The sequence below is a fragment of the Sphingoaurantiacus capsulatus genome, from assembly GCF_042648405.1.
Lineage (GTDB): Bacteria > Pseudomonadota > Alphaproteobacteria > Sphingomonadales > Sphingomonadaceae > Sphingoaurantiacus > Sphingoaurantiacus capsulatus.
Genome location: NZ_JBHRXV010000008.1, coordinates 1 through 95,659, shown reverse-complemented (window position 1 = coordinate 95,659; position 95,659 = coordinate 1). Strand labels below are relative to the sequence as shown.

72 protein-coding genes are annotated in these 95,659 nt (G+C 67.5%); 38 read left to right on the top strand and 34 right to left on the bottom strand.

What is annotated here, in order from left to right; translation table 11 throughout:
- Positions 1 to 54: 54 nt before the first annotated feature.
- Positions 55 to 1,728, bottom strand: coding sequence for a GGDEF domain-containing protein (locus tag ACFOMD_RS09840; RefSeq protein WP_380860599.1), 1,674 nt, complete (start codon positions 1,726 to 1,728; stop codon positions 55 to 57).
- 261 nt (positions 1,729 to 1,989) lie between these two features.
- On the opposite strand from ACFOMD_RS09840, the gene ACFOMD_RS09835 reads away from it, so the two are divergent.
- Together ACFOMD_RS09835 and ACFOMD_RS09830 are read left to right on the top strand one after the other, a co-directional pair.
- The gene (locus ACFOMD_RS09835) at positions 1,990 to 3,591 is read left to right on the top strand and encodes a hypothetical protein (RefSeq protein ID WP_380860596.1); all 1,602 of its coding nucleotides are present in this window, start codon (positions 1,990 to 1,992) and stop codon (positions 3,589 to 3,591) included.
- An 85-nt stretch (positions 3,592 to 3,676) separates the two neighbouring features.
- Positions 3,677 to 6,427: a TonB-dependent receptor domain-containing protein gene (locus tag ACFOMD_RS09830; RefSeq protein WP_380860593.1), complete on the top strand. Its 2,751-nt coding sequence runs from the start codon at positions 3,677 to 3,679 to the stop codon at positions 6,425 to 6,427.
- A gap of 378 nt (positions 6,428 to 6,805) precedes the next feature.
- Here ACFOMD_RS09830 and ACFOMD_RS09825 read toward each other — a convergent pair whose 3' ends face one another.
- Both ACFOMD_RS09825 and phoB read right to left on the bottom strand, forming a co-directional pair.
- Positions 6,806 to 7,402: a prolyl hydroxylase family protein gene (locus tag ACFOMD_RS09825; protein ID WP_380860591.1), complete on the bottom strand. Its 597-nt coding sequence runs from the start codon at positions 7,400 to 7,402 to the stop codon at positions 6,806 to 6,808.
- 24 nt (positions 7,403 to 7,426) lie between these two features.
- The gene (phoB, locus tag ACFOMD_RS09820) at positions 7,427 to 8,134 is read right to left on the bottom strand and encodes a phosphate regulon transcriptional regulator PhoB (RefSeq protein ID WP_380860588.1); all 708 of its coding nucleotides are present in this window, start codon (positions 8,132 to 8,134) and stop codon (positions 7,427 to 7,429) included.
- 329 nt (positions 8,135 to 8,463) lie between these two features.
- On the opposite strand from phoB, the gene ACFOMD_RS09815 reads away from it, so the two are divergent.
- Entirely contained in the window at positions 8,464 to 8,838 is a 375-nt protein-coding gene (locus ACFOMD_RS09815) for a hypothetical protein (protein WP_380860585.1), read from the top strand.
- A 3-nt stretch (positions 8,839 to 8,841) separates the two neighbouring features.
- Here the strand turns inward: ACFOMD_RS09815 and ACFOMD_RS09810 are convergent, their stop codons facing one another.
- Positions 8,842 to 9,570 carry a ParA family protein gene (locus ACFOMD_RS09810; protein WP_380860582.1) on the bottom strand — a complete coding sequence of 243 codons (729 nt, stop codon included), beginning with the start codon at positions 9,568 to 9,570 and terminating at the stop codon, positions 8,842 to 8,844.
- A 150-nt stretch (positions 9,571 to 9,720) separates the two neighbouring features.
- Between ACFOMD_RS09810 and ACFOMD_RS09805 the strand changes: the two genes are divergently transcribed.
- Entirely contained in the window at positions 9,721 to 10,341 is a 621-nt protein-coding gene (locus tag ACFOMD_RS09805) for a fasciclin domain-containing protein (protein WP_380860579.1), read from the top strand.
- Positions 10,342 to 10,424: 83 nt separating this feature from the next.
- Here ACFOMD_RS09805 and ACFOMD_RS09800 read toward each other — a convergent pair whose 3' ends face one another.
- A complete protein-coding gene (locus tag ACFOMD_RS09800; protein ID WP_380860576.1) occupies positions 10,425 to 11,156 on the bottom strand; it encodes a lytic transglycosylase domain-containing protein in 732 nt (243 codons plus the stop codon).
- Between the two features lie 302 nt (positions 11,157 to 11,458).
- Here ACFOMD_RS09800 and ACFOMD_RS09795 point away from each other — a divergent pair, with 302 nt between their 5' ends.
- Positions 11,459 to 12,748 carry a spinster family MFS transporter gene (locus tag ACFOMD_RS09795; protein ID WP_380860573.1) on the top strand — a complete coding sequence of 430 codons (1,290 nt, stop codon included), beginning with the start codon at positions 11,459 to 11,461 and terminating at the stop codon, positions 12,746 to 12,748.
- A gap of 167 nt (positions 12,749 to 12,915) precedes the next feature.
- On the opposite strand, the gene ACFOMD_RS09790 is transcribed toward ACFOMD_RS09795, so the two are convergent.
- Together ACFOMD_RS09790 and ACFOMD_RS09785 are read right to left on the bottom strand one after the other, a co-directional pair.
- A complete protein-coding gene (locus ACFOMD_RS09790) occupies positions 12,916 to 14,967 on the bottom strand; it encodes a response regulator (RefSeq protein ID WP_380860570.1) in 2,052 nt (683 codons plus the stop codon).
- A 10-nt stretch (positions 14,968 to 14,977) separates the two neighbouring features.
- Positions 14,978 to 20,710, bottom strand: a complete 5,733-nt coding sequence (locus ACFOMD_RS09785; RefSeq protein WP_380860567.1) for a HAMP domain-containing protein — start codon at positions 20,708 to 20,710, stop codon at positions 14,978 to 14,980.
- A 262-nt stretch (positions 20,711 to 20,972) separates the two neighbouring features.
- Between ACFOMD_RS09785 and ACFOMD_RS09780 the strand changes: the two genes are divergently transcribed.
- The 5 genes from ACFOMD_RS09780 (at position 20,973) to nhaA (ending at position 23,616) form a co-directional block, all read left to right on the top strand.
- Positions 20,973 to 21,344, top strand: coding sequence for a hypothetical protein (locus tag ACFOMD_RS09780; protein ID WP_380860564.1), 372 nt, complete (start codon positions 20,973 to 20,975; stop codon positions 21,342 to 21,344).
- Positions 21,345 to 21,347: 3 nt separating this feature from the next.
- Positions 21,348 to 21,623: a DUF5985 family protein gene (locus ACFOMD_RS09775; protein WP_380860561.1), complete on the top strand. Its 276-nt coding sequence runs from the start codon at positions 21,348 to 21,350 to the stop codon at positions 21,621 to 21,623.
- A complete protein-coding gene (locus tag ACFOMD_RS09770) occupies positions 21,620 to 21,889 on the top strand; it encodes a DUF5985 family protein (RefSeq protein WP_380860559.1) in 270 nt (89 codons plus the stop codon). The genes ACFOMD_RS09775 and ACFOMD_RS09770 overlap by 4 nt, the downstream gene beginning before the upstream one ends.
- Before the next feature lie 198 nt (positions 21,890 to 22,087).
- Positions 22,088 to 22,282 (top strand): hypothetical protein, encoded by a 195-nt coding sequence (locus tag ACFOMD_RS09765; protein WP_380860556.1) that lies wholly within the window; start codon positions 22,088 to 22,090, stop codon positions 22,280 to 22,282.
- A gap of 152 nt (positions 22,283 to 22,434) precedes the next feature.
- Positions 22,435 to 23,616, top strand: coding sequence for a Na+/H+ antiporter NhaA (gene nhaA, locus ACFOMD_RS09760; RefSeq protein WP_449329077.1), 1,182 nt, complete (start codon positions 22,435 to 22,437; stop codon positions 23,614 to 23,616).
- Here nhaA and ACFOMD_RS09755 read toward each other — a convergent pair.
- The 4 genes from ACFOMD_RS09755 to ACFOMD_RS09740 all read right to left on the bottom strand — a co-directional run bounded on the left by ACFOMD_RS09755 (position 23,547) and on the right by ACFOMD_RS09740 (position 27,893).
- Complete coding sequence (locus ACFOMD_RS09755; RefSeq protein WP_380860550.1) at positions 23,547 to 24,485, bottom strand: alpha/beta fold hydrolase; 939 nt, start codon at positions 24,483 to 24,485, stop codon at positions 23,547 to 23,549. The genes nhaA and ACFOMD_RS09755 overlap by 70 nt on opposite strands.
- Complete coding sequence (locus ACFOMD_RS09750; protein ID WP_380860547.1) at positions 24,482 to 25,276, bottom strand: SDR family NAD(P)-dependent oxidoreductase; 795 nt, start codon at positions 25,274 to 25,276, stop codon at positions 24,482 to 24,484. Before ACFOMD_RS09750 ends, ACFOMD_RS09755 begins: the two co-directional genes overlap by 4 nt.
- Positions 25,277 to 25,429: 153 nt before the next feature.
- Positions 25,430 to 26,578: an acyl-CoA dehydrogenase family protein gene (locus ACFOMD_RS09745; RefSeq protein ID WP_380860545.1), complete on the bottom strand. Its 1,149-nt coding sequence runs from the start codon at positions 26,576 to 26,578 to the stop codon at positions 25,430 to 25,432.
- A gap of 103 nt (positions 26,579 to 26,681) precedes the next feature.
- The gene (locus ACFOMD_RS09740) at positions 26,682 to 27,893 is read right to left on the bottom strand and encodes a multidrug effflux MFS transporter (protein WP_380860542.1); all 1,212 of its coding nucleotides are present in this window, start codon (positions 27,891 to 27,893) and stop codon (positions 26,682 to 26,684) included.
- A 91-nt stretch (positions 27,894 to 27,984) separates the two neighbouring features.
- On the opposite strand from ACFOMD_RS09740, the gene ACFOMD_RS09735 reads away from it, so the two are divergent.
- Both ACFOMD_RS09735 and ACFOMD_RS09730 read left to right on the top strand, forming a co-directional pair.
- On the top strand, positions 27,985 to 28,989 hold the full coding sequence (locus tag ACFOMD_RS09735; protein WP_380860539.1) for an NADP-dependent oxidoreductase: 1,005 nt from the start codon (positions 27,985 to 27,987) through the stop codon (positions 28,987 to 28,989).
- Positions 28,990 to 29,015: 26 nt separating this feature from the next.
- Positions 29,016 to 30,482, top strand: coding sequence for a class I adenylate-forming enzyme family protein (locus ACFOMD_RS09730; RefSeq protein WP_380860605.1), 1,467 nt, complete (start codon positions 29,016 to 29,018; stop codon positions 30,480 to 30,482).
- Between the two features lie 117 nt (positions 30,483 to 30,599).
- Here ACFOMD_RS09730 and ACFOMD_RS09725 read toward each other — a convergent pair whose 3' ends face one another.
- Positions 30,600 to 31,037, bottom strand: coding sequence for an FKBP-type peptidyl-prolyl cis-trans isomerase (locus ACFOMD_RS09725; protein ID WP_380860536.1), 438 nt, complete (start codon positions 31,035 to 31,037; stop codon positions 30,600 to 30,602).
- Between the two features lie 120 nt (positions 31,038 to 31,157).
- On the opposite strand from ACFOMD_RS09725, the gene ACFOMD_RS09720 reads away from it, so the two are divergent.
- From ACFOMD_RS09720 to ACFOMD_RS09710, 3 genes are read left to right on the top strand one after another with little or no spacing between them, the layout of a single operon-like run.
- Positions 31,158 to 31,613, top strand: coding sequence for a (2Fe-2S)-binding protein (locus ACFOMD_RS09720; RefSeq protein ID WP_449329076.1), 456 nt, complete (start codon positions 31,158 to 31,160; stop codon positions 31,611 to 31,613).
- Between the two features lie 4 nt (positions 31,614 to 31,617).
- Positions 31,618 to 33,864 (top strand): xanthine dehydrogenase family protein molybdopterin-binding subunit, encoded by a 2,247-nt coding sequence (locus ACFOMD_RS09715; RefSeq protein ID WP_380860533.1) that lies wholly within the window; start codon positions 31,618 to 31,620, stop codon positions 33,862 to 33,864.
- Positions 33,865 to 33,881: 17 nt separating this feature from the next.
- Positions 33,882 to 34,286, top strand: coding sequence for a GFA family protein (locus ACFOMD_RS09710; RefSeq protein ID WP_380860530.1), 405 nt, complete (start codon positions 33,882 to 33,884; stop codon positions 34,284 to 34,286).
- A gap of 118 nt (positions 34,287 to 34,404) precedes the next feature.
- Here the strand turns inward: ACFOMD_RS09710 and ACFOMD_RS09705 are convergent, their stop codons facing one another.
- Genes ACFOMD_RS09705 through ACFOMD_RS09695 form a run of 3 tightly spaced genes read right to left on the bottom strand, consistent with a single transcriptional unit; the run spans position 34,405 to position 38,823 of the window.
- Positions 34,405 to 35,670 (bottom strand): HlyD family type I secretion periplasmic adaptor subunit, encoded by a 1,266-nt coding sequence (locus tag ACFOMD_RS09705; protein WP_380860527.1) that lies wholly within the window; start codon positions 35,668 to 35,670, stop codon positions 34,405 to 34,407.
- A gap of 4 nt (positions 35,671 to 35,674) precedes the next feature.
- Complete coding sequence (locus tag ACFOMD_RS09700; protein WP_380860524.1) at positions 35,675 to 37,399, bottom strand: type I secretion system permease/ATPase; 1,725 nt, start codon at positions 37,397 to 37,399, stop codon at positions 35,675 to 35,677.
- A complete protein-coding gene (locus ACFOMD_RS09695) occupies positions 37,399 to 38,823 on the bottom strand; it encodes a TolC family protein (RefSeq protein ID WP_380860521.1) in 1,425 nt (474 codons plus the stop codon). The genes ACFOMD_RS09700 and ACFOMD_RS09695 overlap by 1 nt, the downstream gene beginning before the upstream one ends.
- 127 nt (positions 38,824 to 38,950) lie before the next feature.
- On the opposite strand from ACFOMD_RS09695, the gene ACFOMD_RS09690 reads away from it, so the two are divergent.
- From ACFOMD_RS09690 to ACFOMD_RS09680, 3 genes are all read left to right on the top strand, one after another.
- Complete coding sequence (locus ACFOMD_RS09690; RefSeq protein WP_380860518.1) at positions 38,951 to 40,336, top strand: amidohydrolase; 1,386 nt, start codon at positions 38,951 to 38,953, stop codon at positions 40,334 to 40,336.
- A 275-nt stretch (positions 40,337 to 40,611) separates the two neighbouring features.
- Entirely contained in the window at positions 40,612 to 40,815 is a 204-nt protein-coding gene (locus ACFOMD_RS09685) for a DUF2061 domain-containing protein (protein ID WP_380860515.1), read from the top strand.
- 105 nt (positions 40,816 to 40,920) lie between these two features.
- Complete coding sequence (locus ACFOMD_RS09680; RefSeq protein WP_380860512.1) at positions 40,921 to 42,357, top strand: aldehyde dehydrogenase family protein; 1,437 nt, start codon at positions 40,921 to 40,923, stop codon at positions 42,355 to 42,357.
- A gap of 101 nt (positions 42,358 to 42,458) precedes the next feature.
- On the opposite strand, the gene ACFOMD_RS09675 is transcribed toward ACFOMD_RS09680, so the two are convergent.
- Positions 42,459 to 43,187, bottom strand: coding sequence for a hypothetical protein (locus ACFOMD_RS09675; protein ID WP_380860509.1), 729 nt, complete (start codon positions 43,185 to 43,187; stop codon positions 42,459 to 42,461).
- Between the two features lie 56 nt (positions 43,188 to 43,243).
- On the bottom strand, positions 43,244 to 44,236 hold the full coding sequence (locus tag ACFOMD_RS09670) for an SDR family oxidoreductase (RefSeq protein WP_380860506.1): 993 nt from the start codon (positions 44,234 to 44,236) through the stop codon (positions 43,244 to 43,246).
- Between the two features lie 125 nt (positions 44,237 to 44,361).
- On the opposite strand from ACFOMD_RS09670, the gene ACFOMD_RS09665 reads away from it, so the two are divergent.
- A complete protein-coding gene (locus tag ACFOMD_RS09665; RefSeq protein ID WP_380860503.1) occupies positions 44,362 to 45,351 on the top strand; it encodes an NAD(P)H-dependent flavin oxidoreductase in 990 nt (329 codons plus the stop codon).
- A gap of 694 nt (positions 45,352 to 46,045) precedes the next feature.
- Here the strand turns inward: ACFOMD_RS09665 and ACFOMD_RS09660 are convergent.
- Both ACFOMD_RS09660 and ACFOMD_RS09655 read right to left on the bottom strand, forming a co-directional pair.
- The gene (locus ACFOMD_RS09660) at positions 46,046 to 47,485 is read right to left on the bottom strand and encodes an amidohydrolase (RefSeq protein WP_380860500.1); all 1,440 of its coding nucleotides are present in this window, start codon (positions 47,483 to 47,485) and stop codon (positions 46,046 to 46,048) included.
- Positions 47,486 to 47,560: 75 nt separating this feature from the next.
- On the bottom strand, positions 47,561 to 47,803 hold the full coding sequence (locus tag ACFOMD_RS09655; protein WP_380860497.1) for a hypothetical protein: 243 nt from the start codon (positions 47,801 to 47,803) through the stop codon (positions 47,561 to 47,563).
- Between the two features lie 75 nt (positions 47,804 to 47,878).
- Between ACFOMD_RS09655 and ACFOMD_RS09650 the strand changes: the two genes are divergently transcribed.
- From ACFOMD_RS09650 to ACFOMD_RS09640, 3 genes are all read left to right on the top strand, one after another.
- Positions 47,879 to 48,892: a threonine aldolase family protein gene (locus tag ACFOMD_RS09650; RefSeq protein ID WP_380860494.1), complete on the top strand. Its 1,014-nt coding sequence runs from the start codon at positions 47,879 to 47,881 to the stop codon at positions 48,890 to 48,892.
- Positions 48,893 to 48,902: 10 nt separating this feature from the next.
- Entirely contained in the window at positions 48,903 to 49,289 is a 387-nt protein-coding gene (locus ACFOMD_RS09645) for a VOC family protein (protein WP_380860491.1), read from the top strand.
- 88 nt (positions 49,290 to 49,377) lie between these two features.
- Positions 49,378 to 50,298, top strand: a complete 921-nt coding sequence (locus ACFOMD_RS09640) for a DMT family transporter (RefSeq protein WP_380860488.1) — start codon at positions 49,378 to 49,380, stop codon at positions 50,296 to 50,298.
- A gap of 141 nt (positions 50,299 to 50,439) precedes the next feature.
- Here the strand turns inward: ACFOMD_RS09640 and ACFOMD_RS09635 are convergent, their stop codons facing one another.
- The 5 genes from ACFOMD_RS09635 to ACFOMD_RS09615 form a co-directional block, all read right to left on the bottom strand.
- Positions 50,440 to 52,698, bottom strand: coding sequence for a xanthine dehydrogenase family protein molybdopterin-binding subunit (locus ACFOMD_RS09635; protein ID WP_380860485.1), 2,259 nt, complete (start codon positions 52,696 to 52,698; stop codon positions 50,440 to 50,442).
- Positions 52,695 to 53,483, bottom strand: a complete 789-nt coding sequence (locus tag ACFOMD_RS09630; protein WP_380860482.1) for an SDR family oxidoreductase — start codon at positions 53,481 to 53,483, stop codon at positions 52,695 to 52,697. The genes ACFOMD_RS09635 and ACFOMD_RS09630 overlap by 4 nt, the downstream gene beginning before the upstream one ends.
- Positions 53,484 to 53,617: 134 nt before the next feature.
- Positions 53,618 to 54,880, bottom strand: coding sequence for a M48 family metallopeptidase (locus ACFOMD_RS09625; protein WP_380860479.1), 1,263 nt, complete (start codon positions 54,878 to 54,880; stop codon positions 53,618 to 53,620).
- A 26-nt stretch (positions 54,881 to 54,906) separates the two neighbouring features.
- The gene (locus tag ACFOMD_RS09620) at positions 54,907 to 56,517 is read right to left on the bottom strand and encodes a M28 family metallopeptidase (RefSeq protein ID WP_380860476.1); all 1,611 of its coding nucleotides are present in this window, start codon (positions 56,515 to 56,517) and stop codon (positions 54,907 to 54,909) included.
- A 51-nt stretch (positions 56,518 to 56,568) separates the two neighbouring features.
- Positions 56,569 to 58,878: a PAS domain S-box protein gene (locus tag ACFOMD_RS09615; RefSeq protein WP_380860473.1), complete on the bottom strand. Its 2,310-nt coding sequence runs from the start codon at positions 58,876 to 58,878 to the stop codon at positions 56,569 to 56,571.
- A 189-nt stretch (positions 58,879 to 59,067) separates the two neighbouring features.
- Between ACFOMD_RS09615 and ACFOMD_RS09610 the strand changes: the two genes are divergently transcribed.
- Positions 59,068 to 59,718 carry a sigma-70 family RNA polymerase sigma factor gene (locus tag ACFOMD_RS09610; RefSeq protein ID WP_380860470.1) on the top strand — a complete coding sequence of 217 codons (651 nt, stop codon included), beginning with the start codon at positions 59,068 to 59,070 and terminating at the stop codon, positions 59,716 to 59,718.
- Positions 59,719 to 59,885: 167 nt separating this feature from the next.
- Here the strand turns inward: ACFOMD_RS09610 and ligD are convergent, their stop codons facing one another.
- Complete coding sequence (gene ligD, locus ACFOMD_RS09605) at positions 59,886 to 62,282, bottom strand: DNA ligase D (RefSeq protein ID WP_380860467.1); 2,397 nt, start codon at positions 62,280 to 62,282, stop codon at positions 59,886 to 59,888.
- A 4-nt stretch (positions 62,283 to 62,286) separates the two neighbouring features.
- Positions 62,287 to 63,153, bottom strand: coding sequence for a non-homologous end joining protein Ku (gene ku / locus ACFOMD_RS09600; RefSeq protein ID WP_380860464.1), 867 nt, complete (start codon positions 63,151 to 63,153; stop codon positions 62,287 to 62,289).
- Positions 63,154 to 63,294: 141 nt separating this feature from the next.
- Here ku and pepN point away from each other — a divergent pair, with 141 nt between their 5' ends.
- Positions 63,295 to 65,880, top strand: coding sequence for an aminopeptidase N (pepN, locus tag ACFOMD_RS09595; protein WP_380860461.1), 2,586 nt, complete (start codon positions 63,295 to 63,297; stop codon positions 65,878 to 65,880).
- A gap of 32 nt (positions 65,881 to 65,912) precedes the next feature.
- Positions 65,913 to 66,860: a DUF808 domain-containing protein gene (locus ACFOMD_RS09590; RefSeq protein ID WP_380860458.1), complete on the top strand. Its 948-nt coding sequence runs from the start codon at positions 65,913 to 65,915 to the stop codon at positions 66,858 to 66,860.
- Positions 66,861 to 67,011: 151 nt separating this feature from the next.
- Here ACFOMD_RS09590 and ACFOMD_RS09585 read toward each other — a convergent pair whose 3' ends face one another.
- A complete protein-coding gene (locus ACFOMD_RS09585; RefSeq protein ID WP_380860455.1) occupies positions 67,012 to 68,235 on the bottom strand; it encodes a serine hydrolase domain-containing protein in 1,224 nt (407 codons plus the stop codon).
- Positions 68,236 to 68,237: 2 nt separating this feature from the next.
- Positions 68,238 to 69,437, bottom strand: a complete 1,200-nt coding sequence (locus tag ACFOMD_RS09580) for a cysteine desulfurase-like protein (RefSeq protein ID WP_380860452.1) — start codon at positions 69,435 to 69,437, stop codon at positions 68,238 to 68,240.
- An 84-nt stretch (positions 69,438 to 69,521) separates the two neighbouring features.
- Here ACFOMD_RS09580 and ACFOMD_RS09575 point away from each other — a divergent pair, with 84 nt between their 5' ends.
- Together ACFOMD_RS09575 and ACFOMD_RS09570 are read left to right on the top strand one after the other, a co-directional pair.
- On the top strand, positions 69,522 to 70,919 hold the full coding sequence (locus ACFOMD_RS09575) for a methyl-accepting chemotaxis protein (RefSeq protein WP_380860449.1): 1,398 nt from the start codon (positions 69,522 to 69,524) through the stop codon (positions 70,917 to 70,919).
- A 146-nt stretch (positions 70,920 to 71,065) separates the two neighbouring features.
- Positions 71,066 to 71,758, top strand: coding sequence for a PEP-CTERM sorting domain-containing protein (locus tag ACFOMD_RS09570; RefSeq protein WP_380860446.1), 693 nt, complete (start codon positions 71,066 to 71,068; stop codon positions 71,756 to 71,758).
- Here ACFOMD_RS09570 and ACFOMD_RS09565 read toward each other — a convergent pair.
- Positions 71,755 to 72,711: a 3-hydroxyacyl-CoA dehydrogenase gene (locus tag ACFOMD_RS09565; protein WP_380860443.1), complete on the bottom strand. Its 957-nt coding sequence runs from the start codon at positions 72,709 to 72,711 to the stop codon at positions 71,755 to 71,757. The two genes, ACFOMD_RS09570 and ACFOMD_RS09565, sit on opposite strands and share 4 nt — an antisense overlap.
- An 89-nt stretch (positions 72,712 to 72,800) precedes the next feature.
- Between ACFOMD_RS09565 and ACFOMD_RS09560 the strand changes: the two genes are divergently transcribed.
- The 5 genes from ACFOMD_RS09560 to ACFOMD_RS09540 all read left to right on the top strand — a co-directional run bounded on the left by ACFOMD_RS09560 (position 72,801) and on the right by ACFOMD_RS09540 (position 78,344).
- On the top strand, positions 72,801 to 73,583 hold the full coding sequence (locus tag ACFOMD_RS09560; RefSeq protein ID WP_380860440.1) for an SDR family NAD(P)-dependent oxidoreductase: 783 nt from the start codon (positions 72,801 to 72,803) through the stop codon (positions 73,581 to 73,583).
- 10 nt (positions 73,584 to 73,593) lie between these two features.
- On the top strand, positions 73,594 to 75,300 hold the full coding sequence (locus ACFOMD_RS09555) for an FAD-dependent oxidoreductase (RefSeq protein ID WP_380860437.1): 1,707 nt from the start codon (positions 73,594 to 73,596) through the stop codon (positions 75,298 to 75,300).
- A gap of 95 nt (positions 75,301 to 75,395) precedes the next feature.
- Positions 75,396 to 76,940 (top strand): ABC transporter substrate-binding protein/permease, encoded by a 1,545-nt coding sequence (locus tag ACFOMD_RS09550; RefSeq protein ID WP_380860434.1) that lies wholly within the window; start codon positions 75,396 to 75,398, stop codon positions 76,938 to 76,940.
- Positions 76,940 to 77,629, top strand: coding sequence for an amino acid ABC transporter permease (locus ACFOMD_RS09545; RefSeq protein WP_380860431.1), 690 nt, complete (start codon positions 76,940 to 76,942; stop codon positions 77,627 to 77,629). Before ACFOMD_RS09550 ends, ACFOMD_RS09545 begins: the two co-directional genes overlap by 1 nt.
- Positions 77,607 to 78,344 (top strand): amino acid ABC transporter ATP-binding protein, encoded by a 738-nt coding sequence (locus ACFOMD_RS09540; RefSeq protein ID WP_380860428.1) that lies wholly within the window; start codon positions 77,607 to 77,609, stop codon positions 78,342 to 78,344. Before ACFOMD_RS09545 ends, ACFOMD_RS09540 begins: the two co-directional genes overlap by 23 nt.
- On the opposite strand, the gene ACFOMD_RS09535 is transcribed toward ACFOMD_RS09540, so the two are convergent.
- The gene (locus tag ACFOMD_RS09535; protein WP_380860425.1) at positions 78,338 to 79,477 is read right to left on the bottom strand and encodes an NAD(P)/FAD-dependent oxidoreductase; all 1,140 of its coding nucleotides are present in this window, start codon (positions 79,475 to 79,477) and stop codon (positions 78,338 to 78,340) included. The two genes, ACFOMD_RS09540 and ACFOMD_RS09535, sit on opposite strands and share 7 nt — an antisense overlap.
- A 137-nt stretch (positions 79,478 to 79,614) precedes the next feature.
- Here ACFOMD_RS09535 and ACFOMD_RS09530 point away from each other — a divergent pair, with 137 nt between their 5' ends.
- The 3 genes from ACFOMD_RS09530 to ACFOMD_RS09520 are packed head-to-tail and all read left to right on the top strand — an operon-like array spanning position 79,615 to position 83,367.
- Positions 79,615 to 80,562: a dihydrodipicolinate synthase family protein gene (locus ACFOMD_RS09530; protein ID WP_380860422.1), complete on the top strand. Its 948-nt coding sequence runs from the start codon at positions 79,615 to 79,617 to the stop codon at positions 80,560 to 80,562.
- Positions 80,559 to 81,719, top strand: a complete 1,161-nt coding sequence (locus ACFOMD_RS09525; protein ID WP_380860420.1) for an NADH:flavin oxidoreductase/NADH oxidase — start codon at positions 80,559 to 80,561, stop codon at positions 81,717 to 81,719. The genes ACFOMD_RS09530 and ACFOMD_RS09525 overlap by 4 nt, the downstream gene beginning before the upstream one ends.
- Positions 81,720 to 81,741: 22 nt before the next feature.
- Positions 81,742 to 83,367, top strand: coding sequence for a DUF885 family protein (locus ACFOMD_RS09520; protein ID WP_380860417.1), 1,626 nt, complete (start codon positions 81,742 to 81,744; stop codon positions 83,365 to 83,367).
- 97 nt (positions 83,368 to 83,464) lie between these two features.
- Here the strand turns inward: ACFOMD_RS09520 and ACFOMD_RS09515 are convergent, their stop codons facing one another.
- Entirely contained in the window at positions 83,465 to 85,156 is a 1,692-nt protein-coding gene (locus tag ACFOMD_RS09515; RefSeq protein WP_380860414.1) for a DUF885 family protein, read from the bottom strand.
- Between the two features lie 75 nt (positions 85,157 to 85,231).
- A complete protein-coding gene (locus ACFOMD_RS09510) occupies positions 85,232 to 86,923 on the bottom strand; it encodes a DUF885 family protein (protein WP_380860411.1) in 1,692 nt (563 codons plus the stop codon).
- Between the two features lie 100 nt (positions 86,924 to 87,023).
- Between ACFOMD_RS09510 and ACFOMD_RS09505 the strand changes: the two genes are divergently transcribed.
- Entirely contained in the window at positions 87,024 to 87,902 is an 879-nt protein-coding gene (locus ACFOMD_RS09505) for a polysaccharide deacetylase family protein (RefSeq protein WP_380860408.1), read from the top strand.
- A gap of 7 nt (positions 87,903 to 87,909) precedes the next feature.
- On the opposite strand, the gene ACFOMD_RS09500 is transcribed toward ACFOMD_RS09505, so the two are convergent.
- Positions 87,910 to 89,553, bottom strand: a complete 1,644-nt coding sequence (locus ACFOMD_RS09500; RefSeq protein WP_380860405.1) for a DUF885 family protein — start codon at positions 89,551 to 89,553, stop codon at positions 87,910 to 87,912.
- Between the two features lie 29 nt (positions 89,554 to 89,582).
- Positions 89,583 to 90,521, bottom strand: a complete 939-nt coding sequence (locus tag ACFOMD_RS09495; protein ID WP_380860402.1) for a class I SAM-dependent methyltransferase — start codon at positions 90,519 to 90,521, stop codon at positions 89,583 to 89,585.
- Positions 90,522 to 90,891: 370 nt separating this feature from the next.
- Here ACFOMD_RS09495 and ACFOMD_RS09490 point away from each other — a divergent pair, with 370 nt between their 5' ends.
- Positions 90,892 to 93,762 carry a TonB-dependent receptor domain-containing protein gene (locus ACFOMD_RS09490; protein ID WP_380860399.1) on the top strand — a complete coding sequence of 957 codons (2,871 nt, stop codon included), beginning with the start codon at positions 90,892 to 90,894 and terminating at the stop codon, positions 93,760 to 93,762.
- 70 nt (positions 93,763 to 93,832) lie between these two features.
- Positions 93,833 to 95,533 (top strand): DUF885 family protein, encoded by a 1,701-nt coding sequence (locus tag ACFOMD_RS09485; RefSeq protein WP_380860396.1) that lies wholly within the window; start codon positions 93,833 to 93,835, stop codon positions 95,531 to 95,533.
- The last annotated feature ends 126 nt before the right edge of the window (positions 95,534 to 95,659 follow it).

Sequence of the window (95,659 nt, the reverse complement as noted above, 5' to 3'; positions counted from 1 at the left end):
ACAACAAGCCCACTGAGGGAATCCAAATTCGATTCAGAGGAAAATCATCCCGCTCTAGGCGGTCAGCGCCGCAGCCGCTTCGGCGTTGTCCGCAATCGCCACCCGGTCTCGGCCCTGCGCCTTGGCGCGATAGAGCGCGCGGTCGGCGTCGCGGTACAGCGGCTCGAAGCTCGACGGCCCCATCGCCACGCCGAAGCTGGCGGTGATCAGGCCCGGCCCTTCGGGCAGGTCGATCGAGGCGATCGCGCGGCGCAGCCGCTCGGCGAGGCGGCCGAGCGCGGGGAGGGGCACGCCCGTCACCGCAATGCCGAATTCCTCGCCGCCGAGACGCCCGATGGTGGCCTCGCGGCTGTGCGTCTCGAATGCGCCCGCGACGGCGGAGAGCGCGCGGTCGCCGGCGTCATGGCCGAAGCGGTCGTTGATCGATTTGAAATAGTCGAGGTCCATCAGGATCAGCCCGACCGGCCGCCCGGCGGCGAGCGCCGCTTCCACGCCCGCAACGAAGCCGCGGCGGTTGAGCAGCCCGGTCAGCGGATCGGTATCGGCGAGCGTGCGCAGCTCCGCCTCGCGCTCGCGCGCCTCGCGGCGTTCGCGGCGCACCGAGGCGAGGCGATGGCTGACGATCAGCGACAGGCCGACCGTCTGCAGCGCGCAGAGCGACAGCACCAGCAACTGCCCGCTATCGTCATCGGCGGTCAGGCCGATGTCGCTGATGTGCGTCCACAGGACGGCGGCGATCGGGATTGCCCAGGACAGGCCGAAGTCGCGCGCCATGCGGCTGCCGCGGCGGATGGCGACGATGACGGCGATCAGCAGGGTCAGCGCGGCGGCGGGTACGGCCAGGCTGATCGACTGCTCGGCCATCCACATCAGCTCACGCGGGCCGACCGCGGCGAGCGCGCCGGCTACCCCGACAAGACCGCAGAAGGCCGACAGCAGGCGGTCCAGGAGCGGCGGCACCATGGCGCGCTCGGTCGAGGTGACGAAGAACTGCCCGGCGCAGGCGATGGCGCAGGTGGCGAGGAAGATGCTCACCTCGACCGACGGTGAGCCGGCGAGCCCCGGCGCAATGAGCAGCGCGGTCTGCGTCCACAACAACCCCCAGCCAAACACGCAGGCTGCCCAGGCCGAGTGCCAGAGCGCCGCGCGCTTCCGTGAGCCCAAGCCGACGCCGAGATTATAGGCGGCGGCAAAGCCGAGCAGGGCCAGCGCCGCGCCGGTGGCGAGCGTCGCGAAGGAGGCAGCGCGATCGGCGACGGCATTAGGGATCAGCCGCGCGCGCACGAGGTTGTGCGAAGCGAGGCCCTTGAAGCCGATCTCGACGCGGGTGATGGCGGCGTGGCGCAGCGGTGGGTCGAAGGCGATCTTGCCGCCGATCCGCCAGCGGTCGCCGAAATCGCCGGTGACCACCGACTGCCGGTCGATCGCGCCGTCGGCATAGTGGAAGCGGACGACCAGCGCGTCGAAGCGCGACTGGCGCACCGTCACCCGCCATTCGCGCCCGTCGAGCGGGGCCACCGATGTCCAGAGCCAGCGCTGCTGATAGCTGGTCGGGTTGAGGGTGCAGGGACCGGCGGCGGGCGCATCGCGGTCGGAAACGGTGAAGCAGGGCGCCTCGACCAGCCCGCCGCTATCGGCACGGGCCGGCGCACTCGCGACGAGCGCGAGCAGCAGTGCGAACGTGGCGCGAATGCACCACCGTCCGCCCAAGGCGAAAGCTGCCGTCAATCCATTCCCCTAACGGAGCCGCCTCACACGACTCCGCCTTTTTCGGCTGTTTCACGGAGGTTACGGCGGCGACCCTTTCCAAAAGGTTATCACGCCGTGAACCATATTTTGGGCGCTTCCCCGGCCAAGATGACGGGCCTGTAACAAGAGCATCACGAATCGCTCCTAAAGCCCTGCCCGAGCGGCGCGGGGGAAATGCGGCCGACTCAGGAATGCCGTTCCCCGCGCCTTCAGGACACTAAACCTCAAAGGGGCTTCGCGATGCGGCACTTCCGTAACATTCTGATGATCAGCTCGGCGGCGTTGGTTCTGGCCGCTTGCGGCGCCGACGATGTCGCTTCGCCGGGCGAAGGCACGCTTGTTCCGGCTCCCGCCCCGAGCCCCTCGCCGAGCCCTTCGCCGACCCCGACTCCGACCCCGGGTACTCCGGCAACGTCGTGCGCGACCGGCTTCTCGGACGCGGGCGTCGTCGGCAACTATCGCGTTTGCCGCATCCCGAACTCGATCAACGCCGATCTGACGATCCCGGCCCGCGCCGGCACCGCCTACCAGATCAACGGCCGCGTCGATGTGGGTATCGACGTCGGTGGCGCCACCGCGCCGCGCGCCTCGGGCCGCGCCGCGGTGCTCACCATCGAGCCGGGCACGCTGATCTTTGCCAACGGCGGCGACGCCGACAATGACTTCCTCGTCGTCAACCGCGGCTCGCAGCTGCAGGCGGTCGGCACCGAGGCCCGCCCGATCATCTTCACCGCGCGTGAGAACCTGACCCCGGGCGGCGTCACCGACACCAGCCAGGGCCTGTGGGGCGGCATCATCCTTGCCGGCCGCGCGCCGATCTCGAACTGTAACGCGACCGTTCCGGGCGGTTCGGCGGGCTGCGAAGCCACCGTCGAAGGCACCGGCAACGCGCTCTACGGCGGCGAGCTGCCCGCCGACAGCTCGGGTCGCATGCAATATGTGCAGATCCGCTACTCGGGCGTCGCCATCTCGCCGAACAACGAGCTGCAGGGCCTGACCACCGCGGGCGCCGGTTCGGGCACCACGATCAGCCACGTCCAGATCCACAACAGCGCCGATGACGGCATCGAAGTGTTCGGTGGCCGCAACTCGATGCGCTACCTGGTGATGACCGGCACCGACGACGACGCGCTCGACACCGATGTCGGCCACCAGGGCGCCTTCCAGTTCGTGCTCGCCATCCAGCGTACCGGCAACGGCTCGAGCGATCCGCGCGGCTTCGAGATCGACTCGAACGGTTCGGAAGACGCGCTGCCGCGTACCGACTTCCGCGTCGCCAACTACACGCTGGTTCAGCGCCTGACCTCGACGACGGTCGCCAACTCGGCGGCGATCCACCTGCGCGGCGGCACCGATGGCCGCCTGGTGAACGGCGTCGTCGCCCACACCGCCAACTCCTGCCTCAACATCGATGCCGCGCAGACCGTGCGGGCCGCCGATGCCGCGCTGCAGGACAACGGCGCGCCGGTGTTCAACGCCAACTACTTCGCCTGCACTCTCGCCACCGGCGCCCCAACGGGCAGCACCGCGGCGATCATCGACGACGGCAACGTCACCGCGGCGCAGATCACGGCGGTGCTGACCGGCGCGCCGAGCAGCGGCAACGTGCTCGACGGCACGGCGGCCGGCCTGACCGGCACCTTCATCACCGCGGGTCCGGCGGCGGCGGTCACGCCGTTCAACGCCTCGACGATGAACTTCACCGGCAGCGGCTTCCTGGTGCAGACCAGCTACATCGGCGCCGTCCGCGACGCGAACGACATCTGGTACCGCTTCTGGACCTGTGACTCGGGCTTCGCGGCTTTCGGCAGCGGCTCGTCCTGCACCTCGCTCCCGAACTGATCGGACGGATGAACGGACGGGGCGGCGCGCTTCACGGCGAGGCCGCCCCGTCTTTCGGTTGACCCCATAGGTACTGGACCTCGCCATGAAGAAGCCGCTCGCACTGGGGAGCGCCCTCCTCGTTTCAACGATCCTCGCCAGCCCGGTCTGGGCGCAAGGGTCGGCACCTGCCGCGCCCGCGCAGGCCACGCCTGAGGCCGCTCCGGCGCCGCAGGCCGACCCCAACGCGGCGGCCACCGAAGCTGCACCGGCCGCTCCGGCTCCGGCCGCTGCCGAGGCCGATGCCGCGCAGGATGACGTCGATATCTCGACCGTCGGCGGCAGTGACGGCGAGGAAATCGTCGTCCGCGGCCGCTATATTCCGAACAGCATCCGCGCCACCCCGGCGGTGATCTCGGTGCTGTCGCCCGAGGATATCGCGCGCACCGGCGAAGGCGACATCGCCGGCGCCCTGCAGCGCGTGCCGGGCCTCAGCGTGGTCAGCGGCGGCTTCGTGTACGTCCGCGGCCTCGGCGACCGCTACTCGCTGTCGCTCTTGAACGGCTCGCCGCTGCCCAGCCCCGAGCCGCTGCGTCGCGTCGTGCCGCTCGACATCTTCCCGACCTCGATCGTCGCCTCGGCGCTCGTGCAGAAGAGCTATTCGCCCAACTATCCGGGCGAGTTCGGCGGCGGCGTGATCAACCTCACCACCGTCGCGACCCCGCGCGATCCGTTCCTCGGCATCGGCCTGTCGGTCGGCCTGGACACCGAGACCACCGGGCAGCTCGGCTACACGTACAAGGGCGGCGACCGCGACTGGCTCGGCTATGACGACGGCACGCGCAAGCTGACCTCGGCGATCCGCGAAGCCGGCGTCAACGGCACCGACGTCACCGACCCGGCGGTCATCATCGGCCTCTCCAACGCCGAGACCACGCTGCTCCAGCGCAACGACAATCTGCCCGCGAACTTCTCGGCCGAACTCAACGGCGGCACGAGCTTCGACAAGGGCGACTATACGATCGGTCTCGTCGCCGGCGCCGGCTATAACTCGTCGTGGCAGACGCGTGACTCGCTGCAGCAGTCGACCACCGATCCGACGGGCGCGCTCGAGGAAGAGTTCCGCACCGTCCTCACCGACAACCGCGTGCTGGTGAACGGCCTGCTCGGCCTCGGCCTCGAGGTCGAGGAGCACAAGTTCCGCCTCACCAACGTCTACATCCACGACACGGTGAAGCAGGGCCGTCTCGCCTCGGGCTATGACGCGCGCAACTTCCCGGTGCCCGCCGCCGGCGATCCCAATCCGCAGATCGAGCAGAACACCTCCTTCTTCGAGCGTGAGCTGTACGATCTGCAGGGCGTCGCCGAGCTGAAGTTCGAGAACGTCAACGTCGACCTGCGCGGCACCTACGCCAAGACCCGCCGCGACAGCCCGTACGAGCGCTATTTCGGCTATGTCTACAACGCGACCATCGGCGACTATCAGAACCGCCTGACCGGTTCGGACACCGAATCCGCGACGATCGCGTTCAGCGAACTCGACGAGCGGATCTGGGCCGGCGGCGCCGACCTGACCTACAAGTTCGACAGCGCGCGGCCGATCAGCCTCAGCGTCGGCGGTGCGTACAGCGACACCGACCGTACATCGAGCCGCTACTTCTTCCGTTATCGGGGCCCCTCGGGCGGCAACGTGAACGATGCGGTGGCGCAGCAGCGGCCCGACTATCTCATCTCCGACTTCAACGTGCAGACCTATGGCCTGACGCTCGACAACCAGTCGGCGTCGCAGGCGGCGTCGGCCTATGACGCGGGTCTCGAGGTCAAGGCCGGTTACGCGATGCTGGAGGCCGAGCTGGCCGACGGCTTCCGCGTGTCGGGCGGCGTTCGCTACGAAGACGCGTCGCAGTTCGTGACCGCCGGCGCCTTCACGCGCACGCTGGCCAATGATTATTGGCTGCCGGCGCTGACCGTGACCTGGAATTTCGCCGAGGATCAGCAGTTCCGCCTGCACGGGTCGAAGACGCTCGCCCGCCCGCAGTTCCGCGAGCTGGCACCGCAGCTGTACCAGGATTTCAGCTCGGATCGCGAGTTCATCGGTAACCCGTTCCTCGAGGACAGCCAGCTCTACAACGCCGAGGCGCGCTACGAGAACTTCCTCGGCCGTGACGAGCGCCTGACGGTCGCCGGTTTCTGGAAGAAGATCGATAACCCCATCGAGGCGGTCGCCTTCTTCCAGCCCGACGGCACCTTGCAGACCGGCTTCTCGAACGCGCCGGAAGCGACGCTCTACGGCGCCGAGTTCGAGCTTCAGAAGTTCATCCCGCTCGACGGCTGGGGCGGCGACTTCTGGTCGACGCGTCGCGTCGTGCTCATCGCCAACTACACCTACTCGAAGTCCGAGCTGAAGGTGGGCGACGAGAGCGCGGTGAGCCCGATCGTCGGCGCGACGCTGACCCCGACGCCGATCCCGGCCAACCTGCTGTTCCGCGACGGCGCGGCGCTGACCGGCCAGTCGGATCACTTGGTCAACCTGCAGGTCGGCCTCGAGAATACCGAGAAGCTGTCGCAGGCGATGCTGCTGTTCACCTACGGCAGCGACCGCGTCACCAACCGCGGCCCGGTGTCCTTCGGCCAGCGCCTGCCCGACCTCATCGAGAAGCCGGGCGTCCGCCTCGACTTCGTGCTGCGCCAGGGTGTCCAGCTTGTCGGCAAGGAAGTCGAGCTGAAGTTCGAAGCCCGCAACCTCACCGGCGAGAAGTCGCGCGAGGTGCAGGAGTTCGACGGCGGCCAGGTGATCGACATCAACACCTACGACCTGGGCCGGACCTTCTCGCTGAGCGCCAGCCTGAAGTTCTGATCCGACAGGGAAGCGCGGCGGGCGGATCCCCTCCCACGCCCGCCGCCGCTTCCCGCACGAACAGAAAAGCGCCGTTCCGACGAACGGTCGGGGCAGCGCTTTTTTTTTGCATTTTGGCCAAACACATTCGATCCGTCATCCCGGCGAAGGCCGGGATCCATGCAACGGTNTTTTTTTTTGCATTTTGGCCAAACACATTCGATCCGTCATCCCGGCGAAGGCCGGGATCCACGCCGCCGANCATTTTGGCCAAACACATTCGATCCGTCATCCCGGCGAAGGCCGGGATCCACGCGACGGTCGGCTGGATCCCGGCCTTCGCCGGGATGACGATCTAGAGAGGCGAGGGGCCGCGCTCCTGGGCCCTCACGCCCGCCATCACCCCCAGGGGCGTTCGCGGTACCATTTGGTGATGATGTATTTGGTGCCCTTGCGCACCTTCATCCCGTGGTGGAGCGTGTTCGGGTTGGGCCGGCCGAAGGCGTCCTGGTTGTTCCAGGCGAGCAGCTTGCCCTGTTCGGGCTGCACGATCTTATCGATGTGCTTGAAGCGCGTCGCGCCGCCTTCGTCGACGTTGTTCAGGTAGATCATCACCGTCCAGGTGCGCTGGCCCGAACGGGCGCAATGCTCTTGGTAGCCGGGCCCATCCGGCTCGAAATAATCAGTGTGCGCCTTGAACTCCTGGCCGACTGCATAGCGCTGGCCCTGCATCAGTTCGCCATGCTGCTCCGTCTGGCCGGCATAGGCGGCGATGCGGAGGTCGAGCTGGCTGATCAGCGGGTCGTCCGCCCACAGGTCGCAGGTCTCGCTGGTGCGGAAATAGGGGTCGCCGTCATGATCGACGAGGTCGGACGGTCGCCGCTTGGCGTCGATCCGCGCCATCACCTCCGCGCACTCCTCGGGCGAGAGGAAGTTGCGCTTGATGAACAGGTCAAGCTTCTTGTTGGGTACGCGCTGCGCGCCTTCGAATGCCATGGCGACCCTATAGCGCGCGCGTGATCAGGCCGCGAGATGCTCCGCGCCGGCGTCGAGCGCATAGCCCGCCGAGCGAACCGTGCGCACCACGTCGGGCAGCGTGTCGTCGACGTTGATCGCTTTCCGCAGCCGCCGGATATGCACGTCGACGGTGCGCTGCTCGACATAGACGTCGCGGCCCCACACCGCGTCGAGCAGCTGCTCGCGCGAGAAGACGCGCCCCGGGTGCTCGAGGAAGTGGCGGAGCAGGCGGAATTCGGTCGGCCCCAGCGGGATCGACTGGCCGTCGCGCGTCACCTTGTGCGCGGCGGTATCCATGCTGATGCCGGCATAGTCGAGCGTCCCGCCCGACAGGGCAGGGCGCAGGCGCCGCAACACGGCGCGGACGCGCGCCACCAGCTCGCGCGGGCTGAACGGCTTCGTCAGATAATCGTCGGCGCCGGTCTCGAGGCCGCGCACCCGGTCGGCTTCTTCGGCGCGGGCGGTGAGCATCAGGATCGGCAGGTTGGCGGTCGGCGGCGCACGGCGGAGCCGGCGGCAGACCTCGATGCCCGACAGATTCTCGATCATCCAGTCGAGGATGACGATGTCGGGCTTGTCCTCGGTGGCCAGCACCAGCGCTTCCTCACCGTCGGGCGTGGTGATGATCTCGAAGCCGGCGGCCTCCAGATTGTAGCGCACGAGCTCGACGAGATTGGGATCGTCTTCGACGAGCAGGACTTTCGGACGCATGGCGGGCTCCTTGTTTCCCCGCGATTAGCGACGCGCCCTTTCGGCGATGTGACACTGGTATTCCAGATTTGTGACAGTCGCGGCTTTTCGACGGCGATTCAGCCGGTTCGCGGGACGGATTCGGGCGGTCGCGAGCCTGATCAAAGTTCGAAAATGCCCCCCGATCTGGCGATTCTGTAAAATATGACGCTGTAACAATTCTCTGTAACAATATTAAGTTTTGCTAAGTTATTGATATAGAGTTGATTTTTATCCTTCTCATCGATCGTCATCGAGACGTAACATTTCCCCACGATAACTTGAAAGTTTTGCCTGGGAGGGTTGGCATCATGCGTCTCACGGTTCTTGCTCCGCTCGCACTCATCGCGCTTTCGGCCTGCGCTGCGCAGACCACTACCGCGGCGATGCCCGAATCCGGCTATGCGCCGGGTGCGCTCGCTTATGGCGCGATCATGGACGCCGACTGGAAGCGCGCCGAGGCGCAGCTCGCCTCGTCGTCGGCGGCGGAGAATGATCCGGCCCGCCTGCTCAACCTCGCGCATATCTATCGCAAGACCGGCCGCGAACTGGAAGCCCGCAAGCTCTATCAGGCGGTTCTCGACGAGCGCGACATGACCCTGGAAACCGCCAAGGGCGAGCCGGCGTCGGCGCATCAGCTGGCGCAGCGCGCGCTCGCGACCCCGGTCGGCGTCGCCGCCCGCTGATCGTCAATCGTTGAGGGCGCGCTCCACGCGCGTCCACAGCTTACCGAACGCCGCGGCAGCCACGCTGCCCGGCGTTCGTGCCGTGACGGGCTGGCCGTGGACGGCCATGCGCTCGATCTCGCTCGCATAGGGAATGGTCGGCCAGTCGGGGCGCGACGCCACCGTATCGCGGTGCAGGCTCTTGCGTCGATCGACCATCGAGAAGACGGGCAGGATCGGCACCTTGCCGCCATGCTTTCCCGCGACCTGCTCGACGACCATGTCATAGACACGCAGCGACAACGGCGAGGGCAGCAGCGGCACCACCAGCAGGTCCACCGCGCGGAAAATCTGGTCGGAAAGATCGGCCTGGCTCGGCGGGCAGTCGAGCACCACCCGGTCGTAGCTGCCCTCCAGTTCCTTCAGCAGCTTCTTCAGTCGGTTCTTCTTGTCCTGCTCGGCTAATTGCGTGTCGAGCTTGCGCAGCGAGGCATCGGCCGGGATGACGTCGAGATTATCGATGTCGGTGCCGAGCGCCTGGCCGGCGATCTCCTTCTCGCGCGCGAAGAGGCCGCGGGCGCTGAGGCCCGGCTTCGGCGTCAGCCGCAGCGCGAAGGTCGAGGCGCCCTGGGCATCGAGATCCCACAACAGGGTGCGCCGCGCCGATCGCGTCGCCGCCATGTGCGCGAGGTGCACGGCGAGCGTGCTTTTCCCCACGCCACCCTTGCCGCTGTAGATCGCAATCGCCTTCATCGTCGCGGAACATGGTGCCACCGCGTTACGCTTCAATGACAGCATAAGCGGGATGGGTTGAGCCTCGACCGGGATGAGCCGACCCTTGCGGTGGAACGCGCTTATGCTGCTTCGTGTTGGTTAGGTGGGGCTAATTTCGAGGAGAATATCATGTTGAAGCCGATCGGCGCCGTGTGCGCCGCTGTCGCTTTTTCGCTTTCGCTTCCGGTCGTTGCGCAGAACGCTGCGGCACCTGCGGATGCGCCCGCCGCCACCGCACCGGCGACTGAAGCCGCCACGACCGCCAGCGCTACGACGCCGGCTGCCTCGGGTACGTTGATCGCCGTGGTTCAGGCGGATCCGAACCTGTCGACCTTCGCCAAGCTGGCAAAGCAGGCCAATCTCGAAGCGACGCTCGCCGGCCAGGGGCCGCTGACCGTGCTGGCGCCGACCAACGCCGCCTTCTCGGCGCTGCCGGCCGAAACGCTCGCCGACCTGGAGAAGCCGGAGAATGCGGTGAAGCTTCAGCAGGTGCTGATGTACCACATCATCCCGGGTGCGGCGCCGTCGAGCGCCTTCAAGGGCACCAAGGGTGACGTGCCGAGCGCCACGCCGGCCAAGCTGGTCGTCGACGGCACCGGTGCCACCGTCAAGGTCAACGACGCCACGGTGACCAAGGCGGACATCGCCGCGACCAACGGCGCGGTGCACATCATCGACAAGGTGCTGATGGCGCCGGAGGCGACCGCGGCTGCGACGCCGGCGCCGACTTCGACGCCGACGACCAACTAAAACAACAAAGCCCCTCCCGGCGCGAACCGGGAGGGGCCTTCAACCTCGAAGGGCATCGGTCGTGGCCGGTGCCCTTTTCTTTATTATTGCGAAGCGCCGAGCAGCGGCGCGCGGCCGGCGACGATCGCGGTCAGGCGGCCGACGATCTTCGCGACATAATTGCGGGTCTCGGCGATGCGCGGCACGCCGCCGGCGCGCTCGACGCGGGCTGGCCCGGCGTTATAGGCGGCGAGCGCCATCGACAGGTCGCCGCCGAAGCGATCGACGAGGAAGCGCAGATAGCGGGCGCCGCCGTCGATATTGGCATGCGGGTCGAGCGCGTTGCGCACACCCATCATCCGCGCGGTGCCGGGCATCAGCTGCATGATGCCGAGCGCACCGGCGCGCGAGCGGGCGTTGGCGCGATAGCCCGATTCCTGCCGCGCGACAGCGTCGATCAGCAGCGGGCTGAGGTTGTACTTCTTCGCCGCCGCCTTGACGCTGGCGAGCATCGGGCCGGGCACGCCGCGCAGATCGTCGTCGCTGGCTTCCAGCTCGTGGAGCTTGATCGATTCCGCGGCAAACGACGCGGCGCTGCGCTGGGCAGGGCTGATCGCCGGGGCGTCGATGACCGGGCCGGAGGCCGCGACCTCGGCGAGCATCGCCCGGCGCTCGGCCGCCTGCGTCAGCTGGCCGGCACCATCCCAGGTGCCGAGCGGCTTTCCCGCATTGTCAGGGAGCGCCAGCGTGCTCATCTCGAGCATCCCGGCCGAAGCCGACCCGGCGCAAAGCGCGGCGACGGCGCCGGCCGTCAGCGTCTTGGCAACAGCCCGCAAGGGCGTCGCCGAAGCGAACGCAAAAACTTTTAGCAACGGAAAACCCCGCAATTGCCACAACCCAAAAGTCGCGCCCCGAAAACTCCCCCTCAGGACTTGCGGCCAGCGACTTGACCGTGGAGCTATGGGGATCGGCCGCGGCGAGCAACCTTTGCGTCCGTAACCAAAGGTAAATGGAGACGACCGCGCGATGAGTTGCAAAAATCAACGCAACGAACGGCGCGCTGTCATATTCACATGGAAGGCTGCAACCGATTCGATTGAATAGTGGCAGACGCCCCGCGTTGCCCTAGCATGCGGGCATGAGTTCAGATTCTTCGACGCCCCCGTCGTTCGACCGCAGGTACGTCCGCTACACGCTGTGGATATTGCTCGCGGTCTATATCCTCAACTTCCTCGATCGCCAGATCGTCAACATCCTCGCCGAGCCGATCAAGCGCGATCTCGGCCTCTCCGACACGCAGGTCGGCCTGATGACGGGTTTGGCGTTCGCGCTGTTCTACGCGGTGCTGGGCATCCCCATCGCCCGCTATGCCGACGCACCGCAATCGAACCGCGTCGGCATCATCTCGGTGTCGCTGGCCCTGTGGTCGGGGATGACCGTGCTGTGCGGCCTTGCCGGCAATTTCGTTCAGCTGCTGCTGGCACGCATCGGCGTCGGGGTGGGGGAGGCGGGCTGCACCCCGGCCTCGCACTCGCTGATCGCCGATACGGTACCCCCCGAAAAGCGCGCCTCGTCGATCGCCTTCTTCGGCCTCGGCATTCCCTTGGGCGGCCTGCTTGGCATGGCGCTCGGCGGCCAGCTTGCCGACGCCTATGGCTGGCGCACCGCTTTCCTGATGGCGGGCGCCCCTGGCCTCCTGATGGCGGTACTCGTCTGGTTCACGATGAAGGAACCCCGCCGCCGCTTCGCCGCGGTCCCCGGCGCCCCCGTCGCACCGCGCGCGAGCTTCAAGGAGGCATGGACGGAGATTCGCGCCTCCCGCGCCTTCGTGCCGCTCACCATCGCTGCCGGCACTGTCGCCTTCCTCGGCTACGGAAAGGGCGTGTGGACAACGATCTTCTTCATCCGCACCCACGGCCTGACGCCCGGCGAGGTCGGCCTCTACCTCGGCGTCGGCTACGGCATCGCCGGCGTTCTCGGCACCTGGCTCGGCGGCTGGCTCGCCGACCGCTACGGCGCACGGCAGCCCCGCCACTACCTGACCGGGCCCATCGTCAGCATGGTGATCGCCGCGCCGCTACTCTACTGGGCCTATTCGGTTGACGACTGGCGGGTGGCGCTGGTTATCCTGTTCTTCCCGACCATTGCGAACTCGCTCTACTACGGTCCGGCCTACGCCTGCGCGCAGAGCCTCGTCAGCCCGCGTTCGCGGGCGGTGGCGGCCTCGCTGATCGTGTTCGCCCAGAATTTGATCGGGCTGGGCCTCGGGCCGCTGTTCTTCGGCATGCTGTCCGACGCGTTCCGTCCGATGGCGGGGGAGGACAGCGTCCGCTGGGTGCTCTACGGCGCCGCCTTCCTCGGCATCATCCCGTCGATCTTCTTCTGGCTGGCTAGCCGGCATCTCAATGCCGAGATGAAAAAGGGGTAGCTGCGTCACCCGTTCGGGTGATTTGGCTGGAAACGTGGTCGGCTATCGCTGGTCGGGCAACGCGGTTCCCCCAGAACAGCGTTCGTCGGGGCCGGCCGATCGCGACCCAAGGACGGTGCCGACGAGGAAGCCGGAGGCGCAGACGACCGCGTCTCCGGCTTTTCGTTTCAGTTGCCACAGTCGCCGACGGCGCGGATCAGCGCATCGGGATCGAACGGCTTCGGCAGCACGCGGATATCGGCGGGCCGGTTCGACAGCATCTCAAGGTCGGCGTAACCGGTAATCAGCAGCGCCGGCATCGTCGGGCGCAGATTGCGCGCCAGCCGGATCACTTCCAGCCCCGACACCAGCGGCATCGCATAGTCGGTCACCACCACGTCGAAGGCATCGGGGTCGCGTTCGAGGATGGCAAGCGCCTCGGCGCCGCCGCCGGCGCTGGTGACGTCATGGCCGCCGTCCGCCAGCACCTCGCCGGTCACCGCCCGCACATCGGGATTATCATCGACGAGGAGCACACGCAGCGCGCGGGCCGAGGCGGGCGCCGGCAGCGGCGCCTCCACCGGCGCGGCGGGCTCGGCAGCATCCGCAGCGGCGCGCGGCAGCCAGATTTCGATGCGCGTGCCCTGGCCAACGACGCTGTCGATGCGCAGCGTGCCCCCTGACTGCTGGGCGAAGCCATAGACCATCGACAGGCCGAGGCCGGTGCCCTTGCCGACATCCTTCGTGGTGAAGAAGGGCTCGGTCACCCGATCGAGGATGTCGGGGGCGATGCCGGTGCCGGTATCGAGTACCGAGATCACCACATACTCGCCGGGCGACAGGCCGAGCTCGCCGCCGAAGTCGATTCCGCGGTTCTCCGCCGCGACCACGATTGCGCCGCCCTCGGGCATCGCGTCGCGCGCGTTGATGACGAGGTTCATCAGCGCGAGTTCGAGCTGGTTGGGGTCGACGAACGCCGGCCACAGCGGCTCGCCGATGCGCCAGTCGACGCGCACCAGCCCGCCGAGCGTATGCGCCAGCAGATCGTTCATCGTGTCGGGCAGGGCGGGCAGGCGCACGACGCGCGGCTGGAGCTGCTGCCGCCGCGAGAAGGCGAGCAAGCGGCGCACCAGCTCGGCGCCCTGGTCGGCGGCGTGGCGCGTCATGTCGAGGATGCGCTTGCCCTCGTCGGGCAGCTGGCAGCGCCGCTCAATGAGGCCGAGCCCGCCGAGCACCGCGGCGAGCAGATTGTTGAAGTCGTGCGCGATGCCGCCGGTCAGCTTGCCGATCGCGTCCATCTTCTGGGCCTGCAGCAACTGGCCCTCGAGCTGCTTGCGCTCGGTCACGTCGAGCAAGGTGCCGACGATCTCCTTCGCCGTGCCGTCCTCATCGCGGACGATGATCGACTGATCGAGGAAGTGGCGATACCCGTGCTCGTCGCCGCGCCAGCGATACTCGGTGGCGACGAGACCGCCCGCGGCGTGCGCGCTGTGGCTGGCCAGCACACGGTCTCGATCGTCAGGGTGGATGCGCTCGATCCACTCCCCCGGCGTCATCGCCCGGTCGACCCCGGTCAGCGCCGCGAAGTCGCCGCCGACCAGCTGCGGCGGCACCGATGCGTCGGTCGCGTCGCGGACATAGAGGGCGAGCGGGAGCGAGCGGATGATCGCCGCCTGCTGCTCCTCGGCGCGGCGTAGCGCCTGCTCGGCGAGCAGCTTTTCGGTGTTCACGCGGAGGTTCTCGTCGAGCAGCCGCTGCTCGCGCTCGGCCTTGCGCTGGATCTCGCGGGTCTTTTCGAACAGGTCGACGAACACCGCGACCTTCGACTTCAGGATCATCGGCTCGACCGGCTTGAACACATAGTCGACCGCGCCCATCGCATAGCCGCGCAGGAGGTGGTCGTCCTCCTTGTTGACCGCCGACACGAAGATGATCGGGATGCGCTTCGACTGCTCGCGCTGCCGGATGATCTGCGCCGTCTCGTAACCATCGATGCCGGGCATGTAGACGTCGAGCAGGATGACCGCGAAATCATCCTTGAGCAGGTGGCGAAGCGCCTCCTCGCCCGACGAGGCGGTGACCACGTCGGCGACATCCTCGAGCACGGTGGTGAGCGCCAGCAGGTTGCGCTCGTCGTCATCGACGACGAGCACGCGCGCCCGCACGGCTGCCGCATCGCCCGCCTCGGCTGGCTTTACCGCCATCACCGCCGCTTGCAGCTTGAGCTTGGGAGACGCCATTCGCCGTCGCTCATCCGCTTACGAGGGCCAGGGCCGGCTTCTCGGTGCGCTCGCGCGCGCGGCCGATCCACACGCGGAGGAGGGCGAGCAGCAGTTCGATATCGACCGGCTTGGCGATGTAATCGCTAGCGCCGGCGTCGAGGCACTTCTGCCGGTCGCCCTTCATCGCCTTCGCCGTGACCGAGATCAGCGGCAGGTCGCGCATCGACGCCCGCGTCCTGATCTCGCGCATCGTCTCATAGCCGTCCATGTCGGGCATCATGATGTCGATCAGCGCAACGTCGATGTCGGGTGAGTCATCAAGGATGGCGATGCCCTCGCGGCCACGCTCGGCGTGGACGACCTCCATCCCGAAGCTCTCCAGCACGCTGGTCAGCGAGTAGATGTTGCGGATGTCGTCGTCGACGATCAGCACCTTCGCGCCCGCCAGCTCGGCCGCGCCGCGCAACCGGGTGGATTCGACGCCGACCGGCTTGCCCTTCGTCCGCCGCAGCACGGTCTTCAACTGCGCCGACAATTGCTCTGAATCATAGGCGAGGCAGACGGTGCGGCTGGCAGCGAGGCGGTGCGCGCCTTCGTCGACCGCCTGCGGCTCGTCGCCATAGACGACGATCGGCACGCCGTTGATGCCGGCGATGGCCTCCAGCGCCGCGACGGTCTTGGCGTTGGTCTTGGCGGTATGCCCGAGGCTCAGCACGATACCGTCGAAGCCGGCGAGGTCATGCGCGTCCGCCGCCTTGGCGACGCTCGCCGCGACCTCGACCGCCGTGTTGTCGTCGGCGATGGCGGCGGCAAGTGCTGCGCGCTGCGTCTCCGACCCGTCGATCACCAGCACGCGCCGGTCGGTGCGGCCGATATGTGCCGCCAGCCGCCCGAACACGCCGACCAGCGCGTCGCGGTCGGCGGGCTTCGTCGTGGTGCCGAACGCGCCCATGCCGACAACGCCGGCGATCTCGCTGGCGCCCGAGATGACGTGGATCGGCAGATGCCGCGTCTCGGGGTCATGCTTGAGGAGATCGAGCAGCACCCAGCCGTCGATGTCGGAGAGGCCGAGGTCGAGCGTGATCGCGTCGGGCTGAAGCTTGCGCGCGAGCGCCAAGGTGCCGGCGCCGGCCGTCGAGACGACGCCCTTCAGCCCCGCCTCTCGTGCGAGATCGAGCAGGATCGACGCGAAGGTCACGTCGTCCTCGACGATCAGCACCGTCTTGTCGCCGGGGCGCAGCCCCTCGCGATCGTCGGTGATCTCGATCGAGCTGCTGAGCATCTGCGGACCCATGTCGGCGCCGCTGTTGACGTAGCGCGCCGGGGTACCCTTGGCGGCGGTATCGATCGCCGGGACGGCGTCGAGCGGCACGTAGAGCGTGAAGGTCGAGCCTTCGCCCGGCGTCGACTGCACCTGCAACTCGCCGCCCAAGAGGCGCGCGATCTCGCGGCTGATCGAGAGACCCAGACCCGTACCGCCATATTTGCGGCTGGTGGTGCCGTCGGCCTGCTGGAACGCCTCGAAGATCAGCTTCTGCTTGTCGTCGGGAATGCCGATGCCGGTGTCGGTGACCGAGATCGCCATCGCCTGTCGCGCCGACTTCAGCACCGGATGATTGGTCGACCAGCCGGCCTTGGCGACGCTCAGACCCAGCGTGACGCCGCCATCGGCGGTGAACTTGAAGGCGTTCGACAGCAGGTTGAGCACGACCTGCTGCAGCCGCTTCTCGTCGGTGCGGATCGAGCTCGGCAGCTTGTCGTCGAACTTGATGGTGAACGCGAGATTCTTGTCCGCCGCGATCTGGCGGAAGGTGCGTTCCATATGCTGCTTGAGGTTCGACAGCGGCATCTCGCCGACGTCGATCGACACGGTGCCGGACTCGATCTTCGACAGGTCAAGGATGTCGTTGATCAGGCTGAGAAGATCGGTGCCCGCCGAGTTGATGGTTCGGGCGAAATCGACCTGCTTGTCGTTGAGGTTGCCCTGCGGGTTGTCCGCCAGCAGTTTCGACAGGATGAGCAGCGAATTGAGCGGCGTGCGCAGCTCGTGCGACATGTTCGCTAGGAACTCGGACTTGTATTTCGAGGTAAGCGCCAGCTGCTCCGCCTTCTCCTCGATGGCGCGTCGCGCCATGTCGATCTCGATATTCTTCGCCTCGACCTGTTTCTTCTCGTTCTCGAGCAGCTGCGCTTTCTCCTGCAGTTCCTCGTTGGTCGCGTGCAGCTCTTCCTGCTTGCGGGTAAGCTCGGTCTGCCGCGCCTGAAGCTCGGCGGTGAGCAGCTGCGACTGCGACAGCAGGCCCTCGGTGCGCATCGTCGCGGCGATGGTGTTGAGCACGATGCCGACCGATTCCATCAACTGGTCGAGGAAGGACTGGTGGGTCTCGTTGAACTCGCTGAACGAGGCGAGCTCGATCACCGCCTTCACATCGTCCTCGAACAGCGCGGGGAGGATGATGACGTTCGCCGCCGAGCCGTGGCCGAGGCCCGAGCCGATGCGCAGGAAGTCCGCCGGCACCTCGTTCATCAGCATGCCGCGCTTGTCGGCGGCGCACTGGCCGACGAGACCTTCGCGCAGGTCGAAGCGGGGTTTGAGCGCCTCGCGGTTCTCCGCGCCGTAGCTGGCGACCAGCTCCAGCACCGTGTCGTCGCCGTCGCGCTTGGTCACGTAGAACACGCCGTATTGCGCGTTCACCAGCGGCGCGAGCTCGGACATGATGAGGTTCGACACCGTCGACAGATCGCGCTCGCCCTGCAGCATGCGCGAGAAGCGGGCGAGGTTGGTCTTCAGCCAATCCTGCTCGGTGTTCTTGAGCGTCTGGTCCTTCAGGTTGCGGATCATCTCGTTGATGTTGTCTTTGAGCGCCATCATCTCGCCCGACGCCTCGACGGCGATCGAGCGGGTGAGGTCGCCCTTGGTCACGGCGGTCGCCACGTCGGCGATCGAGCGCACCTGCGAGGTGAGGTTGGCGGCCATGGCGTTCACGTTGTCGGTAAGGTCGCGCCACAGGCCGGCGGCGCCCGGCACGCGCGCCTGTCCGCCGAGCTTGCCCTCGATGCCGACCTCGCGGGCCATGTCGGTCACCTGATCGGCGAAGGTCGCCAAGGTCTCGATCATGCCGTTGATGGTGTCGGCGAGCGCCGCGATCTCGCCCTTGGCGTCCACCGCCAGCTTGCGCTTGAGGTTGCCCTGCGCCACCGCGGTCACGACGTCGGCGATGCCGCGCACCTGGTTGGTGAGGTTGGTCGCCATCAGATTGACGTTGTCGGTGAGATCCTTCCACGTGCCGGCGACGCCGCGCACGTCGGCCTGACCGCCGAGCTTGCCCTCGGTGCCCACCTCGCGCGCCACGCGCGTCACTTCCGAAGCGAAGCTGTTGAGCTGGTCCACCATGGTGTTGATGGTGTTTTTCAGCTCGAGGATTTCACCCTTCACGTCGACAGTGATTTTCTTCGACAGATCCCCGCGCGCCACGGCGGTGGTCACCTCGGCGATGTTGCGCACCTGACCGGTCAGATTGTCGCCCATCAGATTGACGTTATCTGTGAGATCCTTCCACGTGCCGGCCACACCGCGCACCTGCGCCTGGCCGCCGAGCTTGCCCTCGGTGCCGACCTCGCGGGCCACGCGCGTCACTTCCGAGGCGAAGGAATTGAGCTGGTCCACCATCGTGTTGACGGTGTTCTTCAACTCGAGGATTTCGCCCTTCACGTCGACGGTGATCTTCTTGGACAAGTCGCCGAGCGCCACCGCGGTGGTCACCTCGGCGATATTGCGCACCTGACCCGTGAGGTTCGCCGCCATGGCGTTCACGTTGTCGGTCAAGTCCTTCCAGGTGCCGGCGACGCCGATCACCTGTGCCTGACCGCCGAGCTTGCCCTCCGTACCCACTTCGCGGGCGACGCGCGTCACCTCCGAGGCGAACGAGTTGAGCTGGTCCACCATCGTGTTGATGACGTCCTTGATCTGCAGAATCTCGCCGAGCGCGTCGACGGTGATCTTCTGCGTCAGGTCGCCCGTGGCGATGGCGGTCGCCACCTTCGACACGTCGCGCAGCTGCACGGTCAGGTTGCCGGCCATCGCGTTGACGTTGTCGGTCAGATCCTTCCACGTACCGCCGACGCCCGGCACCTGCGCCTGACCGCCGAGCTTGCCCTCGGTACCGACCTCGCGGGCCACGCGCGTCACTTCCGAGGCGAAGCTGTTCAGCTGATCGACCATTGTGTTCATGGTGTTTTTCAGCTCGAGAATCTCGCCCTTCACGTCGACGGTGATCTTCTTCGACAAGTCGCCGCGCGCGATGGCGGTGGCGACCTCTGCGATGTTGCGCACCTGGCCGGTCAGATTGCCGGCCATCAGGTTGACGTTGTCGGTGAGATCCTTCCACGTACCGCCGACGCCGACCACCTGCGCCTGTCCGCCAAGCTTGCCCTCGGTGCCGACCTCGCGAGCCACGCGCGTCACTTCGCTGGCGAAGGCGTTGAGCTGATCCACCATGGTATTGATGGTGTTCTTCAGCTCAAGGATTTCACCCTTCACGTCGACGGTGATCTTCTTGGAGAGATCGCCGAGCGCCACGGCGGTGGTCACCTCTGCGATGTTGCGAACCTGATTGGTGAGATTTTCACCCATCAAGTTAACGTTATCGGTCAAATCCTTCCACGTGCCGGCGACGCCGCGCACCTGCGCCTGACCGCCGAGCTTGCCTTCGGTGCCCACTTCGCGGGCCACGCGCGTCACTTCACTGGCGAAGGAGTTGAGCTGGTCCACCATCGTGTTGATGGTGTTCTTTAGCTCGAGAATTTCGCCCTTCACGTCGACGGTGATCTTCTTCGAGAGATCGCCGAGCGCCACGGCGGTGGTCACCTCGGCGATGTTACGCACCTGACCGGTCAGGTTATCGGCCATCAGGTTGACGTTGTCGGTGAGATCCTTCCACGTCCCGGCGACGCCTTCCACGCGGGCCTGCCCGCCGAGCTTGCCCTCGGTGCCGACCTCGCGCGCCACGCGCGTCACTTCCGAGGCGAAGCTGTTCAGCTGATCCACCATGGTGTTCATGGTGTTCTTCAGCTCGAGGATTTCGCCCTTCACCTCGACGGTGATCTTCTTGGACAAGTCGCCGCTGGCCACGGCGGTGGTCACCTCGGCGATGTTGCGCACCTGCGACGTCAGGTTGTTGGCCATCGCGTTGACGTTGTCGGTGAGGTCCTTCCAGGTACCGGCGACGCCTTCCACGCGCGCCTGACCGCCGAGCTTGCCCTCGGTACCGACCTCGCGCGCCACGCGCGTCACCTCGGCGGCGAAGCTGCCGAGCTGGTCGATCATGTTATTGACGACCTTGCCGATGCGCAGGAATTCGCCGCGCAGCGGCCGGCCGTCGATCTCGACGGTCATCGTCTGCGACAGGTCGCCCTTGGCGACCGCGCCGATGACGCGCGCCACCTCGGCGGTCGGCTGCACCATGTCCTCGATCAGTTCGTTGACCGACCGCACGGCGGTTTCCCAGCCGCCGGTGGCGCCCTGCACGCGGCCGCGCTGGCCGATCTTGCCTTCCTTGCCGACCACGGTCGACAGGCGCTCGAACTCCTTCGTCATCTGGTCGTTGAGGTCGATGATCTCGTTGAGGGTCGAGGCGATCTCGCCGTCGATGCCGGGGAAGTCGTCGGAAAGGCGAACCGAGAAGTCGCCGCGTCGAAGAGCCTTGAGAGCGTTGAGCAGTTGACGACGATCGAGGTTGTCGCGCCGCGCTTCGATGTTCACGAACGTCTCTCCCGAGGGACCGCGCCGCCTGCCGGGCGGACACGTCCAAACTACTGCCTTGCCTGAAGCGTGAAGGGGTGAAGATAACGGCCGAAGGGTCGCGCGAATGACGCGATCAACTCACTCCGGTCGCAAGCTCCCCCGCTAAAAGACGCTTCTTCCCTCCTCCGAAACGCTGCCCACGGCCTCCGGTTCCAAACCGGCAAAAGCTTTTTCGAAGGGGTTGTCAGCCTTTCGGCGCGCGGCCTAGGAAGCGGTCGGGATGGCGATCAGCAACCAACTGGCCGAGTTCATCCGGGGGGCTTTCCCCTCGGTATGGTCGCTCGAGCTGCTGCTGCTCCTGAAGAGCGAGCCCGATCATGCGTGGAGCGGATCGGAGCTTGTCGAACGCCTCCGCGCCAGCGATCATGTGGTCGTTCAGGGAGTGGGGGCGCTGGTGGCCGGGGGGCTGATCGCGACGGAAGAAGGTGGGCGCGTGCGCTATGCGCCGGCGTCGCCCGAGATCGCGCGCCTCGCCGACGAGGCGATCCACCAATATGCCAAGCGGCCCGATGCGGTGCGGCGGATCATCGTGTTCGCCGGCAATACCGGGCTGCAGGCCTTTTCCGACGCCTTCAACCTGCGGAAGGACTGAGGCATGGATGGCTTCGCCTTCCAGTCGGCGGTCTATCTCCTCTGCCTCGCCACCAGTGCGGCTTGCGCGCTGCTGCTGGCGCGCAGCTATTCGCGGACGAAGGCGCGGCTGCTGCTCTGGTCGAGCCTGTGCTTCGTCTTCCTCGCGCTCAACAATCTGATCGTCGTCATCGACATCCTGATCCTGCCGACGCAGATCGACCTGTCGATCTGGCGGCTGGTGCCCTCGCTGGTCGCGGTCGGCGTGCTGCTTTACGGCTTCATCTGGGAGGCCGAATGACGCCCGATCCGCTCTTCTATCTGCTGTCGGGGCTGATCGTGATGGGCGACCTCGTCGCCGCGCTGTTCTTCCTGCGCTTCTGGCGGCAGAGCGGGGACCTGCTGTTCGCGACCTTCGCCGGCGCCTTCCTGCTGCTCGCGGTCGGGCAGGCGCTGCTCGCGCTGACCAACGCGCCCGTCGAGGAGAAGAGCTGGATCTACTTGCTGCGCCTTGCCGCCTTCGTGATGATCATCTTCGGCATCGCCCACAAGAACCGCTCGGAATAAAGGAAGAAATTCGTTTCGGCGCGGAACGGTCGCCCGATCGCGGGGTTAGGTCGGACAAATGATTCTGCGACATCCTGCCATCGGCCGCTTCGGGGAATAAGTCGCCCCGCTGCAACGTCGAATCCCTATCGAAGTCCAAAGCTCACGGCATCGCGCGCGACGGCTCGTCCCGCGACGTGCCGCGTACCGGAGGTGTGTATGCTGACCGAAGACCGCTCGACCCCCGTGGCCGCCCTGGAGACCGACGAGGAGGACACCGCCTTCTTCCTCCGCCGCGCCGAGCAGGCGGTCGAAGCGGCGGCGCGCGCGACGCATCCGGCGGCGGTGCAGGCACATTACCGGATGTCGGGCATCTATCTCGATCTGGCGGACGGGATGCAGCCGGCTGAATGAAACCTCCCCTCCCCGAGGGGGAGGGTTAAGGGGTGGGCTGCCGCTAGCAGGCGAGCACTCGGAAATTAGCCCGCGCGAGGAGAACCCACCCCCAACCCCTCCCCCTCGGGGAGGGGAGGGTTGTCGCGCCCGACCTCGCTCCCTAAGCAGGGCTGGTGACCGAGCGTTCGTCCACCCTCCGCGCCTTTCTCGCAACGGAAGCGGCCGGCGGTTTCGTGCTCATCGCCGCCGCCGCCCTCGCGCTGATCATCGCCAACTCCCCGCTCGCCGCCGCCTATTTCGACATGCTCGGCACCCGGCTCGGCGGCCTCAGCCTGCTGCACTGGGTCAATGACGCGCTGATGGCGATCTTCTTCCTGCTCGTCGGGTTGGAGATCAAACGTGAGATGCTCGCCGGCGAACTGTCAAGCTGGCGGCAGCGCAGCTTGCCCGGCCTTGCCGCGGCGGCGGGCATGGCGGTGCCGGCGCTGATCTATCTCGCGGTGGCCGGCGGTGATCCGCAGGCGGCGCGCGGCTGGGCGATCCCGGCGGCGACCGACATCGCCTTCGCGCTCGGCGTGCTCGCGCTGCTTGGCCCGCGCGTGCCGGCCTCGCTCAAAATCTTCCTGACCGCGCTCGCCATCCTCGACGACATGGGCGCCGTGGCGATCATCGCCGTCTTCTACACCGAGCAACTGGCGCTGCTGCCGCTCGCCGCCGCACTCGCCGGGTTGGCAATTCTTTATGCGCTCAACCGCCTCGGCGTGACGCGGCTGACACCGTGGCTGCTCATCGGCGCGCTCGTCTGGTTCGCCATGCTGAAGTCGGGGGTTCACGCGACGCTCGCCGGTGTCGCGGTGGCGATGACGGTGCCGCTGCGCGCCAAGCCGGCGGTGTCGCCGCTGCACCGGCTGGAGCATCGGCTGCAGCCGTGGGTCGCCTTCGTCATCGTGCCGATCTTCGGCTTCGCCAACGCCGGCGTGTCCTTCGCCGGGCTCGATCCGGCGACGGTGCTCGGCCCGGTGCCGCTCGGCGTCGCGCTCGGCCTGTTCCTCGGCAAGCAGCTCGGCATCGCTGCCGCAGCGGGGGTGGCGATCAAGCTCGGCTGGGCCTCGCTCCCCGCGCACGCCACCTGGCGGCAGTTCTACGGCGTCGCCATCCTCTGCGGCATCGGCTTCACCATGAGCCTGTTCATCGGCGCGCTGGCGTTCGGGGAGGGGAGTGCGCTCAACGAGGCGGCGAAGCTCGGCGTGCTCGCCGGCTCGCTGCTGTCGGCGCTCGCCGGCTATCTGCTGCTCGCCGGCACCCAGCCCGCCAGCAGCGCACGCAACGCCGACACGAACGCCAGCGGCTGATCGATCATCACATGATGCGCGGCGTCGGGGATGACGATGCCGGGCGATCCGGCGGGTGCCGACGCGAGGATATAATCGGTGACCTCGGCGGGCATCAGCAGCGACCGGTCGCCCCAGATCAGCGCGAACGGGCAGGCGATGCGCGGCAGCAGCGGCGCGCTCTCGCCCATCTCGAATTTGGCCCACAGCACCGGATCAAACTTCCACGTCCAGCCGCCCTCCACCTCGCGCAGCGACCGCTGCGCGATGAAATCGGTTATATAGGGGGTGATCGACGGCTGCTCGGGCGCGAAGCGGAAGCGGGTGAGCGCCTCGGCGAGCGTCGGATAGACGCGATGCGGCTTCGCGTCCTCCATCCGCGTCCGTTTGTGGCGCGGCTTGTCGGGGGCGTGGACGGGCGTGTCGACCATCACCGCGCCGCGCAGCCGGTCGCCGTGGCGCACCCCGATGTTCATCAGCGGATAGCCGCCGAAGCTGTGGCCGACGAACACCGGCTTCACTTCGCTGTCGAACAGTCCTTCGGCCTCGGCAACGGTCATCGCTTCCGCGATGAAACTATCGACCGAATAGCGCTCGCGATGCGCCGACCCGCCCATGCCGGCCCACGACATCGCGGCGACACGATAATCGGCCGCGAAGAAGGGCGCGATGAAGCTCCACCAGTCGGCATGCGCGCCATTGCCGTGCAGGAACAGCAGCCCCGGCTTGCCACGCTCCCCCCAGCTCAGGCTCTCGATCGCCGCGCCCTCGACCTCGACGAAGCGCCGCGCGGGCGCCTGCGCGATCGCCGCATCGAACCACGCGGGCGCCGGCGGCCGCTCGCCGCCATAGCGGGCGAGTGGGGCCTTCAGATCGTCGCTATCGGTCACGCCATCTTGCCGGGCACCACCGGGTGCGAGCTCGACAGGCCGCCGTCGACCGCGATCGCCTGCCCGTTGACGTAGGACGCCTCGTCCGACGCGAGGAACAGCGCCACCTTCGCGATCTCGTCGGGCACGGCGGCGCGGCGCAGCGGATTGAGCTGGCCGAGCTTGTGGTCGGTGCCGCGGGCGCGCGCCATGTCGAACACCGGCTGCGTCATGCCGGTCTCGGTGAGGCCGGGGCAGACCGCGTTGATGCGGATGCCGGTGCCGCCGATCTGGTTGGCGACGGTCTGCACGAGGCTGATGACGCCCGCCTTCGACGCCGAATAGGGGATGCCGCCAGCGCCCGAGCGCAGGCCCGCGACCGAGGCGGTGCAGATGATCGAGCCCTTGGTCCCCCGATCGATCATCACTTTCGCTGAGGCCTGAACGGCCAGGAACACGCCGGTCAGGTTGATGCGCAGGATGTCGTTCCACAGTTCGGGCGTCAGCTCGAACAGCGGCACGAGGCCGCCCGAAACGCCCGCGTTGGCGAAGGTCACGTCGAGCCCGCCGAAGCTGTCGAGCGCCGTCGCCACCGCCTTGTCGACCAGCGCCTTGTCGCCGAGATCGCCGACGATCGCCTCGGCCCGGCCGCCGCCTTTTCGCACCATCGCCACGGTCTCCTCGACCTCGGCGGCGCGATCGGCGGCAACGACACTGGCGCCCTCGCTCGCGAACAGCAGCGACGCCGCCCGCCCGATGCCGCTCGCCGCGCCGGTGATCAGCGCGGTTCGTCCTTCAAGCCGTCCGGCCATGATTACTCCCTCTCTCGTTCTTTCTCGTCATCCCCGCGAAGGCGGGAACCCAGTCCATTCAAATGACGTGCCCGCTCTGCGGGCGCCGTGTTCGCTTCGTGCTGGTTCCCCGCCTTCGCGGGGATGACGATGCTGTGGTTGGTATGTCGTGCCCTATCCGCCGGCCTTCATCGTCTCGCGGGCGATGACGATCTGCTGGATCTGGCTGGTGCCTTCGTAAATGCGGAAGATGCGGACATCGCGGTAGAAGCGCTCGATGCCATAGTCGGCGATGTAGCCGGCGCCGCCATGGATCTGCACCGCCCGATCGGCGACGCGGCCGACCATCTCCGACGCGAAATACTTCGCCGCCGCCGCTTCGAGCGTGACGCTCTTGCCAGCATCACGCGTTCGCGCCGTCTCAAGCGTCAGCGCCTTCGCCGCAAGGCTTTCGGTCTTGCTGTCGGCGATCATCGCCTGAATGAGCTGGAACTCGGCGATGGCCTTGCCGAACTGCTTCCTCTCCGCCGCGAACGCCACGCAGTCGGCGATCAGCCGCTCGGCGACGCCGACGCAGACCGCGGAGATGTGCAGCCGCCCGCGGTCAAGGACGCGCATCGCCACCTTGAAGCCTTCGCCCTCGGCGCCAAGCCGGTTCTCGATCGGCACGCGTACCCCATCGAAGCTGACGGTGCAGACATGGGCACCCTGCTGGCCCATCTTCTTCTCAGGTGGGCCGACATGCAGGCCCGGCAAATCGCCGGGGACGAGGAAGGCGCTGACGCCGGCACCGCCCGCCTTGTCGGGGTCGGTGCGCGCCATCACCGTGAACAGCCCCGCCTTGTCGGCATTGGTGATGAAGATCTTCTGCCCGTCGAGCACATAGGCGTCGCCATCCAGCCGCGCGCGGGTCTTCACCGCGGCGGAGTCGGAGCCCGCTTCCGGCTCGGTCAGCGCGAAGCTGGTGACGATCTCGCCGCTGGCGATGCCCGGCAGCCACTTGGCCTTCTGCGCGTCCGACCCGAACATCACCAGCCCCTGGCTGCCGATGCCGACGTTGGTGCCGAACACCGATCGGAACGCCGGCGAGGTCCGCCCCATCTCGATGGCGACGAGGCATTCCTCCTCCATCGACAGGCCAAGGCCGCCGTATCCTTCCGGGATCGTCAGCCCGAACAGGCCGAGTTCGCGCATCTCCGCCACCACCGCCTCGGGCACCTCGTCGGTCTCCGAGATGTGCGCCTCCAAGGGACGCAATCGCTCCGAGACAAAGCGGCGGACAGTGTCGAGAAGCTGGGCGAGGGTATCGGAATCGAGGGACACGGCGGCTCCATCTTCTTTCCCGTCATCCCGGCGAAGGCCGGGATCCACACCGGCCGTCGTCATGGATCCCGGCCTTCGCCGGGATGACGTGTTGGAAAGAATCTTAGCTCGCGCTCTTCCGTCCCGACAATGCGAGAAGAAATAGGGCGGCCGCCGCGAGGGTCAGCGCGGCGAGCATCCCGCCCGCCATCGGCAGCGCGCTGCCGTCGACGTGGAAGAAGCCGAGCAGCGCGGTGCCGACCGCGGCGATGCCGAAGCTCAGCAGGCCGGAAAGCCCCGAGATCGACCCCGCGCGCACCGGGTCGACCGACAGCGCGCCCGCCGTGGTGTTGGCGGCGAGGAAGCCGTAGGTCGACATGACCAGGAACAGCGGCACCAGCACGCCCCACATGCCGCCGAAGCCGGTGGCGGCCGCAACCGCCATCGCCACGCCCCACGCCAGCGCGAACAGCGTCGCCATCGCCGCCACCCGGTCGGTCGAATAGTGCAGCAGCAGCCGGCGGTTGATCTGGCTGCCGATGACGAGACCGACGGCGTTGGTCCCAAAGATCCAGCTGAAATGCTGCGGCGGCACGCCATAGGTGCCGATGATCAGGTCGGGCGAGGCGGCGATATAGGTGAACAGGCAGGTGCCGTTGAACGCGCCCGACAGCAGATAGCCCATCAGCCGGCGGCTTTTCAGCAGCTCCCAATAGGCCTGCGCCGGCGTTTCGGTCGCCGCCTGCGCCGCCGTCTCCGCCGATCGCGATTCGGGCAGCGCGACGAACACCGCGAAGAACAGGATCACGCCGAAGCCGGTCAGCAGCCAGAAGATCATGTGCCAGTCGGCGATCGTCAGCACGAGCGCGCCGAGGATCGGGGCGACGATCGGCACCACCCCGAACACCAGCATGATCAAGGACAGGATGCGCGCCGTCTCCTGATGGCCGTAGGTGTCGCGGATGAAGGCGCGGCTCACCACCAGCGCCGCGCAGGCGCCGAAGCCCTGCACGAAGCGGCCGATGATCAGCAGCTCGGCGCTGTTCGCCAGCGCGCACGCCGCCGAGGCGACGATATAGAGGACGATGCCGGCAAGGATCGGCGGGCGACGGCCCGACCGATCCGACCAGGGCCCGTACAGCACCTGCCCGATGGCAAGCCCGGCGAGGAACGAGGACAGCGAGCGCTGCACGTCGGCGGGTGCTGCGTTCAGCGCCTGGCCGATCGTCGGCATCGCCGGCAGGTACATGTCGATCGACAGCGCCCCGAACGCGCTCATTGCGGCGAGGAGCGTGATCATGCCCCATGAGGGGTGCGCGGCGCGCGGTGCGTGCATCGGTCCCCTCCATGTTTCGGGTAGTTGCGGCGGGGCTTCTATCGGCTAACCATCCGCAACGCAAAGAACGCACATCATGGGGAGTCACGACATGGCCGGTTTCACGTCACGCGAGGTACGTTTGAAAAGCCGCCCGGTGGGCATGCCCCAGGCGGGCGATTTCGAAGTCGGCAGCGTCGAGCTGGCGTCGCCCGGCGAGGGGCAGGTGCTGGTCCGCAACCGCTGGATGTCGGTCGACCCCTATATGCGCGGCCGCATGTACGACCGGCCGAGCTACGTGCCGCCGTTCCAGGTCGGCAAGCCGCTCGAAGGCGGCGCGGTCGGCGAGGTGGTGGCGAGCGGCTCGCCCGACTTCAAGCCGGGCGACCTCGTCATGTCGATGCTCGGCTGGCGCGAGGGTTTCGTCGCGCCGGCGAACACGCTCGAAAAGCTGCCCGCCGACGCCGGCGTGCCGGTCGAGGCGTTCCTCGGCATCCTCGGCATGCCGGGGCTCACCGCCTATGCGGGACTGCTCGAGATCGGCCAGCCGAAGGAAGGCGACACCGTGTTCGTCTCGGGCGGCGCCGGCGCGGTCGGCTCGATCGTCGCGCAGATCGCCAAGATCAAGGGCTGCACCGTCGTCGCTACCGCCGGCAGCGACGAGAAGTGCGCCTGGCTGAAGTCGGTCGGCGTCGATCACGCGATCAACTACAAGAAGGGCAATCTGCTGGAGGCCGTCCGCGCCGCCGCGCCGAAGGGCATCGACGTCTATTTCGACAATGTCGGCGGCGAGCATCTGGAAGTCGCGCTCGAACTCGCCAAGCCGTTCGCCCGCTTCGCCGAATGCGGGATGATCGCGCAGTATAATAACGAAGAGCCCGCGCCGGGGCCGCGCAACCTGATCTACGTCGTCGGCAAGAGCCTGAAGATCCAGGGCTTCATCGTCACGCAATTTGCTGGCCTGCGCCCGCAGTTCATCAAGGACATGAGCGGCTGGATCGCCGGCGGCAAGCTGAAGTGGGAGCAGACGGTCGAGACCGGCGTCGACAACGCCGCCGGCGCCTTTTTGAAGCTCTTCTCCGGCGGCAACACCGGCAAGATGCTCGTCAAGCTGTGAGCGAGGAGTTCGGCACCGTCCCCGACATGATCCGCGCGCACGCCGGCGCGCGGCCCGATGCCGATGCGCTGATCCAGGACGGCGTGCGGCTGAACTATGCCGAACTCGACGATCTGATGGACCGGATCGCCGCCGCGCTGCAGCGCGAGGGCGTCCGGCCCACCGAAAGCATCGCGATCTGCGCCTCGACCTCGATCGAATATGCCGCGCTGTTCGTGGGCGCGCTGCGGGCCGGCGTCGCGGTGGCGCCGATCGCACCGTCGTCGACGCCCGAGCAGATCGTCGGGATGGTCGCGGACTCGGGCGCCAAGCGCTTCTTCCTCGACGCCGAGGTCGAAGCGGCAATCAGCGGCCAGCCGCACGATCCGGCCACGCCGCGCACCGCCTTCGAAGCGTTCGAGGCGTGGATCGAGCCCGAAGGCGCGGTGCCGGCCCCGGTCGATATTCAGCCGGAGTGGCCGTTCAACATCATCTACTCTTCGGGGACGACCGGCACGCCGAAGGGCATCGTGCAGAGCCACGGCATGCGCTTCCAGCACGTCAACCGCGCCGAGGCGAGCGGCTACGGCCCCGGCACCGTGTCGCTGCTGTCGACGCCGCTCTATTCGAACACCACGCTGGTCAGCTTCTTCCCGACCTTGGCGGCGGGCGGCGCGGTGCTGCTGATGAAGAAGTTCGACGCCAAGCGCTATCTGGAGCTGGCGCAGGCCTACAAGGTCACCCACACCATGCTGGTGCCGGTGCAGTACAGCCGCATGCTGGCGCTGCCCGAGTTCGACGCCGCCGACCTGTCGAGCTTCAGGATGAAATTCTGCACCTCGGCCCCGTTCGGCGCCGCGCTGAAGACCGACATATTGAGGCGCTGGCCCGGCGGCCTCGTCGAATATTTCGGGATGACCGAGGGCGGCGGCTCCTGCGTGCTGGTCGCGCATGAATGGCCCGACAAGCTTCACACCGTCGGCCGCCCGATCCCGGGCCACGACATCCGCCTGATCGACGAGGAGGGCCGCGAAGTCCCGACCGGCGAAATCGGCGAGATCGTCGGCGCCTCGGCGGCGATGATGAACGGCTATCACAACCAGCCGGGCAAGACCGACGACGCGACCTGGGTGTCGCCGGGCGGCACCCGCTACATCCGCACCGGCGATGTCGGCCGCTTCGACGAAGACGGCTTCCTGACGCTCATGGATCGCAAGAAGGACATGATCATCTCGGGCGGCTTCAACATCTACCCGTCCGACCTTGAGGCGGTCATGCGCGGCCACCCGGACGTCGCCGACGTCGCGGTGGTCGGCGTCCACTCCGCCGACTGGGGCGAGACGCCGGTGGCGTTCGTGGTGTCGAAGGGCGCCGACGCCGCCGCGATCAAGGCGTGGACCAACGAGCGGCTGGGCAAAACCCAGCGCCTGTCCGACGTGCGCCTGCTCGACGAACTGCCGCGCAGTCACATCGGCAAGGTGCTGAAGCGCGACCTGCGCGACGGCTACGCTTAGCCCGTCATCCCCGCGAAGGCGGGGACCCAGTCCATCACAAACAACCTGCCAGCTATCGCTGGCGCCTTTTGCTTTCGTGCTGGGTCCCCGCCTTCGCGGGGATGGCGATAGGGTGCGCTAGGTCGCCGGCGCCTTCCTGATCGCCACCAGCTCCACGTCAAAGATCAGGTCGGCGTTCGGCGGCACGTCGCGCTTCAGGGTCGGTTCGGGCGGCTGATGCGTCCGTCCCGGCTTCGCGTAGGCGAGGTAGCCGGGCAGGTGGAAGCGCCACTTGTCGCCGACGCGCATCATCTGCACCAGCGCGCTGAAGCCGGGGACGACGCCGCGCACCGGAAATTCGGTAATGCCGCGGCCTTCATCCGCCGAGGTCGAGAAGATGTCGCCGTTGGCGAGCTTGCCGACATAGCGGATGGTGACGAGATCGGCGCGCGTCGGGTAGGCGCCGGCGCCCGGCCCGGCGGCGAGCACCTCATAGCTCGGCCCCGGCATCGCCACCGGCGCGGCCGTCGCCGGCACCGCCGCCATCAACAGGCCCGCCATCACCATCATCCGCATCGCCGTCTCCCTCGTTACGACCATTGGTCTAGCGCTTGCGACCGTTCGTGGAAATTGATGTCTGAAGCCGCCGCCTGCGGTTAAGCTTGCGGTCGAAGGATTCACGAAACGGGGGCCATCATGGACATCATCATCAACGGCAAGCGGCAGCGCTTCGACGGCGACCCGGACATGCCCCTGCTCTGGTACCTCCGCGACGAACTCGGCCTCGTCGGCACCAAGTTCGGCTGCGGCATCGCGAGCTGCGGCGCCTGCACCGTGCATGTGAACGGCGAGGCGCAGCGGTCCTGCTCGGTGCCGATGGCCGGCGCGGAGGGCGCCAGCATCACCACCATCGAGGGGCTGGCCAAGGGCGACAAGCTGCACCCGGTGCAGCAGGCGTGGATCGAGGAGGATGTCGCCCAGTGCGGTTACTGCCAGGCCGGGCAGATCATGGCGGTCAGCGATTTCCTGAAGAGCAACCCCAACCCGACCGATGCCGACATCGACCAGTCGATTGGCAATCTCTGCCGCTGCGGCACCTACCCACGGGTGCGCAAGGCCGTCCACCGCGCTGCGGCGCTGATGCGGGGTTGAGGCGATGACGATCATGTTCAATCCGACCCGTCGCGGCTTCCTTCAGGCGGCCTCCGCCGGCGGCGCCTTCCTGCTGTTCGAGGCGCGCGAGGCGGTCGCCGCCGGCGAGGTGCCGCCCGCCGACAAGCTCGGCCTCTACATCCGCATTTCGCCCGACAATCGCGTCACCATCGCGACGGCCACCACCGAGATCGGGCAGGGGACCAACACCGCGATCCCCATGCTGATCGCCGAGGAACTCGATGTCGACTGGGCGAGCGTCACCGTCGAGAACATGCCGTCGGTGTTCACGCTCGACGATCAGGGCCGCCCGCAGGAGAAGGTGTTCACCAGCGGCGCCGGCGGCTCGGGTGCCATCGCCGCCGGTTACGAGCCCGGCCGGCAGGCGGGCGCCGTGGCGCGTCATCTGCTTATGGCCGCCGCCGCCAAGCAATGGGGCGTGCCGGCGAGCGAGCTGACCACGTCGTCGGGCATCGTCCATCACCGCGCGTCGAAACGCAGTGCGCGCTACGGCGAGCTGGTGTCGCTCGCCGCGCAGCAGCCGGTGCCGACCGAGCCGCTGCCGCTGAAACCGCGGAGCGAACATCGCATCATCGGCAAGGCGCAGAAGCAGAAGCAGGCGCTGGCGATCGTCACCGGGCAGCCGCTTTACGGCATCGACCAGAAGATCGACGGGATGCTGCACGCGGTGGTGCTGCGCTCGCCCTATCTCGACGGCGCGGTGAAGTCGCTCGACGAGACGGCGGCGCGCGCGGTGCCGGGCGTTCGCCATGTCGTGAAGCTCGCGCGGCCGGAGGTCGGCACGCATGTCCGCAACAAGAATCTCTGCGAAGGCGTCGCCGTCGTCGCCGACAGCCTGTGGGCGGCACGCAAGGGCCGCGACGCGTTGCAGGTCGAATGGGAGGCGGGGCCGAAGCGCGAGAACAGCGACGCGGCCTATGCCGCCGCCTGGGACGCGCTCGCCAATGGCGATCGCCATCGGGTCCGCGATGTCGGCGATGTCACCGCCGCCTTCAACAAGGCCGCCAAGGTCATCGAGGCGCGCTACGAGGCGCCGCTCGTCGCCCACGCGACGCTCGAGCCGCAGAATTGCATCGCGCATGTGAAGGACGGCCGCGTCCGCCTGATCGCGCCGACGCAGCTTCCCGTCGCCGCCGTCATGGCCGCGTCGATCGCGGCGGGTGTCGCGCCCGGCAATGTCGACCTGACGCCGGTGCGCTCGGGCGGCGGCTTCGGCCGGCGGCTCTACCAGGACCCGATCATCGAGGCGGTGACGATCTCCAAGGCGGTCAACGCGCCGGTGAAGCTCGTGTGGACGCGCGAGTGCGACATGAGCACCGATCTCTACCGCCCGGGCGGCGCCCACCTGCTGCGCGCGGCGATCGACAAGGACGGCAATCTCACCGGTTGGGAGCATCGCGTCGCCAGCCAGTCGCGCCTCTACCGCGTGGCGCGTGAGGACAATCCGGGCGCCGATATCTTCCAGCGGTCAGAGGTGGCGCCGGAGGACTGGCCGGGCAGCTTCGTGCCCAACCGCCGCTATGAATATGTCGCGATGGATTCAGCGACGATCCGCGGCGCGTGGCGCGCGCCGGGGCATACCGTCAACGCCTGGGTGCAGCAGGCCTTCCTCGACGAGATCGCCGCCGCCGCCGGCCGCGATCCCCTCGAATATCGCCTCACCTCGCTGGGTGAAGCGCGCGACCTCAAATATGAGGCGCATGGCGGCCCGATCTTCTCGACCGGGCGCCTGTCGAATGTGCTCAAGCTCGCGGCGGAGAAGGCCGGCTGGCAGGGGCCGGCGGGCGGCAACGGCAGGGGCCGCGGCATCGCCGCGCATTTCTCTTTCGGCACCTATGTCGCGCATGTCGTCGACGTGTCGCTGAAGGAGGACGGCGGCTTCTCGGTCGATCGCATCGTCTCGGGCATCGATTGCGGCATCGTCGTCAATCCGAACGGCGTCGCCATGCAGAACGAAGGCGCGATCAACGATGCGCTGTCGACCGCGCTGGGGCAGGCGATCACCGTTAAGGACGGGCAGGTCGAACAGAGCAACTTCGATGGCTACGAGATGATGCGCATCGACCGCGCCGCGACCAACATCGAGACGCACACCATCGCGTCCGATGTGGCGCCGCGCGGCATGGGCGAACCGTCGATGCCGCCGTTCACCCCCGCGCTCACCAACGCGCTGGCCGCAGCGAGCGGCAAGCGGATCAGGAAACTGCCGATCGGTAGTCAGCTGGCATGATCGGGGAGGCGGCTGGCATGATTGCTGAAGGCGGCTGCCTTTGCGGCGCGGTGCGCTACCGCTTCGACGCGGAGCCGACCAACATCGGCTATTGCCACTGCTCGATGTGCCGCAAAGCCAGCGGCTCGCCGGTGATCGCTGCCTGCACCTTGCCGCGCGACCGCTTGCAGATGCTGCAGGGCGAGGACGCGCTGGTCCGTTACCCTTCCTCGCCGGCGGTGACGCGGCTGTTCTGCGGCACCTGCGGCGGCCACCTCTTCTTCGACATTCCCGACGAGCCCGACACCATCGACATCTGGCTCGGCTCGCTCGATGAGCCGGATCGCGTGGTGCCGACCTTCCACATATACGCCGCCGACGCGGTGGCATGGCACCGGATCGACGACGGCCTGCCGCGCTATCCGGCGGGACGGGCGAAGTAGCGGCGGCCTCAAACACCCCAATTCGTCATTCCGGCGAAGGCCGGAATCCATACCCATCGTCGAATGGATCCCGGCCTTCGCCGGGATGACGGCCGTGGGGTGCGCCGGGGCGCAGCCCCTACTTCTCCCGCAGTGCCTTGTCGCCCACCCGCTGGATCGGGCTCAGGATGTAGCTCAGGATCGAGCGCTTCTCGCCGAGCAGGTCGACCTCCGCCACCATGCCCGGCGTGATCGCCAGCGGGCGGCCGTCGTTGCCGAGGAGGCGGCCGTCGGTGCGGACGCGGACGAGATAATGCGTCTCGCCGGTGCGCTCGTCGGTCAGCACCGCGTCGGGGGAGATGCGCTCCACCCGGCCCTCCAATGACCCGTAGATCGAATAGTCGTAGGCGGTGAGCTTCACCTGCGCCCGCTGCTCGGGATGGATGAAGGCGATGTCGGCGGGCGCCACCCGCGCCTCGATGACCAGCGCATCGTCGCCCGGCACGATCTCGACCAGCGGCTCGCCCGGCTTGACGATGCCGCCGACGGTGTTGACCAGCACGCGGTTGACGGTGCCGCTGATCGGCGCCTTCAGTTCGGTGCGGGTGACGCGATCCCGCAGCGCCGGCAGCTCGCGGCCCATACCGGCGAGTTCGGCCTTGGCGGCGGTGAGATCGTCGACCGCCTTGGCGCGGAACTGTTCGCGCACCGCGCGCAGCTCGGACGACGCCTCGGCCACCGCCGATTGCGCGCCGCGATATTCGCCGCTCGCCTGTGACGCGGCGGACTGCGCGCGCAGCAGCTCGATCTGCGGCTCGATGCCTTTCTCGACCAGCGGGCCGATCAGCGCCAGCTCGCGGTCGGCGAGGCTCTTCGCCTGCGCGCGCGTCGACACGGTGGTCTGCGCCTGCTCAAGCCGTGAGCCCGCCACCGACAGCGCGGCCGACAATTCCGACTGCCGCGCCTGATGCAGCGAGCGCTCGGCGGCGACGAGGGCGGGGGAGGTGGTGACGAGACCCGGCGGGAAGCTCGGCGAGCCGCCGCCGACTTCGGCCTGCAGCCGGGTGATGCGCGCGACGAGGGCATTGTAGCCCTCCTGCTCCTTGGTGAACTGCGCGGAGAATTGCGTGGCGTCGAGGCGCAGCAGTGCCTGTCCCGCCTCGACCTTCTCGCCCTGCCGCACGAGAATCTCGCGGACGATGCCGCCTTCGAGGTTGGAGACGACCTGCAATTGTCGCGACGGGATCACGCGGCCCTGCGCGCGGCTGACTTCGTCGACGCGGGCGAGCGCGGCCCAGCCGACGAACAGGATGACGAAGCCGGCGATCGTCCACAGCAGCAGATTGGCGGCGCGGCTCGGCTCGATGCGATCGGGCAGGCGCTCGATGTTGGCGGTCAGGTCCATGACGCTACTGTCCTCCCACCGCGACCGACTTCAGCACGTCATCGCGCGGCCCCTGCGCGACGATCTTGCCGCGGTCGAGAATGATCACCCGGTCGACGAGCTTCAGCATCGAGGCGCGGTGCGTGACCAGCACGACGCTCTTTCCCTTCAGCTCAACCTCCATCCGGGCGAGCAGCGCGTTCTCCGACTGGATATCCATCGCGCTCGTCGGCTCGTCGAACAGCAGCACCGGCCGGCTGCCGGCGACGGCGCGGGCGATGGCGATCGACTGGCGCTGGCCGCCCGACAGGCCTTCGCCGCGGTCGGCGAGGCGCAGATCGTAGCCGTTCGGAATCTGCCCCATGAAGTCGTGCGTGCCCGACACCTTGGCGGCGCGCAGCACTTCCTCGTCGTCGACCGCCGCATCGCCTAAGGTGATGTTCTCGCGCACCGATCCCGACAGCAGGAACACATCCTGCAACACCGCGCCGACGTTGCGGCGCAGGTCGTCGGGGTGGATCTGGCGCACATCGGTTTCGTCGATGAACACCGCGCCCTCGGTCGCCTGATAGAGGCCGAGGATGAGGCGCGCGACGGTCGACTTGCCCGAGCCGACGCGGCCGAGGATCGCGACGCGCTCGCCGGCGCCGATGGTGAAGGATACGTCGTCAAGCGCGCGCTGCGTCGAGCCCGGATAGCGGAAGATGACGTTCCTGAACTCGATGCGCCCCTCGATCGTCTTGCGGCGCAGATAGGTGGCGCCGTCGGTGACCTCGCCCGCCTCGCTCATCATCTCGTTGAGCTGCCGATAGGCAGTGCGGGTGTGGCTGAGGCGCGTCAGCAGGTTGGCGATCTGCGACAGCGGCGCGACGCAGCGCCCGGCGAGGATCGAGCAGGCGATGAGACCGCCCATCGTCAGGTCGCCGCGGCCGATCAGGAACACGCCGACGATGATCGTGCCGACGTAGCTGATCTGCTGCGCCGACCCGGCGACGTTGATCGCGATGGCGCTGACCATCCGCTGGCGCATCGACAGGTCGGCATGGCTGTCGACCGCGTGCGACCAGCGGTCGGCGAGCAACGGCCCGGCCGACGACGACTTCACCGTCTCGAGGCCGGAGATCGTCTCGACCAGCACGCCCTGCTTCGACAGGCCCTGGCCCATGCCGCCCGCGGCGAGGCGGCCGAGCGCCGGCTGCACCAGCCAGCCGGCGGCGATGACGACGGGCACCGCGAGGAGCGGCACCAGCACCACCCAGCCGCCGATCGAGGCGATGACCGCGAGGAACAGGATGATGAACGGCACGTCGACGAGCGCGGCGAGCGTCGCCGAGGCGAAGAATTCGCGCAGCGCCTCGAACTCGCGCAGCAGCCCGGCAAAGGCGCCAGCCGAACCCTTGCGCGCTTCCATCCGCATCGCCAGCAGCCGCTTGAAGATGGCGGCGCCGAGGTCGCGGTCGATGCGCTGGCCGGCGATGTCGATGAAATAGCCGCGCAGCGATTTCAGGATGAAGTCGAAGATCAGCACGATCGCCACGCCGACCGACAGCGCGATCAGCGATTCGGTGGCGTTGTTCGGAACGACGCGGTCATAGACCACCATCGAGAACAGCGAGGTGACGAGGCTGAACAGGTTGATGAGGACGGCTGCCAGCGCGACCTGCCCGTACATCTTCTTGTTGGCGCGGATCGGGTCCATCAGCCATGGCGCGATGCGTGGGGGTGGGGCCTTGATGTCGTGATCGGCCATCAGCGGCCTCCGAAGAGCGACTGGGCGTCGCTGAAGCTGAAGGAAAGATTGAAGTGGTCGAGCAGCTCGCCGGTGCGGTCGAGCAGCACGTGCCGCGCCACGTCGAGCTCGGTCGAGCCCTGCAGATAAGCGGTCGCCGCCTCGAAATAATCCTGCTCGGCCTGCAGCACGTCGAGCAGGCTGCCGCGCGACACCTTGAACTGCTCGACGAACAGGTCGCGGGTGCGGCGGTTGGCGATGTAGGCGCGCTCCAGCGTCGCCGCCTGCTTCTCCAGCACGCGGACGTCCTCGAAGGCGATGCCGGCGTCGCGGCCCGCCTCGTTCACCACCCGCTCGGCGGCGAACTCCGACTGGCGGTAGCGGGCGAGCGCCTGGTTGGCGCGGGCCGAGGTCTGGCCGCCGCTGAACAGATTGTGGCGCAGCACCAGCCGGCCGCGCACGTCGTAATCGTCGCCGTCATCAAGCACGTCATACTGCGTGCCGTCGATGACGCCGGTGATGCGCGGCAGCCGGTCAGACCGGGCGGCGCGCCATTCGCGCTCCGCGCTCGCCTCGCGCGCCTTCGCTGCCGTCACTTCGGGTGCGCGCGCGCTCAACTCGGCGGCATCCTCGGCGGTCGCTGCCTCGCTTTCCGGCGGGGCGGGGCGGACGATGCGCGCCGGCGCCGGCTCGCCGAAGGCTTCGAGATAACGCGCCCGCGAGGAGGCGAGCTGTCGCTCGAACCGCGCGACGGTGCCCTCGGCGCTCGCCAGATAGGATTCGACCCGCGCCACGTCGCCGCCGGCGCCATAGCCCTGCTCGAAGCGCATCCTGGTATCGCTCAGGATATCGCGGTGCCGCTGGATGAACGCCTGACCCATGTCGTTGAGCGTCTGGTAGGCGAGCACGTCATAATAGGCCGCGACGGCGCGCAGGCCGGCGTCGTTCGCTACCCGCCGCACTTCGGCCTCGGCGGCGGAAATCCGCGCCGAGGCGGCGGCGACTCGCCGGGACGTGGCGCCGAAATCGAGCAGCAACTGCTCGGCACTGATGTTGGCGTCGGTGCGGGTGCGCGGGCGCGACCGCTCGATGATATTGTCGTTATCGATCTCGAAATTGCGGGCGATGCTGTAGTCGCCGTTCAGCACCACATCGACGCGCGGCAGCCGGCCGGCGCGGATTTCGGCGCGCACCTGCCGCGCCTCGCGCTGCGCGGCGATCGCCTCGAGCACGCTCGGGTGACTTTCGATCGCGCGCGTCACCGAGGGGCCAAACGCCGCATTGGCATCGGCGCGTTTCAAAAAGTTGAGCAGCGGGTCTTTCGCGGGATCGATCGCCTGCGGCTGCCCGGACGGGCCGGGCAGGGTGGCGATGGGGACCTGTGCGCCGGCTGGCGCGGCCAGCAGGAGCGCCGCGACGGCGGCTGCCGTGCGTGATGACTTCAAGATTCCGTTCCCAAACTGCGCTACCCGGCCGGTCCCCTCGGCAGAATGAGCGAAACACTCTTGGCCTGACGCTCGTTTGAGGTAGGCTTCGCGTTACATAACGGGAATTCTCTGGGGAGGGAATTGCATGCGCTGGAAACTGGCGCCACTCCTGTGCCTTGCACTCGCCGGTGGCGCGTCTGCCGCCGATCTGGTGCTGCCCGCGCCCAGCGACTCGACCTACCTCCTCAACGTCTATCGCGATCTCCACCAGCATCCCGAACTGTCCTTCCAGGAAGTGCGTACCGCCGCCCGCCTCGCCGCCGAGGCGCGCCAGCTCGGCTTCACCGTGACCACCGGCGTCGGCAAGACCGGCGTCGTCGCGGTGTTGGAGAACGGCCCCGGCCCGGTGGTGATGATCCGCGCCGACATGGACGCGCTCCCGGTGCAGGAGGAAACTGGGCTTTCGTTTGCCAGCAAGGCGACGGCTACCGGCCCCGACGGGCAGACGGTGCCGGTGATGCACGCCTGCGGGCATGATCTGCACATGGCCGCCTGGGTCGGCACCGCCCGCCGCCTCGTCGCCGACCGCGCCAGCTGGTCGGGCACCTTGGTAATGATCGGCCAGCCTGCCGAGGAACGCGGCGGCGGCGCGCTCGCCATGCTGAACGACGGCCTCTACGAACGCTTTCCGAAGCCCGACTATGTGCTGGCGCTGCACAGCCATGCCGCGCTCCCCGCCGGGATGATCGCCTATTCGCACGGCTATGCGCTGGCCAACGTCGATTCGGTCGATCTCGACATCCGCGGTATCGGCGGCCACGGCGCCTATCCGCAGGTGGCGAAGGACCCGATCATGCTCGCCTCGCGCACCGTGGTGGCGCTGCAGGAGCTGGCGGCGAAGGAAAGCCAGCAGCATGACACGCCCGCCGTCATCTCGGTCGGCTCGATCCACGGCGGCAGCAAGCACAACATCATCCCCGACGAGGTGCGGCTGCAACTGACGGTGCGCAGCTACGGCGACGAATCGCGTGCGCGCCTGCTCGACGGCATCCGCCGCATCGCGCTGGGCGAGGCGCAGGCCGCCGGCTTTCCGCAGGACCGCATGCCGGTGATGACCGTCGGCGACGACTTCACCCCCGCGACCTACAACACCGACCGGCTGACCCGGCACATCGGCGATCTGTTCGCCGAGCGCTTCGGCAAGGACAAGGTGATCCTGCAGCCGGCGGTGATGGGCGGCGAGGATTTCAGCGAATATTACCGCGCCGACACATCGATCGAGAGCCTGATCTTCTGGCTCGGCGCCGTCGATCCGGTCGAATGGCGCGCGGTGAAGGGCAACCCGTCCAAGCTCCCCGCCCAGCACAGTTCCCGCTTCGCCCCCGACGCCGCGCCCACCATCGCGATGGGCGTCGAGGCGATGAGCAGCGCCGCGCTTGGCCTGTTCGGCCGTGATGCGAAGCCGCTGCCGCCGGCCACGCTGGTGATGAAGGGCAGCCGCAAGCGTGGGGCGTTGAGCGCGGGCAAGTAAGCGGGGCGAGCACCGCCGCAACACCCCACACCCGTCATACCGGCGAAAGCCGATATCCAGCTGCAACTCACTGTCCTCTCCCGCTCACCCTGAGCCTGTCGAAAGGCGAGCGCGCGCACGCTGGTCGTGCAAACCCATCACCCTTCGACAAGCTCAGGGTCAGCGGGGGAGGGGGTAGACGCCCCTTCACCAACAAAACCGATCACAGCCATCGGAACTCCTCATTAGCACTCCTGCGAATCATTCGCATATACCTCGAACCCGAGGAGACGCCGATGCCGACCGAGTATCTGAAGACCCTGACCTACCTGTCGATCCACCTGACGATCGGCTTCACCGTCGCCTATCTGCTGACCGGCTCGATCGAAATCGCCGGCGGCATCGCGATCATCGAACCCTGCGTGAACGCTGTCGCCTTCTTCTTCCACGAGCGTGCCTGGGCCGGCCGTCTGTTCGGCCGCACGCCGGTTGCTGCCTGAAATGCGATTGGCCGTTCCGGGCGAACGATCCTAGCGCGAGTGCGGGCTAGTATCGGCGTGCGCGCCCTCTAAGCTGGCCGCAAAATACCTTGGAGGGAGCCGGTTATGCGCGACTATCTCAAATTCTACATTGACGGTCAGTGGGTCGACCCGGTCGAGCCGAAGACGCTCGACGTCATCAACCCGGCGAACGAAGGCGTCGCCGGGCGCATCAGCCTCGGCTCGGCGGTCGATGTCGACCGGGCTGCGCAGGCCGCGCGCCGGGCGTTCGCCAGCTTCTCGCAGACCAGCGTCAAGGATCGCCTCGACCTGCTGGGCGCGGTCGTCGCCGAATATCAGAAGCGCTACAACGACATGGCCGCCGCCATCACCGAGGAGATGGGCGCGCCCGCCTATCTCGCCAACCAGGCGCAGGCGGCGCTCGGCATCGCGCATCTGCAGACCGCGATGGCGGTGCTGAAGGATTACAAGTTCGAGGAGCTGCGCGGCACCACGCTGCTGGTGAAGGACCCGATCGGCGTCTGCGGCTTCATCACGCCGTGGAACTGGCCGGTGAACCAGATCGCGACCAAGGTCGCCCCGGCGCTCGCCACGGGCTGCACGATGGTGCTGAAACCCTCCGAGGTTGCGCCTTTCTCGGGGTACATCTGGAGCGAGATCATGCACGCGGCCGGCGTGCCGGCGGGCGTTTACAACATGGTCAACGGCGACGGTCCCACCGTTGGCGCCGCCATCTCCAGCCATCCGCAGATCGACATGGTCAGCTTCACCGGCTCGACCCGCGCCGGCATTGAGGTGGCGCGCAACGCCGCTCCGACGGTCAAGCGCGTCCATCAGGAACTGGGTGGCAAGTCGCCGAACATCGTCCTCGACGATGCCGACTTCAACGCGGCGATCGCCGGCGGCGTCAAATCGGTGATGATGAACTCGGGCCAGTCGTGCAACGCGCCGACCCGCATGCTCGTCCCCGCCGGCCGCATGGCGCAGGTAAAGGAGATCGCCAAGGCCGCGGCCGAGGCGACCACCGTCGGCGACCCGACCGGCAATTCGGCGATGGGCCCGGTCGTTTCCGAGGTTCAGTTCAACAAGATCCAGACCTTGATCCAGAAGGGCATCGACGAGGGCGCCACGCTGGTCGCCGGCGGTGTCGGCCGCCCGGACGGGCTGGAGAAGGGCTATTATGTGAAGCCCACCGTCTTCGCCGACGTCACCAGCGAGATGTCGATTTCGAAGGAGGAAATCTTCGGGCCGGTGCTCGCCATCCTCGGCTACCAGTCGGAAGAGGAAGCGATCGCGGTGGCGCACGACACCGAATACGGCCTCGCCGCCTATGTGCAGGGCGAGCCCGAGCACGCCCGCCGCGTGGCGAAGTCGATGCGCGCCGGCCAGGTGAACATCAACGGCGCCGGCATCGACTTCATGGCGCCGTTCGGCGGCTACAAGCAGTCGGGCAACGGCCGCGAATGGGGCGACCACGCGTTCGGCGAATTCCTCGAGACGAAGGCGGTCCTCGGCTTCGCACCCAAGGAAGCGGCCGAGTAGGGGCGCCCCTCTATCACGCACCTGACGTTCGTCATCCCATCCTTTGCCGGGATGACGAATGTTTGGGTAAGGGCGGTGAGCGGTGCTGTGCGCCTAACTCGCTACCGCCTCGAACCACGCCGAAAACGGCGTGGCCGGGCTGCCAACAGGCCGATCCCAAGCATCATCATCTGCCAGCCAGCGGGTGCCGGTATCGCTGTCAGCGTGGCCTCGTTCACCGTCGATCCGACATAGAGGAAAAGATCGCTATCGGCGTTGAGCAGCCCGTAGTTGAAGCTTCTGCTCGCGAACAATGACAGCGGCATCAAGCTGGTTATGAGGTCGTCGCCGCGCGCGCTGGCGGAAAAATCGAACGCATTGAAAGTAATGCTTTCGGAGACGAGACCACTGCCCACGTCGAAGGCGTAGCCGCTTGGTGGAGAGAAGTTGTAATTGAAAAAGTTGAACGACTGCGCGTCGACCGCACCGACAACATCCCGATCGTTCCAGATCTGTATCTGGCTGTTGAACGAGAACAGGGGGCTGAATGTGGTCGTGTAAGAACCGATGCGGGCGGTTATCCGGGATCCGACCAGATCGTAGATATTGACGGTCGGGTCCGCGTCGAAGGTCGGCGATACGGTCGCCGGCGCTGTGTCGAAGGTAACGCTCAGGCGAAACTCGTCACCGACAGAGACCATGCCCGAAGGCGTCGAGACGACATTGCCGCCCTGCCGGGCCGTCAGATAGTCGACGTTTCCGACAACATCGAGGCGAAACGCCGCCGCCCGGGCGTCCGACGCACTCGCCAACGCAATGATCGAAACTGACAAGCAGATAGCGGCGCGCATCGATTTCCCCCCGGTCGCCGCTACACTTGCGGCCGCGATCGGCAAGAGTCTAGTCGTCAGTCGGTCACCGCCTTGAACCATGGCGCGAACGGGCCGTTGCCGAGCGCCATCGCCTGCACCTGTGCATGCGCCGCGTTCAGCGCCTCGGTCGCCTTGGTGTTGGGATGCACCGGCCGCCGCAGCGGGCGACTGCCCGCCGGCATCGCGATGATCTCGCCGATCGCGCGCGCCACATCCATCGGGTCGGTGTTGCCGCCGGTGCCGAACATCTTCTCCGCCATCGCGATGTGCGGGGCATAGGCCGCCTTGCGCTCGGTATCGGCGCGGGCCAGCGCCGCGTCGGACAGGCGGCGGCCGTTGGCCCACACTTCGGTCGGGTAGCCGCCCGGCTGGATGATTGTCACCTCGACGCCGAACGGCGCCAGCTCATAGGCCATCGCTTCGAACATCGCCTCGACGCCGAACTTGGTCGACGAATAATGGCCGACGCCGGGGATGACGACGCGCCCGAGCTGCGACGACACGTTGAACACAAGCCCCGCCTTCTTCGCCCGCATCGCCGGCAGCACCGCCCGGGCGACGCGCAGATAGCCGAAGAGGTTGGTGTCGAAGATCAGCTGCGTCGCCTGAAGGTCGAGCAGCTCGACCGGGCCTGAGATGCCGATGCCGGCATTGTTGACCAGCACGTCGAGCGCGCCACCCGCGATCTTCTGCGCTGCCGCGGTACCCGAGGCGACGAGCGCGTCGCTCAGCACGTCGATCTCGACGACGCTCAGCCTCAGCTTCTCTTTCGCCGCGACGTCGGCCAGCTCCTGCGCTTCCTTGCGCTTGCCGCCCTGCGTGTTGCGCATCGAGGCGATGACATTGGCGCCGTTCCGCGCCAGGTGCAGCGCGGTCAGCTTGCCGAAGCCCGAGCTGCAGCCGGTGATCAGCACCGACTTGCCCGCCACGTCGAGCTTCGCTTGCGCGGCCACGGGGGCCGCGCTCGCTGCTGCCATCACCGCCGCGCCGCCGAGCAGCGCCCGCCGGTCGATCCCGTTCTCAGCCATCGTTTCCTCCCCGAAATATCTTTTGCGGCAGCTTACGCCTGATGCCGCTTATTGAAAGGGGGAGTAGGCGGCGGCCGCGCGACCATTAGGATGGCCGCCAACAATCCACGGGGAGTATCCGACACATGACGCTTCGCACGCCCATCTGCGACCTGCTCGGCATCGAGCATCCGATCCTGCTCGCCGGCATGGGCGGCGTCTCCTATGCCGAGGTCTGCGCCGCGGTCAGCGAGGCGGGCGGCTTCGGCTCGCTCGGCATGGCGGGCACCTCGCCGGAATTCATCCGCGGCCAGATGCGCCGGGTGAAGGAACTGACCGACAAGCCGTTCGGCGTCGACCTGCTCGCCGCGCAGCCCGAAACGCTGATCGAAAGCGTCGACGTCATCATCGAAGAGGGCGCGAAAGCCTTCATCGCCGGCCTCGGCGTGCCGACCTCGATCCTCGAAAAGCTGCACGGCGCCGGCATCGTCGTGATGAGCATGTGCGGCACCGTCCGCCACGCCGAGAAGGCAGCCGAGGCCGGCTGCGACGTGGTGATCGTGCAGGGCACCGAGGGCGGCGGCCATACCGGCTCGGTCGCCAGCGTCGCGCTGTGGCCGCAGGTCGTCGACGCGGTCGACGTGCCGGTGATCGCGGCGGGCGGCCTCTACGACGGCCGCGGCCTCGCCGCCGCGCTGGCCTTCGGCTGCCAGGGCGTGTGGATGGGCACCCGCTTCATCGCCAGCGCCGAGGCGCACGCCGGTCAGCCCTACAAGGACGCCATCGTCGCGATGAGCGAGGCCGACACGGTGATCAGCCGCGCCTTCACGGGCAAGACGCTGCGCGCTATCGCCAACGAGACCACCAAGGAATGGGAGGGCAAGCCGGTGCAGCCGTTCCCGATGCAGGCGATGGAGTCAGTGCGCGAGAACCGCCTCGGCCCGATCGCCGGCATCGTCGACAATGTCGACCCCGCGAAGCAGTGCCTCGCGGCCGGGCAGGGCGGCGGCGGTGTCCGCGAAATTCTGCCGGCGGCGGAGATCGTGCGGCGGACGTTGCAGGAAGCCGAAGCGGCGATCGGCAGGCTGCCGGGCTTCCTCGTCCAGCAGAAGCAGGGCGTGGCGGTCGGGCCGTAAGCGAGTTCGCACCGCGCTTCGCACCCCTAAACCCGTCATACCGGCGAAAGCCGGTATCCAGACCGACCGTCGACTGGATACCGGCTTTCGCCGGTATGACAGATTTGAAGTAATAGGGGGGATGCGCGCGAACATCGCGCCTGTCAGTCCCTCTCCCGCCTGCGGGAGAGGCTAGGTGAGGATGTGCGAGCGCCAGCGAGCTTGGCGTCGGCGGTGCTGAACTGAGAAGGCGGTACACCCTCACCCTCCCATCCTCCTTCGCTAAAGCTCCCTCCCTCTCCCGCAAGCGGGCGAGGGAAAGGCCAGGCGCCGCTGACTCTTCACCGTCCGATTGGATACCGGCTTTCGCCGGTATGACGGCTTGAGGTTGGAACTGCCGTACAACCCCATCGTCATCCCCGCGAAGGCGGGGATCCATTACCGCCGATGCCTCGGGGAATGGACCCCGCGGTCGCCGGTACGACGATATTTGAAATAAGCCAGGGGATGCGCGCGAACATCGCCCCTGTCGGTCCCTCTCCCGCCTGCGGGAGAGGTTAGGTGAGGGTGTGCGAGCGCCAGCGAGCTTGGCGTCGGCGGTGCTGAACTGAGAGGGCGGTACACCCTCACCCTCCCATCCTCCTTCGCTAAAGCTACGGAGGACGGGCCCCTCCCTCTCCCGCAAGCGGGCGAGGGAGAGGGCGGCCTTAGCGCCTCACTCCCCGCCCGGCGTCTTGTTCACGCGATAGTCGAGCGGCGGCTTCCGGTCGCCGAGTAGGCTTTTGTAGACGAAGTTGGGCCCGCGCCGCTGGTCGAACTCGGCCTTCGCCGCGACGATATGGTCGGGGTTCTGGTAGAGTTCGATCGCGGTCAGCGCCAAAATCTTCGCGGCGTTCTGCATCCCCTGGAAGCCGATCGGCGTGCCGCCGGCCGCCACTGCCTGCCAGCTATGCGCCGCCGTCCCCGGCACCCAGGTCGCGGTCGAGAAGCCGGCGGTCGGCACCGTGTAGCTGACGTCGCCGACGTCGGTCGAACCCGCGCCATGGCTCTCGCTCAGCGGGTCGATCTGCGTCGCTTCCGCCAGCGTCCGCTTGGTATCGAGCGACGGCAGCAGCTTCTGCGCGAACGCGGTGTCCGCCGCGCTGTACTTCACCCCGCCGACCTTGGTCATATTGGCGTGGACGATGTTCTGCAAATAGCGGTTGGGCAGCAGGCTGTTGATGCCGTGAATCACCTCATGCTCGACGGTCGTGCCGGTGCCGAGCGCGGCGCCCTCCGACGCCTTCACCAGCCGATCGAAGCTGTCGCGCACGATCTCCGGGTCGGGGTTGCGCATGTAGTAGAAGACTTCGGCATAGTCGGGGACGACGTTGGGCGTGCTGCCGCCCGAGGTGATGACATAGTGCATGCGCGATTCCTGCGGCAGGTGCTCGCGCATCATGTTGGCCATCATGTTCATCGCCTCGACGCCGTCGAGTGCCGAGCGGCCGCGCTCCGGCGCGCCGGCGGCATGGGCGGAGACGCCCTTGAAGCGGAATTTGCCCGACTTGTTGGCGTTGGTCGTCTCGATGTCGGCGCTGTTCTCCGATCCCGGATGCCAGTGCAGCGCGATGTCGACGTCCTTGAACAGCCCGTCGCGCACCAGATAGACCTTGCCCGCGCCGCCTTCTTCCGCCGGCGTGCCGTAGAAGCGGATGGTGCCCTTGGCGCCGGTCTTCTGCAGCCAGTCCTTCACCGCGATGGCGGCCGAGGCCGAGGCGACGCCGAACAGATGATGGCCGCAGGCATGGCCCGCCGACTTGCCGGGCACCGGCTGGCGGGTCGGCACATCGGCCTGGTTGATGCCGGGCAGCGCGTCGAACTCGCCGAGCACGCCGATCACCGGGCCGCCGCTGCCCCAAGTCGCGGTGAAGGCGGTCGGGATGCCGGCGACGCCCGCCTCAATCTTGAACCCCGCGTCCTTCAACTGCTTTTGCAGCAGCGCCGACGATTTGGTCTCGAGATAGCCGACCTCGGCGAAGGTCCAGATCGACTTGGCCAGCTCGGCATTCTTTGCCGCGTCGCGGTCGATGCGGTCGAGCGCCACCTGCGTGTCCTGCGCCTGCACCGCGCCCGCGACGAGCGCCATCATCGCCGCACCGATCAGCTTCTTCATGTTCGAGATACCCCAGCCGGATTCGAGAAGGCCGGCATGTTAGCGGGGGATCGGCGGGCGGCTACTGCTTTTCCGCTATTGCGGATCGAGCGGCGCACTCAGCACCGCGGTGCGGATGCCCTGATCCTTCAGCCACTTCCCGAAACACAAGAATTTCTTCGAATCGATCGTCGGGCTGATCCGGGTCAGCGACAATGTCTTCGGTTCGATCTGCGTCCAGCTGAGATCGCTTTTCGCCAGCCCGCAGGTAACGGCGGCGGCATCGATCGCCGACGGCGTGGCGATCGTCAGGGCGGCGGAAGCGAGGAGGGTGATCATGTCCGTTTGCCTAGCATTGCGCCGCCCGCCACGCCACGCCTTGCACCGTCGCGCGCGACCCGATAGCGCAGGGATATGCGCTTCCTTTCCGACAACGCCGCCTCCGTCTGCCCCGAAGTGATGGAGGCGGTGGTCGCCGCCAACGTCGCCACCGACAGCGCCTATGACGGCGATCCCTGGTCGAAGCGGCTCGACGATACGTTCTCCGACTTCTTCGGTACCCGCTGCCGCGTGTTCGCGGTGTCGAGCGGTACCGCGGCGAACAGCCTCGCGCTCGCGTCGCTGGTGCCGCCGTTCGGCGCGATCGTCTGCCACCGCGAGGCGCATATCGAGGTCGACGAGTGCGGCGCGCCCGAATTCTTCACCGGCGGCGCCAAGCTGCTGCTGTGCGACGGCGACCATGCCAAGCTGACCCCGGAGAGCGTCGCGACCGGCACCGCCGCGATGCGCGGCGACGTGCATCAGGTGCAGATCCGCGCGCTGTCGCTGACGCAGGCGACGGAGTACGGCACCGTCTATTCGCCCGACGAGGTCGCGGCGCTCGCCGGTATGGCGAAATCGCGCGGCTGGCGCGTCCACATGGACGGCGCCCGCTTCTCCAATGCGCTGGTCCATCTCGGCTGCCACCCCGGCGACGTGACCTGGCGCGCCGGCGTCGAGGTGCTGAGCTTCGGCGCGATCAAGAACGGCGGCATGTCGGCCGAGGCCTTGGTGTTCTTCGACGAGAGCCTCGCCGAGGATTTGCCGTTCCGCCGCAAGCGCGCCGGGCAGATGCCGTCGAAAGGGCGGTTCAACGCCGCGCAGCTGATCGCTTATGTCGAAAGCGGCGCATGGCAGCGCAACGCCGCGGCGTCGAACGGCGGCGCGCGGAGGCTGGCGGCGGCGGCGGGCGCGCGGCTGACGCATCCGGTCGAGGCCAACGAGGTGTTCGTCGACATCGGCTCGAACGGCGACAGGCTGCGCGCGCAGGGTTTCAACTTCTACGATTGGGGCGCCGCCGGATCGGGCGAGGCGCGCTTCGTCGTTTCGTGGGATCAGCGCGAGGAGGAGATCACGGCGCTCGCCGCCGCCTTCGCCGCGCTGGAATAAGGGGGAAGCGATGTTCAGCCATGTGACGCTCGGCACCAACGATGTGACCAAGGCTGAACCCTTCTACGACGCGATCATGGCGGTGCTCGGCCAGCCGTCGCTGATGAAGCAGGGCGGCTCGCTCGCCTATGGCTCGTGGACCGGCGAAAAGATTTTCATCGTGCCGCCCTTCGACGGTCGCCCCGCAAGCCACGGCAACGGCGAGCACATCGCCTTCATCACGCAGGACCGCGCCATCGTCGACGCCTTCCACGCCGCGGCGCTGGCCAATGGCGGCAGCGACGAAGGCGCGCCGGGACTTCGCCCACATTATCACGCCAACTATTATGGCGCCTACGTCCGCGACCCGGACGGCAACAAGTTGCAGGCGGTCTGCCATCGCTCGTTGAAGGACTAACCGCATGCCAGCCATGCGAAAGCAGCGGGTGGTCGAGGCCGTAACAACCGGCTAAAGCCCGGCCTCACGACCGCAGGAGCCGCACCCCTTGCACGCCCCCGTCGAGCCGCAAAAGGCCGGTACGCCGCAGCTCTTGCCGTCGCGCATCCTCGCGCAGTTCGCCATCGTCACCCTGATCTGGGGGTCGACCTGGCTGGTCATCCGCGGCCAGCTCGGCGTGGTGCCGCCGACCTGGTCGGTCGCTTATCGCTTCCTGATCGCCGGCGCCGTCATGGCGGTCGCCTGCCTCGTGACCGGGCGCAGCCTGAAGCAGCCGGCGAAGGCGCACGGCTTCTTCCTGGTGATGGCGCTGTTCCAGTTCTCGCTGAACTTCAACTTCGTCTATCGCGCCGAAGCCTATGTCACCTCGGGGCTCGTCGCCGTGGCCTTCGCGCTGCTCGTGGTGCCCAATGCCATCCTGTCGTGGCTGTTCCTGAAGCAGCGCGTGACGCTCCGCTTCGCCTGGGGGTCGCTGCTTGGCATCGTCGGCGTCGGGCTGATGTTCTGGCGGGAGTTCGACAGCGCCGGCGACGGCGTCGCGATCGGCCTGTCGCTGACGCTGCTCGGCGTGCTTGCCGCCTCGATCGTCAACGTCATGCAGGCGACCGAGATGGGACGCTCGCTCGACATTCGGGCGGCGCTCGCCTGGGCGATGCTCTACGGCGCGGCGGGCAATGCGATCTACGCCTGGGTGACGGTGGGGCCGCCGGTGATCGCATGGACGCCGACCTATATCGCCGGCCTCTTCTATCTCGGCATCGCCGCCTCGGCGGTCGCCTTCACGATCTATTTCGACATGATCCGCGCCATCGGCCCGGCGCGCGCCGCCTATTCGAGCGTGGTCATTCCGCTGGTCGCGATGGCGCTGTCGACAATCTACGAAGGCTATGCGTGGAGCGCCCCGGCCCTCGCCGGCGCCGCGCTGGTCTGCGCGGGTTTGTACATCGCGCTGAGGGCAAGGTCGCGCTGACGGCTGAGCCGCGCTTCGAGCGGATGCGCGCCTTCCCAGTCACCCCACTACCGTCATACCGGCGAAAGCCGGTATCCAGACCGACCATCGACTGGATACCGGCTTTCGCCGGTATGACGGATGTGTTGGGGGGGCAGGCGGTCACGCTGCCCGGCTAGCCTCAAGCTCCCGGCACAGCCGCCACACCTTCTCGGGCGTCGCCGGCATCTCGAGCTGCGTGCCGTCGAGGGCGTCGATGATCGCGTTGATGATCGACGGCATCGCGCCGATCGTTCCCGCCTCGCCGCAGCCCTTGGCGCCGAGCGGATTGTTGGGGTTGGGCGTGCCCAGCGTGTCGAATTCGACACGCGGCATGTCGTCGGCGCGCGGGATGCCATAATCCATGAAGCTGCCGGTCAGCAGTTGCGCGCCGTCGCCATAGACGATGTTCTCGATCAGCGCCTGGCCGAGCCCCTGCGCGATGCCGCCGTGCACCTGCCCCTCGACGAGCATCGGGTTCATGATCGTGCCGAAATCGTCGACGAGCGAGTAGCGCGCGACCTTCACCATGCCGGTCGCCGGATCGACCTCGACCTCGGCGATGTGGCAGCCGTTCGGCCAGGCGGGCTTGGGCGCGGGGATACTGTATTTCGCGCGGCCGTCGAGTGCCTGCGGGTGCTTCGCCGCCAGCTCGTGCAGGCTGATCGTGCGGTTGGTGCCGCGCGCGCTGAACAGCCCTTCGGCATAGTCGATCTCGGCCGCATCCAGATCGCCGGCGGCGAGGGCCTTGCCGCGCTCGATCATCTCGTCGGCGGCGACGATGATCGCCCCGCCGCCCCACACCAGCGAGCGCGAGCCGCCGGTGCCGTGGCCCTGGTCGAGCCGCTCGGTGTCGCCCTGCACGATGCGCACCCGGTCGATGTCGATGCCGAGCTGGTCGGCGAGCACCTGCGCATAGGCCGTCTCATGGCCTTGCCCGTTCGACTGCGTGCCGACCGCCGCCTCGACGATGCCGTCGGCGGCGACGCGGATGTCGGCGAATTCCTGTGTGCCGCCGCCGCCCGCGATCTCGACATAATAGCAGAGGCCCCGCCCATAGCGCTGGCTGCGGCGCACCGCGTCGGACTTGCGCGCGGCGAAGCCCGCCCAGTCGCTCTGCCGCACCGCCTTTTCGAGCACCGCCGGATAGTTGCCGACGTCGAAGGTAAGGCCGAGGCCGTTGGCGTGCGGCAGCTCGTCGGGACGCAGCAGGTTGCGGCGGCGGATCTCGTCGACGGAGAGCCCCGCCTGCCGCGCCGCCGCCTCGATCAGCCGCTCCATGATGTAGGCGGATTCGGGCCGTCCGGCGCCGCGATAGGCGTCGACCGGCGCGGTGTTGGTGATGACGCCGTGGACGGCGTTGTGGATCGCCGGGATGCGGTAGACGCCGCCGATGATCGTGCCGCCCGCCATCGTCTGGATCGCCGGGCCGAAGGTCGATTGATAGGCGCCGAGGTCGGACCAGGTTTCGACCTTCAAGGCGGTGATCATCCCTTTCGCATCGAGCGCCAGCACCGCATCGGAGACCATCGCGCGGCCGTGCGTGTCGGTCTGGAAGGCGTCGGAGCGATCACCGGTCCACTTCACCGGCCGCCCGAGGTCGCGCGCGGCGATCAGCACCAGCGCATATTCCGGGTAGACGAAGCTCTTCATGCCGAAGCCGCCGCCGACGTCGCCGGTGATGACACGGATCTGCTCGGCGGGCACGTTGAGGATATGCTTGGCGAGCTGGTCGCGCATCCCGGCGACGCCCTGGCTGCCGGCGTGGAGCGTGTAGCCGCCCTCCGCGTCCCACGACCCGACCGCGGCGCGCACCTCCATCGAGGTCGGCGCCACGCGGTTCTGCACGACGCGCAGCCGGGTGACGTGCGCGGCACCGTCGATCGCGGCCTGCGCCGCGGCCGCGTCGCCTTTCTCCCACAGGAAGATGTCGTTGCCGCCCGGCCAGATTTCGGCGGCGCCGTCGGCGATCGCTTCGTCGATGGTGGTGATCGCGGGCAGCTCGTCGAAGTCGACCTCGATCGCCTCGGCGGCGGCGCGCGCGGCCTCGCGGCTGTCGGCGACGACGAAGGCGATGCCGTTGCCGACGAAGCGCGCCACGTCGGTCAGCAGCGGGTGCGGCGTCTGCACCTTCGACAGCGGCACGATGCAGGGAATGCCGCCATAGCCGGCGACATCGGCGGCGGTATAGATGGCGAGCACCCCCGGCATCGCCTTCGCCGCCGCCGTATCGATGCTGGCGACACGCGCATGGCCATAGGGGCTGCGCAAGGTCACGCCATAGGCCATGTCCGGCAGTTGCACGTCGTCGGTGTATCGCCCTTGGCCGGTCAGCAGCCGGTCGTCCTCGATGCGCTTTACCGAATGTCCGCCGAACTTCATGGGGTCGTCTCCACACAGGCGCGCAGGCCCTCGCGGTAGTTAGGGTAGCGCAGGCGATAGCCGAGGTCGCGCTTCATCTTGCCGTTCGCGACGGCGCGGCGCTCGCTGTAAAAAGCGCGAGCCGGCGCGGAAAGTTCGTCGGGCGTGACGAGCGGCGGGTAGGGGACGCCCGCCAGGTCGCAGGCACATTCGGCGACGGCGCGGCTGGTCGCCGGTTCGTCGTCGGCGACGTTCCACACGCCGGGTCCACGCTCGAACGAGGCGACCACCGCACCGACGATGTCATCGACATGGATGCGGCTGAACAAATGTCCCGGCGCATCGACCCGCGGGCTGCTCAGCCGGTCAAGCGCCGAGCGTCCCGGCCCATAGATGCCCGGCAGCCGGAACACCCGCATGTCCGCCCGCAGCGCCTGCCACGCCAGATCGGCCGCCGCCCGCGCCGAGCGCCGCCCGGTCCCGACCGGCGCGCTTTCATCGACCCATGCGCCGCCCGCATCGCCATAGACGCCCGTCGAGGAGAGATAGCCGACCCACTCGGCCGCCGAGACGCGGATGGCTTCGCCGTAGCGCTCAAGCACCGGATCGCGCTCGCCCTCGGGCGGCACCGACAACAGGATATGCGTCGCCCCTTTGATCGCATCGAGCATCGCCGGATGGTCGAACGCGAGCAGCGTGTCGCTGCCCGTGCGGCTGGTGCCGATCACGTCCCAGCCGGCGTCCCACAGCCGCGTGGCCAGGCGGGCGCCGGTGTAGCCTTGTCCGATGATCAGCAGGCGGGGCATGGGCGCTGCTTATCGCATCACCTCCCCGACGGGGAGGGGTAAGGGGTGGGCGTTCGAGCGCCCGTGTCGCCCGATCAAGTCAACCGCGTCAGCCGAGCCCACCCCTTACCCCTCCCCCTCGGGAAGGGGAAAGATCACTCGATATCCGCCGCGCCGATATTCTCCGCCTTCCACTTCATCGCCGTCGAGACGCGGGTGTGGCCCGAGGGGTGGTCGAAGAAGATGATCTCCTCCCACGTTGACGGTTCGATCTTGCGATAGGTGGACAGCTTCATCGCCACCTTGGCAAAGCCGTCGGGCGCGCGGGCGGCGGCGAGGCCGAACACGTCGGCCTCCTGCTCGTGCATGCGCGTCAGGCTGTTGGTGAAGGGCGTCGCCAGCATGAAGTAGACGGCGAGCACGATGAACGCCGCCGGCACCGCCGCCGGATCGGTGACCTCGGTCACGCCCCAGCGCCCGCCCCATTTGCGGAGCAGCACCGGCACCAGTTTCGCCACCGAGAGATAGGCGAGCAGAATGATCACGCCGAAGCCGAGCAGCAGCGAGAAGCTGTGGTTGAGCACATAATGCCCCAGCTCATGCCCCATCACCGCGCGGACCTCCGCGGGCGTACCCTGGTTCAGCAGATTGTCGTTGAGCGAGATGCGGATCGTCGGCCCAAGGCCGGAGACGTTTGCCGAGATGCGCGTCGTCTGCCGCGACTGGTCGACGACATAGACATTGTCGGCGGGCACGGTGTTGGCGCGCGCCATCGACAGGATCTGCTCGCGCAGCGGCCCCGCCTCCATCGGCGAGTATTTGTTGAATAGCGGCGCGATCGAGACCGGCGCCACCATCAGCAGGATCGCGACGAACACCAGGGTCGCGGCCGCACCGATTCCCCACCAATTCTCACGATAGCGCCGCACCAGCGCCAGCAGCCCGCCGATCAGCAGCGACATGACGACGATGCTGATGGCGAGACCCATCGTGCCCTCGCTGAACCACGCGCCGAAGCTCTGGTTGGAGAGGCCATACTGATGCTCGCGATAATATTCCTGATACCAGGACCAGGGTAGCGTCATCAGCGAGATGATCAGGATATAGGGCGCCGCCCACAGCAGCGAGCGCAGGAACGGCCGCTGCGTCCGTCGCCCCGCCCAAGCGGACAGGCGCGCCGACCAGCCGAGCCGGAGGAAGATCAGATTGGTGACGATGCTGACCACCGCCCCCCACAGGATCAGCCAATAGCCGCCTTCGAAATAGGCGTCGGACTTGGCGCGCGCCGCCCCCGACAGCGTCGCCATATAGGCCTGCGTCGCGGCCTCGGCATCGAACGCCGGCGCGGTCTCTTGCGCCATCACCGGCACGGCGGCGCACAATGCCGCCGCCGCCAGTCCCAATCCCAATTTCCTCATCTTCGTTCTCCCCCCGGATGCGGCCGCTATTCGGCCCCGAAGCCCTTGAATGTCGTCCCGAAGAAATCGCCCTTGTTCCAGCGCGGCCGCTCGGCCACGTCGGCCAGCTCGCGCGCCACGGCATAGTTCACCGCGGCGAAGCGGGCGGCGGCGGCATAGTTGATGCCCTGCGCCAGATCGTCGTTCGGGCGGTGATAGCGGGTGGCGCGGAACACGCGGTCGGCCTCGGCGCCGCCGTTGCCCGGCCCCGTCTTCAGGAACACCGACGGCACGCCCTGCTGGACGAAGCGATAATGGTCGCTGCGGGTGAAGATGCCCTGGTCGGGGCTGGGGTCGGCGGCGAGCGCGAGGCCCAGCCCCTCGGCCGCGCGCTTCACCGCGCCGCCGATCGTCGAGCGGTCGCCGCCATAGGCGACAACGTCGGTGAAATCATGGATGAGGATCGGCATATCGAGATTGACGTTGGCGACGATCCCCGCCTTGGGCACCGTCGGGTTCTGCGCGAAATAGTCCGCGCCGACGAGGCCCTTTTCCTCGGCGGTAACCGCGAGGAACATCACCGTGCGCTTCGGCTTCACGCCGTCCTGCTGGAAGCCCTTCGCCACCTCCAGCATCGTCGCGATGCCCGAGGCATTGTCCATCGCACCATTGTAGATGGTGTCGCCGTTGACCGCCGGCCCGACGCCTTCATGGTCGAGATGCGCCGACAGCACGACGACCTCGTCCTTCAGCTTGGGGTCGCTGCCGGGAATGACGCCGGCGACGTTCGAGCTGACGCCGGTGCCGACCTTGTTCTCCAGCGCCACCGCGGCGCGCAACGGGAGGGCAAAGCGCGGCATCGGCACCGCCGTCGCCGATTCCGCCGCCGCCATCAGCTGCGAAACCGTGGCCGGCGCACCGGCGAACAGTTTCTCGGCGCCCGCGAGGCCAACGGTAGCGATCGGCGGCGCGCTCGGCGCCGGGAACCAGGGCTTGCCCGCCTTGTCGGTCCAGGTCATGCCCGCGCTGTCGAAGCTGCCCTTCAGCCGCGCGAACGGCAGCACCTTCTCGCGGGTCGGCGTGTAGACGGTGATGATGCCCGCCGCGCCGCGCGCTGCCGCCAGCTGCCGCTTGGTGACGGCGTTGCCATAGTGCGCGCGCTCCTCGCCCTGGAACCACTTTGGCGCGCCGAACAGCACGACGACGATCTTCCCCTTCACGTCGAGGCCCTTGTAGTCGTCATGTTTGTAGCCGGGCGCCGACACGCCGAAGCCGGCGAACACCAGCGGCGCGTCGAGCTTCACCTGCGGCAGCGGCGTTCCTGCCGGCACATAGTCGTCGCCGAAAATCAGCGGCACCGCCGCCCCGCCGCGCGGCGTCAGGGCAATGCTGCCCTTTGACGGCGTAAAGGTCGTCATCGGCACTTTCTGCAGGAAGCTCCCCGCGTCGCCCGCCGGGGTCAGGCCATATTCGATGAAGCGCGACGCCACATAGGCGGCTGCGATGTCATATTCTTGGGTAGCCGCTTCGCGCCCGCGCATCGAATCGTCGGCGAGGAAGCTGATATGCGCGCGGATGGTTTCGGTGCTGGGCTTGTAATTCTCGGCCTGGACGCCCGTCGCCGCCAGCACCGCAACCGCCGCTACCCACTTCTTCATGCCTGCTCCGCTCGCTGAATTTTGGGGAAGGCTAGCGCGGCGCGCGGGCGATCACCAGTCTTCCGGATCGGGGCGGGGCAGGGTGACGATGAACACGGTGCCGCCGGTCGGTCGCGGCTCGGCACGGATGTCGCCGCCGTGGGCGCGGACGATCGACCGGCAGATGGGAAGGCCGATGCCCATCCCGGACTCTTTGGTGGTGATGAACGGTTCGAACAGCCGGTCGGCGACCGCGGGCGGCAGGCCGGGGCCGCGGTCGGCGACGAGCAGCTCGATGTCGTCGTCCTCGGTGGCGCGGCTGGCGATGGTCAGTTCGCGCTCGCCGTTGGCATGCATCGCCTCGACCGCGTTGCGCACGAGGTTGAACACCACCTGCTGCAGCTGGATGCGGTCGACGAGCACGATATCGGCGTCGGGATCGAGCTTCAGCTTCACTTGCGCGCCCTGGGTCAGCGCGTCGCTGTGCGCGATGCCCACCGCCTCGCGGACGATCGCGGCAAGGCTTTCCGGGCGCCGATCGACCTCGCCCTTGGTGATGAAGCGGCGCAGGCGGTTGACGATCTGCCCGGCGCGCACCGCCTCGTCCGACACGCGGTCGAGCACCGCGGCGACCTCGTCGTCGCTGCCATCGACCGACAGCATCATCTGCGCGGCGGCGGCATAGTTGGCGACGGCGGCGAGCGGCTGGTTCAGCTCATGCGCCAGCGACCCCGCCATCGTGCCCATCGCGCTCACCCGCGACACATGGATCAGCTCCTGCTGGGTGCGCGTCAGCTCGGCCTCCGCCTCCTTGCGGCGGGTCACGTCGCGAAACACCAGGATCGACATGGCCAGCTTGCCGGCGGCATCGAAAACCGGCTCGCCGCTGTAGACGGTGTAGGCTTCGCGCCCGTCGGGGAAGCGGGCGCGCGCCTCGCCCGGCCCGATGCGCTCGCCGCGCAGCAGGCGCGACAGCGGCCGTGCCGCCATCGGGATCGGCTCGCCGCCTTCGTCGAGCACGTCGAAGCGGCTGTGGATCTCGCCGATGGTCAGGCCCAGCAGTTCGGCCTCGGGCGCGGCGGTCATGCGGGCATAGGCGTCGTTGGCGAACAGCACGCGTCCTTCCGGCGACACCGCGGCAACGCCTTCCTCCAGGCTGCGCAGGATCGCCTGCAGCTCGGCCTCGCTCTCGCGCAACTGCTGGTTGGTGCGCTTCAGGTCGGTGATGTCCTCGACGCACACCACGAACTGGCGCGGGCTGCGTGGCATCTGCGCCGAGGTGACGCGCACCTCCATCCGCCGGCCATCGGGCAGCACATAGGTCTTCTCGAACGGCTCGGCCTTGCCGGTCGCCCGCGCCTGTTCGGCGGCGATGCGGTCGCGCTCCAGATGGTCGGGGTGGGTCACGCTCACCCAGTCCCATGCCCCGCTCTCGAACGCGGCACGCGTCCCGCCGGTAATCTCCAGCAGCCGGTCGTTGATCGCCAGCGTCTCCTGCGTGTCGACGTCGATGATGCACATGCCGACGACGCCCGATTCGAACACGCCGCGAAACCGCGCCTCGCTCGCCTCCAGCGCGGCCTGCGTTGCATAGCGGTCGGTGACATCGCGCACCGACAGCATGGCGAACTCGATCTTGCCGTCGGCGCCGAGGATCGGCTGGCCATTGTAGATGAAATGATGGATCTGCCCGCTCTTCTTGAGCCGGGCGACGATGTGCAGGTCGCGGATCGTCTCGCCGCGCAGGATGCGCAGGATCGGGCGGTCGGCGCTCGGGATCGGCGTGCCGTCGGAGAATTCGACATCGAAAGAGGTGAACAGCTCGTCGAGGTTGGCCCAGTCGCGCTCACCCAATTGCTCGGCGTAGAGCTGCGCATAGGCGCGGTTGAAGAAGCCCTGCTTGCCGTCGGCGGCGATGGCGATCACGCCCTCGTTCATATTGTCGAGGAGAGCGCGCAGTTGCGCGTCGCTGGCGTGGGCGAGCGCCTGCGCGGTGCGGCGGTCGTGGACATCCTCCAGGCTGCCGTACCAGTGCTGGTCGGCGACATCGAAGCGCCCGCGTACCCGTGTCCAGCGATAGCCGCCGTCGACCGTGCGCATCCGCATCTCGCCGTCGAAGAACGTCCCGTCCCGCACCGCGGCGATCGCCACCTCGCGGATCGTCTCGCGGTCGGCGGGGTGGACGGGGTCGAACGGCTCCATCCCGGTGGCGCCCGGCGGCGGCAGATCGAGCGGCGATCCATGCGAATCCTCGGCGAAGGTTACCCGGCCCTCGCGGTCGGCGGTGATGAAGACGGCGGGGTAGGTGCCGGCAAAGCGCGGATCGAGCGGGGAGAGCGCGGCCCTGCCGCCAGCGTCGCTGGGATCGCGCGTCGTTGTCATGGCCGCAATCCTTTGCACATCGACCGGCCTGCCGGAACCGCTTTTGCCGCAGGGTCTTTCGCGTCGCGTCCGCGATCACTAGATGGGGTCAGGCCCGCATGATTTCGCTGCGGGGGCGTAACGAGTTGCCTTTGCGTGGCCTGTTGCGCATTCAAACGACGTTAAGGCTATCGGGGGCATCAGCGCGACATGAGTATGCGATCGAACATCGGCGACCTCCTGAAGTCGGCTTTCGTGCCCGACGATCAGGTGATGCCGCGCGCGTTCCTCGACCTGCTGGACCAGCTGGCCGCGCTCGAGGAAGGCAAGCCGCGGCCCGGCGCGCTGTCGGACGAGGCGTTCAAGGACCAGATCGCCGCGGTCATTCCGCAGCTGCGCGCCTTCGGCCGCTCGCTGTCGGGTAGTGCCGACCGCGCCGACGACCTTGTGCAGGAGGCCGTGCTGCGCGCCTGGGCGGCGCGCGAGCGTTTCCAGGAAGGCACCAGCTTCAAGGCATGGACCTTCACGATTCTGCGCAACCTGTTCCTCAGCCAGATGCGCCGCACCCGCTTCACCGCGGAGTGGGACGAACTTGCCGCCGAGCGCGTGCTCGCGGCCCCCGCCGATCAGGACCGCCATATCCACGTCGCCGACGTGCAGCGCGCATTGAACAAGCTGCCCGCCGCCCAGCGCGAGGCGCTGGTGCTCGTCGGCGCCGGTGGCGTCACCTATGAGGAAGCCGCCGAGATCTGCGACTGCCCTATCGGCACGATCAAGAGCCGTGTCGCCCGCGGCCGTACTGCATTGATCGCGATGATCGAGGGCACCGAGGAAGACCAGCTCGAGGCGCTGGAAGCGTAATCAGGCTGCGGCAGGCTGCCGCAGGCGATTTTCGCGGAACCAAAGGTCGGACGGGCCGTTATCCTCTTGTCCGCCTACCAAGCCCCCCGCTCTGGCGGACATCTAACCGGCCCGCGCCTCATCCCCCCGATGGCGCGGGCCGCTTTGCGTTTGTGGGGGCTTTCAGGTCAGCTCGGGATTTCCTGCTTTGACGCCAGCACCGCATGGCGGGCATGGCGCAGCGCCGCCTTCACATCGGCGATGGTGAAGCTCGATCCCTCGACCTTGGCCAATTCCCGCCAGCTTACCGGCACCGCGATCGGCGCGTTGAGCCGGGCGCGGGTGGAGAAGGGGGCGATGGCGGTGGCGCCGCGCTGGTTGCGCAGCCAGTCGATGAAGATGCGGCCCGCGCGTCCCGCCTTCGACATTTTCGAGGTGAAGCGGTCGGGGTGGGCGCCGGCCATCTCCTCGGCGAAGTTCTTGGCAAAGGCCTTCACTGCCTCCCAGTCGTGCTTCGGCGCCAGTGGCGCGACGAGGTGCAGGCCCTTGCCGCCGGTCAGCAGCGGCCAGCAGTCGAGGCCATGGTCGGCCAGCCTTTTTTTCACTTCCTTCGCGGCTTCTCGCACTGCGTCGAAGCCGAGCCCCTCATCCGGGTCGAGGTCGATCACCAGCCGGTCGGGCCGTTCCAGATGGTCGATGCGCGATCCCCAGATGTGGAATTCGAGCGTCCCCATCTGCAGGCACGCGATCAGCCCTTGCACATTGTCGATATAGACATAGGGCTGCGCCTTGCCCTTGGTCTCGTCGATCCGCACCTGGCGGACGCCGGCGGGGAAGATGCCGCTGTCATGCTTCTGGAAGAAACATTCCTTGCCGCGCCCCTGCGGGCAGCGGACCAGCGACAGCGGCCGCCCGGCGACATGCGGCAGCATCGCCTCGGCCACCGCCTCATAATAATCGACCAGCTCGCGCTTGGTGGCGCCAAGCTCGGGGAACATCACCTTGTCGGGGCTGCTGATGTGCACGCCCGATCGATTGAGCTCGCCGTCGACGGTCACCGCCTTGTCGAGCCCGATCTCCTTCGCCGGCTTGTCCGCGCGCAGCCCGATGAAGCTGCCGTGGCGGACGAGGCCATCGGGGGTGATCTCGCCGAACGCCACCTCGGCGACCAGCTGCGGCTTGATCCATTGCGCGCCTCGGCGCGCGTCGGCGGTCAGCTTGTCGAACGCCGGCTTGTCGACCGTCAGCGGCTTCATCCGTTTGGCGATGTCGGCGATGGTTTTCGCATCGAAGCCGGTGCCGACGCGCCCCGCGTACTTCAGCTTGCCACCCTCGTAGGTGCCGAGCAGCAATGACGCGAAGCCGCGGCCCTTGTCGGATTTCGACCAGCCGCCGATCACGAACTCTTGCCGCTTGACGCATTTGACCTTCAGCCAGGAGGTCGATCGCTTGCCGATGTACTTGCCGTCGCCGCGCTTGCTGACGATGCCCTCGCCGCCGAACTTGCAGAGCGTCTGCAGCACCTGCTCGCCGTCGCCGGCGATGTGGTCGGAATAGAGCAGGGGGTCGCCGACATCGGCGATCAGCGGCTGCAACCGCGCCTTGCGGTCAAGCAGCGGAAGGTGGGTGAGGTCGGTGCCGTCGAGCTCCAACAGGTCGAACGCGAAGAACTTCAGTTCGCCGCCGTCCTTCAGCGCGTTCTGCAGCTTCGAAAAGCTCGGCATGCCCTTGTCGTCCAGCGCCACCACCTCGCCATCGATCGCCGCCGACTGTGCGTCGATGGCGGCGGCGGCGCGGGCGATCGACCCGAACTCCTCAGTCCAGTCGTTGCCCTTGCGCGTATAGGCCGCGACCTTGTCGCCCGACTTCACCAGCAGGCAGCGATAGCCGTCGTACTTGACCTCATGCACCCACTGACTGCCGGCCGGCGGCACGTCGGCGAGGGTGGCGAGCTGCACATCGCGGAATTTGGGCGGCGGCGCTGCCTTCGTCGCGCGCTTCGGCTTCACCCCCTCGGCGATATCGGCCATCGACCGGCCGGTCTTGATGCTGGTGACGTTGTCGGCGGTCAGGTCGGTGTCGCTGCTGGCGAACTTGTCCTCGACCTTGCGCAGCAGCCAGTTCTCGCGCCCGCCCGGCTTGTCGGGCTTCAGCCGGACGAGCAGCCACTCGCCCTTCATCCGCTTGCCCTTCAAGCGGAAGTGCAGCTTGCCCGATTCCAGCCCCTCGCGCGGATCATGCAGCGGCTCCCAGCTGCCGTCGTCCCACAGCATGACGGTGCCGCCGCCATATTCGCCCTTGGGGATCGACCCTTCGAAGCTCGCATAGCTCATCGGATGGTCTTCGGTGCGCACCGCGAGGCGCTTGTCGTCGGGGTTGCAGCTCGGCCCGCGCGTCACCGCCCAGCTTTTCAGAACGCCGTCGATTTCCAGCCGGAAGTCATAGTGCAGCCGCGTCGCCGCATGCTTCTGCACGATGAAGCGGTCGCCGGTGCGCACGGCGACCTTGCCCGGCGGCTCGGGCGTCTTCTTGAAATCGCGCTTGGCATTATAGGCGCTGAGCGCATCCTTGGCGCGGGCGGCCATCAGCTCAGGCGCGCTTGCGCGCCGGGGCCTTGGCGGGCGCCTTCTTCGCCGCGGGCTTAGCGGCCGGCTTGGCCTTCCCCTTCGCCGGCGACTTCTCCAGCGACGCCTTCAACGCCGCCATCAGGTCGACGACGTTCGACGGCTTCACCTCGGCCTCGTCGTTCGCCGCCTTGATGGTGCGCTTGCCCGACAGCTTGCGGTCGATCAGCGCGCGCAGCGCATCCTCATAGCGGTCGTGGAAAGCGTCGGGGTCGAACTTCTTGGTCTTCTTCTCGATCAGCGTGGTCGCCAGCTCCATCAGCTCCGCCGGCGACTCCTCGTTGCCGATGCCGCGGAAGAACTGCTTCGCCTTGTTCACTTCCTCGGCATAACGCAGCGTTTCCAGTACCATGCCCTGGCCGCAGGGCTTCAGCGCGCAGATATATTCGCGGCCGCGCAGCGCCAGTTGCCCCAGCCCGACCTTCTTGGTCTTTTTCAGCGCGTCGCGGACCACGCGGAACGCTTCCTCGGCGAGGTCGTCCTGCGGCACCACGAAATAGGGCTTGTCGAAGTAGATTGCGTCGATCTCGTCGAAATCGACGAACTGCGTCAGCTCGAGCGTCTTCTTGCTCTCCAGCTTGACGCCTTCAATCTCCTTCTCGTCGAGCAGGACATAATTGCCCTTCTCATACTCATAGCCCTTGGCGATGTCGGCGGGGTCGACGGCGCCGAGGCCCGGCACCGTCTTCTCGTACTTGATCCGCTTACCCGACGGCTCGTGGATCTGGTTGAACGAGATGCCGCCCGCCGACCGGGTCGCGCTGTACAGCTCGACCGGAATCGACACCAGCGCCAGCCGAATCTGTCCCGACCAATAGGCTCTGGCTGCCATAAATCACCATTCCTGCTTCCTCGGACGCGCGAGTCAAACGGGAGTCTCCGGGAGTCGTTCCGGACACGTGGCGGAATCCGCGATGACGCGGGTTGCGCGCGGCGGCTCCACAGCGCACCTACGGCGGCAAGGAGATCGTTCATGCTCGACGCCGCGTCCACGCCCCAGGTCACTCGCCTCGCCGACTACCGCCCGCCCGCCTGGACGGTCCCGGCAATCGCGCTGGACTTCGATCTCGACGACAAGGCGACGCGCGTTACCTCACGGCTGACGGTGGAGCGCGGCGAGGGCGGGCCGCTGGTCCTCGATGGCGAAGGGCTGCGGCTAATTTCGCTAAGCGTCGACGGCAAGCCGCTCGGCGACGGCGACTACAGCTACGCCGACGACAAGCTGACGATCACGCTCAACGGCGATTCCCATATCGTTGAAAGCGTTGTCGAAATCTCGCCGATCGCCAACACACAGCTCATGGGCCTTTACGCCTCGGAAGGCATGCTCTGCACCCAGTGCGAGGCGGAAGGCTTCCGCCGCATCACCTTCTTCCCCGACCGCCCCGACGTGCTGTCGCGCTTCACCGTGAAGATGACCGCCGACAAGGCGCGCTACCCGGTGCTGCTGTCGAATGGCAACCGCGTCGCGGCGGGCGAGGGCAAGGACGGTCGTCACTGGGCCGAGTGGGAGGACCCGTTCCCCAAGCCCTGCTATTTGTTCGCGCTCGTCGCCGGCGACCTGTCGGCGCTGAAGGACGAGTTCGTCACCGCCTCCGGCCGCAAGGTGGAGCTCGGCATTTGGGTGCGCGAGGCCGATGTGCCGCGCTGCCGCCACGCGATGGATGCGCTCAAAAGCTCGATGCGCTGGGACGAGCAGGTCTATGGCCGCGAATATGATCTCGACCTGTTCAACATCGTCGCCGTCTCCGACTTCAATTTCGGCGCGATGGAGAACAAGGGCCTCAACATCTTCAATTCGAAATACATCCTGGCCGACGCCGATACCGCGACCGACCTCGATTTCGACAATGTCGCCGCCGTCGTCGCGCATGAATATTTCCACAACTGGACGGGCAATCGCATCACCTGCCGCGACTGGTTCCAGCTCTCGTTGAAGGAGGGCCTGACCGTCTATCGCGACCAGGAATTTTCCGCCGACCATGGCTCGCGCGCGGTCAAGCGTATCGAGGATGTGCGCATGCTTCGCGCCGTGCAGTTCCAGGAGGATTCGGGGCCGCTGGCGCACCCGGTTCGTCCTGAAAGCTACATGGAGATTTCCAACTTCTACACGGCGACCATCTACAACAAGGGCGCCGAGGTCATCCGCATGCTGGCGACCCTGCTGGGGGCCGATCGCTACCGCGCGGGCTGCGACCTCTATTTCGACCGGCACGACGGGCAGGCGGTGACCATCGAGGATTGGGTGAAGGCGCATGAGGACGCCAACGGCCTCGACCTGACGCAATTCCGCCGCTGGTACGCGCAGGCCGGCACGCCGCGCGTCGCCGTCAGCAGCCGCTACGATGCGGCGTCGAAGTCGCTCGAAATCGACCTCGCGCAATCGACCCCGCCGACGCCGGGTCAGGACAGCAAGGCGCCGTTCCACATCCCGCTCGACGTCGCGCTGTTCGGCCGCGACAGCGGCGCGCGACTGGGCGACCCGCGCCTCATCGAGTTGAAGGATTCCAGCGCCACCATCCGCCTCGACGATGTCGCCGAGCCGCCGGTGCTGTCGATCAACCGCGGCTTCTCCGCCCCCATCGCCATCGACGCGCCGCAGACCCGCGAGGAGCTGGCGCATCTGTCGGCGCACGACGACGACCCCTTCGCCCGCTACGAGGCGCTGCAGCGGCTGGCGCTGCTTACGCTCACTGACGCCATCCGCCGGGGTGACGAGGTGGCCGACCCGGCACTCGTCGATGCCGTCGCCGCCACGCTCGACAGCGGCCTCGACCCGGCGTTCATCGGCGAGGCGGTGCTGCTGCCGAGCGAAGCCTTCATCGGCGACCAGATGCCGACCGTCGATCCCGACGCCATTCATGGGGTACGCGAGGCGACGCGCCGCACCCTCGGCAGCCAGCTCAACGACCGCTGGTGGAGCGCCTATCGCGCCAACCGCGACAACCGCTACGAATTGAACCCCGAGGCGAAGGGCCGCCGCCGTCTGAAGAATGTCGCGCTTGGCTATCTCGTCGCCGACGCCGACCCGAAGGCGGTGTCGACGACCTTCGAGCAGTTCGGCGACGCTGACAACATGACCGACCGGCTGGCCGCGCTCGGCCTGCTCACCAGCCTTGAAGTCGGCGAGCGCGAGGCAGCGCTGGCCGCGTTCCACGCGCGCTACAAGAATGACCCGCTCGTCCTCGACAAATGGTTCGCGACGCAGGCGCTGTCGACGCATCCCGACGCGCTCGACCAGGTCATCGCGCTCAGCCGCCACGCCGATTTCTCGCGCACCAACCCCAACCGCTTCCGCGCGCTGATCGGCTCGTTCGGCGCCAACCAGCCGCGCTTCCACGCGGCGGACGGCGGCGGCTATGCCTTCCTCGCCAACGAGGTGCTGGCGGTCGACGGGCTCAATTCGCAGTCGGCCGCGCGCATGGTACAGCCACTCACCCGCTGGCGCCGCTTCGGCGCCGACCGCGCGGCGCTGATGCGCGCCGAGCTGGAACGGATTCTGGCCACGCCCGGTTTGTCGAAGGACGTGTACGAGGTCGTCTCGAAGGGCCTTGCCTGACCATCAATCTCTTGCGGCATGAGGGGAACGCCGTGGCCACAGGACTGATCGCGCTGCTCGACGATGTGGCGGGCATCGCCAAGATCGCGGCGGCCTCGCTCGACGATGCCGCGGGGCAGGCGGCGAAGGCGGGCGGCAAGGCGGCGGGCGTCGTCATCGACGATACCGCCGTCGCGCCGTCCTACGTCGTTGGCTTTGCCGCCGAGCGCGAGCTGCCGATCGTCTGGAAGATCGCGGTCGGGTCGCTGAAGAACAAGCTGCTGTTCCTGCTGCCGGCGGCGCTGGCGCTGAGCCTGCTCGCGCCCTGGGCGATCACCCCGCTGCTGATGGCGGGCGGCGCCTATCTCTGCTTCGAGGGCGCCGAGAAGCTTTACGAGAAGCTGGTGCCGCATCCCGAGGGCGACGGCAGCAGCGTCGGCGAAGTGATCGCCGATCCGCACAAGCTGGAGGCGGAGAAGGTCGCCGGCGCCATCCGCACCGACCTGATCCTCTCCGCCGAGATCATGGCGATCACCCTGGCGACCGTCGCCGACGCCAGCTTCGTCACCCGCGCGACGGTGCTCGCCGTCGTCGGCATCGGCATCACCATCCTCGTCTATGGCGTCGTCGCGGTGATCGTGAAGGCCGACGACATGGGCATGGCACTCGCCCGGCGCAGCTCAGCCGCGCTCGCCGCCTTCGGGCGTGGGCTGGTCAAGGCGATGCCGGCCATCCTCGCCGGTCTTGGCGCGGTCGGCACCGCCGCGATGATCTGGGTCGGCGGCGGCATCGTGCTGCACGGCATGGAGGAATATCACCTCACCGGCCTGCCGGGCTGGGTGCATCACACCGCCGTCGCGGCGGGCGAGGGCTCACCCGTGGCGCACGGCTTCGTCGAATGGGCGGTGGGCGCGGCGTTCGCCGGCGTGTTCGGGCTGGTGGTGGGCGGCATCATCGTCGCCGTCCTGCACCTGATCCCGCGCAAGGCCGCCGCCCACTAACCCACCGCCCGTCATACCGGCGAAAGCCGGTATCCAGTTTCAGAGCACACACCGTCCCATCCGCTTACCCTGAGCAAGTCGAAGGGTGAGTGCTCGCACGGCTGGCTGGATACCGGCTTTCGCCGGTATGACGGTTAGGGGTGTGGACTGATCAGTCGTCGAGCGCGGCGTACACCATCGTCCGCAGTTCCCGCCGCACCGGATAGGTGCTCGACGGGATCAGCTGCGTCATGAAGATTGCCACCAGCTCCTCGGCCGGGTCGATCCAGAAGAAGGTGCTCGCCGCCCCGCCCCAGGAATAGTCGCCCGCCGAGCCGGGGATCAGCGTCTTCGCCGCATCCATCGTCGTCGCGAAGCCAAGCCCGAAGCCGACGCCCGAATAGCTGGCTTCGGAGAACAGCGACACCGACAGCGCCGGCAGGTCGACGCCACCGGGCAGGTGATTGGCGGTCATCAGTTCGAGCGTCTTGCGGCTGACCAGCCGGTGGCCGCCCGCGGTGCCGCCGTTCGCCAGCGCCTGCGCGAACTTCATATAGTCGCCCGCCGTCGACACCAGCCCGCCGCCGCCCGACATGAAGCTCGGCGGCTTCAGGAAGGTTGAGGTCGCCGCATCGTCCTGCACCTCGATGCCGCCCGCCTTGGTCGGCTGGTAACAGCTCGCAAAGCGGTGCGCCTGACCCTCGCGGACGTGGAAGCCGGTGTCGACCATGCCCAGCGGATCGAAGATGCGCCGCTGCAGGAACTCCTCGAACCGCTCGCCGCTCACCTTCTGGACGAGATAACCGAGCACGTCGGTCGCCACCGAATAATTCCACTTCTCGCCCGGCGAGAATTCGAGCGGCAGGCTGGCGAGGGCCGCGATGAAGCCGTCGAGATCGCCGTCCTTCTCGATCTCGCCGATCTTCGCGGCGCGATAGGCGGCATCGACATTGGTGCGCAGCTGGAAGCCGTAGGTGAGGCCGGCGGTGTGGCGCAGGAGGTCGACGACCTGCATCGGCCGCTCGGGCTTCTTAGTCTGGAAGCCGATGCGATGCGTCCCGCCCGCGAACACGCCGAGGTTGCGCCATTCGGGGATGTAGCGGTGGACCGGATCGTCGAGGGCGATCAGCCCTTCCTCGACCAGCATCATCAGCGCGATCGAGGTGATCGGCTTGGTCATCGAATAGATGCGGAAGATGGTGTCTTCGCTGATCTTCAGCCCGCGCTCGATATCGGCATGACCGCGCAGGCCGACATGCGCGATCTCGCCGCGCCGCGCCACCATCGTCAGGGTGCCGGGCAGGCGGCCCGCGTCGACATATTTCTTCGCGAGGAAATCGTCGATCTTGGCGAGGCGCTTGGCATCAAGGCCGGTCGATCGGGTGCGCGTCAGCATTTTCAGCCTTCCTTCGCGATACGCTCGATCGCGGCGACCGCGCGATCCACTTCTTCGATCGTATTGTAATGGCAGACGCCGACGCGGGCGAGACCGCCTGAATTGGAGAGGCCCAACCGCTCGATCACCTCGACGGCGTAGAAGCTGCCCGACCAGATGAAGATATTCTCCGCGGCGAGCTTCTGCGCGATCACCCGCGGGTCGATGCCGTTCAGGGTGAAGGCGAAGGTCGGCACGCGCTCCTGCATCGTCTGCGGCCCCCACAGCCACAGCCCGGGCACCGACAGCAGCCCGTCGAGCAGCCGCTGGCCCAGCCGCGTCTCGTAGGCGGCGAGCGTGCCGATGCCGCCAAACGCCTCGATATGCTCGATCGCGCCGAGCGTGCCCGCCTGTCCCTCGAACGACGGCGTGCCCGTCTCCCACTTCACCGCCGGCGGCGAGGCGGGGGAGGGGCGCAGCTTGTAGGCGGTCAGCTCCTCGAGCAGCGCCTCGCGCCCCCACATCACGCCCTGGTGCGGCCCGAAGAATTTGTAGGGCGAGGCGACGAGCAGGTCGCAGCCGAGCGTCGTCACGTCGACCGCCATGTGCGGCACCGACTGGACGGCATCGACATAGACGAGCGCTTGCGGGTTGGCGTCCTTCGCCGCCGCGGCGATGGCGGCCACGTCGTTGATCGTGCCTAGCGCATTCGACGCATGGCCGACCGCCACCAGCCTTGTCCGCTCGCTCAGCACCTCGCCGAGCGTGTCGAGCCGCAGCCGGCCGCTGTCGGGATCGAGGTCGATCCAGCGCACGGTCAGCCCGCGGTCCTTCGCGACCAGCAGCCACGGCGCGACGTTCGCGTCGTGGTCGAGCCGGGTCAGCACGATCTCATCCCCCTCGCGCCAGCGCGCCGACAGCGCGCGGGACAGCGCGAGCGTCAGCGAGGTCATGTTCGGCCCGAACGCCACCTCGCCCAGCTGGCCGCCCAGGAAGGTCGCAACGGCGGCATGTGCCTCGCGCGTCAGCCGGTCGGTGGCGATCGCGGTGGCGAAGGCGCCGCCAGCGTTGGCGGTGCCGCTTTCCATATGCTCGACCATGCGGGCGATGGCGCGGCGGCAGACCTGCGTGCCGCCGGGCGCGTCGAGGTAGAGGCGCGGGTAGCCGCCGTCATCGACATGCAGCGCCGGGAACTCGCCACGCACCTTTTCCACATCGAACATCGCCCTCGGCCCCCTCATGCGGTGCGAACCGCTTGTTAACCATCCGTCGCGCATTGTCGCCAGATTGTCATTCAGGGGTCACGAATGAAGCCCGAACTCGCGCTGGCGCCGTCACTCGAATCGGCGGTCGGAACGGTAGCCGCCGAATGCGGCAGCTTCGCCATCGAATGCAGCGATGTCGCCGGCTACGTCAACGCCGTCGGCGCGCGCATCGAGGAGCAGCTGGAGCTGCTGCGCGCGCTCGAACAGGTATCGACGACGCTGCTTGCCGATCAGGCCAGCGTCACCGACGCCACCGACGAGGCGCATCGCTACGCGCAGGACACCCGCGACCAGCTCGAACGCTCGGCGCAGGCGATCGGCGCGACCATCGACGTGTTCAGCGGCCTCACCGATCTCGTCCTTCATCTCGGCGACCGCATGCTCAACCTGTCGAGCGCGCTCGAACAGGTGCGCGGCGTGTCGGCGGGCATCGACAAGATCGCGCGGCAGACCAACCTGCTCGCGCTCAACGCCACCATCGAGGCGGCACGTGCCGGCGACGCCGGGCGTGGTTTTGCGGTGGTCGCCAGCGAGGTGAAGAAGCTCGCCGCCGACACGCAGCGCGCCACCGCCGAGATCGGCCGCACCGTCGAGCAACTGGGTGCCGAGGCGGCCGGCATCGGCCGGGAAATCGAGGGCGGCGTCGCGCGCGGCAAAGAAGCCCGCACGCAGGCCGCCGAGCTGCGCAGCGCGCTCCACCACACCGTCAGCTTCGTCGACCAGCTCGACGGTCGCACCAACGACATCGCCGCCCGCTCGCAGACCATCCGCACCAGCGTGCAGGAGGTTCAGAACGGCCTCGCCGCCTTCGCGGTGGTGGCGCGCGAAAACACCGCCGAGCTGTCGCGCTCGGGGCAGCGGCTCGACCAGCTCGAGGCGATGTCCAACTCGATGCTCGACCTCGTCGCCCATTGCGGCGTCGCCACCGCCGACACGCCGTTCATCGACGATGCGCTGGCGGCGATGCGCGAGATCCAGGCAACGGTCGAGGACGGCATCGCCCGCAACGAAGTCTCGATGGCCGATGTATTCGACAGCGTCTACCGCCCGGTCGCGGGCTCCAACCCCGAACAGTTCATGACCGGTTTCGTGCCCTTCGCCGACAAGATGATCCGGCCGCTGCTCGACAAATGGGCGCGCGACGAGCGCGTCGTCGGCTGCGCCATCGTCGACATGAATGGCTATCTGCCGACGCACGTCAGCGCGCGCTCGCAACCGCAGGGGCCCGACCCGGTGTGGAACGCCGAGCATTGCCGCAACCGCCGCATCTTTATGGACCCGCCAACCCGCGCCGCGCTCGATAGCGAGGCTGACTTCCGCCTCTACACCTATCGCCAGCCCTTGGGCGGCGGCCGCTACCGCGCGGTGAAGAGCCTGTTCGTGCCGCTGAGCTTCCGTGGTCGGCGCTGGGGCAATTGCGAGCTGGCCTATGTTGATTGATCGGCGTCGGCGGATTTTACACATCGCATAGGCGCTGAAACCCGCGGAAATCCTAAGCTTCTGCGATTCCCGCATTTCGTTTCGTTGGCACAACGCTTGCTTTTGCCCGGTGGGGTCCAATCCACCGTGTAACTTGTGAGATCACGATGCGGACGACTCTTGCCCTTTGCCTGGCGGCCCTCGCGCTGTCGGCCACTCCCGCCAGCGCGGCGGTTCTCTATAGCGAAGACTTCGAAGACGGCATCTTCGACGGCGCCACGCTTGGCGACGACCTGCCGGGCGGCCTCGGCGGCGGCTCCAGCCTCTTCCATGTGACGCAGAACGCCCCGGCGTCGGGCAGCTACACGCTCGGCTTCACGCGCGACGAGACGCCGGGCAACACGCCGAACGGCACCTATGCCAACGACTACACCGGTACGCTCTATTCGCCAGAAGTCGTTCTGCCGAGCTTCGGCGCGATGATGTTGAGCTTCGACGTTGCCAACTTCGGCCGCGGCGACAGCTACTACGACCGCTTCGATATCGGCATCTTCACCGGCGGCGGTCACTTCGTGAAGGCGTCGACCTACCCCGACTATGCCAACATCGGCGCCGAGATTTACAGTCAGGGCGCCTACAACGCGATGCAGTTCGACATCAGCCAGTACATGGGCCAGGCGATCCGCATCTATATTCACTACAGCGTGATCGGCCAAACCCCCTTCGACTATCCCGGCGGCCGTATCGACAATCTGCTGATCACCGATGACTCGATGGCCGTGCCGGAGCCCGGCGCGATCGGCCTGCTCGGTCTCGGCCTGATCGGCGTCGCCACCGGCCGGCGTCGCCGCAAAGCCTAAGCCTCGTCCCGGCGCAACCGCAGCAACCGCATCAGCTGCCGGTCGCGCCAGGCGATGCGCGCGTCGCGCCCGTCGAGCGGCAGGGCCGCCCGGCGCTGGGCGGTGACCTCGCCCACCAGAGCCTCGGTCCACGGATCGTCCTGGCCCCGTTCCGCACCCATCCGGGCGTAGGCGGGGCCCAATTTTTGCGCATGCGCAGCGATGCCGCCGGCGGTGTTGAGATCGACCGTCTCGAACGGCCCGATCACCGACCAGCGCAGGCCGAGCCCGTCGCGCATCACCCGGTCGATATCCTCGACCGAGGCGACGCCGTCGCGCACCAGGCAATAGGCCTCGCGCAGCACCGCGCCCTGCAGCCGGTTGAACACGAAGCCTTCGACTTCCTTGCGCACCAGCACCGGCTGCATGCCCGCCGCCTCCAGCAGCGCGTGCGCCCGCTCGACCGTCTCGGGCGCGGTGAAGGGGGCGGGGACGAGTTCGATCACCCGCAGCAGGAAGGGCGGGTTGCCCGGATGCGCGACGAGGCAGCGCGGCGAGGCGGCCAGCCCGTCGGCAAAGCGCGACGCCGGCATCGCGGACGACGAACTGGCGAGGATCGCGTCGGCCGGCGCCAGTGCATCGAGCTGCTCGAACAGCGCCCGCTTTAGCTCCTGCCGCTCTGGCGCGCATTCCTGCACATAGGCGGCGTCGCCGACCGCTTCGGCCAGATCGCCGGTAATCGCGATCAGCGCCTGCACCGCCGCCGGCTCGGCGTCGAACAGGCCATAGCCGTCGAGGTCGTCGAGCGTCGCCGCGATGCCCTTCGCCGCTGCCGCCCGCGCGCCTTCGTCGGGCTCGAACAGCTTCACCGGGAAGCCGCGCCCCGCGAACAGCACGGCAAAGGCGCGGCCGATGGCGCCGGCGCCCAGCACCGCGATTGTCGGGTTGCGTGCGGCGTCGGAAGTCTGCTCCATCTGGTCCTCTCGAAAGCTTGCGGGATCGCGGTCGCTATGCGACATGATGTTCGCAGAGCGTGCAAAAGTTCGCAAGGAGATGATCGACGGTGGGGCAGGTTTCGGGGGTTTCGCTGGAGGGTCGCCGCATCCTCGTCACCGGTACGTCGAAGGGCATCGGCGCGTGCATCGCCCCCGCGCTCGGGGCCGCCGGCGCCACGGTCATCGCGCATTATGGCAGTGATCGCGACGGCGCCGTCGCCGCGACCGCCGCGATCCCCAAGGACCGTTGCCACCTCGTGCAGGCCGACCTTAACGACCTTACCGCCGTCGAGCGGCTGTGGGACGAGGCGGAAAGCTTCGCCGGCGGCATCGACGTGTTCGTCAACAACGCCGCGGTGATGCGCTTCGACGGCGGCTTCGACGAGCCGCTGGAGGTCTGGGACCGCATCTGGAACGAGGCGATGCAGGTCAATGTGCTGGCGCCCGCCCGGCTGATGCGCCGCGCGGTCAATCACTTCCTGCCGCGCGGCGGCGGCGCGATCATCACCATCTCGAGCTGGGCGGCGCAGCGCGGCGTCACCAACCCGGCGACGATTGCCTATGGCGCGTCCAAATCGGCGGTGCGCGCGGCGACGCAGAGCATCGCCCGCGCCTATGCCAAGGACGGCATCCTCGCCTACATCATCGCCCCCGGCGTGGTGCGCACCCGCCTCTCGGAGCAGTTTGCCGCGACGCAGGGCGGCGAGGAGAAAATCTCCGCCAACCTCGCCTCGGGCGAGTGGGTGACGCCGGAAGAGCTGGCCAAGCTGGTCGCCTTCCTCGCCACCGGCCAGGTGCCGCAGCTCTCCGGCGCGACGCTCGACGTCAACGGCGCCAGCTACATCCGTTAAGATAGGGCGCATGCGCGTCACCACCCCCGGCGTCGAGCGAGCGGGCGAGCCGTTCAGCTTCAGCTTCGACGGTCAAGCCGTCGAGGCGTGGCCGGGCGAATCGCTGGCTGCGGCGCTGACCTCGGCGGGCGTGTTTTCGATGCGCGAAGCGCGCGACGGCAGCCGCCGCGGCCTGTTCTGCGGCATGGGTGTCTGCGGCGAATGTTCGGTGATCGTCGATGGCGTGCAGCGGCGGAGCTGCCTTGAGCCCGCGCAACCGGGCTTGAAGGTCGCGACGATGCCGCCGCGCGCACCGGTGGATCTCGCCGCCGAAGCGCCATCCGCGCCAGCCGATGAGTTGACCCCTGACGTGCTGGTGATCGGCGCCGGACCCGGCGGCCTCGCTGCCGCGCGCGCCGCTGCGTCGGCGGGGCTCGACGTGCTACTGGTCGACGAACGCGTGAAGGCCGGCGGCCAATATTTCAAGCAACCGGGCGAAGGGATGCGCCTCGGCGATGCGCTCGATGCGCAGTTCGTCGAAGGGCGCGAACTGATCGAATCCGCCAAGGCCGCCGGCGCGAAGCTGCTTCCCGGCGCGACCGTCTGGGGCGCGTTCGGCCCCGACGATGTCGCGGTGGTCGCTGACGGCCGCCGGCTGCGCATTCGTGCCAAGCGCGTGATCCTGTCCCCCGGCGCCTATGAGCGCGCGCACCCGGTGCCCGGCTGGACTTTGCCCGGCGTGATGACCACCGGCGCGGCGCAGACATTGCTCCGCGCCTACCAGACCTCGCCGGGCCAGCGCGTGCTGATCGCCGGCAACGGGCCGCTTAACCTGCAGGTCGCCCGCGAGCTGACGCGCGCCGGGGTGGCCGTTGTGGCGGTTGCCGAGCAAGCGGCAATGCCGGGGCCGGGCGATGCGCTCGATCTCGCACGCATGGCGGTCAACGCACCGGGGCTGGTGGTCGATGGCGTCGGCCATGTCGCGGCGCTGGCGCTCGCCGGCGTTTCCATCCGCTACCGCCATGTCCTCACCCGCGTCGAAGGCGAGGGGAAGGCGCAGCGCGCCGCCATCGCGCGGGTCGGTGACGACGGCAGGATCGTCGCCGGTTCGGAACGCTGGTTCGACATCGACGCCGTCTGCCTCGGCTATGGCTTCCTGCCGCAAAGCGAGATCGGCCGCGCGTTGGGGTGCGCCTACGACGTCACACCCGCCGGCCTCGTCGCGCAACGTGACGACGAGGCACGGTCGAGTGTGCCCGAAGTCTTCATCGTCGGCGACGCCGGCGGCCTCGGCGGCGCGAGGGTCGCGCTGGCGCTCGGTACGCTGGCCGGTACCGCCGCAGCCCGCGATCTCGGCAAGACGCCCGCCGATACCGGCGCGGTGAAACGCCTGCTGGCGCGGCACCGCAGCTTCCAGGCGGCGCTGTGGCGGGTCTATCGGCCGGTCGAACTGACACAGGATCTGACAGCGCCCGACACGCTGCTGTGCCGCTGCGAAAGTGTCGACCGTGCCACCGTCGACAGCCTGCTCGACGATGGTCTCGGTACGCTCTCCTCGGTCAAGAAGGCGTGCCGGATCGGCATGGGTCGCTGTCAGGGCCGCTATTGTGGTCCCGTGGTCGCTGCGCGCATCGCCGGCCGCACCGGCAAGCCAATCGAAGCCGATGCCTGGTTCGCGCCGCGCACCCCGTTCAAGCCGATCGACGCGCGCCTGTTGGCGGGGGACGACCCGGCGTAGTTTCGCCGCATGATGAACAAACGTGCGCAATGTGAACTTTTTGCATTGACGCGAACGCCGGCCGCCGACACGATGGCGGCGGGAGGCAGGACCGGGTGACAGGGGCATTTCGACATCGCGCAAGCGGATGGCTGCACGCCATCTTCGCGCTGATCGCACTGGCCGCCTGGGTGCTGCCGGGCGCGGCTGACGCGCGCACGGTGGAGGAAATCCGCCGCGAAGGCGTGCTGCGCGCCGGCGTCAATCCGAACTTCCCGCCGATGAGCGTCTATGGCGCCGGCAACCAGCTCGTCGGCTTCGATGTCGACGTGGCGCGCGAATTCGCCAAGCGCCTCGGCGTGCGGCTGCAGCTGGTACCGACCGAAGCGGCGCAGCGCGTGCCCTTTCTCGTCTCGGGCCGCATCGACCTGTCGCTCGGCGCGCTGACCGTCACGCCCGAGCGCGCCAAGCTGATCGACTATTCGGTGCCGCTGCACTCGGAGGCAATGGGCGTCATCACCACCGCGAAGGTGCCGGCGTCACGCTGGGAAGACCTCGACAAGGCGGACATCACGCTCGTCAACATGCGCGGCAATCAGTCGGTCGAGGTGCTGCGCGAAAAGCTGCCGAAGCCGCAGCGGCTGCTCGTCGACGGCAACGCCGACACGATCCGCGCCATTGCGCAGGGCCGCGCCGACGCGCTGGTCGAGAATGTCGACTTCTTCGTCGGTTTCACCAAGAATTACCCGGACGTTCAGTGGCGCGTCCTCGCCGATCCGATCTTCGTCGCCTATTGCGCGGTCGGCATCGCCAAGGGCAACGGCAGCCTGCAGACCTTTCTCAACGCGCAGCTGCTCGACATGCACGAAAGCGGCGTCGTCGATGCGCTCTGGCGCAAATGGTACGACGCCTCGATGACGGTGCCGGTGCCGGCCGAGATGCTGGTGGCGAGCCCGGTCGCCGTGGCCGATGCCAGCGCCGTGCCCGCCGCCTACAGCTTCTCCTTCGGCGAGACCTTGGCGCAGCTCCCGTACCTGCTCGGCGGCGCGCTGATCTCGCTGCAGATCGCCTTCATCAGCTTCTGGTCGGGCGCAGTGATCGGGCTGTTCGGCGCGGTCGGCAAGCAGTATGGCGGCAACGCGGTGCGCCGCGTCATCGACGCCTATGTCACGCTGTTCACCAACACCCCGGCGCTGGTGCAGATCTTCCTACTCTACTACGCGCTGCCCGACGCCGGCATCAAACTCGCGTCGATGACCGCGGTGCTGATCGGCCTGTCCTTGAACGCCGGCGCCTATCTGACCGAGATCATCCGTGGCGGCCTCGCGTCGGTGCGCAAGTCGGAGATGGAGGCGGCGGTGACGCTCGGCATGAAGCCGCGGCATATTCTCGTTCACGTCATGCTGCCGCATATCGCGCGCACCATCTTCGGGCCGCTCTCCAACTTCTTCGTCTGGCTGGTGCTCGGCAGCTCGATGGCGGCGCTGTTCGGCGTCGAGGAGCTGACCGGGCGCGCCATCAACATCAGCACGGCGAACCTGCGGACGATCGAAACCTTCGCGATCGTCGGCGGCATCTATGTGGTGCTGACCATCGCGGCGAGCGCCTCCCTGGCATTGGTCGGCCGCTATGTCTTCCGCGTCCGGGCGAGGGTTTTCTGATGCTCGAACGCGTCCTCACCGAAGCGCCGACTTTCTTCACCGCCGACAACGGGATGTTCCTGCTGGCCGCGCTCGGCCGCACCATCGCGATGACCGCGGTCGGCTGCACCATCGGCTTCATCGTCGGCCTCGGCCTTGCGGTGCTCCGCCGCACGCGCCGTCGCGAGCTACTGCCGCTGAAACTGCTCGCGACGCTCTATGTCGAGACCTTCCGGCGCATCCCGTTCCTCGTGCTGCTGGTCATGGTGCTGTTCGCCGTCCAGCCGCTGCTGCCTGACATGCCGCTGCTCGGCATCGCGACGATCGCGGTAACCCTGGTCGCCACCGCCTTCCTGTCGGAGATCATCCGCGCCGGGCTGGATTCGGTGCCGCGCCAGCAGACCGAGGGCGCCGAGGCGCTGGGCTTCTCGCCGTGGCAGACCTTGCGCCATGTGCTCATCCCGCAGTCGATGCGGGTGATCCTGCCGCCGGCCGCCGCCTTCGTGGTGATGTTCGTCAAGGACACCTCGCTCGCCTCGCATCTCGGCGTCGTCGAGCTGACCTTCTCGGGCAAGATCCTCGTCAACCGCGGCTTCTCGCCGGTGCTCGGCTTCGGCGCGATCCTCGCTCTTTACTTTGCCCTGTCCTATCCGCTGAGCCGGTTCGCGGCTTGCCTGGAGAAGCGCCTTGCATCACCTCGAAATCCATAACCTCGCCGCCGGCTACGGCGCGCAGATGATCCTCAACGACGTGACGCTGTCGGTCGATCGGGGCGAGGTGGTGAGCCTCATCGGGCCGTCGGGCTCGGGCAAGAGCACCTTGCTGCGCGTCCTCATCGGCCTCACCGAACCGCGCGGCGGCGAGGTGTTCGTCGGCGGCGACAAGGTCGATTACGGCAAGCGCGCCGATGTCGCGAAGCTGCGCGACCGCACCTCGATCGTGTTTCAGCAGTACAACCTCTTCCAGAACATGACCGTGCTCGGCAACGTCACCGTCACGCCCATCAAGATCCGCAAGGAACCGCGCGCCGAGGTCGAGGCGCGCGCGATGGCGCTGCTCGAAAAGGTCGGCATGGCCGACAAGCGCGACGCCTATCCCGACGACCTGTCGGGCGGCCAGCAGCAGCGCGTCGCCATCGCGCGCGCGCTGGCGCTCAACCCGGAAATCCTGCTGCTCGACGAAGTGACCTCGGCGCTCGATCCGGAGCGGGTGGGGGAGGTGCTCGACACCATCCGCTCGCTCACCCACGAAGGCATCACCATGATCATCGTCTCGCACGAGATGTCGTTCGTGCGCGAGGTGTCGACGCGGGTGGCGATGATGGACGGCGGCAAGGTCGTCGAATGCGACACGCCCGAGGTGATCTTCGGCTCACCGCGCGAGAAGCGCACGCAGGATTTCGTCGGCAAGATCCTCCGTCATTGAGGCGCGAAGGCCGCGAGGTCGAAGCCCATATCCGGGCGCTGGCCCTGCACCATTTTCGCGATGGCGAGCGCGGCGGCTGGCCCGCCGGTAAAGCCCATCCACGGCACATAGTTGATGAAGGCGCCGGGCGCGCCGGGCAGCTCGCCGAGGATCGGCAGCCAGTCCTCGGTGCCGTTCACGATCGCCGCCCAGGTGCGCACGATCTGCAGCGCGCCCACCGCCGGCACCACCGATTTCGCCACCGCGAGATTGGCGGCGAGCGACGCCGGGTCGGCGACCGGGCGACCGCGCGCGTCGAGCTTGGCGGGCCAGCCGCCGCCGATCAGCACGGTGCCGATGCGCGTCTGCTTCATCGTCAGCTTCTCGCCCGCGCAATAGACGAGGTGCGGCAGGAATTTCTCGGCCGGCTCGGTGACGTTCGCCTGGATCGGGAAGCCCTGGATCTCGATCGAGCCGCCGAGCGATTCGACGAGCTTTCCGGTCTCGATGCCGGCGGCGATCACCAGTCGCGGTGCGGCGAAAAGCTGCCCGGCGGCCGCAGCCTCATAGCCGTCGCCGGTTCGCGCGACACGCGCCTCGCCCGCGTTGCTGACAATATGTGCGCCATGCGCACGGGCCGCGGCGGCGAAGGCGGGGGCGACCACCAGCGGGTTCGCCTTGCCTTCGCTGGGGCAGAAGGCGCCGCCGATCGCGTTCGTGGACAGGTAGGGCGCGCGCTCGCGGATGGCCGCGCGATCGAGCATTTCGATCTCCAGCCCGGCGTCGCGTTCGATGCGCGCCTTGGCCTCGATCTGGCGCATTTCCACATCGTTCGCACCGACCAGCAGCCCGCCGCCTACCCCGATCTCCAGGTCGGCGCCGAGCTCGGCTTCCAACCCCGTCCAAATGTCGAGCGACGCCTTGAAAAGCTGGACGGCGGGCGTGAAGGCGCGCGCCCAATTCTCACCCTTGTGCACGAACGGATCATGCGGGATTTGCGCGTGCAGGCTGCCGGCGTTCGCACCCGAGGCGAAGGCGTTCAGTTCGCCCGCCTCCAGCAGCGCGACCGACACCCCGTCGCGCGCCAGATAATGCGCCGTCGCGCAACCCGCGATGCCGCCGCCGATCACAATCACGTCAAACCGAGTGCTCAAGAGGCGCTTCCCATATTGCCAATCCGAAAGTGGGCGCTATGCTGACACTTGTTCGCAAAGCGTAGCATTTTAGCGTTTCGCTTTACACTCCATTTGTCCACCTTGCCCGGTGCATCGGGCGCCTTTGGAAGTCACGCATGTCAGAGCCATTCCGCGGAAGCTATACCGTCGCCGTCACGCCGTTCACCGCTGATGGTTCCGGTATCTGCGTCGACTCCCTCAAGCGCTATATCGACTGGCAGGTCGAATGCCGCGTTCCCGGCATCATCGTCCTCGGCACCACCGGTGAATTCCTGACGCTCGACGAAGAGGAGCGCCAGACCGTTGTGCGCACCACGGTCGAGCATACCGCCGGCCGCATGAAGGTTCTGGTCGGCACCATGGACGCCTATACGCCGAAGGCCGTCGCCTTCAGCAAGAGCGCGCAGGACATCGGCGCCGACGGCCTGATGATCATCCCGCCTTATTATTACACGCCGACCGAGGACGAGATTTTCGGCTATTACCGCGCCATTACCGACGCGGTGAAGTTGCCGATCATGATCTACAACAACCCGGTCACGTCGAACGTCGACATGAAGGCGTCGCTGGTCGCCAAGCTGACCGCCGCTTTCGAGAATATCCGCTACATCAAGGAAGCCAGCATGGACGTCGCGCGCGTCTATGACGTGATCGAGGCGACCAACGGCGTGATGAACGTGTTCGCCGGCGAGCGTCCGGTGGAGAGCTTCCTTCTCGGCGCGGTCGGCTACGTCAATCCGTACGGCAACTACCTGCCCTACGCGACGACGCGCATGTGGGAATATCTCGAGCAGGGCCGCATCCCCGACGCCGCCGCCATCCAGCGGCTGGTGATGGAGATGGACCATGTCATCGCCGAGGGCCACCCGACCTACGGCCACCAATGCTATTCAAAGGCGCTCGCCGCCGCCGCCGGCTACCCGGTCGGCGACGTTCGCCCGCCGATCACCCGCTTCGCGGACCTCAACGCGTCGGACAAGGCCCGGCTCGACGTGCTCGTCGGCTATGTGAACCGGATCAACGCGCTGGTCGGCGAGATCGAGGCGCGGGACAAGGCGGCGTGACCGCCGCCGGCCCGGCCGGCGGCTCGCCAGCGGACGGGGCGGGTCTGCCGCCGCTGTTCACGCCCTTCACTTTGAAGGGCGTCACTTTTCGCAACCGCATCGTCGTCACGCCGATGTGCCAGTATGCGGCGGTCGATGGCCACGCCATTCGCTGGCACCGCGCGCACCACGGCCGCTTCGCGCTGAGCGGGGTCGGCGGCGCGCTCGTCGAATCCACCGGCGTGTCGGCGGAAGGCCGCATCACCCCCGGCTGCCTCGGCATCTATGATCCGGCGCATGTCGAGGGGCTGGCGCGCATCGTCGCCATCTACCGCGACCAGAATATTCCGGTGGGCATTCAGCTCAACCACGCCGGCCGCAAGGCGAGCGCCGATGTGCCGCTCGCCGGTGCAGCACCTTTCGCCGCCGACGATCCGCGTGCCTGGCGCATTGTCGCGCCGAGCGCGGTGCCGCTGATCGACGGCTGGCCGACGCCGCACGCACTGACCGAGCCCGAGATCCTCGCCATCATCGACGATTTCGAGCGCGCCGCGATCCGCGCCGTCGCCGCCGGTTTCGACTTCGTCGAGATTCACGGCGCGCACGGCTATCTGCTCAACAGCTTCTTCTCGCCGATCAGCAACCACCGCGACGACCGCTGGGGCGGTTCGGCCGAAAACCGCATGCGGCTGCCGCTCGACATCGCGCGCCGGCTGCGCGCGGCGATCCCGGCGAACATGCCCTTGTTCTACCGCCTGTCGGCGGTCGACGGCATCGAAGGGGGCCTGGGCATCGAGGACAATGTCGCGCTGGCCGCGGCGTTGCGCGATGCGGGCGTCGACATCATCGACTGTTCGTCGGGCGGCATCGCCGGTGCGTCGGGCGGCTCCACGGTCAAGCCGGGGCCGGGCTATCTCGTGCCCTTCGCCGATCAGATCCGCCGCGAGGCAGCGATGCCGGTGATGGCGGTCGGGCTGATCTTCGAGCCCGTGCAGGCCAATGCGGTGATCGCCGACGGCCACGCCGATCTCGTCGCGATGGGGCGGCAGTTGCTCGCCGAGCCGAGCTTCCCGTACCGCGCGGCGATCACGCTCGAGCATCCCGACGCGAACAGCGTCCTGCCCGATGCCTATTCCTTCTTCCTGCGCCGCCGGCCGGTGGAGCCGCGGCGCGACTGACGACGACCTACGGGGGGCGAACATGAAGCGACTGGTCAGGCTGGTTCAGACCGCGGCGGTGGGCGCGATCCTGCTGGCGACCAACCCGGCGCTCGCCGCGCAGCCCGCGCTGGAGGCGGTGTTCAAGGACTTCCGCGCCATCGTGCCGCCGAAGCGCGTGAAGGGCGTCCCCGACTATACCGACGCGGCGATGGCGGCGCAGCTTGCCGCGCTGAAGCCGCTGATGGCGAAGCTGGCCGCGATCGACGACAACCAGTGGCCGGTCGAGGACCGGGTCGACTACATGATCGTCCTCGCCGAGATGCGCGGGCTCGACTTCCAGCATCGCGTCCATCGCCAGTGGAAGCGCGACCCGGCCTTCTACAGCCCGACCAACCTCGGCTTCGGCCCGAAGATCGACGGCGCCTTCTCGATCCCGAAGCTGCCGCTCGACCGCAAGAAGGCGAAGGAACTCGCCGACAATCTGGCGGCGGTGCCGGGCATCTACGCGCAGGCGCGCACCAACCTCACCGAGGTGCGCGGCGACCTGGCGCGGCTGGGCATCACGCAGAAGAATATCGAGATCAACGTCTACGACCGGCTCGCCGCCGATACCGCCAGGAGCAACCCCGACGTGTCGCGCCGCGCCGCCACCGCGCGCGACGCCACCGTGCTTTTTCGCGACTGGCTCGTTCAGGTCGCGCCAACCGCGCCGGCGCATGGCGGCATCGGGCGCGAGGATTACGACTGGTATCTGAAGCACGTCCTGCTTTTCCCCTATAACTGGGAAGAGATGCGGGTGATCGGCGAGCGCGAATATGAGCGCTCGATGGTCTTCCTGAAGCTGGAGGAGCACAAGCACCGCGGCACCGCGATGATCGAGCCGGCGGAGACGCTCGCCGAGTTCGAGCGCCGCCGCAACGTCGCCGACCTGAAGCTGCTCGACTTCTTCAAGAAGAACGACATCATGACGGTGCCCGACTGGCTGCAGCCGGTGGTGGGCGAGGGGCCGTACATCCTGCCCGGCGACCGCGATCCGAAGAAGCCGGGCGCCTTCGATCCGCCCGTGCAGCGCCACTTCTTCCGACAGACCGAGGACCGCGATCCGATGCCGCTGCGCGCGCACAACCTGCCGGGCCATCTGTTCGACAGCATCATGCGCGACCGCGACCAGCGACCGATCCGCGGCGCCGACCGTCTGTTCTTCATCAGCGGCACGCGCGTCGAGGGCTGGGCCTTCTATCTCGAGGAGATGATCCAGCAGATCGGGGTGATGGACGACAGCCCCAAGGGCCGCGAGATCAACTATATCCTGCAGGCGAAGCGCGCCGCGCGCGTGCTGCCCGAACTGAAGCTCCATTCGAACGAATGGACCTATGACGAGGCGCTGAAGTCGCTGACCAGCCGCACGCCCTATTGGATGGGCCCCGACGACGCGATCGGCCGCTTCGACCTCGAGCTCTACCTGCGCCAGCCGGGCTACGGCATCGGCTATCATATCGGCAAGGTGCAGTTCGAAGCGCTGATGGCCGACGTCGCGCAGAAGGAAGGCCGGAACTTCGACCTCAAGCGCTTCCACGATCGCTTCCATTCCTATGGCGTCATCCCGATCTCCCTGATCCGCTGGGAGATGACGGGCAAGGACGACCAGGTGAAAACCATGCGCTGACGCACGTCGGGCGGCGCGGACTTTTCGCCCCTGCGCCGCCCGTCGTGACGAAGCATATGGCGGCGGGACCCTACCGGTCCCGCCGCCCTTTTTCTGACTAACTCGCGGGCATCGGCTTGCGGTCGAAGAACGCCTTCACATCCGTGTCGTCACCGGTCATCTCGTAACGGATGAGCGACAGCGGCAGCAGGCCCTTCACGATGATCTCGTCGTGGAAGTCCTTCAGCACGAACTTGTCGCCGAGCTGCTGCTTCCTCGCCGCCAGCAGCTCCCACATCTGCACATTGCCGATGGTATATTCCATGCCGTGGCCCGGTACCGTGCGGAGGTGGGCATAGGCCTGCGCCACATTGGCATCCATCAGCGGCGTGGTCGTCATCCAATAGTCGACGACCTCGGCGGAGGTCATCTCGTTACGCTGGTTCCACACGTCGCCGATCGAGCGCGCCGAGCGCCACAGGCCGAACAGCTGGATCAGCTCGCGCACGCGCGGCCGGTCGTCGAACAGGCCGCTCTGCACCGCCATCTCTTCGAGATAGAATCCCCAGCCGGACCAGCGGGCGTCGCTCCGCACGCTGCGCCGGATGAGGTTCGACGCTTCCTTCGAGACGCGAAAACTGAAGCGGTGGCCGGGGATGACGGCGTGGAGGTGATCCGGCGACGGATCGCGGAACTGGATCTGCTCCCAGTAATTGGGCGGCGTCCGGCGCACGGTCCACGGCACGTTGAACGGCGTCTGGTACAGCGGCGGCACGACATGCTTGGCCCAGTCCGCCGGGATGTACGGCGGGATGGTGATGATCTGGTCATCGGTCATCCATTTGCGGATGCGCGCATCGGTATCCGCGACACGCTTCACATATTCGTCGCCGTCCTTCGCCATCGCGATCTCGGGCAGCTTGCGGTTGCGGTGCCGCTCGATGGCATAAAATCCCCGGTAGCGCTCGAGTTCGCGCTGGCCGATCGTCTCGATGTCGTCGGACGTGTACGGGATCAGCAACACGTTGCCGATGTACCAGTCGAGCGCGTCCTTTCCGACGCCGGCGCGGCCGGTCATCTTGCCGCGATTGGCAACCAGCCAGCCGCGGAAGGAGTCGAGTTCGCGGAGCGCAATGTCGATCTCGCCGACGAGGTCGGGTTGCTGCGGGACGGCGCGCTCGCGCAGGTCGCGGTACCAGCCGATCACGCCGGGCGGTGCGACCTTGCGCGCCGGGTAGCCGTCCTCGATCCCGTCGGATGTCGTCAGCGACGCGATCGCCAGATCGGCGTGATCGGCGGCCACGTCGGTCAGCGTCTCCCGCGCCTGGGCGAGCGTCGCGGGAATGCCGCGGATCTGGCCGCGCAGCTTGTCCAGGGCAGCGCCGCTCACCGGCAGCGTCGTGAACGCCGGCCGCTGAAGCTGCGACACGTAGAAGCCCGGATCGCGCGCCCAGGGGCGGGTGATGCGCAGGATGAACTCCGCCTTGTCGAGTTCGGCGCGCGTGACGAGATAGTCGACCTTCTGCGGCGGCGACCAGCGGGCCACGCCCATGTCGGCCATGCGGGCCTGCAGCGCCGAGAGGTCTGCGCGGCGCTTGGCAACGGCCCCGGCGCGGAAGTCGGTCCTGGTGACGTCGGACTGGGTGGCCTGCCACGCTTGGAAGTCGGCGAACAGCGCCAGAAGGTCCGCGTGCGTGCCCCGGCCGTTCGGCTCGGCCGCCAGCGCCGGCGACCCTGCCAACAGCGCCAGTGCCACGCAGCCAGCCTTCAAGCTCGCGACCGCGCTCGCGCGCCATGCCCGGTTGGTCATCTTTTATCCCTGAATCATGTGAACAGCCGCGGCGTGCACCGCTCCCCCGGCACAGGCCAGGGAAGCGGGCGATCGTCACTTGGCCGGCATCGGCTTCCGGTCGAAGAACGCCTTCACGTCCTTGTCGTCGCCGGTCATCTCGTAACGGATGAGCGACAGCGGGAGCAGGCCCTTCACGATCATCTCGTCGTGGAAGTCCTTCAGCACGAACTTGTCGCCGAGCTGATGCTTCCTTGCCGCCAGCAGCTCCCACATCTGCACATTACCCATCGTATATTCCATGCCGTGGCCCGGCACGGTGCGGATGTGCGCGTATTTCTGCGCGACGTTGCCGTCCATGAACGGCGTCACCTTCTGCCAATAGTCGGCGACCTCGCCGGAGGTCATCTCGTTGCGCTGGTTCCAGACGTCGCCGACGGTGCGCGCCGCGCGCCACAAGCCGAACAGCTGGATCAGTTCGCGCACCCGCGGCCTGTCGTCGAACAGCCCGGTCTGCGTGCCGAACTCCTCCAGATAGACCGCCCAGCCCTGCCAGCGGCTGTCGCTCTTCACGCTGCGGCGGATGACGTTCGACGCTTCCTTCGACACGCGCAGGTCGAAGCGGTGGCCAGGGATGACGGCGTGGAGGTGATCCGGCGACGGGTCGCGGAACTGGATCTGCTCCCAGAAATTCGGCGGGGTCGGCCGCACCGCCCACGGCACGTTGAACGGCTCGGAATAAGGCGGCACGATCAGCTTCGTCCAGTCCGCCGGAATGTAGGACGGGATCGTGATGATCTGCTCGTCGGCGATCCATTTGCGGATGCGCGCGTCGGTATCGGCGACGCGCTTCATATACTCGTCGCCGTCCTTGGGCAGCGCGATCTCGGGCAGCTTGCGGTTGCGGTGCCGCTCGACGGCATAGAAGCCCCAGAAGCGGTCGAGCTCGCGCTGGCCGATCGCCATCACCTCGTCCGAATTATACGGCATCAGCATGACGTTGCCGATGTACCAGTCGAGCGCGTCCTTCCCGACGCCGGCGCGGCCGTTCATCTTGCCGCGGTTGGCCTTGAGCCAGCCCTCGAACTCCTGCAGCGACTTGATCGACGCCTCGATGTCACCGGTCAGTTCGGGCTGCTGCGTCTTCGCGCGGCCGAGCAGATCCTGGTACCAGCCGATGACGCCCGCCGGCGCTTTCGCCCGCGCGGGATAGCCGTCCTCGACGCCGTCCGAATTGGTCAGCGAAAAGATCGCGAGGTCGGCATGGTCGGCGGCGACGTCGTCGAGCGTCTCGCGCGCCTGGCCGAGCGTCGCCGGCACGTTCTTCAGCTGTGCGCGCAGCTTCTCCAGCGCGGCGCCCTGCACCGGCAGGTTGGTGAACGCCGGGCGCTGCAACTCGGAGACGTAGAAGCCCGGATCGCGCGCCCAGGGGCGGGTGAGCTTCAGCACGAACTCGGCCTTGTCGAATTCGGCGCGGGTGGTGAGGAAGTCGACCTTCTGCGGCACCGTCCAGCGCGCCACGCCCATATCGTTCAGTCGCGCCTGCAGCCCGGCCAGTTCCCTGGTGCGGGTGGTGATCGCGGCGTCGCGATAGTCGGTGGCGGTGACGTCGGAAGACTTCTTCTGCCAGGCCTGGAAATCCTCGAACAGCTTGAGGAGGTCGGCATGGCTGCCCTTGCCGTTCGGCGCCGCCGCCATCGCAGGCGTTGCCGTCAGCATCGTTACCGCCGCTACGCACGAGATCGCGAACTTCGACGCGGCCGACGACCGCCAGAGCCTTGCCCCCACCTGACTTCTCCCTGCTTAAGCACCCATGTCTTGTGATCGGACTCGGACGCTATCATAGTGAATATGTGGTCGCAATGCGAACGGACGTTCGGAGATTGATATGAGTTCGACAGGCGAACAGGACTGGCAGGGCATCGTCAATCGGGTCCGCGCAGGCCGCGCGCTGCAGCCCGCCTCATGGCCCGGCGGCGCGCGCTGTGCCGTCGCCTTATCCTTTGATTGCGATCATGAATCCTTCGAAATCGGCGCCGGTGGCCGCGCGATCGGGCGCCTCGCCTGGGGCGAGTTCGGGCGGCGGGTCGGCGTGCCGAAAGTGCTCGATGTGCTGCGCCGCGCCGAGGTGCCGGCGAGCTTCTACATGCCGGCGATGTGTGCGCAGATCGACCCGGATGAACCGCGTCGCATCATGGCCGACGGCCATGAGGTCGGCATGCACGGCTGGCTGCACGAGAATAATTCGCTGCTCGACGAGGCCACCGAGCGCGACCTGATGCGCCGCGCCTTCGACGTGCTGAGCGCCACGATGGGGCAGGCGCCGGTCGGCTTCCGCTCGGCCAACTGGGATCTGAGCCCGCACACCATCGAGATCGTGCGCGACATGGGCCTCGAATACGACAGTTCGCTGATGGCCGACGAGAGCTGCTACGAACTGCTGCTCGATGGCGCGCCCACCGGCGTCGTCGAGGTGCCCGTCGAATGGCTGCGCGACGATGCCGTCTACCTGCTGTTCAACCGCCAGCCGGCAACGCGGCCCTATCTCTCGCCCGACGAGGTCTACGGCATCTTCAAGCGCGAGCTCGACGCCGCGTGGGAAGAGGGCGGCGTCTTCCAGCTCGTCATGCACCCGTTCGTGATCGGCTATCGCTCGCGCATCTGGATTCTCGAAAAGCTGATCGAGGATGCCAAGGAAAAGGGCGGCGTCTGGTTCGGCACCCACGCGGAAGTCGCGCGCTGGGCCAAGGCAAACGCCGCCCCTTGAGGCGGGGCTAGTACGCCCCGATCTTTTTCACCTCATCGTCCTTGCCGAGCATTTCCCAGCGAATGAGCGACATCGGGATCATCCCCGACTTGTTCATGCCGTCGTAGAAGTCCTTGATGCGGAAATCCTTGCCCTTCGCCTCGGCCAGCTCGCCGATCAGCTTGTCGACCTGATGCTTGCCGCTGATGTAGCTGGTGCCATAGCCCGGCTGGCGCAGATACAGCTGCTGCTCGCCGGCGAGCAGCTTCAAGGTCGGGCTCATCCAGCCGTTCGGCGTGCGCGCCACCTGCATCGCCTTGGCCTCATCCATCGTGAAGATGTTGGCATGGGCGTAGAGCGAGGCGAGACCGCGCGCTGCGCGCTGCGCCTGCATGATCCACACGATCTCGCGCTCGCGCGGCCGGTCGTCGAACAGGCCGGCGTAGAGCATCGCCTCTTCCATGCCCGTCGCCTGGCCTTCGGCGCGGCTGATCCAGATGTTGTAAAGGAGGGGCGCGCGACGGATCAGGCTCGGGTGCGGGTCCTTCTCGGTCATCTGCAGGTCCCACCAATGGTAGAAGTGGGTCCACAAGGTCATCGGCGCGCGGTGCATGGTGATGTGGAAGAAGTTCTGGCGCTCGGGCGGCACATACGTCCCGCGCTGCGCCATCAGCGCCGGCTCCATGTAATCCTTGACCGTCAGGATCTCGTTGTCGCCGAGGAACTTCAGATAGTCCTTCACCGCCTTGGTCGCCTGGGCCTCATAGCTGGCGGCGTCGGTGGCGCCGGCCAGCTGCGGCAGGTTGCGGTTGTTATGCTCCTCCAGCCGCAGCGCCGCGTGCGAGCGGCCGAGCTCGCGCTCGAGCAGCGCGACCTCGCCCTCCCAGGTCAGCGGGGAGAGCTGCACGTTCTTCAGATACCAATTGTAGTTCTCGACGCCGACGCCCGACGGGCCGGTCTTCTTCGGCAGCTCGGCCTTCAGCCAGGTGACGAAGCTGTCGGTCGCCTTGCGCGCCTCGGCGGCGGCCCTCGCCACCTCGCGGTTGCCGGCGCGCTTTTCGAGGTCGGCGAGCGCGTCCGACTGCTCCTGCATCGTGTCGATGCCCGCCGACCACAGGTCGCGGGTGTTGGCGGTAAGGTTGGTGCGGCCCTGCGTCAGGAACGGCGGGATTTGCTTGAGGCCGGCGGTCAGCTTCTTCGCCGACGCGGCATCGAGCGGGAATTTATACTGCCACAGCTCGATCTCGCCGTGCGCCATCGGCCCTTCATGCGCGGGCGTATCGCTGATCGCCGCCCACAGCAGCTGGTAGAAGGCCGGGTCGCGTTCCCAGGGTTTGAGCACGCGCAGATCGAAGTCGAGGCCGTTCATCTCGGCGCGGACGATCTGATAGTCGATCAGCTGCGAGGTCGACCAGCCGGCGCGGTCGATCGCGGCGAGGCGGGCCTGCCACTGCTTCAGCTCGGTCGCCTTCTTCGCCATCGCGGCGGCAGTGTAATCGGGCGCACCGTCGCGGGTGCCCGAATATTCGAACACGCGCCATTCGGTGAACAGCGTCTCCAGCGCGGCATAGCCGGCGGGCTTCGCCGCCTCGGTCTGTGCCAGTGCCGGCGCCGCGCCGCCCGCCACCGTTGCGGTTCCGAGCAGCAGTGCCGCCCCAACTTTGCGCGCCATGCGACCAACCCCCTTCATCGTTCCTCCCGTCATGATAGCGTGTCGGCGTCGTTGCGCCGAGCCACGAGCCAATAGCCGACCACGTCGCCGCCGCCCGAAAGCTGCGCCGACATCGTCGTTTCGAAACCTGCGGCGGTGAGCATCGCCGTCGCGCTCTCCGCCATCTCGCCGCGCACCGCGGCATCCGCCAGCGCACCCATGCGCACGCGGTGGCGCCCGAGCTGCGTAACCATGAAGTCGATCGCCGCGGCCAGCTCGGCGGGCGGCATCAGCGGCGCGACGCGCGCGATCTCGCCGAAGCTCACGTAAAGCTGGTCAAGGATGCCGGTGTTGGTCGCCTCGCCGATCATCGCGGCAAGCTCGTCGCGCAAGGTAGCGATCACCGCGTCGATGCTGCCGTCTTCCTGTGCGGTGCGCAGCCGCTCGGCGACGCGGGACGGACCCAGCAGTTCGTCGATCTGCGCGGCCTGCTCCGCCGCCTGTTCGGTGACCACGCCCTCGGCCGCGTGGCTCAACACCACAAGCTGGCCGGCGCATACCCGCGCGGCTTCGGCAAGCGCCGGTTTGAAGCCTGCATATTCGATGCCGAACTGGCTGACGACGCAATCGAAGCTGCGGTCGGCGAAGGGGAGCGCGGCGGCGTCGATGCCGCCGTGGATGTCGAAACCCTCGCCGGACAGGGTGGCGGCCGGTGCCAGGTCGACGCCCGTCGCCTGTATTCCGCGCGCGAGCGCGCCCGTCGCGCCCGCGAGGTCGAGGAGGGCGCCCTTGCCGCAGCCAATGTCGAGCAAGGTCGCGCCGTCGGGCAGCGTTGCAAACAGCGCGCGCCACCTTGCGGCGACCTCACGCTGCACGGCCTCGGGGAACTGCGCGGTGCAGCCGTGCAACCCGGCGTCGACCCAATAGTCGCCCCAATGCTCTTCGCTTCGCCCAGCCTGGGCGTGCGTCGCGTTGTCACTCGCTCTCATCTGCGTGAGTTTCCTCCCGGCGCCTCCCTGCGCCAACCAGATGCTAGTGCATTCAGGCCACACATGCGACAGGAGTTTTGTGCGCAGCGCGCCGAAAAGTACGCATTGCGCGCAAAACTGTTTGACACCCGAAACCCTGCTTGTGAATATTCGAGTGCCAAAAGGCGGAGTCGTAAAACTGTCAGAAAGACAGGGTCCGCACAGGGAAAAAGTTGCGTTGGCGAAGGGGATTTGAGCCGAGCGAGCTGGAACGGACGAAGGGCCGTACAGAGGAGGTTATATGGGAACCGGGGGAACTAGCATCATGCAGATACGGCGTTCGCAGTTGAAACATCTGTTCTTTTCAAGCGCGCTTTCCAGCCTTGCCCTGATGGCGATGCCGGCTTTCGCGCAGGACGCCGATACCGCAGCGGCCGACGCGGCAGCGACGGCCGAAGAGAGCGAGATCATCGTCACCGGTTCGCGCCTCGTGCGCCGCGACCTCGTCGCGACCAGCCCGATCACCACCATCGACAGCGCCGTCCTGCAGGACTCGGGCGCCGTCACGCTCGAAGGCGCGCTCAACAACTTCCCGCAGCTGGCGCCGGACAACACCAGCACCACCAACCAGAGCGGCGGCTCGGGCGTCCTCAGCGTCGATCTCCGCAGCCTGGGTGCCGTGCGCACGCTCGTCCTCGTGGACGGCCGCCGCTACATCCCGGCCGACGTCACCGGCCTCGCCGATCTCGCGACGATCCCCGACCTGCTGGTCGAGCGTGTCGAGGTGATCACCGGCGGCGCCTCCGCCGTTTACGGCTCGGACGCGATCGCGGGCGCGGTCAACTTCGTGCTGAAGCGCAACTTCGAAGGTCTCGAAGCCAACTACCAGTATGGCGAGACCTCGCGCGGCGACGGCGCCTCGCACAAGATCGACGTGGTGTTCGGCGCGAACACTTCGGACGATCGCGGCAACATCACCGCTTATGGTTCGTACACCACGCGTGACTCGATCTTCATGGGTGATCGCGCCTTCTCGGCGAATCCCGTGCTCGCCGACGCGCAAGGCGTGTTCCAGCCGTTCGGCTCGGGCAACGTCCCCGGCGGCTCGATCGGCATCAACACGACGCAGATCCCGCAGATCACCGGCGTGCCGAACCTCAACAACGCCAGCGGTGCCTGCCCGGTCGCGCACACCGGCATCCGCTTCGGCCCGAACGGCGAGCCGCTGCCCTATTGCCGGCCGAACGACCAGTATAACTATGCTGCGCCGAACTTCCTGCTGCGCCCGTTCGAGCGCTACCAGGCGGCGGTCAACACGCGCTACGAGATCACCGACGGCATCGAGGCCTACGGTCAGTTCTTCTACACGCGGAAGGAAAACAGCTTCCAGCAGGCGGCCGAGGCGGTGACGCCGTCGAGCTCGGGCCAGCAGGCCGGGACGGTGCTCATCCCGAACGCCGACACCAACCCGCTGTTCACGCCGCAGCTGCGCTCGTTCTTCGCGTCGAACCGCGGCTTTTTCGATCCGGACGGCGACGGCGTGTTCACGCTGCGCAACGTCGGCCGCCGCTTCGAGGAGTTCGGCCCGCGTAACGTCAATTATGTCGCTGACAGCTTCGGCTTCACCGGCGGCTTCCGCGGCGACATCGGTGACAGCGGCTGGAAGTGGGATACCTTCTACCAGTACCAGCAGTCTGACGTGTCGCAGCGCCGCGAGAATCTGCTGTCGCGGTCGCGCACCACGGCGGGCCTCGACGTGATCCTCGTCAACGGCGTGCCGCAGTGCCGGAACCGCGAGATCCCGAACTGCGTGCCGGTCAACATCTTCGGCACCGCGACGCTGACCCCGGCGCAGGCGAACTTCCTCTCGGTCAATACGACGACCGACGAGCGTTTCACCCGCACCGTGGCGGGCGGCTCGGTCGCTGGCGACCTGTTCGAAATGCCGGCCGGCCCGGTCTCGACCGCGTTCGGTGTCGAGTATCGCAAGGACAGCTTCGACAGCGTTCCCGACGAAGTCGCGCTCAACAACGACCTCGCGGCCGTGTCGATCGCGCCGATCATCAACGGAGGCAGCCTCAACCTGTTCGAGGTGTTCGGTGAGGTCCGCGTACCGATCCTCGCCGACAAGCCGCTGATCGAGAGCCTCGCGGTCGAAGGCGCCTTCCGCTACGCCGATTATTCGACGGTCGGCGGCGTGTTCACCTGGAAGGGTGCGATCGACTGGGAAGTCACCGACTGGATGCGTCTGCGCGGTAACTACAGCCGCGCGATCCGTGCGCCGAACCTCAACGAATTGTTCGCGCCGGTCGGCTCGGGCTTCATCGGTGGCACCGATCCCTGCCTTGCAAGCGCCAACCCGAGTGCGGCACAGAAGACTCTCTGTCTCGCACAGGGCGTGCCGCAGGCGTTCATCAACACGCTGCAGGTCGGCGGAAGCCAGGGCTTCAACCGCACCACCGGCGGCAACCAGAACCTGACCGAGGAGACGGCGGACACGCTCACCCTCGGCGCGGTGTTCACCCCGGCCTTCGCGCCGCGTCTGTCGCTGACCCTCGATTATTACGATATCAAGGTCGACGACGCGATCGCCACGGTCGACGCGCAGCTGCTCGTCAACACCTGCTTCCAGACGCTCGACGCCGCGAGCCTCGCCTGCCAGGCGATCACGCGGAACAGCTCGGGCAACATCGATCAGGTGCGCGCGCCGCTGCTCAACATCGCGCAGCGCAAGGTCCGCGGCCTCGACATCACCGCCAACTACAATTTCGACCTGCCGGGCGCGATCGCGATCGGCGAGGAGGCGAAGCTGGCGGTGCAGCTGGTCAGCAGCTTCCAGTTCGAGGACAGCAACCTGCCGCTGGCGGGCGTTGCCGAAGTCGAGTGCGCGGGCTTCTACGGCGGCCCCTGCTCGAGCGACAGCGTTCGCATCACCCCGGACTTCCGCGCGTTCCTGAGCGCCGCCTACACCAGCGGGCCGGTGACGGTGCGGAACACCTTCCGCTACACCGGTGACGTCGAACTGTCGCCGATCGCGCCGCCGACGCAGAGCGGCACGATCAGCTCGTTCGTCTACTGGGACCTCTACGCCAGCGTCGGGTTCAAGGAAGAGATGTTCGAGGTGTTCGGCGGGGTCAACAACCTGCTCGACAAGCAGCCGCCGATCCTCGGCTTCGCGGCCGGCGGCGACGCCAACACCAACGTGCAGCTCTATGACGTGATCGGCCGGCAGTTCTTCGTCGGTGCGAAGGTGAAGTTCTAAAGGGTCAACTTTCGGCTTCGGGGCGGACGGCAACGTCCGCCCCGGATGCTTGAATCGTGGGGAGAATGCCATGATGAAGAATGTGAAGCGCCTGACCGCCGCGTTGCTGGTCACCGCTATGCTGCCGGTGCCGCTGATGGCACAAGGCGCGCCCGCCGCCGCCACCCAGGCGCAGCCGCCGGCGGGGCAGGGCAGCTATGCCGACCTGACCAAGCTGTTCGACGAATTCCTCACCTTCAAGGGCAGCACACCCGTCGTTGGCGAGCTGAACTCGACCAACGTCCAGGTCAGCCTCAACGACTATAGCGCCGCCTCGATCGACGGCCGTCGCAACCAGATGAACGCCTTCCTGCAGCGCGTCGACAACATGAACGTCGCGGCGTGGGACAAGGCGCAGAAGGTCGACTGGCTGGCGGTTCGTGCCAAGCTCAACGAGCAGAACTTCCTTCTGAACGTCTCGAAGCCGTGGGAGCGCGATCCGGGCTTCTACGTCGACCAGATGCTCGCCATCACCTTCGTCGATCTGCCGCTGAAGGGCGACGCGCTGAAGGCGACGCAGCGCAACCTGCGCGCCGTGCCGATCCTCGTCGAGGCGGCGAAGCGCAATCTGAAGAACGTCCCCGGCGACTATGCCGACCTGGCGCTGCACAACCTCGCGGCGGCGGACGGCGTTGGCCACGGCCATCCGTATCGCACGGTGCCGCCCGCCGGCGTCGTCGGCTGGTATGACGATCTCAACAGCCGCGCCAGCCAGCAGCCGGCGCTGCGGGCCGACATCACCAAGGCGCGCAACGCGGTGCTCGACTTCCAGGCCTGGCTGAAGGCGCAGCGTCCCTCGATGACCGCCCCGGCGGGTGTCGGCGAGGCCAACTTCAACTGGTATCTGAAGAATGTGAAGCTGCTGCCGTACAACGCAGAACAGCTGCTCACGCTCGGCGCCCGCGAGACGCAGCGCCTGTGGGCGATGAACGCGCTCGAGCAGCATCGCAACCGCAAGCTGCCCGAACTGAAGCCGGCCGAGACCGCCGCGGACTACGCGCAGCGCATCGCCAAGACCGACGAGCGCATCCGCCGCTGGCTGGTCGAGGAAGAGATCATCACGATCCCATCCTATGTGAAGGAACTCGACACCAACGTGCCGTTCATCCAGCGGCAGGGCGGGCTCAATTTCTGGGAAGAAATCCAGTTCCGCGATCCGAGCCCCGACCATCTCCACGCGGTCATTCCGGGTCACCGCTTCGACGGCGTCGTCGCGCGCCAGAACAAGCACCCGATCCGCGGCCGCATCACCGACGGCGTGCGCACCGAGGGCTGGGGCGTGTGGGTCGAGGAAGGCGCGCAGCGTCTCGGCTTCTTCGAGGACATCGGCCGCGTCCGCGAGCTGATCGACTATTTCGGCATCTTCCGCGCCGTGCGCGTGGCGGGTGACATCAACCTGCAGCTCAACCGCCAGACGCTTCAGGAAGTGATCGACGGCTGGCGCGAGTGGACGCCGTGGCTCGACGCCAACGTCGCCCGCGTCGACGCCGAAATCTACCTCCGCCGTCCGCCGGGCTACGGCCTCGGCTACACCATCGGCATGATCGAGATGCAGAAGCTCGTTGCCGAGAAGAAGCATCAGGACGGCGACAAGTTCGTCCTGAAGAAATTCCACGACGACTTCATGGCGGCCGGCCGCCTGCCGATGTCGCTCATCCGCTACGAGATGACCGGCAAGGATGATGAAGTGAAGAAGTTCTGGGCGCGGGATCCTCTCCCCTCACAACAGTAGATAACGCGCCTGCAACCTCGGGCCCGTCTCCCCCAACGGAGGCGGGCCCGTTGTTGTTTGTGGGGGCTAGGCTCCGGACTCAATTGCACCAGTAGATGATGGTTGCGGCGATGAGGGCTGCTGAGA

Coding starts and splice junctions, on each gene's coding strand:
- ACFOMD_RS09835 (WP_380860596.1), top strand. CDS start 1,990: ATGCGGCACTTCCGTAACATTCTGATGATCAGCTCGGCGGCGTTGGTT.
- ACFOMD_RS09830 (WP_380860593.1), top strand. CDS start 3,677: ATGAAGAAGCCGCTCGCACTGGGGAGCGCCCTCCTCGTTTCAACGATC.
- ACFOMD_RS09825 (WP_380860591.1), bottom strand. CDS start 7,402: ATGGCATTCGAAGGCGCGCAGCGCGTACCCAACAAGAAGCTTGACCTG.
- phoB (WP_380860588.1), bottom strand. CDS start 8,134: ATGCGTCCGAAAGTCCTGCTCGTCGAAGACGATCCCAATCTCGTCGAG.
- ACFOMD_RS09815 (WP_380860585.1), top strand. CDS start 8,464: ATGCGTCTCACGGTTCTTGCTCCGCTCGCACTCATCGCGCTTTCGGCC.
- ACFOMD_RS09810 (WP_380860582.1), bottom strand. CDS start 9,570: ATGAAGGCGATTGCGATCTACAGCGGCAAGGGTGGCGTGGGGAAAAGC.
- ACFOMD_RS09805 (WP_380860579.1), top strand. CDS start 9,721: ATGTTGAAGCCGATCGGCGCCGTGTGCGCCGCTGTCGCTTTTTCGCTT.
- ACFOMD_RS09795 (WP_380860573.1), top strand. CDS start 11,459: ATGAGTTCAGATTCTTCGACGCCCCCGTCGTTCGACCGCAGGTACGTC.
- ACFOMD_RS09790 (WP_380860570.1), bottom strand. CDS start 14,967: ATGGCGTCTCCCAAGCTCAAGCTGCAAGCGGCGGTGATGGCGGTAAAG.
- ACFOMD_RS09780 (WP_380860564.1), top strand. CDS start 20,973: ATGGCGATCAGCAACCAACTGGCCGAGTTCATCCGGGGGGCTTTCCCC.
- ACFOMD_RS09775 (WP_380860561.1), top strand. CDS start 21,348: ATGGATGGCTTCGCCTTCCAGTCGGCGGTCTATCTCCTCTGCCTCGCC.
- ACFOMD_RS09770 (WP_380860559.1), top strand. CDS start 21,620: ATGACGCCCGATCCGCTCTTCTATCTGCTGTCGGGGCTGATCGTGATG.
- ACFOMD_RS09765 (WP_380860556.1), top strand. CDS start 22,088: ATGCTGACCGAAGACCGCTCGACCCCCGTGGCCGCCCTGGAGACCGAC.
- ACFOMD_RS09750 (WP_380860547.1), bottom strand. CDS start 25,276: ATGGCCGGACGGCTTGAAGGACGAACCGCGCTGATCACCGGCGCGGCG.
- ACFOMD_RS09740 (WP_380860542.1), bottom strand. CDS start 27,893: ATGCACGCACCGCGCGCCGCGCACCCCTCATGGGGCATGATCACGCTC.
- ACFOMD_RS09735 (WP_380860539.1), top strand. CDS start 27,985: ATGGCCGGTTTCACGTCACGCGAGGTACGTTTGAAAAGCCGCCCGGTG.
- ACFOMD_RS09730 (WP_380860605.1), top strand. CDS start 29,016: ATGATCCGCGCGCACGCCGGCGCGCGGCCCGATGCCGATGCGCTGATC.
- ACFOMD_RS09725 (WP_380860536.1), bottom strand. CDS start 31,037: ATGCGGATGATGGTGATGGCGGGCCTGTTGATGGCGGCGGTGCCGGCG.
- ACFOMD_RS09720 (WP_449329076.1), top strand. CDS start 31,158: ATGGACATCATCATCAACGGCAAGCGGCAGCGCTTCGACGGCGACCCG.
- ACFOMD_RS09715 (WP_380860533.1), top strand. CDS start 31,618: ATGACGATCATGTTCAATCCGACCCGTCGCGGCTTCCTTCAGGCGGCC.
- ACFOMD_RS09710 (WP_380860530.1), top strand. CDS start 33,882: ATGATTGCTGAAGGCGGCTGCCTTTGCGGCGCGGTGCGCTACCGCTTC.
- ACFOMD_RS09705 (WP_380860527.1), bottom strand. CDS start 35,670: ATGGACCTGACCGCCAACATCGAGCGCCTGCCCGATCGCATCGAGCCG.
- ACFOMD_RS09700 (WP_380860524.1), bottom strand. CDS start 37,399: ATGGCCGATCACGACATCAAGGCCCCACCCCCACGCATCGCGCCATGG.
- ACFOMD_RS09690 (WP_380860518.1), top strand. CDS start 38,951: ATGCGCTGGAAACTGGCGCCACTCCTGTGCCTTGCACTCGCCGGTGGC.
- ACFOMD_RS09685 (WP_380860515.1), top strand. CDS start 40,612: ATGCCGACCGAGTATCTGAAGACCCTGACCTACCTGTCGATCCACCTG.
- ACFOMD_RS09680 (WP_380860512.1), top strand. CDS start 40,921: ATGCGCGACTATCTCAAATTCTACATTGACGGTCAGTGGGTCGACCCG.
- ACFOMD_RS09675 (WP_380860509.1), bottom strand. CDS start 43,187: ATGCGCGCCGCTATCTGCTTGTCAGTTTCGATCATTGCGTTGGCGAGT.
- ACFOMD_RS09670 (WP_380860506.1), bottom strand. CDS start 44,236: ATGGCTGAGAACGGGATCGACCGGCGGGCGCTGCTCGGCGGCGCGGCG.
- ACFOMD_RS09665 (WP_380860503.1), top strand. CDS start 44,362: ATGACGCTTCGCACGCCCATCTGCGACCTGCTCGGCATCGAGCATCCG.
- ACFOMD_RS09660 (WP_380860500.1), bottom strand. CDS start 47,485: ATGAAGAAGCTGATCGGTGCGGCGATGATGGCGCTCGTCGCGGGCGCG.
- ACFOMD_RS09655 (WP_380860497.1), bottom strand. CDS start 47,803: ATGATCACCCTCCTCGCTTCCGCCGCCCTGACGATCGCCACGCCGTCG.
- ACFOMD_RS09650 (WP_380860494.1), top strand. CDS start 47,879: ATGCGCTTCCTTTCCGACAACGCCGCCTCCGTCTGCCCCGAAGTGATG.
- ACFOMD_RS09645 (WP_380860491.1), top strand. CDS start 48,903: ATGTTCAGCCATGTGACGCTCGGCACCAACGATGTGACCAAGGCTGAA.
- ACFOMD_RS09635 (WP_380860485.1), bottom strand. CDS start 52,698: ATGAAGTTCGGCGGACATTCGGTAAAGCGCATCGAGGACGACCGGCTG.
- ACFOMD_RS09630 (WP_380860482.1), bottom strand. CDS start 53,483: ATGCCCCGCCTGCTGATCATCGGACAAGGCTACACCGGCGCCCGCCTG.
- ACFOMD_RS09625 (WP_380860479.1), bottom strand. CDS start 54,880: ATGAGGAAATTGGGATTGGGACTGGCGGCGGCGGCATTGTGCGCCGCC.
- ACFOMD_RS09620 (WP_380860476.1), bottom strand. CDS start 56,517: ATGAAGAAGTGGGTAGCGGCGGTTGCGGTGCTGGCGGCGACGGGCGTC.
- ACFOMD_RS09615 (WP_380860473.1), bottom strand. CDS start 58,878: ATGACAACGACGCGCGATCCCAGCGACGCTGGCGGCAGGGCCGCGCTC.
- ACFOMD_RS09610 (WP_380860470.1), top strand. CDS start 59,068: ATGAGTATGCGATCGAACATCGGCGACCTCCTGAAGTCGGCTTTCGTG.
- ligD (WP_380860467.1), bottom strand. CDS start 62,282: ATGGCCGCCCGCGCCAAGGATGCGCTCAGCGCCTATAATGCCAAGCGC.
- ku (WP_380860464.1), bottom strand. CDS start 63,153: ATGGCAGCCAGAGCCTATTGGTCGGGACAGATTCGGCTGGCGCTGGTG.
- pepN (WP_380860461.1), top strand. CDS start 63,295: ATGCTCGACGCCGCGTCCACGCCCCAGGTCACTCGCCTCGCCGACTAC.
- ACFOMD_RS09585 (WP_380860455.1), bottom strand. CDS start 68,235: ATGCTGACGCGCACCCGATCGACCGGCCTTGATGCCAAGCGCCTCGCC.
- ACFOMD_RS09580 (WP_380860452.1), bottom strand. CDS start 69,437: ATGTTCGATGTGGAAAAGGTGCGTGGCGAGTTCCCGGCGCTGCATGTC.
- ACFOMD_RS09575 (WP_380860449.1), top strand. CDS start 69,522: ATGAAGCCCGAACTCGCGCTGGCGCCGTCACTCGAATCGGCGGTCGGA.
- ACFOMD_RS09570 (WP_380860446.1), top strand. CDS start 71,066: ATGCGGACGACTCTTGCCCTTTGCCTGGCGGCCCTCGCGCTGTCGGCC.
- ACFOMD_RS09565 (WP_380860443.1), bottom strand. CDS start 72,711: ATGGAGCAGACTTCCGACGCCGCACGCAACCCGACAATCGCGGTGCTG.
- ACFOMD_RS09555 (WP_380860437.1), top strand. CDS start 73,594: ATGCGCGTCACCACCCCCGGCGTCGAGCGAGCGGGCGAGCCGTTCAGC.
- ACFOMD_RS09545 (WP_380860431.1), top strand. CDS start 76,940: ATGCTCGAACGCGTCCTCACCGAAGCGCCGACTTTCTTCACCGCCGAC.
- ACFOMD_RS09530 (WP_380860422.1), top strand. CDS start 79,615: ATGTCAGAGCCATTCCGCGGAAGCTATACCGTCGCCGTCACGCCGTTC.
- ACFOMD_RS09520 (WP_380860417.1), top strand. CDS start 81,742: ATGAAGCGACTGGTCAGGCTGGTTCAGACCGCGGCGGTGGGCGCGATC.
- ACFOMD_RS09515 (WP_380860414.1), bottom strand. CDS start 85,156: ATGACCAACCGGGCATGGCGCGCGAGCGCGGTCGCGAGCTTGAAGGCT.
- ACFOMD_RS09505 (WP_380860408.1), top strand. CDS start 87,024: ATGAGTTCGACAGGCGAACAGGACTGGCAGGGCATCGTCAATCGGGTC.
- ACFOMD_RS09500 (WP_380860405.1), bottom strand. CDS start 89,553: ATGGCGCGCAAAGTTGGGGCGGCACTGCTGCTCGGAACCGCAACGGTG.
- ACFOMD_RS09495 (WP_380860402.1), bottom strand. CDS start 90,521: ATGAGAGCGAGTGACAACGCGACGCACGCCCAGGCTGGGCGAAGCGAA.
- ACFOMD_RS09490 (WP_380860399.1), top strand. CDS start 90,892: ATGGCGATGCCGGCTTTCGCGCAGGACGCCGATACCGCAGCGGCCGAC.
- ACFOMD_RS09485 (WP_380860396.1), top strand. CDS start 93,833: ATGATGAAGAATGTGAAGCGCCTGACCGCCGCGTTGCTGGTCACCGCT.